Annotated in this window: 96 protein-coding genes, 2 tRNA genes, 1 other RNA gene, 2 pseudogenes and 1 riboswitch (2 of these 102 only partly in view); of the genes and pseudogenes, 29 read left to right on the forward strand and 72 right to left on the reverse strand. The window is 51.4% G+C overall.

Going from position 1 to position 115,343, the window contains the following annotated elements; translation table 11 throughout:
- The 3 genes in view from MHH78_RS01180 to MHH78_RS01190 are tightly spaced (at most 44 nt apart) and all read left to right on the forward strand, a layout consistent with a single transcriptional unit that may run on beyond the window.
- On the forward strand, window positions 1-703 hold the 3' portion of the coding sequence (locus MHH78_RS01180; RefSeq protein ID WP_341166386.1) for a glycosyltransferase family 2 protein. The gene continues 287 nt to the left of window position 1, outside the view; the window shows 703 of its 990 coding nt (coding positions 288-990); its start codon lies off the left edge, out of view; the stop codon is at window positions 701-703.
- Entirely contained in the window at window positions 700-1,806 is a 1,107-nt protein-coding gene (locus tag MHH78_RS01185) for a polysaccharide pyruvyl transferase family protein (RefSeq protein WP_341166387.1), read from the forward strand. The genes MHH78_RS01180 and MHH78_RS01185 overlap by 4 nt, the downstream gene beginning before the upstream one ends.
- A 44-nt stretch (window positions 1,807-1,850) precedes the next feature.
- Window positions 1,851-3,365 carry an oligosaccharide flippase family protein gene (locus MHH78_RS01190; protein WP_341166388.1) on the forward strand — a complete coding sequence of 505 codons (1,515 nt, stop codon included), beginning with the start codon at window positions 1,851-1,853 and terminating at the stop codon, window positions 3,363-3,365.
- Between the two features lie 128 nt (window positions 3,366-3,493).
- Here the strand turns inward: MHH78_RS01190 and MHH78_RS01195 are convergent, their stop codons facing one another.
- Window positions 3,494-4,585 (reverse strand): threonine aldolase family protein, encoded by a 1,092-nt coding sequence (locus tag MHH78_RS01195; RefSeq protein ID WP_341166389.1) that lies wholly within the window; start codon window positions 4,583-4,585, stop codon window positions 3,494-3,496.
- A 195-nt stretch (window positions 4,586-4,780) separates the two neighbouring features.
- Here MHH78_RS01195 and udk point away from each other — a divergent pair, with 195 nt between their 5' ends.
- Window positions 4,781-5,410, forward strand: a complete 630-nt coding sequence (udk, locus tag MHH78_RS01200; RefSeq protein WP_036726376.1) for a uridine kinase — start codon at window positions 4,781-4,783, stop codon at window positions 5,408-5,410.
- Window positions 5,411-5,473: 63 nt separating this feature from the next.
- Here udk and MHH78_RS01205 read toward each other — a convergent pair whose 3' ends face one another.
- Window positions 5,474-5,794 (reverse strand): hypothetical protein, encoded by a 321-nt coding sequence (locus MHH78_RS01205; RefSeq protein ID WP_341166390.1) that lies wholly within the window; start codon window positions 5,792-5,794, stop codon window positions 5,474-5,476.
- 372 nt (window positions 5,795-6,166) lie between these two features.
- Between MHH78_RS01205 and MHH78_RS01210 the strand changes: the two genes are divergently transcribed.
- The 6 genes from MHH78_RS01210 to MHH78_RS01235 all read left to right on the forward strand — a co-directional run bounded on the left by MHH78_RS01210 (window position 6,167) and on the right by MHH78_RS01235 (window position 12,812).
- A complete protein-coding gene (locus MHH78_RS01210; protein WP_341166391.1) occupies window positions 6,167-7,066 on the forward strand; it encodes a carbohydrate ABC transporter permease in 900 nt (299 codons plus the stop codon).
- Entirely contained in the window at window positions 7,063-7,941 is an 879-nt protein-coding gene (locus MHH78_RS01215; protein ID WP_036726374.1) for a carbohydrate ABC transporter permease, read from the forward strand. The genes MHH78_RS01210 and MHH78_RS01215 overlap by 4 nt, the downstream gene beginning before the upstream one ends.
- Window positions 7,942-7,996: 55 nt before the next feature.
- Window positions 7,997-9,385, forward strand: a complete 1,389-nt coding sequence (locus MHH78_RS01220) for an extracellular solute-binding protein (RefSeq protein WP_083684719.1) — start codon at window positions 7,997-7,999, stop codon at window positions 9,383-9,385.
- 100 nt (window positions 9,386-9,485) lie between these two features.
- Complete coding sequence (locus MHH78_RS01225; RefSeq protein WP_076077246.1) at window positions 9,486-10,478, forward strand: LacI family DNA-binding transcriptional regulator; 993 nt, start codon at window positions 9,486-9,488, stop codon at window positions 10,476-10,478.
- Between the two features lie 12 nt (window positions 10,479-10,490).
- Window positions 10,491-11,492 (forward strand): N-acetylglucosamine kinase, encoded by a 1,002-nt coding sequence (locus MHH78_RS01230; protein ID WP_341166392.1) that lies wholly within the window; start codon window positions 10,491-10,493, stop codon window positions 11,490-11,492.
- A gap of 6 nt (window positions 11,493-11,498) precedes the next feature.
- Window positions 11,499-12,812: a 6-phospho-beta-glucosidase gene (locus MHH78_RS01235; protein WP_341166393.1), complete on the forward strand. Its 1,314-nt coding sequence runs from the start codon at window positions 11,499-11,501 to the stop codon at window positions 12,810-12,812.
- Between the two features lie 64 nt (window positions 12,813-12,876).
- Here MHH78_RS01235 and MHH78_RS01240 read toward each other — a convergent pair whose 3' ends face one another.
- Window positions 12,877-13,599, reverse strand: a complete 723-nt coding sequence (locus MHH78_RS01240) for a bZIP transcription factor (RefSeq protein ID WP_340827742.1) — start codon at window positions 13,597-13,599, stop codon at window positions 12,877-12,879.
- 133 nt (window positions 13,600-13,732) lie between these two features.
- On the reverse strand, window positions 13,733-14,548 hold the full coding sequence (locus MHH78_RS01245) for an AraC family transcriptional regulator (protein ID WP_341166394.1): 816 nt from the start codon (window positions 14,546-14,548) through the stop codon (window positions 13,733-13,735).
- Window positions 14,549-14,675: 127 nt separating this feature from the next.
- Between MHH78_RS01245 and MHH78_RS01250 the strand changes: the two genes are divergently transcribed.
- Entirely contained in the window at window positions 14,676-15,962 is a 1,287-nt protein-coding gene (locus MHH78_RS01250) for a Gfo/Idh/MocA family protein (protein WP_076077235.1), read from the forward strand.
- Window positions 15,963-16,248: 286 nt separating this feature from the next.
- On the opposite strand, the gene MHH78_RS01255 is transcribed toward MHH78_RS01250, so the two are convergent.
- A tRNA-Leu gene (locus tag MHH78_RS01255) sits at window positions 16,249-16,332 on the reverse strand.
- A gap of 253 nt (window positions 16,333-16,585) precedes the next feature.
- On the opposite strand from MHH78_RS01255, the gene MHH78_RS01260 reads away from it, so the two are divergent.
- Entirely contained in the window at window positions 16,586-18,379 is a 1,794-nt protein-coding gene (locus MHH78_RS01260; protein ID WP_341166395.1) for a helix-turn-helix domain-containing protein, read from the forward strand.
- A 79-nt stretch (window positions 18,380-18,458) separates the two neighbouring features.
- Here the strand turns inward: MHH78_RS01260 and MHH78_RS01265 are convergent, their stop codons facing one another.
- Entirely contained in the window at window positions 18,459-19,364 is a 906-nt protein-coding gene (locus tag MHH78_RS01265) for an AraC family transcriptional regulator (RefSeq protein WP_341166396.1), read from the reverse strand.
- Between the two features lie 135 nt (window positions 19,365-19,499).
- On the reverse strand, window positions 19,500-22,547 hold the full coding sequence (locus MHH78_RS01270; RefSeq protein ID WP_341166397.1) for an S-layer homology domain-containing protein: 3,048 nt from the start codon (window positions 22,545-22,547) through the stop codon (window positions 19,500-19,502).
- 290 nt (window positions 22,548-22,837) lie between these two features.
- On the opposite strand from MHH78_RS01270, the gene MHH78_RS01275 reads away from it, so the two are divergent.
- Window positions 22,838-23,230 carry a hypothetical protein gene (locus MHH78_RS01275; protein ID WP_341166398.1) on the forward strand — a complete coding sequence of 131 codons (393 nt, stop codon included), beginning with the start codon at window positions 22,838-22,840 and terminating at the stop codon, window positions 23,228-23,230.
- Window positions 23,231-23,330: 100 nt separating this feature from the next.
- Here the strand turns inward: MHH78_RS01275 and MHH78_RS01280 are convergent, their stop codons facing one another.
- The 3 genes from MHH78_RS01280 to MHH78_RS01290 all read right to left on the reverse strand — a co-directional run bounded on the left by MHH78_RS01280 (window position 23,331) and on the right by MHH78_RS01290 (window position 28,082).
- Entirely contained in the window at window positions 23,331-24,617 is a 1,287-nt protein-coding gene (locus MHH78_RS01280; protein WP_341166399.1) for a glycoside hydrolase family 18 protein, read from the reverse strand.
- A 176-nt stretch (window positions 24,618-24,793) separates the two neighbouring features.
- Window positions 24,794-27,580, reverse strand: coding sequence for a glycoside hydrolase family 3 C-terminal domain-containing protein (locus MHH78_RS01285; protein WP_341166400.1), 2,787 nt, complete (start codon window positions 27,578-27,580; stop codon window positions 24,794-24,796).
- 310 nt (window positions 27,581-27,890) lie between these two features.
- Complete coding sequence (locus MHH78_RS01290; RefSeq protein WP_036691301.1) at window positions 27,891-28,082, reverse strand: hypothetical protein; 192 nt, start codon at window positions 28,080-28,082, stop codon at window positions 27,891-27,893.
- A gap of 193 nt (window positions 28,083-28,275) precedes the next feature.
- On the opposite strand from MHH78_RS01290, the gene MHH78_RS01295 reads away from it, so the two are divergent.
- Both MHH78_RS01295 and MHH78_RS01300 read left to right on the forward strand, forming a co-directional pair.
- Window positions 28,276-29,586 (forward strand): putative DNA modification/repair radical SAM protein, encoded by a 1,311-nt coding sequence (locus MHH78_RS01295; RefSeq protein ID WP_341170260.1) that lies wholly within the window; start codon window positions 28,276-28,278, stop codon window positions 29,584-29,586.
- Window positions 29,586-30,476 carry a TIGR03915 family putative DNA repair protein gene (locus MHH78_RS01300; protein ID WP_341166401.1) on the forward strand — a complete coding sequence of 297 codons (891 nt, stop codon included), beginning with the start codon at window positions 29,586-29,588 and terminating at the stop codon, window positions 30,474-30,476. The genes MHH78_RS01295 and MHH78_RS01300 overlap by 1 nt, the downstream gene beginning before the upstream one ends.
- Window positions 30,477-30,518: 42 nt before the next feature.
- On the opposite strand, the gene MHH78_RS01305 is transcribed toward MHH78_RS01300, so the two are convergent.
- The 5 genes from MHH78_RS01305 to MHH78_RS01325 all read right to left on the reverse strand — a co-directional run bounded on the left by MHH78_RS01305 (window position 30,519) and on the right by MHH78_RS01325 (window position 41,083).
- Window positions 30,519-32,903 carry a phosphoketolase family protein gene (locus MHH78_RS01305; protein ID WP_341166402.1) on the reverse strand — a complete coding sequence of 795 codons (2,385 nt, stop codon included), beginning with the start codon at window positions 32,901-32,903 and terminating at the stop codon, window positions 30,519-30,521.
- 275 nt (window positions 32,904-33,178) lie between these two features.
- Window positions 33,179-33,901 (reverse strand): GntR family transcriptional regulator, encoded by a 723-nt coding sequence (locus tag MHH78_RS01310; protein WP_036726328.1) that lies wholly within the window; start codon window positions 33,899-33,901, stop codon window positions 33,179-33,181.
- 92 nt (window positions 33,902-33,993) lie between these two features.
- A complete protein-coding gene (locus MHH78_RS01315) occupies window positions 33,994-35,136 on the reverse strand; it encodes a response regulator (protein WP_341166403.1) in 1,143 nt (380 codons plus the stop codon).
- Between the two features lie 110 nt (window positions 35,137-35,246).
- Complete coding sequence (locus MHH78_RS01320; protein ID WP_341166404.1) at window positions 35,247-39,812, reverse strand: S-layer homology domain-containing protein; 4,566 nt, start codon at window positions 39,810-39,812, stop codon at window positions 35,247-35,249.
- 338 nt (window positions 39,813-40,150) lie between these two features.
- Complete coding sequence (locus MHH78_RS01325; protein WP_341166405.1) at window positions 40,151-41,083, reverse strand: GNAT family N-acetyltransferase; 933 nt, start codon at window positions 41,081-41,083, stop codon at window positions 40,151-40,153.
- A gap of 253 nt (window positions 41,084-41,336) precedes the next feature.
- Between MHH78_RS01325 and MHH78_RS01330 the strand changes: the two genes are divergently transcribed.
- On the forward strand, window positions 41,337-43,718 hold the full coding sequence (locus tag MHH78_RS01330) for a GH36-type glycosyl hydrolase domain-containing protein (protein ID WP_341166406.1): 2,382 nt from the start codon (window positions 41,337-41,339) through the stop codon (window positions 43,716-43,718).
- Between the two features lie 93 nt (window positions 43,719-43,811).
- On the opposite strand, the gene MHH78_RS01335 is transcribed toward MHH78_RS01330, so the two are convergent.
- From MHH78_RS01335 to MHH78_RS01355, 5 genes are all read right to left on the reverse strand, one after another.
- Window positions 43,812-44,222 (reverse strand): hypothetical protein, encoded by a 411-nt coding sequence (locus MHH78_RS01335; protein WP_341166407.1) that lies wholly within the window; start codon window positions 44,220-44,222, stop codon window positions 43,812-43,814.
- Complete coding sequence (locus MHH78_RS01340) at window positions 44,215-44,664, reverse strand: LytTR family DNA-binding domain-containing protein (protein ID WP_076077197.1); 450 nt, start codon at window positions 44,662-44,664, stop codon at window positions 44,215-44,217. Before MHH78_RS01340 ends, MHH78_RS01335 begins: the two co-directional genes overlap by 8 nt.
- Window positions 44,665-44,835: 171 nt before the next feature.
- On the reverse strand, window positions 44,836-47,445 hold the full coding sequence (locus tag MHH78_RS01345) for a metallophosphoesterase (RefSeq protein WP_341166408.1): 2,610 nt from the start codon (window positions 47,443-47,445) through the stop codon (window positions 44,836-44,838).
- A 3-nt stretch (window positions 47,446-47,448) separates the two neighbouring features.
- On the reverse strand, window positions 47,449-48,714 hold the full coding sequence (locus MHH78_RS01350) for a class I SAM-dependent methyltransferase (protein WP_341166409.1): 1,266 nt from the start codon (window positions 48,712-48,714) through the stop codon (window positions 47,449-47,451).
- A 203-nt stretch (window positions 48,715-48,917) separates the two neighbouring features.
- Window positions 48,918-49,721, reverse strand: coding sequence for a nucleotidyltransferase domain-containing protein (locus MHH78_RS01355; RefSeq protein ID WP_341166410.1), 804 nt, complete (start codon window positions 49,719-49,721; stop codon window positions 48,918-48,920).
- Between the two features lie 176 nt (window positions 49,722-49,897).
- Between MHH78_RS01355 and MHH78_RS01360 the strand changes: the two genes are divergently transcribed.
- Both MHH78_RS01360 and MHH78_RS01365 read left to right on the forward strand, forming a co-directional pair.
- Entirely contained in the window at window positions 49,898-51,211 is a 1,314-nt protein-coding gene (locus MHH78_RS01360; protein WP_341166411.1) for a helix-turn-helix transcriptional regulator, read from the forward strand.
- Window positions 51,198-52,004, forward strand: coding sequence for a WYL domain-containing protein (locus MHH78_RS01365; RefSeq protein ID WP_341166412.1), 807 nt, complete (start codon window positions 51,198-51,200; stop codon window positions 52,002-52,004). Before MHH78_RS01360 ends, MHH78_RS01365 begins: the two co-directional genes overlap by 14 nt.
- Before the next feature lie 24 nt (window positions 52,005-52,028).
- On the opposite strand, the gene MHH78_RS01370 is transcribed toward MHH78_RS01365, so the two are convergent.
- Entirely contained in the window at window positions 52,029-52,307 is a 279-nt protein-coding gene (locus MHH78_RS01370) for a DUF6809 family protein (protein WP_341166413.1), read from the reverse strand.
- A 140-nt stretch (window positions 52,308-52,447) separates the two neighbouring features.
- Between MHH78_RS01370 and MHH78_RS01375 the strand changes: the two genes are divergently transcribed.
- The 3 genes from MHH78_RS01375 to MHH78_RS01385 all read left to right on the forward strand — a co-directional run bounded on the left by MHH78_RS01375 (window position 52,448) and on the right by MHH78_RS01385 (window position 54,301).
- Complete coding sequence (locus MHH78_RS01375) at window positions 52,448-52,675, forward strand: helix-turn-helix domain-containing protein (protein ID WP_036726310.1); 228 nt, start codon at window positions 52,448-52,450, stop codon at window positions 52,673-52,675.
- Window positions 52,676-52,796: 121 nt separating this feature from the next.
- The gene (locus MHH78_RS01380) at window positions 52,797-53,117 is read left to right on the forward strand and encodes an ArsR/SmtB family transcription factor (RefSeq protein WP_340945537.1); all 321 of its coding nucleotides are present in this window, start codon (window positions 52,797-52,799) and stop codon (window positions 53,115-53,117) included.
- A 98-nt stretch (window positions 53,118-53,215) separates the two neighbouring features.
- A complete protein-coding gene (locus MHH78_RS01385; RefSeq protein WP_341166414.1) occupies window positions 53,216-54,301 on the forward strand; it encodes a saccharopine dehydrogenase in 1,086 nt (361 codons plus the stop codon).
- On the opposite strand, the pseudogene MHH78_RS01390 reads toward MHH78_RS01385, so the two are convergent.
- From MHH78_RS01390 to MHH78_RS01405, 4 genes and pseudogenes are all read right to left on the reverse strand, one after another.
- Window positions 54,292-54,426, reverse strand: a pseudogene (locus MHH78_RS01390) (M48 metallopeptidase family protein); the annotation flags it as partial. The gene MHH78_RS01385 and the pseudogene MHH78_RS01390 sit on opposite strands and share 10 nt — an antisense overlap.
- A gap of 15 nt (window positions 54,427-54,441) precedes the next feature.
- Entirely contained in the window at window positions 54,442-56,535 is a 2,094-nt protein-coding gene (locus MHH78_RS01395) for a pectate lyase family protein (RefSeq protein ID WP_341166415.1), read from the reverse strand.
- 312 nt (window positions 56,536-56,847) lie between these two features.
- The gene (locus MHH78_RS01400; protein WP_340995317.1) at window positions 56,848-57,237 is read right to left on the reverse strand and encodes a DUF948 domain-containing protein; all 390 of its coding nucleotides are present in this window, start codon (window positions 57,235-57,237) and stop codon (window positions 56,848-56,850) included.
- A gap of 64 nt (window positions 57,238-57,301) precedes the next feature.
- A complete protein-coding gene (locus tag MHH78_RS01405) occupies window positions 57,302-58,006 on the reverse strand; it encodes a TVP38/TMEM64 family protein (protein ID WP_341166416.1) in 705 nt (234 codons plus the stop codon).
- A gap of 173 nt (window positions 58,007-58,179) precedes the next feature.
- Between MHH78_RS01405 and MHH78_RS01410 the strand changes: the two genes are divergently transcribed.
- The 3 genes and pseudogenes from MHH78_RS01410 (at window position 58,180) to MHH78_RS01420 (ending at window position 60,764) form a co-directional block, all read left to right on the forward strand.
- Window positions 58,180-58,884: a response regulator transcription factor gene (locus tag MHH78_RS01410; protein WP_341166417.1), complete on the forward strand. Its 705-nt coding sequence runs from the start codon at window positions 58,180-58,182 to the stop codon at window positions 58,882-58,884.
- Between the two features lie 409 nt (window positions 58,885-59,293).
- Window positions 59,294-60,175, forward strand: a pseudogene (locus MHH78_RS01415) (HAMP domain-containing sensor histidine kinase); the annotation flags it as partial.
- A gap of 46 nt (window positions 60,176-60,221) precedes the next feature.
- On the forward strand, window positions 60,222-60,764 hold the full coding sequence (locus MHH78_RS01420) for a GNAT family N-acetyltransferase (protein WP_341166418.1): 543 nt from the start codon (window positions 60,222-60,224) through the stop codon (window positions 60,762-60,764).
- Window positions 60,765-60,835: 71 nt separating this feature from the next.
- Here MHH78_RS01420 and MHH78_RS01425 read toward each other — a convergent pair whose 3' ends face one another.
- The 15 genes from MHH78_RS01425 to MHH78_RS01495 all read right to left on the reverse strand — a co-directional run bounded on the left by MHH78_RS01425 (window position 60,836) and on the right by MHH78_RS01495 (window position 76,775).
- A complete protein-coding gene (locus MHH78_RS01425; RefSeq protein ID WP_340995312.1) occupies window positions 60,836-61,780 on the reverse strand; it encodes a DUF3800 domain-containing protein in 945 nt (314 codons plus the stop codon).
- A 249-nt stretch (window positions 61,781-62,029) separates the two neighbouring features.
- A complete protein-coding gene (locus MHH78_RS01430) occupies window positions 62,030-62,383 on the reverse strand; it encodes a nitrous oxide-stimulated promoter family protein (RefSeq protein WP_341166419.1) in 354 nt (117 codons plus the stop codon).
- A 29-nt stretch (window positions 62,384-62,412) separates the two neighbouring features.
- A complete protein-coding gene (locus MHH78_RS01435) occupies window positions 62,413-62,670 on the reverse strand; it encodes a hypothetical protein (protein ID WP_341166420.1) in 258 nt (85 codons plus the stop codon).
- Window positions 62,671-62,685: 15 nt separating this feature from the next.
- Window positions 62,686-63,078, reverse strand: coding sequence for a type II toxin-antitoxin system death-on-curing family toxin (locus MHH78_RS01440; RefSeq protein ID WP_076077147.1), 393 nt, complete (start codon window positions 63,076-63,078; stop codon window positions 62,686-62,688).
- A 1-nt stretch (window position 63,079) separates the two neighbouring features.
- On the reverse strand, window positions 63,080-63,373 hold the full coding sequence (locus MHH78_RS01445; protein WP_076077144.1) for an AbrB/MazE/SpoVT family DNA-binding domain-containing protein: 294 nt from the start codon (window positions 63,371-63,373) through the stop codon (window positions 63,080-63,082).
- 215 nt (window positions 63,374-63,588) lie between these two features.
- Window positions 63,589-63,993, reverse strand: a complete 405-nt coding sequence (locus tag MHH78_RS01450) for a hypothetical protein (RefSeq protein WP_341166421.1) — start codon at window positions 63,991-63,993, stop codon at window positions 63,589-63,591.
- Complete coding sequence (locus tag MHH78_RS01455; protein ID WP_076077139.1) at window positions 63,986-64,183, reverse strand: hypothetical protein; 198 nt, start codon at window positions 64,181-64,183, stop codon at window positions 63,986-63,988. The genes MHH78_RS01450 and MHH78_RS01455 overlap by 8 nt, the downstream gene beginning before the upstream one ends.
- A 71-nt stretch (window positions 64,184-64,254) precedes the next feature.
- The gene (locus tag MHH78_RS01460) at window positions 64,255-64,521 is read right to left on the reverse strand and encodes an AraC family transcriptional regulator (RefSeq protein WP_341166422.1); all 267 of its coding nucleotides are present in this window, start codon (window positions 64,519-64,521) and stop codon (window positions 64,255-64,257) included.
- Between the two features lie 59 nt (window positions 64,522-64,580).
- Window positions 64,581-65,897: a BaiN/RdsA family NAD(P)/FAD-dependent oxidoreductase gene (locus MHH78_RS01465; RefSeq protein WP_341166423.1), complete on the reverse strand. Its 1,317-nt coding sequence runs from the start codon at window positions 65,895-65,897 to the stop codon at window positions 64,581-64,583.
- Window positions 65,898-65,928: 31 nt separating this feature from the next.
- Window positions 65,929-67,236 carry an aminoacetone oxidase family FAD-binding enzyme gene (locus tag MHH78_RS01470; protein ID WP_341166424.1) on the reverse strand — a complete coding sequence of 436 codons (1,308 nt, stop codon included), beginning with the start codon at window positions 67,234-67,236 and terminating at the stop codon, window positions 65,929-65,931.
- Between the two features lie 204 nt (window positions 67,237-67,440).
- Entirely contained in the window at window positions 67,441-71,979 is a 4,539-nt protein-coding gene (locus tag MHH78_RS01475) for a polysaccharide lyase family 8 super-sandwich domain-containing protein (protein WP_341166425.1), read from the reverse strand.
- Window positions 71,980-72,282: 303 nt separating this feature from the next.
- Entirely contained in the window at window positions 72,283-73,329 is a 1,047-nt protein-coding gene (locus tag MHH78_RS01480; protein ID WP_341166426.1) for a glycoside hydrolase family 130 protein, read from the reverse strand.
- A gap of 32 nt (window positions 73,330-73,361) precedes the next feature.
- The gene (locus MHH78_RS01485; RefSeq protein ID WP_341166427.1) at window positions 73,362-74,903 is read right to left on the reverse strand and encodes a DUF3502 domain-containing protein; all 1,542 of its coding nucleotides are present in this window, start codon (window positions 74,901-74,903) and stop codon (window positions 73,362-73,364) included.
- A gap of 38 nt (window positions 74,904-74,941) precedes the next feature.
- On the reverse strand, window positions 74,942-75,826 hold the full coding sequence (locus MHH78_RS01490; protein ID WP_341166428.1) for a carbohydrate ABC transporter permease: 885 nt from the start codon (window positions 75,824-75,826) through the stop codon (window positions 74,942-74,944).
- A 10-nt stretch (window positions 75,827-75,836) separates the two neighbouring features.
- Window positions 75,837-76,775, reverse strand: a complete 939-nt coding sequence (locus MHH78_RS01495; RefSeq protein WP_076077121.1) for an ABC transporter permease — start codon at window positions 76,773-76,775, stop codon at window positions 75,837-75,839.
- Between the two features lie 255 nt (window positions 76,776-77,030).
- Between MHH78_RS01495 and MHH78_RS01500 the strand changes: the two genes are divergently transcribed.
- Complete coding sequence (locus tag MHH78_RS01500) at window positions 77,031-79,361, forward strand: helix-turn-helix domain-containing protein (protein WP_341166429.1); 2,331 nt, start codon at window positions 77,031-77,033, stop codon at window positions 79,359-79,361.
- Window positions 79,362-79,458: 97 nt separating this feature from the next.
- On the opposite strand, the gene MHH78_RS01505 is transcribed toward MHH78_RS01500, so the two are convergent.
- The 6 genes from MHH78_RS01505 to MHH78_RS01530 all read right to left on the reverse strand — a co-directional run bounded on the left by MHH78_RS01505 (window position 79,459) and on the right by MHH78_RS01530 (window position 84,157).
- On the reverse strand, window positions 79,459-80,376 hold the full coding sequence (locus MHH78_RS01505; RefSeq protein ID WP_341166430.1) for a VOC family protein: 918 nt from the start codon (window positions 80,374-80,376) through the stop codon (window positions 79,459-79,461).
- A gap of 136 nt (window positions 80,377-80,512) precedes the next feature.
- The gene (locus MHH78_RS01510) at window positions 80,513-81,055 is read right to left on the reverse strand and encodes a DUF6155 family protein (protein WP_341166431.1); all 543 of its coding nucleotides are present in this window, start codon (window positions 81,053-81,055) and stop codon (window positions 80,513-80,515) included.
- A 33-nt stretch (window positions 81,056-81,088) separates the two neighbouring features.
- The gene (locus tag MHH78_RS01515) at window positions 81,089-81,349 is read right to left on the reverse strand and encodes a hypothetical protein (protein WP_341166432.1); all 261 of its coding nucleotides are present in this window, start codon (window positions 81,347-81,349) and stop codon (window positions 81,089-81,091) included.
- Between the two features lie 68 nt (window positions 81,350-81,417).
- Complete coding sequence (locus MHH78_RS01520; protein WP_341166433.1) at window positions 81,418-81,927, reverse strand: hypothetical protein; 510 nt, start codon at window positions 81,925-81,927, stop codon at window positions 81,418-81,420.
- On the reverse strand, window positions 81,914-82,675 hold the full coding sequence (locus MHH78_RS01525) for a hypothetical protein (protein ID WP_076077106.1): 762 nt from the start codon (window positions 82,673-82,675) through the stop codon (window positions 81,914-81,916). Before MHH78_RS01525 ends, MHH78_RS01520 begins: the two co-directional genes overlap by 14 nt.
- Before the next feature lie 228 nt (window positions 82,676-82,903).
- A complete protein-coding gene (locus tag MHH78_RS01530; RefSeq protein WP_341166434.1) occupies window positions 82,904-84,157 on the reverse strand; it encodes a mechanosensitive ion channel family protein in 1,254 nt (417 codons plus the stop codon).
- A gap of 129 nt (window positions 84,158-84,286) precedes the next feature.
- Here MHH78_RS01530 and MHH78_RS01535 point away from each other — a divergent pair, with 129 nt between their 5' ends.
- Both MHH78_RS01535 and MHH78_RS01540 read left to right on the forward strand, forming a co-directional pair.
- Window positions 84,287-84,853 carry a TetR/AcrR family transcriptional regulator gene (locus MHH78_RS01535; RefSeq protein WP_341166435.1) on the forward strand — a complete coding sequence of 189 codons (567 nt, stop codon included), beginning with the start codon at window positions 84,287-84,289 and terminating at the stop codon, window positions 84,851-84,853.
- A gap of 59 nt (window positions 84,854-84,912) precedes the next feature.
- Window positions 84,913-86,754, forward strand: coding sequence for an alpha/beta fold hydrolase (locus MHH78_RS01540; protein WP_341166436.1), 1,842 nt, complete (start codon window positions 84,913-84,915; stop codon window positions 86,752-86,754).
- A gap of 68 nt (window positions 86,755-86,822) precedes the next feature.
- Here MHH78_RS01540 and MHH78_RS01545 read toward each other — a convergent pair whose 3' ends face one another.
- From MHH78_RS01545 to MHH78_RS01600, 12 genes are all read right to left on the reverse strand, one after another.
- Complete coding sequence (locus MHH78_RS01545) at window positions 86,823-87,608, reverse strand: nucleotidyltransferase domain-containing protein (RefSeq protein WP_209878648.1); 786 nt, start codon at window positions 87,606-87,608, stop codon at window positions 86,823-86,825.
- 188 nt (window positions 87,609-87,796) lie between these two features.
- On the reverse strand, window positions 87,797-88,612 hold the full coding sequence (locus MHH78_RS01550; RefSeq protein ID WP_341166437.1) for an Rpn family recombination-promoting nuclease/putative transposase: 816 nt from the start codon (window positions 88,610-88,612) through the stop codon (window positions 87,797-87,799).
- A 117-nt stretch (window positions 88,613-88,729) separates the two neighbouring features.
- Window positions 88,730-89,094: a transfer-messenger RNA gene (ssrA, locus tag MHH78_RS01555) on the reverse strand.
- Window positions 89,095-89,296: 202 nt separating this feature from the next.
- Complete coding sequence (gene smpB, locus MHH78_RS01560; RefSeq protein ID WP_036690100.1) at window positions 89,297-89,776, reverse strand: SsrA-binding protein SmpB; 480 nt, start codon at window positions 89,774-89,776, stop codon at window positions 89,297-89,299.
- Window positions 89,777-89,955: 179 nt separating this feature from the next.
- Window positions 89,956-92,925 carry a ribonuclease R gene (rnr, locus tag MHH78_RS01565; RefSeq protein ID WP_341166438.1) on the reverse strand — a complete coding sequence of 990 codons (2,970 nt, stop codon included), beginning with the start codon at window positions 92,923-92,925 and terminating at the stop codon, window positions 89,956-89,958.
- 240 nt (window positions 92,926-93,165) lie between these two features.
- The gene (gene secG, locus MHH78_RS01570) at window positions 93,166-93,399 is read right to left on the reverse strand and encodes a preprotein translocase subunit SecG (protein ID WP_036690096.1); all 234 of its coding nucleotides are present in this window, start codon (window positions 93,397-93,399) and stop codon (window positions 93,166-93,168) included.
- Window positions 93,400-93,630: 231 nt separating this feature from the next.
- Window positions 93,631-94,917: a phosphopyruvate hydratase gene (gene eno, locus MHH78_RS01575; protein WP_036726271.1), complete on the reverse strand. Its 1,287-nt coding sequence runs from the start codon at window positions 94,915-94,917 to the stop codon at window positions 93,631-93,633.
- 58 nt (window positions 94,918-94,975) lie between these two features.
- Window positions 94,976-96,520: a 2,3-bisphosphoglycerate-independent phosphoglycerate mutase gene (gene gpmI / locus MHH78_RS01580; RefSeq protein WP_341166439.1), complete on the reverse strand. Its 1,545-nt coding sequence runs from the start codon at window positions 96,518-96,520 to the stop codon at window positions 94,976-94,978.
- 2 nt (window positions 96,521-96,522) lie between these two features.
- Complete coding sequence (gene tpiA / locus MHH78_RS01585) at window positions 96,523-97,278, reverse strand: triose-phosphate isomerase (protein WP_036726267.1); 756 nt, start codon at window positions 97,276-97,278, stop codon at window positions 96,523-96,525.
- Between the two features lie 27 nt (window positions 97,279-97,305).
- Window positions 97,306-98,487 carry a phosphoglycerate kinase gene (locus tag MHH78_RS01590; protein WP_341015303.1) on the reverse strand — a complete coding sequence of 394 codons (1,182 nt, stop codon included), beginning with the start codon at window positions 98,485-98,487 and terminating at the stop codon, window positions 97,306-97,308.
- Window positions 98,488-98,619: 132 nt separating this feature from the next.
- Complete coding sequence (gene gap / locus MHH78_RS01595; RefSeq protein WP_036690087.1) at window positions 98,620-99,630, reverse strand: type I glyceraldehyde-3-phosphate dehydrogenase; 1,011 nt, start codon at window positions 99,628-99,630, stop codon at window positions 98,620-98,622.
- Window positions 99,631-99,746: 116 nt separating this feature from the next.
- A complete protein-coding gene (locus tag MHH78_RS01600) occupies window positions 99,747-100,799 on the reverse strand; it encodes a sugar-binding transcriptional regulator (RefSeq protein ID WP_036726264.1) in 1,053 nt (350 codons plus the stop codon).
- 292 nt (window positions 100,800-101,091) lie between these two features.
- Between MHH78_RS01600 and MHH78_RS01605 the strand changes: the two genes are divergently transcribed.
- Both MHH78_RS01605 and clpP read left to right on the forward strand, forming a co-directional pair.
- A tRNA-Arg gene (locus MHH78_RS01605) sits at window positions 101,092-101,166 on the forward strand.
- 193 nt (window positions 101,167-101,359) lie between these two features.
- Window positions 101,360-101,956, forward strand: coding sequence for an ATP-dependent Clp endopeptidase proteolytic subunit ClpP (clpP, locus tag MHH78_RS01610; protein ID WP_036690083.1), 597 nt, complete (start codon window positions 101,360-101,362; stop codon window positions 101,954-101,956).
- An 87-nt stretch (window positions 101,957-102,043) separates the two neighbouring features.
- On the opposite strand, the gene MHH78_RS01615 is transcribed toward clpP, so the two are convergent.
- From MHH78_RS01615 to MHH78_RS01680, 14 genes are all read right to left on the reverse strand, one after another.
- Window positions 102,044-102,682, reverse strand: coding sequence for a GDSL-type esterase/lipase family protein (locus tag MHH78_RS01615; protein ID WP_036726263.1), 639 nt, complete (start codon window positions 102,680-102,682; stop codon window positions 102,044-102,046).
- Between the two features lie 167 nt (window positions 102,683-102,849).
- On the reverse strand, window positions 102,850-103,947 hold the full coding sequence (locus tag MHH78_RS01620) for a PdaC/SigV domain-containing protein (RefSeq protein ID WP_341166440.1): 1,098 nt from the start codon (window positions 103,945-103,947) through the stop codon (window positions 102,850-102,852).
- Window positions 103,948-104,220: 273 nt separating this feature from the next.
- Window positions 104,221-104,976, reverse strand: coding sequence for an SIMPL domain-containing protein (locus MHH78_RS01625; protein WP_341166441.1), 756 nt, complete (start codon window positions 104,974-104,976; stop codon window positions 104,221-104,223).
- Window positions 104,977-105,070: 94 nt separating this feature from the next.
- Window positions 105,071-105,613: a GNAT family N-acetyltransferase gene (locus MHH78_RS01630; protein WP_341166442.1), complete on the reverse strand. Its 543-nt coding sequence runs from the start codon at window positions 105,611-105,613 to the stop codon at window positions 105,071-105,073.
- A gap of 76 nt (window positions 105,614-105,689) precedes the next feature.
- Window positions 105,690-105,959 (reverse strand): HPr family phosphocarrier protein, encoded by a 270-nt coding sequence (locus MHH78_RS01635; RefSeq protein WP_036690075.1) that lies wholly within the window; start codon window positions 105,957-105,959, stop codon window positions 105,690-105,692.
- Between the two features lie 97 nt (window positions 105,960-106,056).
- On the reverse strand, window positions 106,057-106,986 hold the full coding sequence (whiA, locus tag MHH78_RS01640; protein ID WP_036726258.1) for a DNA-binding protein WhiA: 930 nt from the start codon (window positions 106,984-106,986) through the stop codon (window positions 106,057-106,059).
- Window positions 106,987-107,004: 18 nt separating this feature from the next.
- Complete coding sequence (locus MHH78_RS01645; protein ID WP_200869550.1) at window positions 107,005-107,946, reverse strand: gluconeogenesis factor YvcK family protein; 942 nt, start codon at window positions 107,944-107,946, stop codon at window positions 107,005-107,007.
- A 57-nt stretch (window positions 107,947-108,003) separates the two neighbouring features.
- Window positions 108,004-108,903 (reverse strand): RNase adapter RapZ, encoded by a 900-nt coding sequence (gene rapZ, locus MHH78_RS01650; RefSeq protein ID WP_036690069.1) that lies wholly within the window; start codon window positions 108,901-108,903, stop codon window positions 108,004-108,006.
- Window positions 108,904-108,948: 45 nt separating this feature from the next.
- On the reverse strand, window positions 108,949-109,899 hold the full coding sequence (locus MHH78_RS01655; protein ID WP_036690067.1) for an ROK family glucokinase: 951 nt from the start codon (window positions 109,897-109,899) through the stop codon (window positions 108,949-108,951).
- A gap of 201 nt (window positions 109,900-110,100) precedes the next feature.
- Window positions 110,101-111,363 carry a DUF438 domain-containing protein gene (locus MHH78_RS01660; protein ID WP_076077061.1) on the reverse strand — a complete coding sequence of 421 codons (1,263 nt, stop codon included), beginning with the start codon at window positions 111,361-111,363 and terminating at the stop codon, window positions 110,101-110,103.
- A 14-nt stretch (window positions 111,364-111,377) separates the two neighbouring features.
- Window positions 111,378-111,605 carry a DUF1858 domain-containing protein gene (locus MHH78_RS01665; protein ID WP_341166443.1) on the reverse strand — a complete coding sequence of 76 codons (228 nt, stop codon included), beginning with the start codon at window positions 111,603-111,605 and terminating at the stop codon, window positions 111,378-111,380.
- Between the two features lie 214 nt (window positions 111,606-111,819).
- Window positions 111,820-113,514 (reverse strand): phosphomethylpyrimidine synthase ThiC, encoded by a 1,695-nt coding sequence (gene thiC / locus MHH78_RS01670; RefSeq protein ID WP_341166444.1) that lies wholly within the window; start codon window positions 113,512-113,514, stop codon window positions 111,820-111,822.
- Between the two features lie 151 nt (window positions 113,515-113,665).
- A riboswitch (TPP riboswitch) is annotated at window positions 113,666-113,772 on the reverse strand.
- Between the two features lie 49 nt (window positions 113,773-113,821).
- Window positions 113,822-114,775 (reverse strand): thioredoxin-disulfide reductase, encoded by a 954-nt coding sequence (gene trxB, locus MHH78_RS01675; protein ID WP_076077056.1) that lies wholly within the window; start codon window positions 114,773-114,775, stop codon window positions 113,822-113,824.
- Between the two features lie 46 nt (window positions 114,776-114,821).
- On the reverse strand, window positions 114,822-115,343 hold the 3' end of the coding sequence (locus MHH78_RS01680; RefSeq protein ID WP_340827736.1) for a tetratricopeptide repeat protein. Its footprint extends 927 nt past the window's final position; the window shows 522 of its 1,449 coding nt (coding positions 928-1,449); the start codon falls outside the window, past its right edge; its stop codon occupies window positions 114,822-114,824.

The raw sequence follows: 115,343 nt of genomic DNA on the forward strand, positions 1-115,343 counted from the left end.
ACCGGACATGTATGAAGCCCTGCACGGACTCATCACCGCCCATAATGCAGATATCGCTGTATGCGGTCATTGCGAGGTACAGGATGATGTCAAGCTGGAAAAGTCCTTCACGCACCAGGTGCGTGTATACGATAATGCGCATGCCTTTGACAAGCTGCTGGAGGATACCGAGATCCAGAACCTTGCCTGGGATAAGCTGTATAAGGCCGAGCTGTTCAGCCAGGTGAGATATCCGGTCGGCCGATATTTCGAGGACATTTTTACCACCTATAAATTATTCCTCCAGGCGAACAAGACCGTCTCGCTGGACTCCCCCAAATACCTGTATCTGAAGCGAAGCGACAGCATCACCGGAGCGATGAACAACCGGAAATATTACGACCGCTATTGCGCGGCGCTGGAGATCTACGAGACGATTCAGGATAAAAACTATCCGATCGCCAAAGAAATCTCGTTATCCCGGACGGTAACGGAAGGCATTGAGCTGTGCAACTTCCAGCTGATTACCGGCGAGACTGCAGTTAACAAGGAATATCTGGCCGAGCTGGGCGGGTTCCTGAGCAAGCATACCTCCGCGATCCTGCGCAACCGAATTATCCGCCGAGAGATGAAGACCGCTGCCCTGCTGATTATGACCAGCTCCACGGTATACAAAATGCTGTATTATTCCAAACTCCGTTTGAAGGGAAGTAATATGATATGAGCCAAGCCCTTGAGAAAATTCTGCCGCTGTCTTTCCGCAATTATGTAAGCAATATTCCCGTCTATCAATATTATAAGGGCTATCTGAGCTACCGGAATGCATATAAAGACAAGACGAAAGCCATTTACGTCGTCGGCTCCCCCGAGCATGACAATCTGGGCGATCACGCCATCACTTATGCGCAGATGAATTTTTTGCGAAAAGCTTTTCCCGACTATACCCTGATTGAGATTGTCGCCAACCGGCTGATGCATAACATGAAGTGCCTGGAGGAGTTCTGTTCGCCGGAGGATATCTTCGTGCTTCAGGGCGGGGGCAACTTCGGAATCGAGTATTTCCGCGAAGAAGAGGTACGCCGCAAGATTATCTCCGAATTCCCAAATAACAAAATCATCGTCTTCCCGCAGACCATCTACTTCGGTGATACCGAGCTGGGCCGCGCGGAGTTCAAGAAAACACAGGACCTCTACGGTTCCCATAAGGACCTCACTCTGGTCGCCAGAGAGAAAACGTCGTACGAAATTATGAAAGCAGGTTTCAGAAACAACGCAGTGCTGTTAACGCCGGACATTGTCATGTCCCTGGATATCACTGATCCTCCCAAGGAGCGCCACGGTGCCCTTCTGTGCATTAGAGCCGATAAGGAGAGTATTTTCAGCGAGCAGGATAAAAAGGTCATCCAGGAGTACACCTCCAAGCACTACAGCACCACCACCTTCACGGATACCTGCATTCTCCGCCCTGTCTCCCTGGAAGACCGGGATCACGAGCTGAACACCTTATGGAATCAGTTCAAGGAGGCCGAGGTTGTGATTACGGACCGGCTGCACGGGATGATTTTTGCGGCGATTACGTCCACACCTTGTATTGCGCTGGGGAATTACAATTATAAGGTCGTAGGCAGCTACGAATGGATCAAGCATCTGGGCTATGTGAAATTCACGAATGATGTGAAGCAAATCCCGGCATTGCTGGAAGAACTGAAGACGATCCAGAGTCCCCGTTACAATAATGAATTCTCGGTCCAGCATTACAACCAAATTATTGAAGCCATGTCGAATAGCAGCGCTGAAGAACCTGCTTCGTCTATCGTTACCGCTTAAGATAAGCACAAGACACTCTCTGTAGCGAGGAAGCGATCCCACCCTTGAAAACAAATATAAAACTTGCTGCAATCATAACCTATGCTTCGGTATTCCTAGGCGTTATTATCTCCCTGGGCTCGACGCCGTTCATTGTGTCGACCCTGGGGAAATCCGAATATGGATTATTCGCGCTGGTGAACTCCATCATCGCCTATATCGTCCTGCTGGATCTGGGCTTCGGCAGCGCGGTCATCCGCTTCAATGCGAAATACATCTCTGAGAATGACTCCGCAGGCCAGCGCAATATCAACGGAATGTTCCTGCTGCTGTTCTCAGCCATCGGACTCCTCTCCTTACTTGCCAGTGTGATTCTGGTGTTTAATTTCGATGCGATCTTCAGCAGCCTCGATGCAGCTGAGCTGGCCATTCTGAAGACGATATTTATCATTGCCGCCATCAATGTGGCTGTCTCGTTCCCGCTGAATATCTTCAGTTCGATCATTACGGCCTATGAACGGTTCGTCTATCTCAAAATCATCAATCTGATCCGCGTGGTCCTGTCTCCGGCCATGATGGTGCTGGTCCTGCTGTTCGACTTCAGATCGACAGGAATGGTCACCGTTGCGCTTGTACTGAACCTGGCAATCGGCGTGATCAACGTGGTCTTTTGCCGCACCAAGCTGAATCTGAGGGTCCGGTTCCACGGCTTCGACACCAAGCTGTTCAAGGAAATCTTCAGCTATTCGTCGTATATCTTATTATCCTCGATTGCCTTCCAGATCTATACGAATGCTGATCCGCTGATCATCGGGATGTTCCTCGGGGCTACGCCCATCGCTATTTTCGCCATCGCCGCCCAACTCAACACGTATATTCTCAACTTCTCCAATGTGCTGGCCAGCTTCTATCTGCCGAAGCTCACCAAGATGATCGTCAAGGGGGCAGATCAGGCGGCCCTAATGCTGGAGCTGGTCAAAATAGGCAGAATCCAGGCGCTGATCGTAGGCTACATCGTCTCGGGCTTCGTGCTATTCGGACAGAGCTTCATTCTGATCTGGCTCGGCCAGGATTACAAATATGCGTACACGGTTGCGCTGATCATCATCATTCCCCAGATCACGTCGATTGTGCAATCGCTGTTCGCCACCATGCTGGAAGCGATGAATATGCACAGGGTGAAGGCCTTTATCTACTTCTCAGTTGCAATTCTGAAGGTGGCCTTAACCTTCTGGTTCATCCGGATCTGGGGGATTACAGGCTGCGCCATTGCTACGGCCATCGGGATGATCATCAATGTATGCCTGAATAATGTGTACTACAAATATAAATTGAAGTTTGATATTCTTCACTTCTGGCTGCAGATCATCCGCGTCTTCATTCCGGTGGTGCTGCTGTCCGGTGTGTGCGGGTTCCTGCTTAGCTTCGTGAGCATCACTTCTTACGTGTATCTGGGCATGTATGTCATCCTGTACTCCCTCATCTATGTGCTTACCATGTGGCTGTTCGGACTGAACGGGGCTGAGAAGCAGATGGTGGCCGGACCGGTTAGAAAAATAGCTCTGCGGAGTCAGGCCTAGGACTCTACGTGAGGCGGGGCTGACTGGCATACCGCGCTTAGGCGCTGCTCCATGCTGTGCCTAAGAGAAGAAGCCTTTGCGGACAAGATCCGCAGAGGCTTCTTTGCTTAACTTGGCAAGCTTGCTGATCAGAGCTGCTTCAGCTGCTCATCCAGCAGCCGGAACATGCTACTAAGGGCCGTCTGGTCCGCTTCGCCATAATGATCGCCGATATTGATCTCATAATAGCAGGAAGCCTCGCCGGTTGGCTTGAGCCGTGGTGTCAGGCCAATGCCGGTCTCGTTATAGATCCCAATCAATACAGGGGCAAGCTGCTCCAGAGGCAGCGCGAAATGAATGTGGAACATATTCGAGACCGGAACCTCCGGCAGCGTGGATACCTTATGGCAGCTGTTGAATAAGGCTGCCAGCTCCTTGGCCTGCTCATAGTATTCTGACATCCTGCCGATTCTCTGCCGGTAATAATACCGGGCCGGGACAATATAGGGATAGAGACTGATCAGGTCGCCCCCGTGACGGCGCTTCCAGATCTTCGAGGTCTCCGTGAACTCCCGGCTCCCGGCTAAGATCGCTCCGGCAATCCCGCCGATGCCCTTGTACAGGGAGACATACACGCTATCGAACAGCGCGCTGACTTCCGCTGCGGTCTTCCCATAGTAAGGCAGCACTTCGAACAGCCTTGCCCCGTCCAGATGGAGCCTGATTCCCTGCTCCCGGCAATAGGCCGAGATCGCTTCCAGCTCGGCATACTCCGGCAGCTGTCCGCCGATCTCCCGCTGCGGCAGCTCCAGCAGCAGACAGGCGATCCCCGGTCCCATTCTCTTCACATCCTCCAGGGTAATCAGGCGGTCGGCACTGCCCAGCAGCAGCGGCTCCAGATGATGCAGCTCCTTCAGGCCGTCCTGCTCATGAATCTCCAGGTGGCATAGCGGATGATAAGCGACCTTTGGGCTGCCCTCCCGGTCACTCCAGATACGCAGGGCAATCTGCTGGGCCATCGTGCCGCTGGGGAAGAACACGCTGCATTCTTTGCCCAGCGTCTCCGCCATCTCTGCCTGGAACTCCTCAATCACCGTCCCTGTTCCGTACATGTCCGCAGCGAGGCCGTCCTCTACACTGGCCAGCGCCTTCTTGAGTACAGCTGCGTCCCGTCCGCCATGGCCAGCAAGCTGCACATGCGTCCTGCCGAACGCCTCCATTAAAGCATTCTCCTCGTTCATTTTATTATCCTAGCCCCCTTCTTCGTAGCACCCGATCTGTATGAATCCTTGAAATTATATCATTCCTCTACAAAATAACCGAATTATTAGAATGTTCACATGATATTCCTCTCCAGCAAGGTGAAATAAGTTGACCGCTGTGCTACAATATTGGAATTGCAAAGGCAATTGCTTAGGGAGGTTTATAAATTCACCATGCTTATTATTGGTATCGCCGGCGGGACCGGCTCCGGCAAGACAACGGTAGCGCGCTCCGTGATTGACCGTCTTGGCTCTGACAAAGTAACATTCATATCCCAGGATAACTACTATAAAGACCATTCTTACCTCAGCATGGCTGAACGCGGTGCAATTAACTATGACCACCCGCTGGCCTTTGACACGGAACTGCTGATCGAGCATCTGGATTGTCTCAAAGCGGGACAAGCCGCCTTCGCTCCCGTGTATGACTTCACGGTTCATGCCCGTTCAACCGAGAAGACTGTGGAGCTTGCCCCGAATAATATCGTCATTCTGGAAGGACTGCATGTGCTGTCCGATGAGAAGCTGCGCGAGCAGCTCAACATCAAGGTGTTCGTGGACACCGATCCCGATGTGCGTATCCTGCGCCGGGTGCTGCGGGATATCGAGGAACGCGGGCGGACCATCCGTTCGATCCATACGCAATACCTGACCACGGTGAAGCCGATGCACGAGGCCTTCATCGAGCCCTCCAAGAAATACGCGGACCTGATCATCCCGGAAGGCGGACAGAATCAAGTCGGAATCGAACTGCTGTCGGTACTGACCGAGAAGTATCTGTCCGGCGATCACCAGTGGAACTGAATTAAGCCGCACCGGCTGATAGGGTGCAAGGGCCGTCCGGCAATGCCGGGCGGTTGTTTGCTGCTACGGAAAGTATAATGTAGGCGGAAAACCGATTACATCAGGCGGCGCGAGGGCTACCGGGCTGATTGTAATCGGAAAACCGATTACATTGGGCGGCGTGCGGGCTACCGGGCTGATTGTAATCGGAAAACCGATTATATTGGGCGGCGTGCGGGCTACCAGGCTGATTGTAATCGGAAAACCGATTATATTGGGCGGCGTGCGGGCTGCCAGGCTGATTTTAATCGGAAAACCGATTACATCGGGCAGCGCGAGGGCTACCGGGACGATTGTAATCGGAAAACCGATTACATCGGGCAGCTCGAGGGCTGCCGGGCCCATTGTATGCTTGGGCTAGCACGTTGACTGACAGACACTTTGTGTATGCAAATCTGTCGCCCGCAGGTGAGCTGCTTCAGAAATCGCGCTCATAAGTCACATAACATGACACAAAATTCTTGTTCACACTAGAATTTTCATCATTTTCAGCAAACTAATTCATTCATTTGTTATATTTTCTGACTGATAGCGCTTTATCCCCTAAATAAAGGGTTGATTATTTCCGTTTCATCCACTATGATTAGGGAAACAGATAGCATTAAAGTTAAAGCGGTTTAACTTATGATTTTGTTTTACCTACTTATTATGGCATATTTCGATTTTTATTTACCGCTAAAGTTAAAGCGCTTAAACTTTAAAAGGAGAAAGGCTGGTGTGTCCGTGATTAAGAGTGAGAGCCGGCGGCAGACGTTCTACATGTATCTGTTCATTTCCCCGTGGCTGGTCGGCTTCCTGATCTTCGCCCTGTACCCGATCCTGTCATCGCTGTATTACAGCTTCACCGACTATGACATCATTCATCCGCCCAGATTCATCGGCCTCGCCAACTACACGGAGATGTTCCACAATGAACTGTTCTGGCGCTCCGTGAAGGTCACCCTAAGATATACCTTCATCAGCGTGCCGGTACAATTGCTGCTGGGCCTGGGGTTCGCCCTGCTGCTGCATCAGACCATCCCCTGGCGAGGCTTCTTCCGCACAGCGATGTATTTCCCGAGTATGGTCTCCGGTGTGGCCATGTCGCTCCTCTGGTACTGGATCTTCAATCCGCAGATCGGCCTCTTCAATTATATGCTCTCCTGGTTCGGCATTCACGGCCCGGCCTGGCTGATGAATCCCGATACAGCGCTGTATGCCCTAATTATCATGTCCCTTTGGACAGCGGGCTCTGGCATGATCCTCTTCCTCGCTGGTCTGCAAGGAGTCCCAGCCAGCCTGATCGAAGCTGCCAATCTGGATGGGGCAGGGCGCTTCCGCATTTTCCTGAATATTACGCTGCCGATGATCTCGCCTGTCCTGCTGTTCCAACTGATTATGGGGCTGATCGACTCCTTCCAGGTGTTCACGCAAGCCTTCGTCATGACGCAGGGCGGACCCAATTACTCTACCTGGTTCTACGTCTACAATCTGTATACCAGTGCCTTCAAGGAATACCGCGCCGGATACTCCTCCGCGCTTGCTTGGGTCCTGCTGATTGTCGTCATGCTGTTCACGGCGGTCATTATGAGGCTGTCTCGCCGTTATGTCCATTATGAAGGAGGCAGCAGCCGATGAGCACTGTTAAGGCCACCCGCCCGCTTGACCCGTCCCCCCGGCTCCGCCGGAGAATCAAGCCCGTTAAGATTGCCAGCTTCACCGCGCTCCTAGTCACAACGTTTCTCATGCTGCTGCCGCTGTTCTTCATGGTCTCCACCTCGCTGAAGTCGAAACGGGAGATGCTGAAGTTCCCGCCGACGTTTCTGCCGGAGAGCTGGGCCTTACGCAATTATGTCGATATTTTTGAGACTCTCCAGTTCGGCACATTGTACAAGAACAGCCTGATTATCGCCGGCTTCTCCGTATTCGGCACCCTGCTCTCTTCGGCGCTGGTTGCTTACGGGTTCGCCAGGTACCGGGGGCGCGGCAACAACTTCTGGTTCATCCTGCTGCTGAGCACGATGATGCTGCCTTATCCGGCCATTATGATTCCGCAGTTCGTATTGTTCTCCAAAATGCAGTGGATCGACACCTTCCTCCCGCTGATTGTGCCTGCCTTCTTCGGCTCGGCGTATAACATCTTCCTGCTGCGGCAATTCTTCTCCACGCTGCCTGAGGAATTGTTCGATGCCGGACGCATTGACGGCTGCGGCGAGCTGAGGATGTGGCGGACCATCGCGCTGCCGCTGTCTGCGCCGGCGCTGGCGACGGTTGCGATCTTTGCTTTTATCTACAGCTGGAATGATCTCTTGACCCCTGTGCTCTATCTCAGCTCGTCGGACAAATTCACGCTTCCCGTGGGGATGGCCTCCCTCACCTCATCGCGCTTCCGCATTCCGCCGTGGCATCTGCTGATGGTCGCCTCCGTCCTGGCTATGGTTCCAATCGTCACCCTGTTTGCCATCGCCCAGAAGCAGTTCGTCGAAGGCATCGTACTGACGGGCATCAAGTAAGGCAGCAAAGATATCCCGGGTTACAACACATGGAAAATTCAGGAGGGATTGGACAATGAAACGTAACATGAAGAGTAAGAGGTATGCGTTGCTGCTGGCAACAGCCCTGACAGGGGCGGCAGTCCTGGCGGGCTGCGGCGGCGGCAAATCGGCAGGCAATGTGGCGGCTGGAGACAGCGGAGCCGGGAATACCGGCGGTTCGGGGGAGCAAGTGACGATATCCCACTATACCATTGATTCCGAGGACCGGACTTTTATCGAGAAGCTGATCCCGGAATTCGAGAAGGAGCATCCGAACATCAAGGTCAAGGTGGAGAAGGCCCCCTATGAGCAGTTCGACAGCAAGCTGCAGACACTGATTGCCGGCGGCAATTCCCCGGATGTGACGAGCCATTACGGATATGGCGGGTTTGCCGAGTATTATAACAAAGACATGCTGCTTGATCTGACGGACCTTATTCAGGAAGACGGATTCAAAGCCGAGGATTATCATATCCCAGAGAATCTGATGAAAATCTATACCGTAAACGGTCATACCTACGGCATACCGGTCAATATGTACGTCACCCTGATGCTCTACAACAAGGATATGTTCAATGCTGCGGGCGTCTCCTACCCGCCAAGTGATTATGAAGATAAGAGCTGGACGTTTGACCGCATGGTGGAGGATGCCAAGAAGATGACACTTGTCTCGGACGATATCGCCAAAACACAGTACGGTGTAGACTTCACCTGGGCGGAGCGGGATATGCGGCCGCTGTACTTCGGAGCAGAGCCTTACTCTGAAGATACCTGGACCAACGGCGGTGTTCCTTCCGAGACGCATTTCGATTCACCCGAGGTCATTGCCGCTTACCAGAAGCTGTTCGACCTTGTGTTTAAGGAGAAGGTGTCCCCGACTTCCGAGTGGAGTAAAAGCGTAGCCGGACAGAACGGCGACCCGTTCGTCGCAGGCAAGATTGGCATGTCGATCGGCGGCTCCTGGAACCTCGCCGGGGCTAACGACTTCCCGTTCAAAATTGGCGTAGCTGCTGTGCCATGGGGAGGCAACGACAAGGTGCGCAGCACGCTGTTCGTTGATCCGCTGCTGATTCTGAAGGACTCGAAGCATCCGAAGGAGGCTTTTGAATGGATCAAATACCTGATGACCACTGAAATCCAGGAGAAGTCCATCGAGCTGAGCGGCGGCAATCCGCCAGTCAATACGGAAGCGGCTGAGGTGTATTACAAGCATTTTGACGGCATTGATCCGGAGGATGTGAAGAAGGTCTACGAAGGCGCAGTCAAATACGGTTATGAATCCTACAACCATCTGATCACTAACTACTCGCAGATCAACGACATGTTCATCAATGAGCTGCAGCCGGTCGAGACGGGTCACAAGACCCTGGAAGAGGTGATGCCGGTGATTCAGAAGAAGGTTACGGAGATCATCAAGAGGTAGCGGCCCGGCGATGGTTATATGTTTAGCGAAACCCCGGTGCGGCCTGTATACTGAAGATAGAATAAAAGCACCGGACAATCTGCCGCAAGGAGCGCTTGAGATGAAAGTAAGTATTTTTGATGTAGCCAAAAAATCAGGGCTGTCCGTGGTCACCGTATCGCGGGTATTAAACGGAGCAACGTCTGTACGGGAGAACAACCGCCAGAAGGTGCTCGACGCGATCAAGGAGCTGGATTACCGCCCGAATGCAGCAGCCCGCAGTCTGGCCAGCGGCAAGACCGGCATCATCGGCCTGATCGTAACGACCCTGCAGGATTCCTTCTTCGATGCTGTGGTCAAGGAGCTGAATGAGACGCTGGCCCTGCACGGATATTATCTGGCGATCTCCGTATATGATGGCATTGGCTCTGGCGAGAGCCACTACCTGATCCAGGAAGACCGGGTGGACGGACTTATCCTGCTCTCCCCGATCAAAGAGGACAATTATATTGTCGAGCTGAAGCGGCGGGGCATTCCCTATGTGCTGATCGACAACCAGCTGCCGGAGAATGACAGCTACTCGATCACCATCGACAACTTCAAAGGCGGGTATGCCGCAGCCAGCCACCTGCTGGAGCTGGGGTATACCTCCATCGCCCATCTCTGCGGGCAGGAGATGTTCCGCAGTACGCGGGAGCGGCGCGCGGGCTTCCTGCAAGCGCTGCAGGAGCAGGGCCTCGCCCCGTTCGAGATCGTACACGGTGAATTTGAGATCACCATGGGCTACGACACGGCGCAGCGCTGGCTCGCAGAGGGTAAGCTGCCGGGGGCGGTATTCGCCGGAGATGACAATATCGCCCTCGGGGTGATCAATGCCCTGATGGAGGCAGGCGTAAAGGTGCCGGAGGAGGTTGCTGTAGTCGGCTACGACGACCACTATATCGCCTCCCGGCTCCACCCGCATCTGACCACTGTACGCCAGCCGGCGGATAAGATTGGCGTCGCCGCCGCCGACATGCTGCTGCGCCGGATCAGCGGGGAGATGAAGCGCGGCTCCGCTATCCGGATCGATCCGGAGCTGATCGTGCGGGAATCGACGAAGATTACACTTTAGGAGGTACAAACATTGGCTTACTACTTGGGGATCGATGGGGGAGGCAGCAAAACCTACGCCCTCATATGCGATGAACAAGGCCGCATCCTCGGCAAAGGCCGGAGCGGCAACGGCAATCACCAGACCAGCGTGACGCAGGCGGAGAATAACATCCGCGAAGCGGCTTCCATGGCGCTGGCCGAAGCCGGGCTCCGGCTGGATCAGCTTCGGCAAGCCTATCTGGGGCTTGCCGGTGCTGACCGCCAGACGGACTATAATATTCTTCATCCGATGATCCGCCGCATCGGATTCACACAGTACACGATCAGCGGCGATACGATGATCGGCCTGCGGGCGGGGACGGACCGCCCCTACGGGGTGGCCCTGATCTGCGGCACCGGCACCAATGCGGCGGGCCGTAATCCGCAGGGCCGCCACTTCCAGTGCGGCGGGTTCGATTATATGTACGGCGATTTCGGCGGCGGCGGTGCGCTGAATATCGAGGTGTTCCGCACAGTCATCCGGGCCTGGGACGGTCGCGAAGCGCCCACGCTGCTGACGGTGCCGCTCCTGAAGCTGCTCGGCTATGAGCGGGTGGAAGACATGTACGATGACTTCCTGGATCACGGGAAGCAGGTGCCGCTGGATGCGGCCCGCCTGCTTTTCCCGGCTGCGGCTGAGGGCGATGCTGCCGCTCTGGCGATCCTAAACCGCCAAGGCGTGGAACTGGGCAAGGCTGCGGCGGCCGTCATTCATCGGCTCGGTATGGAGAACGATGAATTTGATGTGGTCCTGGCCGGGAGCGTGCTGACCCGAGGCGACCGGGGCTGGATTCGCGGGCCGATTGAGCAGGCTGTGCATGAAGCGGCACCAGGCGGGGGCGGGGCAGTGGTCACCCTCTCCACCGAGCCTGTGGTCGGCGCTCTCTGGTCGGCGCTGGAGAGTGACGGAATCACCGTCAGCCAGGGTATGTATGAGACGATGCGTGCTTACAGGGAGTTCGAGCTTATTCCCACTACCACCAGACAGGAGTGATTTATTGTGACAGCGAACCAAGGTCTTAAGATTGCCGTCATCGGCGGAGGGTCTTCCTATACCCCCGAACTGGTAGAAGGCTTCATCCTGCATCATAAGGAGCTTCCGGTCCGGGAGCTGTGGCTCGTAGATATTGAGGCTGGCCTGCACAAGCTGAACATCGTGGACGCTCTGGCGAAGCGTATGGTGGAGAAGTCCGGCCTGCCGATCGAGGTCCATCTCACCACCGACCGCCGCGAGGCCATTGCCGGTGCGGACTTCGTCAGCACGCAGATCCGTGTCGGTATGCTGGATGCCCGTGCCCGTGACGAGGCGATCCCGCTGAAATACGGCGTGATCGGCCAAGAGACGACCGGTCCCGGCGGCATGCTGAAGGCGCTGCGCACCATCCCGGTCATTCTCGGCATCTGCCGGGATATCGAGGAGCTGGCACCGGACGCCTGGCTGCTCAACTTCACCAATCCCGCAGGTATGGTCACCGAGGCGGTCCTGCGGTACTCCAAGGTGAAGAGCATCGGTCTCTGTAATGCCCCGATCGGCCTGATCAAGCAGGTATCGGCCAAATACGACGCTGCCCCGGACCGGATCTATGCCGAGTTCGTCGGCCTGAACCACCTGCACTGGATTACCCGGATTGATGTGGAGGGTGAAGATAAGCTGCAGGAGATGCTTGAGGATACCGCGGGTTACAGTGCAAAGAATGTTCCGGCCCGCGAATGGAACCCCGAGTTCCTGCAATCGCTGCATGCCTTGCCTTCGTATTATCTCAAGTACTTCTACATGACCGATGCGATGCTCGCAGAGCAGCAGGAAGCCGCAGCGCAAGGCGGAAACCGCGCCGAAGTCGTCAAGCGTGTGGAGGAGGAGCTGTTCGCCATCTATAGCGACCTTGCGCTGGATGAGAAGCCGAAGCAGCTGGAGCAACGCGGCGGAGCCTTTTATTCGGAAGCAGCCGTGAACCTGATGCGTTCTCTCTACAACGGCACCAACGATATTCAGACGCTGAATGTGGCGAACCGGGGCATTCTGGACTTCCTGCCGGACGATGCCAGCATCGAGGTGAACTGTGTCGTTACGAAGACCGGCCCCCTCCCGCTGCCGCTGACGAAGATTCCGCCGATGGCCAAGGGACTGATTCATGCCGTGAAGACCTATGAGCAGCTCGCCATCGATGCTGCCGTGACCGGCGACCGCAGCCTGGCGATCCAGGCGCTGGCCCATCACCCGCTCGTCCCTTCCGTGGAAGTAGCGATCGTCATGCTGGATGAGATGCTGGAAGCGAACAGGGAGTATCTGCCGGCCTTTTTCGCTCAGGACTAATCCCTTAACATCAATAAAGAGCCTGCTAACCACAGTTCACACTGCGGCCGTACAGGCTCTTCTCTTATTTCTTTATGGTATAACGGTAGGTTTCGCCCTCAATCTCGAAATCCGCATATAGCGTCTTGCCACTCGACTTCACTTCATCAGGAACCTCGGCCATGAACACCAGAGTTCCATACTTCAGCGGTCCAATCGTCGAGATATTGGTATAGGTGAAATCTTCACCGCCGTTCTTCTCCATCGTCGCGAAGGTACTATATTCATATTTGTTATCGTATGTAACCTCCACCTCCGCTACTCCACCCGCATTGATGGCTTGACCTGCGAGATTTTTCACCTTCAAAGTGATCGCCAGATAGGTTGTGCCCGGTTCCTTGGCTTCATAGTAGGTGTAATATGACCCCGGATTCGATGGATTAACCTTCTTTCCAAATGAGGTCTTGGTAATGGTATACTCACCCGTTCCATCGATCGTGAGCGGCGTGCCTTTTACGATCCGCTTGTGTTCATCGCCGGAATCAGCGGCTGCCGGGCTGTCCCCGGTACTTAGAAGTTCGGCCGTACCGCCTTCCTCTTTCGCTGTCACAGGCCTCACAACAAGGTCCCTCTTCAGCGCTTCATTCTCTTCCTTTAAAAACTTGTTCTCCTTCTTCAGCTCACTAATCTCTGCCTTCAGCTTCTCCGTGCGATCTCTGCCAGCGCCTGCACTGCCCGAAGAACAGCCGGTTACGGTTACCGCTAGCATAGCAGCAACGAGCCAGAGACCGCCTGACTTCATTGTCATAGGACACCCCAATATTTGTATTTCAACCTTCATTATTATAAGACAGACTCTGTGTCAAAAGATAGAAAGATATGTAACATCCCAACAGCTATTGTCGAATGAAATAGCGGATGGCCGATGCGAGCCGTAATCGTCACCCCCGGTGCTGCTTGCGGTACTGCAAGGGTGAACGTCCTGTAATTGCCTTGAACACCCTTCCGAAATGCGCAATGCTCTCAAATCCCGTCTCCGCCGCCACCCGGGTGACCGGCCACTTCGTCTGCGTGAGCAGTACCTTCGCCTCACGGATGCGGACATAGTTCAGGTACTCAGTGATGGTGAAGCCTGTCGTCTGCTTGAAAATCCGGCACAGATACGTAGCGCTGATGAAGAACCGCTCGGCAATCCCCCCAAGGCTCAGCCGCTCGCTGTAATGGTTGTCCAGGTATTCGATGATGCTGTATACCCGGCGTTGCCCCTCGCTCTGCTCCGGTGAGACCAGGGCGGGCTTCGCCCTCCTTATCCGCTCCAGCGTAATCAGCAGTTGCAGCAGCAGCATCCTTGTATATTCAGTGCTCCAGCGCAGCCCCTCCTTCTGTTCCTCCTGCATCGCCTGGAGCAGGTCTGTGATGAGTCCCTGTTCATGCGCCGTAGGCCGCAGCAGGAAGCTCTCCCCTTCGAACACATTCATCCAGTCTGCCCCGGGTGCCACGGGCTCCAGATAGGCATCGTCAAAGCTGATCAGCACCCGCTCATGCGGAAGATGACTTCCGCCGGTTGTGCGGTGCAGGTGATTTTTGTTAATAAACACAAGGTCTCCGGCTTCCAGCGCATACCTTCCGTTACGGATATAATAGTGCCGCTCCCCGGATAGCAGATAATATATTTCGTAGAAATCATGGAAATGGTCGGTGTCCATATTAAAATGCCCGATGCGCCTCAGCTGCTCAATCTGAAAAATAGGTTCCACCCTGCACCAAGCCCCCTGAAAGGATAAGATAAGCACACTTTTGAGCAAAAATGACTAAATACCGTTTACTTTCTGCATTTTCTATACTATAAAATAGAATCAAATCCAAGTAAATGGAGTGATCCCCTTGTCCAAAAAGAAATATGCACTTGTCGGCACAGGCGGCCGGGCTGAATTTTTCTATGGCGCTCTTGTTACCGCTTACAACGAAACCTCCGAGCTGGTGGCCTTCTGCGATGTCAATCAGACGCGGATGAATTTCGCCAATCATATGCTTACAGGCAAATACGATTATCATGAAGTTCCTACGTACAAGGCTGAAGACTTCGACCGGATGATCACCGAGACCCGGCCCGACTTCGTGCTGGTGACTACGATTGACCGGACGCATCACAAGTATATCATCCGCGCGATGGAGCTGGGGTGTGATGTCATTTCCGAGAAGCCGATGACGATTGACGAGGAGAAATGCCGGGAGATCTTCGATGCGATTGAGCGCACCGGCAAGAATCTGCGGGTCACCTTCAACTACCGCTATGCGCCGCATAACACGAAGATTCGTGAGGTCATTATGGACGGCGTGCTGGGCGAAATTCTGTCCGTGAACTTCGAATGGCTGCTCAATACCCAGCATGGAGCGGACTATTTCCGCAGATGGCACCGCGACAAGCGGAACAGCGGCGGCCTGCTGGTGCATAAATCGACGCATCACTTCGACCTGATGAACTTCTGGCTGGGGTCGCAGCCGGACACGGTTTTCGCCATGGGCGATCTGCGCTTCTACGGGAGAGAGAATGCCGAGAAACGGGGCATCACCGAGTTCTATCAGCGTGCCTACGGCAGCAAGGCTGCCGAGAACGACCCGTTCGCGCTTCACCTGGACCGTAACGAACACCTGAAGAGCATGTACCTGGACGCCGAACACGAGGACGGGTACCAGCGCGACCAGAGTGTATTCGGGGACAATATAAGCATTGAGGACACCATGAATGTCATGGTCAAGTACAAGAACAAGACCGTCATGAACTATTCGCTTAACGCATATATGCCGTGGGAGGGCTTCATCATCGTGTTCAACGGGACACAGGGCCGGATGGAGGTGCGGATTACCGAGCAGTCTTACGTCAATTCCGGCGGCAAAAAAGAAAACGAAGGCGCGCTGGAAGGCGTCAGCATCATGATCTATCCGCACTTTAAGGAGCCTTACCGCGTGGAGTTCGAGAGCAGCAGCGGTGGACATGGCGGCGGCGATCCGGTGCTGCTGAGCGATATTTTTGATAAAAAGCAGGAGGACCGCTTCAACCGCGCAGCTTCGCACAAGGATGGCGCGATGTCGATTATGACCGGCATTGCCGCCAACCGCTCCATGAAGACCGGCCAGCCGGTGCGGATTGCTGACATCTGGCAGGGGTAGTCTAGCGCGTGGCCTCACAGCAGCGATGAATCCTGTACGATCATGCAAAAGCCCCCCTTTGATCACGGGTACGTGGTGAAAGGGGGGCTGTATTCGGTTTTTCCGCACTCATCCGACCCGCTCGCTTTGGCGAGAGCATATTGTGTTCGGTTTTCCGAATACATCTGGCCCGTTCACCTCAGCACGTGCGCATTGTATTCGGTTTTTAGCATATATTCTATTTGCAGCAAAAAAAAGACCCTTCATTTAAGAAGGGCCTTCGCTTGCATCACGGTTAAAACCATTATGCGGTCAAGAGGACTCGAACCTCCACGATATTGCTACCACTGGCACCTGAAGCCAGCGCGTCTGCCAATTCCGCCATGACCGCAAAGAAAACATTCAATGCAACGCAAGAAGTAATATATCATGAATTCTTCAAAAGAACAAGTCTTTTTTATTAATCATGGTTAAAGAGGGACACAGCCACATTGAGAGGGGGTTAGCTGGTGCGTCACAGCTTGCCTCAACTTACGGTTGATTTTGTTATACCGCGTGCCCTACTCCAGTATATGGGTTATTTCGAGAACGGAGATTATAATAGACTTACGACGTCGGAATCCATTATAGGAGTTGTACTGAGTATGATCGTAAGCGACAAAGTTGGCAAACGGATTGCTACCCTCCGCAAAATAAAAGGCTTGTCCCAGGAACAATTAGCGGAACTGCTCCATGTCAGTGCACAGGCGGTATCCAAATGGGAGACTGGCAAGTCTCTGCCGGAGACAGCCACCCTTCCCCTGCTATCCGCCGCATTGAACCACTCGATTGACAGCATCCTGCTGCCCCAGGAGCTTGTGGTGCTCTCTGCAATCTATACAGATGGACAGCAGGAGCTGGATGTAACCCAGCTTGTGAACCAGTTCGTAGCTTCAGACCGCTTAAGCCTAATCCCCGGGGAGCACCTCTTTCCCCACTCATGGAATGACGGCCGCCTGAAGCTGTTGCTTGTTACCTATGAGACCCCTGACGGCATATATTCGACCTTTGTGCTGAAGGACCAGCTGCTTACGATAGATATCCACTCGAACGGGCATGTCTCCAGCAGTAATGAGCTGCAGATTATGGCTGCGCATTATGGGAATGAACAGGCACACCGCAGCGTCGCGGCCAAAATGAAGCATTACGAGCATTTCCGCTGGACTCAGTTCACCGCCACACATGAGCTGTTTCCCAGTCTGATCGACTGTGGGGGTCAGGACTACCTGCTGCTGGTCTACCTGAATACAGAAGGCATTCATGCGGTAAGCTGCGCGGAAGGCGAACAGATTCATTACAGCCGGGACCGCAGCCATCTCTATCAGACCCGCTCCTCCCGGGATCAGTGCATTATGGAAGAAATTCCGCGGCTGGGCTTCGGACGGGGTCAGGATTGCTCCTGGGCAGGAGCCATGGCCCTCTCTCTTTCAGCCAGAGGCATAGAGACCACCTATGAGCAGGTGATGGGCTATTCGGGAGCCTGCTGGAGAGTGGCTTTTGAACCGGTATGGGACTACAGCGCTGCGGATGCCCTTGTCGTCTATGACTACTCCATCCCCGCCTGCAAGGCTTATGGACTTAGTGCCCACCGGGCCAACCGGTTAGAGCCGCAGCAGCGCACAGCCGAGAAGCTGGCGATTCTGGAGGATATCCGCCAAGGCAGACTGCCCCTTGCCATTAACCTCAGAGTAGCGCCGGAGTGGGGAGTCATTACAGGATATCTGGCGGAGGGTGATGTGCTGCTGTGCCGCAGTTACTTTGACGATGAGACCTTCAGTGAGCTTGAAGCTGATCCTGAGTTCCAGGCTCATATGAGGGTAAGCCAAGGGTATCTCCATGTGGATCAATGGCCTTACCGGTTGATTCGTCTTGGCGATCAGGCGGAGGCTCCGTCTGCGCTGGAGAATCTGTATGCGTCGCTCCGCGTTAAGCTGGAATCTATGCAGGCTGAGACCCTGTCCAACAGCAGCTCTTATGCATCAGGCTTCAAGGCGCTGGAGCTATGGAGAGAGGGACTACTGGACCACCCTTGGTACGACGCAGCGGATGAAGTAGCCTTCAGCCGCAGGTTATCGGTCAATCACTTCTGCATAATGGCTCTGGCAGATGCCCGCCGCTGCGCCGCCTCCTACTTACGCGACTCTCTGCCGCTGGTGCATGACCCGCAACAACAAGCTGCCTTGGCCGCGATGACGGAAATCTATGGGGAAATGGCTGCCCTGCTGGATAAATACTATAAGGAGATGTCTGACCCGGCCATACTTCGAACAGCCGGCGCTGCCCCCAGAGCCAGTTGGACGGGCCGGCAGCGTGAGCAGCAGGCAGAGCTGCTGGCGAAGGTTGCTTCGCTGGAGCATCAGGGAGATACTCTTGCACAAACGGTGCTGAGCCTCGCCTAAGGGAGCGTTGTTGTATAACATGCAGCAGCTTAAGCAGAAGCGCCGAACGCTTTTGCTTAAGCCAGCCTGCTGTCTGAAGTTAGTCTAATTTACGGACCGGCCGCAGCACCGCATAGCCGTAACCCTCCGGGAAATGCCGCTGATAATCCTGCTTCTCCTCTTCATCCCACACATAGCCCATAACCGCAGGATCATAATTCCAAGCCACTTCCTCAACGATACGCATCACCTGCCCATTATCCTGCAAGTAATCAAAGGGCGGATGAAAAAAGACCAGGTACTCCGATTCCGGGATATCCCGGCATTCCATGCCCTCCGGAACCGCCCCGTCGTAATCAGCGGCGACAAGGATACCATACAGATAGCCTTTGCGCCCCTCCTGATAGAACCAGCCTGCCGTCTGGCCCAGTTGGCCGGAGAGCGTATGATGCGACATGCTCTCAAGGGTTCCGGAGACCTCATCACAGTCATGCCCATTCTCCCAGAACCCGCCGTAATTACTGGAATCGATGTCACGGATGCCGATAAACTTATGCGCCGGTATGAACTCAAGCCTAATCTCTGCTTCCTGCAAATGCACCTGTCTCATTCTATCCCGCTCCCTGATCAGATAATGATAAGGAGAGAACACCTCGGCACGAATAGCCAGCGGAATCGGCTTTGGATCCTGGCGGTAGGCATGTGGAGTGAGCTTGAAGGCTCTGATAAAAGCCCGCGTGAACGCCTCCTGGGAGGAAAAGCCGAACTTCACGGCGATATCCAGAATGCGCGCATCCGTGTCCCTAAGCTCCAGTGCCGCCCGGCCAATTCGGCGCTGCCAGACATAATCCCGCAGCGTCATCCCGGTCAGCGCATGAAATTGCCTGGTGCAGTAATACGGAGAATACCCTAAATGTCTCGACATCTCCAAGAGCGTAGGCGAAACTGCAAGATCCTCCTCCACCCAGTCAATCATGCGCTGTACCATCTCATTCCATTCGTACATTGCTGTTCTCCTCCTTTCATTACTGATCTTAGCAGAGGCCTAGAGTGTAGATATGACTTGAGTTGCACTGTATTAAACGTCTATCAAAAAGGACACCCGCAGGTGTCCTTTTGACTTTTTACGATAATTGCTTCATTATTCGGTCTCTTTGGTCCGGTCTATCACTGTGAAGATGAAAGGTTCGCTCTCCTTCATTAGTGGACCGACTGCTGTTATTTGATATTGTGTGTTAGGAGTAAGTTTAATATACCAGAAATATCCTCTCCCACCGAACGTATAAACTTCTCCAATTACAGAGCCATTTTTATCTTTCAGATAGAACTGTGCATTCGATAGAAAAGGAACCGAAACTTCTATCATCGTATCATCACTATAAACCACACCAACCACTGTAGGGGTAGGTGTAACTGGTCTACTGGCTACTACAACCGCGACAGGCTCGCTAATAAGTTTCTCATAGCCTTTGGCAGTTACATAAATAATATCCCCTACAGCAGGGCGCGGATCTATTGAGACTGCATATTTCCCGCTGTGTTCCTGCCCGAAGGTCTTTCCCTCTCCAAGGATGGTTCCGTCCGCACGCTTAACAACAATAGTGGATTCTCCTTCAGCCGTGCCATAAACGACCCAATCATTCTCGTAGACTATTTGAGTTACAACCGGTGTTGCCGTTACAGCAGTAGGTGCTTTAACAGTAATGGAGGAAGGCTCACTCTTTCTTTTGCCTTGCGCCTGAGCATAGACCTTCAGCTTCTCACCCGCAGGTAAGGGTGCGGTATTCCACAAGAAGATGTCAAAAATATTGCCATAGCTGCTAGATTTCCCAACAATCGTTCCATCTTCACGGGTTATTGTAATCTCAGCAGATGGATCTTCTATAGTACCTTTAATCCTATTGGTATCCTCGTACACCACGCTGGTCACTACAGGCGCCTTAGTCTGCGGACGTTCGACTACTTTCACCTCAAATCGCTGGCTAGTCCAGCCATGATCGGCGTATAAAGTCACAAATAATTTATCATTAGCCTTCAGTTGCAAGTCTGGATTAGAGTCATACAGATTAATGCTAAAGAACATATAGTATTTACCAGGCAGGGTGTTCAACCTCTCCCCATTCTCAAGCTCAACCTTAACACTGAAATTATCATGCAAATTCATAATACTTCCGCTAATATAAGGAATATCTGTATAAGTAATTTGTTCAACCTTAGCTTCGGGCATTTTCTCTATAACCATGAGATCCGGCAGAACCAAATCTTTGCCTGCTTCTACTGAAAATTCTTGCGTATAATACCTTTCGCCCGAGAAAGGTATTATTATAATGTAATTACCCGGCAACACATTCTCAAAAGAAAATTCTCCGTCCTTCGCAACAATAGCTGTATAAGTCCCCTTAGCTCCCGATAAGAAAAGAGGCAAATTGTAGGCGGGAACTAGCTTATTCTCCGTATAAGGCTGAATAAACAAACGCCCACTCACAGTCACATTAGCCTTAGGCACAGTAATCGCTCCAGATAATACAGGGCTTCCACCCTTATAAGACACGGAGTATACCGCCAGCTGCTCAGCCTCACTATTCGCTATCGAAGGAATTGTAAGCTGAACTGTTGCTTTATTGTCAAGCAGCGTAACCAAAGTTACATCAACCTTATGAAACTCGCCATGATTAACCTGTTCGAGAATGGCGAAATCAGCAGCATCCGGTATGCTGTCCAGGTTCCGGTTGAATTGGACTTCTACCATACCGTTTGCTGCGGTAATTCCGGTTACAGCCAGCGCCGGTACAGGATTAGACCCGTTCCCCCCGCCTGTACCTGGATCAGGAGATCCACCGCCGCTGCCGCCGCCCGCTCCAGGGTCAGAGGACCCGCCGCCACCGCCAGTTGCAGGTGCAGCAGGTGTTTGTTCTTTTGGCAGCTTAGGGTCCGGTACGCCTTCCGACAATACAATGCCTTTGACTTGGCCCTCGCCGGAGATTGTCAGCTTACTCTTCATTTCCAGCTTTTCGACAACAACATTCTTGCTGAAATTCAGAGTAGGAATCAATAGATTCTCTTGGATGAGCAAATTAGCTACGCTGCCTGAGCGAACATTGAACTCTTTGAGGCTGCCGCCTACAGAAACCTTCTTAAAGTCTCCGGCAAGCACCACTGTGCGCTCTGATGAAGATGTCTGGGCCTCAGGAAGCACGGTTACATTCACAAAACCATCGCCGGTAAGATCCTTCTCTTCAATAACCGCGCTGGATAGAATCTGTACGTCCTGCACAACGCTTGTACCCTCGGCTACAACTCTCACCGCATGATTCAGCCTATTCACAGATACCGTGTTTAGTTTGCTGTTCCGGATATGAATACTGTTGCTGCCTCCACCTTCAATACGTGTTACACCGTCTACTTGAACTTGTTCAAGGTTGGCGTCCCCATCTGCCACCTCTTTAGCAATGACGAGGTCACCACGGATATGCATATTGCGGAGCGTGACATTGGAAGCTGTAATTCTCACATTATGCTGTACTGTGCTTACTGCAGAATCTCCAAACGTACCTGCCTGATCATAGACCACTGTACTCAGAGCCAGCGCCTTCTTGATGACCACTACGGTCTCGGCACGGGTCATATTGCGCTGCGGTTGGAAGGTTCCATCCGCATTCTTGCTCATGATCCCCTGATCCAATAGATACCCTATGGCAGGTTTGCTCCAGGCAGAGATAAGATTCGCGTCCTGTGCAGAGACTGCAGCCGTTCCCCCTTTACTGTCAAAGCCTAGTATTCTAGAGATGATAACAGCAGTTTCCTGTCTTGTGATTGACTTATCAGGACGGAAAGTATTGTCGCTGAATCCGCTAATATATCCTTGAGCGGTAGCTTTCTGCACTTCTATGTACGCAAAATTCGCCGGCTTCAGATCCTTGAAGCTGATAGCCTTCGTATCCGAATACTTAAACGCTCTGTTCACTAGCGCTACGAACTCACCTCTCGATACTTCAGCCCCCGGCCGGAAAGTATGATCGGGATAGCCGGTAATGAGTCCCTGATCCAGCCACTGCTGAATATCGGATTCCGCCCAGTGTCCTTTGATGTCTGCCATTTGTCCAGCATCGGCGTAACTCTGTGTAAATGGTAGAAGAATAAATAATAAGACGATGAAGCAAGTATTTCTGAATGAACGATGGATAGCCAAGAGATTAGGTCACTCCCCAATAGAATTAGAACCGGGACTAAAGTCATGATTTTTCACGCCAAACCCAGTACTTCAGGGTAATTCTACATGTATATCCGTTTCCCTTTTTTTCACTGTAAAATATTTCACTACAATTAACCTGAATTCACAATTTGTATATTTTTAGAACATCCGCCCCCAAAGACAGCCCCGGGTTGTTCAAAAATAATCCCTAGAACTCCATACCCGCACAAGCCGCCCCCCAGGTTCTGAGTAAAATAGAGTATATAGAACAGTGAGGTGAATGACGAATGGCAAATTCAACAAAGCTCCGCAAGCGGGCACAGCAGCTGAAGGGCCAGCCGGTCTGCATCACTTTGCATAATGGGCGTTCCTATGTAGGGTGGATTACAGACCTGAACCAGGAGGCAGTGATTCTGTCCAGACCCAGCACGCGTAAGGGGCCACCCTCGAAACGGAAATCCTCTTCAGCTGCGCGCAGAGCAGAGGTGTCCGGCTTCATGCCTCTACTCGGCTCGCTGATGGGCGGGGGAGGCGGGGCGGCCGGTATCGGCGGGGGTCTCGGACGGTTCATGGGCATGTTCGGAATGGTGCAGAAGGCCATGCCGGTGATGAAGATGGGCTACAATATGATCAAGTCAATCCGGCCTTTTCTGGGCGGGCTCAAGGGCTTAATGGGCTAACACTTATATTTTCAAAAAAACGGATGTGCCGCTATTTCGCATGGGCACATCCGTTTTGGTGTAGAGCTTCTTACTCGCCGCTGGCAGCAGGGTCTCCGGTCTATTTTTTTACCACCTTGAAGTTATCCGTAAGCAGCAGCCAATTCTGCGGAAAAGGCAGGCCCAGCTTCCAGTAGCTAATGCCCCGCAGCCTGAGCTCCTTGATCAAATCGAACTTGGCCTGAATCGAGCGGGCATCCTCAAACCATACCTTATGCTGCCGCCCCTCGTCATCGGTGTAATTGAAATGCGGCGCCTGGGCTCTATAGTCATATTGAATGGCTGCATTCCGGTTCCTTGCCAGATCAATGGCCGCCTGCGGACTGAGCGCTTTCGCATATTGCCCCCCTGCTACAAAAGGCAGCGTCCAATCATAACCGTACAGATTCTGGCCCATCATGATTTTACCGGCGGGCATCTCGCTTGCTGCATAGGTCAGCACCTGACGGACAGGCCCGATTGGCGAGACAGGCATCGCCGGCCCCCCGCTATAGCCCCATTCATACGTCATAATAATGACGAAGTCAGCCACCTCGCCGTGGACCTTATAGTCATGCGCCGTATACCAGGCCCCAACCTGTGACGCGCTGGTCTTGGGGGCAAGGGCGGTGGACAGCAGGAAGCCCTCCTTATGAACGACCTCTGCCGCTTTCCGCAGAAAAGAATTGTACGCTTCACGGTCCTCCGGCCGGAGAAACTCCAGATCAAAGTGGATATCCCGGAAGTTCAGCCGCTTCGCTTCCGCGATGATGTTCTCAAGCAGCCGGTCCTGAACCTCCTGATCATTAAGAATAATGCGCCCGAGCTCCGAGCTGAACTGGGCATCCTCCAGATTCGTCACGACCATCATCAGCGTCACCTGATGCTCTGCAGCAATGGAGGCAAGGCCATCCAGAGGCGGCGGGACCAGTGTTCCGTCCCGCTTGATCCGGAAGCTGAACGGTGCGAGATACGTCAGCTCAGGAGCAGCCTCACGCGCAGCATTCTGCAGCGGCTGGGAGACACTCTCCCCTCGGGGCTCCACATACGCGTTCACTTCCGCCTGCCGCCTCGGTCCAGGTGGAAGGTACAGACGGAGTCCGACCTGTAACGGCTGATTCAGCGTCAGCCCGTTCACCTCCGCCAGCTCGCTTGCCTTCAGGCCGAACCGCTTGGCGATGCTGTAGAAGCTGTCGCCCGGCTGCACCCAATAATACTGCCCGGCAATCGGGATTACCAGCGCCTGCCCTGCCACCAGGCTTCCCGGCGCAGAGAGCTGATTCGCCTCAGTTATCGTATCAGTGCTTACTCCGTAGGCCTGCGCAATGCCATACAGCGTCTGGCCCGGCTGCACTACATGTATTTGCATACGTTCCTGCCATCCCTTCATAGTAGCCGTTTTATCTCTATTTTATTCGGCGGCCCTGCGGGTATGCGGAATCAGGCGGATATCAGGACAACCCCTTAGCATGTAAATTCTTGTATTTGCAAAAAAAAGACACCCCGGAGGGTGCCTTGCTGCTCATGCTATCAATGATCCTGATGTTATACCCGCTTGAATTCAATCCATTCAATCTGCAGGCCGGGCTTGACGAAGTCCAGCTTCAGCTCATACCGTCCGGCTTCCAGTTCAACCTTGACCAGCTTCTGTCTGATCCACCGGCCCTCCGTTCCGTTCGTCTGAATGGTGGTTACCGCTTGTCCGTTCAGGGTCAGGTTGCAGGCGCTCTGCGCAAGCTCAGGCTCAGGAGACATGATGCTGACAATAATGCGGTACTGCCCCGCCTCGTCAGCCTGAATGTAAGTCGGCCCGGACACAGCAGGCGTTACCTGTGCGTTCTCGCTCAGCACCTGCGCCTGCTCAGCCCCGATAGCCGGATCAGCCTTGAACGTATCGACCGCTTCAATAATCTCGTGCTTTCTGGAGAAAACCGGCGCCTTCATGATGAACTCACAGATGTTGATCGCTGAGCGCTGAAGCTCCCCGCGGGTAAGCGTACCATTCTCCAGAGATGCGATCGTATTGTCATCGTAAGCGTTAACCTCTGCCCCATAGTTACTAACGACCATGTACAGATCGTTCTGGGCGCGGACCATCCAGTTCGTATTCTTACGGTCTGCCGGTCCTCCGTTCGCCACATCGTTCATGATCGCCCACCAGTCGGTCATGACGATCCCCTGGAAGCCCCATTCGCCGCGAAGCAGCGTGGTGTTGAGGTCATAATTCGAAGCCGCCCAATGCCCGTTCACCGGATTGTAGGAGGTCATGATCGAATTGGCTCCGCCCTGCTTGACTGCGATTTCGAAGCCCTTCAGGTAGATCTCACGAAGCGCGCGTTCCGATACGACAGCATCGACCTTACTGCGGTGCTTCTCCTGGTTGTTGCAGGCAAAATGCTTCAGCGTCGCATTAGAGCCGCCCTTCATAATTCCGCGTGTGCATGCGGCAGCGAAGATCCCCGAGATCAGCGGATCTTCGGAGAAATATTCGAAGTTACGCCCGTTGAGTGGGCTGCGACGGATATTCAGCCCCGGTCCCAGCAGCGCATCCACCTGGTTGCGCAATAATTCCTGGCCTTCCATAACATACAGTTCTTCCACCAGCTCCGCATTCCATGTAGCGGCCAGCAGGGTTCCAATCGATACCTGTGTTGCCTTAGCCCCACTGTCCATACGGATGCCGGAAGGGCCGTCCGCTGTAGCTGCAACCGGAATGCCATAGCTGAACAGACTGTCGCTCACGCCCCCGAACGCCGATGCCGTACCCGGAGTGACCAGCGGGCTGCTCATGCCTTCGCCCCGGACAATCGCCGCCAGATCCTGGTCGCTTAGCTGGGCAATGAAGGTGCTCATGCTAACTTTTCCGTCATGGACATCTCTCAGGGTATATCCCTGATTGCCAGTCTGCGGAAGCTGCTGCGGCAGATTACGTTCAATCCGCTCCGCCAGATCCACCTTACGCGTCGGCACCTCGGAGGAGACCAGCTCATACGAACCGTCTGCCTTGCGGGCACCCGGCTTCATCCGCATGAAGCTCTCGGTAGGCGCCATAGCCTCTTGCAGCTGTTCCACGACCTTAAGCTCATCCAGCACATAGCCTTCTTGTCCATCCAGAAGCACTGCTGATACCGCTTTGACGCTGGTTCCTGCATAGAAGCGGTAGGTTCCGGCTTCCAGCACATAAGCGGAAGCGTGCCCGGTCACTCCGGCGTCATCATAGGAAGCCATGGAATGGAGCGGGAAGCTTACAGTAAGGCGCTGAGACTCACCAGGCTCCAGCAGCTTAGTCTTAGCGAAGGCTGCCAGCGCTTTGGCCGGTTGACCCAGCAGTCCTTGCGGCGCTTCAACATACACCTGCACTACTTCTTTACCGGCATATACGGCTCCCGTATTCGTTACGGTGACGCCGATTTCAATCTGCGGCTCGCCCGCCTGGTTCACCAGCTTCGCTTCCTCCGGCTCCAGCTTGAAGGTCGTGTAAGAGATCCCGTAGCCGAATTCATACTGAACCTTATCGGGACAGAAGGTCTCGAAATAACGGTAGCCCACATAGATATCTTCCTCGTACAGATTCTTGAACTCATTGCCGTAGTTCTTGGTGGACGGGTAGTCTTCAATAGAGTAGGCGATCGTATCCGTCAGCTTGCCGCTTGGCGTAACCTCTCCGGCCAGAACATCGGCGATCGCGTGGCCGCCCTCCATGCCGCCATGCCAGGAATAGATCACTGCAGAGATAGGGTTCACATAAGCGGCGTCATTTACCCAGCTCATATCCATAATGTTGGATACGTTCAGCACCACAATCGTCTGTTCAAAATGAGCCGTAACCGAGACAAGCATCGCCTTCTCATCTTCCGTCAGCCGGTAGCTGCCTGCAGTATCGGCATTATCCTGATCCTCGCCCGCCGTACGTCCAATGACCACAACCGCTTTGGCTGACTGGCTTCTTGCCTGTTTCACCAGCTCGTCCGTAAGTGGCATTTCCTTCTGGTTCCACGGCTCCGCAGCCCATACCTTGCCGCCGTCATCGAACGGGTTAAGCCCGATCCAGGCCTCGTAGGCAGCAGCCAGCTCTTCATTCACGCTAATGTTCTTCTTGCTGCGCAGTCCATCCAGCAGATTCGTCGTATATGCAACGTGAACGCTACCGCCCGATCCTGTACCGCTGCGGTAATAATTCACCTGTATTCTGCCAAAAACAGCGACGCTCTCACTGTCACCCAGCGGAAGCACCTGTCCCTCATTCTTAAGCAGTACCGCACCCTCTGCGGCTACCGTCCGGCTAAATTCTGCAAAACCCTCTAACGGCACTCCAATGTTCTGTGTACTCAATTGGTTTCCTCCTGTATGTTCATTTCCCATGCTGTGGGTTGATTCTATAGATAACGCCCTCCCTGCAGGGAATATACGTTACCTTGAATCTCTATGGTCCTTCATATAGCATATCCTTCTAAGAATATAAGCTCCAGCCAGATTATTCAAGCACCGCTTGCCGGATCGCCGGGATGCGCACCTGTCTGCATAAATTTTTTTAGTAAAAAGACAGTTCTAAAATAAAAAGACACCTGTGCGGGCGTCTTTCAAGCCTGTTCCTATGCAATCCGCTCCGCCTGAAGAGATACGGCCGGATCTTCTGTTTATTTTATCTGCGGCGGCGGCCCTTCATCATGCGGTTGTACATAATAAGAGCAGCAACGATCATGCCCAGCATGGCTACACTGCCTGCCGATTCCTGCGACATGCCGAACATCAGGCACACACTTGTCACTAACTGTCTTGTCAGCAGCGCAACCGCAATCAGCATGATGGGCCGCCATATGTTATATCCTCTCACTTCAGCAACACTCCTAACCCGAATTTCAATAACCGTATGATTCCTCATTCCATGAACCATCAGTTTCTATTATAGCACAAGAAGGAATGCGCATACATTTTACAGTCGGCCAAGAAGGGGGAGATACTTTTGACAAGAACATACGTTCGGTATATAATGCTCACATATGAGGGGGATTGAGACCGTGGATGTAATGGAGAAACTAGAGATTCTGACCGCTTCCGCCAAATATGATGTGGCGTGCACTTCAAGCGGTTCCGACCGCAAGGGCCAGGCCGGGGCGCTCGGCAACACCTCTCCGATGGGCATCTGTCACAGCTTCGCGGCGGACGGGCGCTGTATCTCGCTGCTGAAGGTGCTTATGACCAACGGTTGTGTATATGATTGTGCCTATTGCATCAACCGCAAATCTAACCCCATTCGCCGGGCGGCCTTCACCCCCGAAGAGATCGCAGATATCACCATGCAATTCTACCGCCGTAATTATATAGAAGGACTATTTCTTAGCTCAGGCATTATGCGCAATCCGGACTACACTACAGAGCAGTTAATTGCTGCACTTGAGCTGCTGCGCAATGTCTATCATTTCAACGGTTATATTCATGTAAAAGCCATCCCCGGAGCAGACGAAGCCCTCCTGTCCAGACTTGGTCTGCTTGCCGACCGCATGAGCGTCAACATCGAGCTGCCCTCGCAGGAGAGCCTCGGACGGCTCGCACCTGATAAAAGCAAGGTATCCATCCTGAAGCCGATGGGGCTGATTACCAGCCGGATCAAGGAGAACCGCTCCGATATCGTCAAGTATAACCATGCTCCCCGCTTCGCTCCGGCTGGACAGAGTACCCAGATGATTGTGGGGGCAACGCCTGATACGGATTACCAAATCCTTAATCTGACGGAAGGCCTATACCGTAAATACTCGCTCAAGCGCGTCTTCTTCTCCGCCTACACCCCGGTGGTGGAGGATTCCCTCCTGCCCGCACTAGACACCAAACCGCCGCTGCTGCGGGAACACCGGCTCTATCAAGCCGATTGGCTCCTGCGCTTCTACGGCTTCAAGGCGAATGAATTATTGGATGAGGCCGTGCCGAACTTCAACCCGCTGCTGGACCCCAAATGCAGCTGGGCCGTTAACCACCGGGAGCAGTTCCCCGTTGAGATCAACCGCGCCCCTTACGAAATGCTGCTGCGTGTACCCGGCATCGGCGTAAGAAGTGCACAGCGGATCGTGAAGGCCAGACGGGCCGGATCGCTCGATTTCCATGCGCTGAAGAAGCTGGGAGTAGTCCTCAAGCGTGCCCAGTTCTTCATCACCTGCAAGGACAAACCGCTGGAAGGGCTGAAGGTCAGCGAGCATACCCTGCTTCGCTCGCTCATGTCCGGGGAGCAGCTCGCTCTCCAGCAGCCGCAGGTGGAGCAGCTCACGCTGTTCGACGACTTTAACCTGTCGGCCCTTCCGGCAGCAGATGGTTGGGACCTGCTCAAGAAAGGAGCGAAGGCCTGATGTTCAAGCCGTCCGCACTGGCGTACACCTATGACGGAAGCTTCGAGGGTCTGCTGTGCTGTGTATTTGAGAGCTATGCCTGGAAGGAGAAACCGCTGGCGATTCATGCTGAAGGCGGGGAAATAGGCCTGCTGCTGGAAGCGAAATGGATTGAGACCGACAAAGACAAGGCCGCACGAGTACTGAAGTCCCTGCCGCTTCGGATCAGCCGCGAAGCCGAGGAGCTGGTGCGTCTGGGCTTCTGGAGCTGCGCCCCCGATAAGGAGATGCTGCTGCTGAACTTCCTGTATCTCGGCTTCCAGCATGGCCGCAAGGTGATGAATATGCTGGCGGATGACACCGTTAACACGCTGATGAAGGCTGTCCAGCAGCTGCGGCATGAAGCGCATCTGTATACGGGCTTCGTTCGCTTCTCCGTATACGGCCCGGTCATGGCCGCAGTGATTGAGCCTCAGGGTTATGTGCTGCCTGTGATCCGGGAGCATTTCTGCGACCGGTTCCAGGAGGAGAGCTTCATGATCTACGACCAGACCCATGGGGCTGCGCTGATTCATGAGCCCGGGCGTGTGGCCATCGTGCCTCTAAACGGTTGGACCCCGCCCGAACCCGATGAGACGGAGGAAGCGTACCGCCGCTTATGGACTGGCTTCTATCATGCCATCGGCATCAAGGAGCGCCGCAATGACCGGCTGCGTTCCTCGAAGATGCCGAAGCACTACTGGAAGCACATGTTGGAGATGAATGGGAGTAATGGTGCCCCTGTACGCACCGCGGCGCAGCGGAAGAAGGTATTGCAGCCGGAGGTCCCGGAGACCATAATCCAGCTCCAATCATTGGACAAAAAGCGCTCCGCAGCCATCAACATGACTACCGGAGCGCTCCTTAATTGAAGCCTACTATATTATTAATGAAATAACACGATCATCTAGAGCTTAGTTCAAAGCCTTCCATACCCAGCTCTCAACCTCTGGAAGGTCGATGCCTTCTTCACGGATGTACGCGTGATGCTTCTGCACCATGGCGTCCATCTCGTCAGCGATGGCCTGGTATTTGCTTGCTTCCGGCAGGCTCAGCACAGCTTCCTTCGTAAGATCGAAGCGGTCCATCTGGTTGAGGACACGCATATCGAACGGTGTAGTGATATCGCCATTCTCACGGTAGCCGTGCACATGCAGATTATGGTTGTGGCGGTCGAAGAACAGGTCTTTGATCAGGCCTTCATAGCCGTGGAAGGCGAAGATGACCGGTTTATCTTTTGTGAAAAATTGATCAAACTCATCGTCAGACAAGCCGCGCGGATCAAGCTTCTGACTTCTGAGCTTCAGCAGGTCGACCACGTTGATGTAGCGGATCTTCAGCTCAGGCAGCTTCTCATGCAGGATCGAGATGGCAGCCAAGGCTTCCATAGTTGGTTCGGTACCCGAAGAAGCGATAACGAGATCCGGCTCTCCGCCTTTGTCGGTGCTGGCCCAGTCAATGATCTTAAGGCCTTTGTCCACCAGCTCCTGAGCTTCGTCAGCCGAGAACCATTGCGGACGCGGATGCTTGGAGGATACGATCAGGTTGATCTTCTGGCGGTCATTCAGGATCTTGTCGAACACAGCCAGCAAGCTGTTCGCATCGGACGGCAGATACTCACGGATGAATTCAGGCTTCTTGTCAGCCAGATGGCCGAGCAGACCCGGATCCTGGTGGGTATAACCGTTATGGTCCTGCTGGAACACTGTCGATGTGGCGATCACGTTCAGGGAAGGAATGTCTTCTCTCCAGGTCTGATCTGTAGCCTTGCGCAGCCACTTGAAGTGCTGGGTGATCATCGAATCGACCACGCGCAGGAACGCTTCATAGCTGGCGAAGAATCCGTGGCGGCCGGTCAGTACATAACCTTCCAGAATTCCTTCTGCCTGATGCTCCGACAGCTGGGAGTCAATGACACGGCCGTATGGAGCGAGGAATTCATCCTGCGGTTCCTGAATGGCATCCATCCATTGACGCTTGGTCACTTCGAATACCGGTCCCAAACGGTTAGACATGGTCTCATCCGGTCCGAAGATTCTGAAGTTGCGGTTCTCTTCGTTGAGCGTAACAACCTCTTTCAGGTATTTGCCCAGCACCGCCATATCCTGTGCAATCACTTGGCCTGGAGCGGAATTATCGAGAGTATAGTTGCGGAAATTCGGCTTGTGCAGGTCTTTGATCAGTTTGCCGGCATTGGTTACCGGGTTCATGCCCATACGTCTGTCGCCGGTTGGCAGAATTTCAGCCAGATCTGCGTTCAAACGGCCATTCTCATCGAACAGTTCCTCAGGTCTGTAGCTGTTCAGCCATTCAAGCAATGCCGGAGCATGCTTCATGTTCTTCTGATCGACCGGAATCGGCACCTGGTGGGCACGGAAGGAGCCTTCGTTCGGCACGCCATCCCACGATTTCGGACCAGTCCAGCCTTTAGGGGAGCGGAAGACCAGCATCGGCCATACCGGACGGGCAGTATCGTTATTTTCACGGGCATTCTTCTGAATGGCGGCAATTCTCTCTACGATTGTATCCAGCACCTTCGCCATTTCCGGGTGCATCAGATCCGGGTTCTCGCCTTCTACGAAGAAGGCTTCCCAGCCGTTGCCGGCAAAATAGGCGGTCAATTCTTCTCTGCTCATCCGTGACAGAATCGTCGGGTTGCTGATCTTGAAGCCGTTCAAATGCAGAATCGGTAATACAGCACCGTCTGTAATCGGGTTGATGAACCGGTTGGACAGCCAGGAAGCGGCCAGAGGACCGGTCTCTGCTTCGCCGTCACCTACAACGACTGCTGAGATCAGGTCAGGGTTATCCAGAATCGAACCCACGCTGTGCGATAGGGAGTAACCCAGCTCGCCGCCTTCATGAATCGATCCGGGTGTTTCAGGAGCTGCATGGGAGGCAACACCGCCAGGGAAGGAGAACTGCTTGAACAGCTTTTTCAGACCAGAGATGTCCTGAGTGATCTGCGGGTAGATTTCGGTGTAGGTTCCGTCAAGATAAGAGTTCGATACCATCACCTGACCGCCATGGCCCGGGCCTTCAATATAGAACATGTTGAGATCATATTTAGTGATAACGCGGTTCAGATGCGCATAGATAAAGTTCTGCCCAGGGATCGTGCCCCAGTGTCCGATCGGCTTCACTTTGACGTCTGCATCCTTCAGCGGTTCTCTTAACAACGGATTATCCTTCAAATAAAGCTGGCCTACGGAGATGTAGTTCGTTGCACGCCAGTAAGCGTCAAGCTTTGCCAGATACGTTTTCGAGGAATAATCCACCTGTTCGATTGTTAATCCCATGTCTTCCACTCCCTAAATTTTTCTTTGTAAATTGAATGTATCACTTCTACATTTACATCATACATCGGCATTTCAGAAATTCAATCTTTTTAGAAATTAATACGGTCCAATATTGTGAAATTTTGAACATAGTATGAATTCCTCTGCAAATCACGCACAAAAAGATGTTTATTTTTATAATTATGGATTAATTTGTTATACTAAAAAACGCTAAAAAGACCGGGATTCCTCCCGGCCTGCTATACCTCAGTTATGCTATTTACACCGTCCATCCGTTAATGCACAGATACAAACGTGTTAAACTTCAGATACTCATAATGGAAGCGCATATGCGAGAACTCAAACGGCGTGCCGTTATCCAGGAAGAAGATCCCCTCCATAATCCCTACGGGTTCATTCTCCTTAAGATGGAGCAGCTCCTGATCATTCAGCAGTGAAGGCCCGGCAAAAATAGACAAAAAGGATTTGGTCACCGCCAGATTGCGCGATTCCTCCAGATAATGAAAAATCGATCCCTCGATAATCGTCTGGTCGAGATTTTGCACAATTTTAATCGGAATATATCCCGTCTCAATCATGAACGGCGCACCTTCAAACAGGCGCAGACGCACGATCTTATACACGAAATCATGGGGCATCAGGAACAAATCCCGCTGAATCTCCTCCGTGGGCCGGATGACCTCGAAGCTTAGCACCTTGATCTCCGGCTTCTTGCCGTGCATCTGGAAGTTATCCGACACCCCCAGATTAGAGCCTTCGTAATTGAAGATCGAATCGTTCTTTATGTATAACGGATTGATGAAGGTGCCGGAGCCGCGTTTCTTGAAAATAATGCCCGAGCTCTCCATCTTCATCAGCGCACGCTTAATGGTACTGCGGCTAACCTGATACGCCTCGCTGAGACTGCGCTCATCCGGCAGCTTCATATCGGCGTACTGCCCGGCAAAGATCTTTGTTTTGAGGTCAGCAATAATCTGCTTGTAGACAAATTGGGTCATGGGGTTCTCCTTCGCCGGAACTTTGCAGAACGAAATATTCAAGATTAAATATATCATAATTTAGATAGGGCAAAAAGGATGAATCCACGGATTCACCCTTTCTGACGCTTGTTGTCCCAATCCCTATACCATTTGACAATCTCCCGGCTCGGTTTCTCCGCAACCTCTGCTTCCATGACCGTTTCCAGCAATACATACTGTCTTTGCACCAGAAAATGAAAGCCCATTCTATCCGATATTTGCATGTACAATAATTGCGCTTGCTCCTCTAACGGATAGCGGGTGCAGACCTGTTCAATATGCTTGAAGGCCTGTTCATATTCTGCATTCCCCATATACCAGCGGACCAGATTCAGCTTCAGCCGAATCCACTGCAGCTGGAATCTCTGCCGTTCAAGCTCCGCCCACACATAATCGTACCCCTCCAGATATTCGCTCTTGAACAGCTTCAGGATTCGTTCGTATTCGGGCAGGGTGTCATTCGAGAGCTCTAACCCCGCTTGGATAAAGCGGTCAAACTCATCAACGTCCAGGCAGATGCCATTCAGCTTGAGCAGATAGCCGTCCGCCGTATTTTGCAGGAGAATCCGTTCTCTGCTGAAGGGCTCCAGCATCTTGCGGATATGATACACAGCCGTATATAACTGCGGATAGGCCCTGTTCGGATCAAAATCAGCCCACAGCAATTCAATCAGGGTAGCTTTACTGACCACTTTGCCGCGATGATGCAGTAGGTAAAAGAAGATTTCCTGCGCCTTCGCCGTTCTCCATTGCAGTGACGGAAGCTCCTGACTCCCTTCGTAGATCCGGAAGGCATCGAGCATCAGCATTCTCCAGCTTGTCTGCGCTGACGCTGCCCGGGCTGCCAGGCCAGGCTTCTGCTGAGCGTTCAATCTCCGAACTGTAAGCTTCAGACGGTCCGTATGAATCGGCTTAAGCAAATAATCCAGAGCATTCAGCTCAAAAGCCTTGATCGCATACTTATCATATGCCGTTACGAATACAACCTGCAGATCGGGTCTCCGTTCCAGCAGCCTTTCCGCCAGCTCAATCCCGCTCAGCTCCGGTAAATGAATATCGAGAAACACAATATCGGTCTCGGTCTCCTCTACCTTTTGCTGCCCTTGCAGCGGATCGGTATATTTGCCGATAATCTCAAAACACCCAAGCGCATGCAATTGGCGTTCCAAAGCCTTTAGTGCCAATTCTTCATCGTCAATCAGGATTGCTCTCATTCGGATCTCCTTCGCAACTGGAAATCGGTACGGTTTTATAACCATTATACTTTAAATTTAATGATTTAGGGGCTGGAGGAGAAATGATCTCTCCTCCAACCCCTATCCATTTATTCTGTAACCCGTTGTTCCTTCTGTTCACTGTCGATCCGGTACTGATGGTCGATGACAGCCTCCTGGATGTCCAGGTAGGCCCAATGATTCTTGGAGACATCCGGGAATTTCACCGCATCTGCTCCATGGAGCGGGCCGCGGTCAAACATCTGATTAACAATGACTACTGCTTCCGCACGGGTCAGATAAGCATTCGGCTTGAAGCTGCCGTCCGGATAGCCCTTAAGCAGGCCTGCCGACACGTTGGCTTCAATTACCGCCTGAGCCCAATGTCCAGTGGTATCGCTGAAGCCCGATTTTCCGTCAGCCGGTACGGCAAGCTTCAGGTAGTTGGCAGCAGCAGCGGCCATCTCTGCTCTCGTAATCGGTGCATTGCCCCGGAATTTCCCGGCCGGATCCCCCTTCATCACGCCCTGTGCATTCACAAAGGCAATGGCTGCTGCCGCATAATGGCGGACAGCCACATCCGGGAAGGGAGAAGTACCTACAGCCGCACTAGCATCATAGCCCAGATTCCGGGCAATCATGAGCGCCATCTGCGAGCGCGTTACCCGTTCGTCCGGCTTGAATTGACCATCCGGGAAGCCAACGATATAGGATACATGTGTAGCAGGCGACTGATTATTGAAGTTAATAATCGTAAAGGTACTGAATTTGTTTACCGAGAATTCCAGTCCAAGCAGTCCCTCTTTATAGGTAACCGCTTTGCCTTTGACAACCTCTTTCGTGCCGTCGGTATGTTCAATGAAAATACCGAGCTGTGCGAGGAATGCATTACGTGCCGCTTCATTCGCAGGCAGCTTCACATCTCTTAGCGGCAGGATCAGGGTTACCGCCCTGCTGGACAGGTTCGTCTCAATGGTCATCGGTCTGGCGACCACTTCGATTTTGTTGTCCTTGGCCACTTCGCGGACCACAGCTTCAAGCGTGGCTCTCTTCTCGATTTCACTCCGCTCTGTTGCACTTCTCACCGGCACCAGCCGGAAATAGAAGTCTTGTCCGATGCCTTCCAGCGATTCATTCGGAACACGCACAATTGCGTTCTCCGTATAGATTTCCAGTACAATGCCGTTCTCTTTCAGCAATTTGGCGGTTTCCGCCGGAATCTGGACATTCACTTCGCTGACATTGTCCGCCGCATCCGGGATGACTACACGGGCAATACTTTGTCCCGTCTCTTTCGCCATCTTCACCGCTTCTTCAGCCTTATCCTTGGTGAAGCGGACCAGATCAGTGATCATGCCATTGCTTTGAGTGGTACGCTGTACCGGCACTTTCGTGATGCCAGCCGCATTGGCTCCGCCGATGGCCACATCCACCTGAATCACTTCGGTCTTGGATGTTTCAGGAGCTGCTGGAGCCGGAGCGGAACCTCCGCCTCCGCCTGAAGATACAGGCTCTTGTCTGGTAACGATTATCGTATAAGTGTTCGTTTTTCCAGCAGAATCCTTGACGGTAACCAGAACTTCATTCTTGCCTACTTTTAGAGGGAGCGCTTTGCTCCATTGACCGTTCGTAATCTCTACCGGAGCTTCACCGGCAATGCTGAGTGTTACCACCGCACCCGGATCAAGTGTAACCGGCTTGAATGACATTTCATATACACTGTTCGCTACGGATACATCATAGCTTGCAGTTTCAGGCTTGAACTCAGGCTGCAGTGTGCCGCTCGAAGGATCAAGCGATACGAGCTTCCCGCTTGCGCGGATAACCTGAATCTGGTATTGCCCCAGCTTAACGCCCGGACGCTTCGCATCCACAATATCTACCTGGATGATGTTCAGCCCTTCCTGAAGCGGCAGCTTGCTCCAGTCTCCGTCAGGAACCTCTACACCGTTCAAGCTAACCTTGCGCAGCGTATCGTTGTCTCCTGCCGGAGCAAGATTCAGCGCAATAGAACCCGTCTCATTAGGCACGGTCGCCTGATAGCCGCTTGGTACATCCGGCTGGAAGGCTGGACTCAGCGATACCGGCTTATCCCCTGCCGTTAATCCCAGACCGTTCTCCGGCAGCTTGCCGCCGTCTGCGATATATTTGCTATCCCCGCCTAGGTCAATGCCCGGCTGCAATCCTGTAAGCGGGTTATTCTTGTTGCCGTTCTCCGTTACATTGCCAAGCTCCGGATCGTAGCTGAGCATGCCGCCGTTATGATCTGCGGGAATTGAAACGATAAGTTCATTGCCGTTAATCTCAAAAGGTGCCTGAAGCGGCACGCCGCCGTAAGTGAATCCGGCCAGATCGGTCAGATCGTTGATCGGCTTATTAAACACCAGCTTGAGCTGCCCCGCTTCGGGATAAGCAGCAACGAGCTGAAGCGGAATCACATTGTTATTCTTCGTGATGCCTGACTGCTCCCCGGCCTGGATCGGCTTCAATTCGTTTAGAACGTTGCCTTCAGCCGTAACATTACCGGCAGCGGGATCGTACCCTACGATCAGCGCATCATCTGGACCGAGCGCTTCCTCCAGAACGACTTCTACTTTATCGCCCTGTACGGACTTCACAGCAATCACTTTCCGTCCATCGACGGTAAGCCCGGTGAAGTCAGCATCGGTCAACGCAGAACCAACAGGTTGGTTGAAAGTCAGTACCGCGTGATCCGGCTGGCCTTCGTTTACCGCCACATGGGTCAATTCCAGCTGCGGTACCGTGAACGGCACCAGCTTCGTTTCTGTTCTTACTTCATCGCCGAATGTCTTAGTCGAAGTCACCGCCACATGGTAGGAGCCTGGTGCCAGCGGACCCGGCAGCTTGGTATCCCATTTGTAGACATTATCGGTGACAGTAATTCCCACCTCAAGGTCAAACAGATAGGCATCGGGATGGGCGTCTACATTATAGACAGCAGCCGTAACTACCGAGTCCAGCGCAGCTTGTCCGCTTACCGGGAGTGGGAAGTCTGCTCCATATACCTCGGTTCCATTTGCAGGTTCTTGGATCTGCAAAGAGTCACCGAATGGACCATTCGCGATCAGGGTAAAGTCTGAAACGGGCTCTTTCCCCGGTGTCTGAGCCTCGATTGCCGATTGTGCGTCATCGTATTCGATTCTAACCACAGGGTCATTAACCAGCGGGCTGGCCAGAGTCAGAATAATGACACTAGGATCTTCGGACGATACTACAGCATTCGTAACATCAACCAGTTTTCCGTCCAATGTCACTCTGAAGTCGTCTGTAGGGTCCGCATCGTTTCCATTGAATTTGACCGGTTTGTCAAACTTTATGGATACCTGATCGTTTCTTCCGGCTGTATAGCTCGCACTGTCAGCCACAGGCGGCTGCTTCACCAGTCCCTCAACCGCATCCGCCACGCTCTTGCGGGCAGCCTCAACCTCTTCAGGAGAAGCATGTTCATCTTCAAGAACAGCGTTGGCATCATCTACTGCCTTTTTAAGAACGGCCAGAGACTGCTTCGTATAGACCTGCGGAGCGAGGTCGAGAATTCCCTGCGCTTCACCGGCATCCGTTTTCAGCGGTGTTTTATCCACCAGTGTTATGGTTGTGTTAATGCTGGTGTTGGAATCGCCTGGCATGCCGCCGTATTCAACAAGGTAGGCTTTTACCACCTGACCGCTAGTTGGATAATCATTCCATTTACCGTTTGCAAAGATATGCACTACATGTTCGAACGTGGCGTCATTTGGCTCCCCAGCATCCCAGTTATTGTGCATGATATGGTTACTGCCAAGACCATATGTGTCATCCGTCACCTTGGCGGAATCATTCAAGCCGCCTTGAGCGGCATAACCTTTATAGAAGGGAAGGCCCGATTTGCCTTCGTACTCCAACTTTCCTTCCGGTCCGGTCACCCAGCGCCAATCGCCGTAGCCGTTATATTTGTTGCTTTGCAAGGTGAAGACCCGCGTGTTGGCTCTACCGTTCGCATCTTCCGTCCGGGCTATGTCTTTCCCGCCAATCCAGCCAATCCCCTGCGCCTTTTCAGCAATAAAAGCGTTCTCATCCGGGTCGGTAATCGTCACAAGATACCCTTGGCGACCATAATAACTCTTCTTCTCGGCATCTGCCTTGGCTTTCGGCCACGTGATACTGTTTTCTTCTCCCACATACTCATAGAAATGGCCATTTTTATTAAAGGCCGGGACAGGACCAAGACCGAAAGTCAGACTGCGCTCTCCTGGCGATGTCATTGTAAATTCGGCGTTCTCCAGTACATTCTGATAAACTTCGGTCGAAGCCTCACCTTTTAATATATATACCCCGTTGTTCCCGCCGGAGGTAGCTGTAATTCCTGTACCGGCCGTTACGAATGTAATCTTGTCACCTGACTTATATCCGTTAATGACAACCGTAGCCCCTGACATCATTTCACCCGCTTCTGCGGTGATAGAGAGCTCAGGGAATGTTAATTTTACTGCGCCGGAATCCTTGGTGAAACTCCGGTACTTCTCTGAAGTAAAAATTTGTTCCGAACCATCATTCTCCGCTACAGCCGCATGAGCCACGGGTCCGGCCAGCGCAAAGTTGGCAGCAACCAGCGCAATCGACAACGAGGCTGCCAGAGCACGGGAACCTCTTTTATTCCATTTCTTCGATGTTGTCATCTTTTTTTTGTTCTCCTCATCTAAAGGGACTTTTATGGGATCAGCCGACACTTCCTATTGTTCATAGACCGCTTGCCTATTACCTGTAAAATCCTCCCTTCCTTTGCAGGCGTTCACCAAATCGTGCGATACGGATACCGACAGGTTGTGTATAATAATCTCTTAGTTTCTAATACTATCCGACAGTCCTCTACATTAACTCTACAAATCCCCTTTTTTGTGACAAAGATCATTGCGTAATTACGAATTTCCTCCCAACCTTGTGTTGCGGTTCATTTGAAAAGTAAAAAAGACACCCCTAAGGGTGCCTTCGCTGATCTTGCGGATCGCTTATTTCGTTAATTCACCGGGATAACCATCTTCTGAACCTCCTGCACCCCGGGCTTAAACCCAAGATTATAGTACACAGATTCCGCATCATTTCCCTCCATTACATACAATCTCAGCAGCGGATAAGTCCCCTTCAGAGTGGTAAGGGCTCTTTGCAGCATACGTGTAGCCAGTCTTCTCCCACGATAGGCCGGATTAACGCCAATGCTATAGACTGCGGCCACATCATCCTGGAGACACAGCCGGCAATTGGCAATGAGCTGTCCCGTCGCCTTATCGAATACCAGCGTGGAGGCCTGTGTTAATTTTTCATTAGAGTAACTAGGATCAGTAGGCAGGAAATCTTTCATAACCGTTTGCTTCCGCCGGGTTGCATCCAAGCCCTCTCTAAAGCTCTCGAAGTCACAACGGGCAATCTCTTCTGTGAGAATAAACCGCTTGTCCCCGGCCTCATTCTCCTCTACTTCGGGACTTTCAATCCGCAGATCATCCTCCCAGTCCACTTGGAATAGTTCTGTAGGCCGCTGCATCCAGCGGCATCTGAATTCATCCGGCCAGAAGCCTGCCCGCGCGTATAGGTGAACCTGATCCGGCAGAACCTCATAGGTCCGTATCGGTTCCTTCCGGTCAGACCACTGAATCAACAACTTTTTAAGCTGCTTCAATATTCCGAATGAATCGTTAAACGGAGGGATTACAAAGAGATGGTAGATCACATTCGGTGACATCCGAACTCCGCCGATTCTACTCTCCCCCTTGTATATCCAAAAGGCATTCCTGCGCGGATTCGCATAGCTTTCCTCTCTAAAAAAACCGTTATACTCCATGTTATAATAGACGGAGCAATATACTCCCCACTCCTCGGGCTCTGCTCTCCGGATAGTCCATTCACCATTTAAATCGTAGGATATCGTATCTTCAGACCATTGCTTTACACTCATCGTGCACTCCTCCTTATACCTCCAGCCATCCGGCTGCACTCACATAGACCTTCCTTTTGATCTTAACAAGGCCACGTGCCCATTCAAATATAGGAAACTGCTATAAAAAGACTCTACTGTTTGTTGTTTTCTCAAATATAGGCTATATTGTCAGACCACAACTGTCTTATAATGGAATTGGGCGGGATTCTTCGGTCATTTATGAACGCGCGTTCACAGACCTGCCTGCCATCTATCATGAGGAGGAATGGTTATGCAATACGGTCATTTTGACGACAAGAACAAAGAGTACCTGATTACGAAGCCGAATACGCCTGCTCCTTGGGCCAACTATCTCGGTTCGCCGGAATACGGTGCGATTATCTCTGGTAACGCCGGGGGCTACAGCTTCGTGAAATCCGGGGCCAACGGACGGCATATCCGCTATCACTTCAACTCCAAGGACGAACCTGGGCGCTACATTTATGTCAAAGACCTGGAGAACGGGGATTATTGGTCCGGCTCCTGGCAGCCGGTAGGAAAGGATCTGGAGCAATACAAGTCCGTCTGCCATCATGGAACCGGTTACACGAACATCGTCTCAGATTATGACAACATTCATACCGAGTCCTTATACTACGTACCGCTGAACAAGACCTATGAAGTATGGCGCATGAAGATCCGCAATGACGGCACTGCGGCTCGCAAGCTGGCCCTCTTCGGCTTCGCCGAATTCACCAATGACAACAACTATGAGCAAGATACCGTGAACCTGCAATACACGTTGTTTATTTCCCGGACCTACTACAAGCATGATAAAATTCTTCAAGTCATCAATGAAAACATCGCGGGAGAGCAAACCTGGAGATTCTTCGGCGCGGCCGGAGCAGAGGTGGCCGGTTATGACGGGGACCGCGATACGTTCCTTGGAGATTACCGCAGCTACGGGAATCCGCTCTCCGTGGAGAACGGTCAATGCTCAAACTCGCTGAACTATAATGCCAATGCCTGCGGTGCCCTGCAGCTCAATGTGGAGCTGCAGCCGGGGGAAGAGAAGGAAGTCGCCTTCCTGCTGGGACAATATGATGAAGAGGGAGCCTCCGGCATTCTTAGCCACTACCAGGATTTGTCCGTGGTAGACCGGGAGCTTGAAGAGCTGAAGACCTTCTGGCACAGCAAGCTTAACCGCTTCCAGGTGCAGACCCCAAGCAGCAATCTGAACCATATGATCAACACGTGGAATGCTTACCAGTGCTTCATTACCTTCATCTGGTCGCGGGCTGCCTCCTTCCAGTACTCCGGATTGCGCAACGGGCTCGGCTACCGGGATACGGTGCAGGACATCCAGGGCATTATCCATCTGGACCATGAGATGGCTCTTGAACGCCTGCGGCTGATGATCTCTGCCCAGGTGTCCAATGGCGGGGGGCTGCCGTTGGTGAAATTCGACCATAATCCGGGTCATGAAGGAACACCGGACGACCCTGAATATGTGCGGGAGACGGGACATCCCCACTACCGGGCCGACGATGCCCTGTGGCTGTTCCCGACGGTTATCAAGTACCTGAATGAGAGCGGGAACTGGGACTTCACGGATGAGGTCATTCCTTATTCAGATCAAGGCGAAGCAACGGTGTATGAGCATCTGCGGCAGGCGCTTCAATTCAGTCTCGACCGGATGGGTGCCCACGGCATGCCGGTTGGACTTCATGCGGACTGGAACGATTGCCTGCGGCTTGGCGCCAAGGGTGAATCACTGTTCGTGGCCTTCCAGCTGTACATGGGCTTCAAGGTTTTCATGGGCATCGCGGAGAACAAGAACAAGCCGGAGGATGCCGCATGGGCGCAAGGTCTGCTGGAGGAGCTGGACGGTAATATCCAGAAGTATGCCTGGGAGAACGACCAGTTCGTCCGCGGCTTCACCGAGGACAACTATACCATCGGCTCGTGGGAGAACGATGAGGGCCGGATCTGGCTCAATCCGCAGAGCTGGTCGGTGCTCAGCGGCGCGGCCCGCCCGGAACAGGCCAAACTCGCCATGGACAAGGTCTATGACAATCTGCGGACCGACTACGGCACGATGCTGTTCTACCCGCCGTTCCGCAAATATGGCTTGCCGGTAGCACTGATGGCGCTGTTCAATGCCTCAACAAAGGAGAACGGCGGCATCTTCAGTCAACCGCAGGGCTGGCTCATTCTGGCAGAGACGATGATTGGTAACGGTGAACGCGCGTTCGAGTATTTCCTGAACTGCAGCCCTGCTACCATGAACGACCATGCGGAGGTCCGCAAGCTGGAGCCGTACGTCCATGGCCAGTTTGTAGAGTCCAAAGACAGCCCGTACCAGGGCCGGGCCCATGTCCACTGGTTGACCGGCACGGCCTCCACCGTCATGGTCTCACTGGCAGAGGGCATTATGGGCGTTCAGCCGCAGAAGGACGGCCTCCGTCTGGATCCGTGTGTCCCTTCGGATTGGACCGACTTCTCCATGGTGCGCGAGTTCCGCGGGAAGAAGCTGAACATCCAGGTGGAGAACAAGCACGGCGTCCAGAAGGGCGTCTCCCGCATCGTGATCAATGGCGAAGAAATCCAGGGCAACCTGATTCCTGTGTCCCGGATGGCGGCAGAGAACGATGTGCTGGTTGTGATGGGCTAGCTTCAAGCCGGTCCAAGGAACGGCATAGTGTATATACGAAGAAGGAGAGCAGCCCTGGCGGGCGCTCTCCTTCTTTTGGCATCACGCATCATGCTACTTCAAAATCTTATTCAGCTCTTCTGCCGACTTCTTGCTGTTCGCTCTGGCATAGAAGTAGAACGCAACCGTATGCAGGATCACGGATAACAGCAGCATTCCAGGCCACCAGGCACTGATGGAATCGAACATCTCGACAGAGAACAACCACACCATGCCCATTCCGCCTGCAATACTGAGAATCGATCCAATAAGAATATTCCACAGCGGCTTCAGAGTGAAGTGATTCCACAGCACATTGTACATGACGCCGAATAGCACAGCAGCGATGGCGGCGATGCCCGCCAGACGCCACAGATACAGCATCTCCACTGGCTGATCCCTGAAGAACACCGTTAACAGCAGCGTGACCCAGAGTGAAGTAAGGGTAAATACCTGAAAGAATGCTTGCTTGAGCTGATTAGCCATGATAACTCCTCCTGAAATGATTGATATAGTAGCGGCTGACCGTATAAGAACTATCATTCGTCAGCAGGACTTCCACCCGCGCATTAGCGGTTGCCGAGAATTCTTTGATATAGCGGGTATTGATGATGGTCTGGTTGTTGATCTTGATGAACCCGGGCGCATCCAGCGCATCCAGCGCAAACTTCAGCCTCGTGTTCAGCAGGTACATCTCTCCGGTAATGAGCCGCACACTGCACATCCGGCCCTCCGCCTCTATGACTGCAACCTTGCCCGCTTCCAGAGTGACCTGGCGGTTATTGCGGGCATTGATGACGGTGATCCGCTTCTCTGCCGCCTGAAGGGCAGCCTCAAGGCGTTTCCATTGTTCCTGTTCTGCCGGATGCGTAACGACCTTGGCCAATCCCCGGTCCATCCCGCTGTCTGCTTCAAATCTAATCTCCAACTGGCACTGCCTCCTCTCAACACCCATATTATTATCCTAAAAGCGTCTTGACCATCAATCTGCGTTTTCTTGCAGGAATCTGGCGTTTTGTTTCATCAGAGCGCTGCCGACAGCCAGCCGGACGCACGAACAAGACTGCCGGAAGCTTCCCGGCAGTCTACCTGAATTCTTTTATAACCTCGGATCGATCTCCTTCTCCTTCGTCACCTCGAACAACAGGTTCGCGGCAATCTGCTTGTAAGTGCTGTTGTCAGCCGAAATCTCCTCCAGCTTAATCTCTAGCAGCTGCTTACCCAATCGGTACTCGGCAAGAGACATCCGCAGCTTGGGCACGATGTTCTTCTGCTTCATCAGCTTGGCATATTTGTGCGGGAACCGGTAATCATAGCCGTAGATAATGGACAGGTACCCTGGATTACGGACCTTCAGGTAAGGGACCACTCCCGGCTGCTCGCGCTCCGGCTTGATGACGATGCCCTCCATCTTCCGCTCAACTGTAATAGAGGCGAAATACTCCTCGGCCTGGCTGTAAGCCTCCGGTTCCTGCAGATCCAGCACCAGGATCTCATCGTCATTCAGGAAGCGGTACTGCTCCGAGGTTACTCCCTCAGGCAGCCGTTCCTCCCCGCTCTCCAGCACTTCCTTCAGGATGGCAAACGGCTTATACGCAAGCTCCGCATCCCCAGCATACAGCTCCAGCTGCTGCTTATACACCCGGTACGCCTCGTCCCGCTGGTCAAGCCCCACATAGGCATCCCGGATGCCTCGGACATGCTTATACGTCTGGTATACGTGAGCGCCGTAGCTGGTGTTCAGCGCTTCTTTGGTCAGATGATGCTGGTCCTGCTCGAACCCGCTGGCTTCATACGCCTGGATCAGCTCACCGAGCGATTCCTCGAACCCGTGCTGCCTCAGGAACGCAAGCTCGTTCTCCAGCGCCCGCCCAATGGGCTGGAACTGGCGTTCAATCAGCCCTTCCCCTAGCGCCTTCCAGGGCAGCAGCTCCCCGTCCAGCAGCAGCACACGGATGCCCTGCTCCGCCATATACGTTCCGAACCGGTCCAGCAGCCCTTCATAGACCGGCGTTAGATCGACAGCCTTGACCTTATAACCGTTGCGGCTAACCGCGTAGCAATGCTCTACGTCCCGGTACAGATACACCGTGCAGCGCGATCCCATATATTTAGGCTGAAGGACCACCTCAGACACCCCGCGTCCGGCAAAATAATCCAGACCCTTGCGCAGTGACTCCAGCTCGCCTGCTACTTCATCCTTATCCGCTGGCGACATCGTCCCGGAGATGAAGTTAACCTTATTCTGCGAGGAATAGTGCAGTCTGCGCATGGATTCCGCATTCAGCTCCTCCATAGAGACCGTGCTCACTTCGCGGAAGAGAACCGGCAATTCTTCCGGCAATAGCTGCTGCCGGGATCTATGGCTTTTGTAGAACGGCTTGAAGGTTATATGGACAGAAGTTAGCCCGTTCCCATGCACGGCTCCTGTGTCGAGATGAAGCTTGTTCTTGATGCGGAACGTCTGCTTGGCGGCAATATGTCCGAATAGATGGAACGGATGGTTCCCCTCCGCCTCCTCCTTCAGGAAGTCGAGCTGCTGCTCGTACGCAGACTCACGGTCCAGCCGGAAGTTGCGCTGATGGCGCTGCGAATACGCATCCAGCTTCCCGATGTATTTGTTGCGGCAAGGAGCGTGGGTCACATAGAAGGATGGCCCCCGCATCCCTATATAACGGTAAAAAGGCTTCGCACTCTCCACCAGCACGGAGAATTGACGGAACAGCTCCTCATCTTCCTGTAATACCTGATTGGAATCGAAATAGGTTCTCAGCAGCTCCGGCTCAGTCCCCTTGATCTCCCCCCGCAGGTACTTGTAGATGAAATTCTCATGGTTACCTATTACGAACAAGAAATGCTCCCGATTGCTATACAAGAACTCGATGATCTCCCGGGTCTGCTTGCCCTTATCGATCCAGTCGCCCGCCAGGATGATCCGTGTATTCTTCAGCTTATCCGTAGCGCTTAGCTTCCCTTCTTCAATCCGGTAGCCGTAGCTGCGCAGCAGCCCTTGCAGCTCTTGAACACACTCGTGTACGTCCCCGACCACAATGTATTCCTGCTCCTGCGGAAGCACCGCAGCGGCATACGCCTCCCAGTCCTGAATGTGCACCCGGTAATCCGGGTTCGGCCGCTTTTCCCCCGAATCATCAGTACCTTCCAGACCTTCCAGCAGAAAATCCTTCGCCCGCACCTTATGAATACTGTGGTAGCCCTCACGGGACAGCACTGGCAGCACTTCGCGGCGCAGCCGGTTCAGGTGGCCCGAGATCAGCTTCTTCGAGCGCTCCGAGGCATAATAATCCTCCCGCTTACGGTAATCGAACAGAATGACCTCCAGATTATACTGGTTCTCCTGGGCAATCGCCCGCACCTTGCTGCGGTAATCCTCGGCGAGACCTATCGTATCCATAATGACAAACTCCGCATTAATCGGCCAGGAGGTGACCCGCTTCAGCCGCTCAAACAACAGCGCGAACGTATGCGAGCTGGCCTCCAGCATGACCTGGTCGTATTTATCGTAATCGTAGCCCAAGAGCTCCTGACGGATCAGGTCTGAGGAGAGGTACTGCACATTCGTACGCAGACCTGTAGCGCTGTCCGCAAGCCTGAGCTGGGGGATCAGCACTTCTTTGGCAAAAGTAGACTTCCCGCACTCCGTCGCTCCCACCAGCATGAATATCGTGTGTACCTTCGTCTGAATGTCCATGGTCTAACCCTCCTGTCTGCGCACAATCGCGCTCTGCGAAGTACGAATGTCGCCTACCCGGTCACCCACGAGCGAGAACTCGGCTTCTACGCCCAGCCCTTGAAGTGTGGCAGTCAGCCACTCTTCGAACGCCGCCTGACCCTTTTCCCACTTGTGATCCTCATGCCGGAAGCCCTCCAGCTCATAGTAAGGATTGAAATCGGCATTCGGCGTAGTCACAATCAGCTGCCCGAAATCAATATGGCGGATGATCTGCCGGATTAGCGCTGCCGCTTCCGTCTCACTCATATGCTCCACAACCTCAGTCAGAATGACATCCACCTGCTCTCCGTTGTACAGCTCCAGGAAATGCTCCAGCGAGCGGAAGGTTACGATGTTATCGAGCTCCTTGGCCTTTGCCTTCCGGTTCACGACCTCCAGCAGCTCCTCGTTGATGTCCACCGCATAATAAGCGCCCTCGATCTTCCCGGCATACGGAATGGCGTAGAAGCCTTCCCCGCAGCCGATATCCAGAATGGGCTTATCAAACGGAAGCACACCTGAGATGAACGTTCGCCGCTGCATCGCTGTGCTGCCATACTCCAGACCGATCGGATACAGCTCCGTTTGCTCAACCGCCACCTTGTACCGCTTGAACTGCTCCCGGGTCTTCAGGAGATTCCGGGCGAACAGGCTGCGGATATAGAAGGGGACGTCCATCACGTTCAGACTGCGGATATATTTGTCCAGAATCCGGTCCGAAATATCGATATACTCATCCCCGAAGATCGATAAGAATAAGGACAGCACACTGACCACATGCAGGAGGTGGTATATGCTTTTGTGCGTAGTAATGGTCAGGGAATAGCTCTTATGTGCCTGATGCTCCAGGTTGAACGTGTAATCCTTCAGATGCTGCTCGAAGAACCGGATGTAGTGCAGCCGCTCCACATGAATCATCTGGATGGTAAAAGAGTGCTCATACCCCTCCGCATCCCGCTCATCCCGCGCCTTGAACGGGGTAGAGAAGAACTCATTCACCGCATTCAGCGGGAATAACGGGGTGTTATAGCGGGAGACATTGAGGTACTCGAAGCTCTCGCCTTCGTTCTTTTTATAGGAGACCTCATTGTCAGCATCCTTGAAATACACATTATAAGTAGCCTCATCCGAATACCAGCCGTAAGCGATACCCTGGCGGACCGGGCGAAGCTGCATGCCGCTCTGCGGATTCTTGCGGATGATGAAGCTCAGCTGCGGGTTCGTTGATCTCAGTTGTACAATAGCCATGATTGTCTTCCTCCTGTCGGTCGTTCATTATCAGCAAAACCTAACTTAAAGCTTAGTCGTCACTTCGGTGAAGTTTTGGACTTCCGGCCGCTGTTATGGTTGGATTTCCTGATTTAGACCGCCAATGGCGGTAGAAATCCAACCATAAAGGCGGTCGCTATCGCTCCTACAGTTCCAAAATTCCCCTTCGATCCTTTTCACTTTTAGTTTAAATTTAAATTCAACCCCCACACTTCCTGCAAGGCCTCCCGGAACAAGGCATCAAGCTGCCCGTCCCTATTGTCCGTCTTAGCACTCAGGTATGCCGTCGCTGTCTTCTCCAGCTCTTGCAGCTGCTCCTCCAGATACTCGTTAATCGCACTCAGCCGCGGCTCCAGGTCCAGCTCCTCTCCCGACTTCTTCCGGGCCAGCAATTGCTGCACAGCCTGCCACAACTCCCCGTCCCTTGGAATCAGCCGGTCTACCAGCACTTCGAATGCCATCGGCGGCATCTCCCCGTACCGGTGAATCCACTCACAGGCCAGCACCGGTCGCAGCACGTAGAAATACTTTTTGCTCTTGACCTGCGCCCCTTGAAGGTAATCCCGGTAGTTGCCCTTGGCCATGTTCAAGTAATGGTACATACAGGATTTCGGCGAAAAGGTATACGGTGAGATCCCCCTAAGCTGCTCCGCTACACTGAATTTCTCAGCATACTGTATTGGAGATTGCAGCCACTCCAGCAGCGGCGGGTTGGATTTACGGAACAGCTTCAGCGCTTTGCGCAGATCCCAGCCGCTAATATCCAGCATATTGTTAATGGGACGCTCTATGACATCCCGCTGGTCAAAGATCGATAAATACCACTCCGGCTTATGCAGATAAATGAACCGCACATCATAATCGCTGTCCTGTGAGGGGAATCCCCACGCACGGCTGCCGGACTCACAGGCATAGAGGATCGTCACTTGCTCCTCTTGTTCAATCTGCTTCAATTGCTCATGAATGAGTGTATTGATAGGGTTCATGCCATCCCTCCGTTCCAAGTCGGCTTCGCTGGCCTTATCTTCCCTCATTTTGCCAAGGAGGAACAGGGTGAAAGTATGGCGGCAGACAAAAATCTTCCATTTCATGCAACTCTGGTGCTTAATAGAGGTATTAACTATTACAACTCATGAATGCGCTACAGGCTGGAGGTATACATATGGCCAAGGAAAGCTTCGATAAAGAAATCCAGTTTCTCCGTATGCTGTCACTAGCCGGGGGAGCTTACAGCAGGCAGCAATTCGCCGAGCGGCTCGGCATTTCCGTACATACCTATGACAAAACGCTGCGCAATCTCAAGGAGATGGTGACCGTCCTGCAGCAGGATCTGACTACAGAACAGGGCACCGAGCTATCTGAATGGCTCCGCTACAATTACTATGAATCGGCCGATCCGCTGCTCCTGTTCCTGTTCCGGGCGAAATCGCTGAAGGAGACGGAGAGCATCCGGCTGACGCTGCTGTTAACCGCACTTCAGAGCGAAGAACTGACGGCCAAGGAACTGCATGACGGCTGTTGTGACCAGATGCCCGCCGATTCACCGCTGCCGGACGAGAAGACCATCCGGGGAGACCTGAAATACCTGGAGGAGGTCGGCGTGATTGTAAGGGTGAATGAGAAGCGTCCCTACCGGTACAAGGCAGCCAACGAACTGCTGGACCAGCTTACGGATGACGAGCTGCTCGACCTGTTCGATTATGTAGATGTCATTGCCAATACGCAGATTCCTTCTGTCCAGGGTTACCTCCTGCGTGACACCTTGAAGAAGGCACTGCGGATAAGGGACATTCTCCCCGAAGCCACGGAGACCCACCGGTACAAATATCATTACCATTCACGGATTCTGGATGAGGCTCATCTCTATACGATCCACGGGGCGATCCAGCAGCGGCGGAGAATCAAATTCCTCTATCTGTCGCCCAAAAAAGGCATGAACTACACCTCCCAGAACACCAATCCCCTCTTCGAGCGGGAATCGGCAGGGATTACGGACAGTCTGCTTCCGCTGCGTGTCGTCTACGATCATCAGTATGGGCGCTGGTATCTGATCGGCTATCACAGCCGGACCGGGATTAAGAAATTACGGATGGACGGCCTGACCCAGGTTGAAGAGGGCGAGCCTGTAGAAGAAGAGGAGTTTGCGCAGAGACTTCAGCAATTAGAGGCTCAGTTGGAGTATAGCTGGGTAACAGATACCAACCGTGCGGTGAAGGTCGCCGTCCGATTCTATAACCCCAGCCGGTCCGGCGCCAACTTCATCCGGGAGCGGGTCGAGGCGCAGGGGCAGTGGGGAACCATTACGGAGGAGTCCGATACGACCTTCCTGTACGAGATTACGGTGAATGAGATCTTTGAGATCAAGCCGTGGCTGCGGAGCTTCGGCTCCAGCTGCGAGATTCTGGAGCCCCGCTGGCTGCGCAAGCAGTTCATGGAGGAATGGAAGGAGATTAAGAGCTACTATGAATCCCTTTGAGAAAATATTCAACTTCCAGATCATCTCCCGCCTGGAAGAGACCGGCTCCCTGGCGTTAACCTCACAGGAGCGCTCCTGGCTGAAGACGATGCTGGGGCATCCGGCGGCGGCTGAAGCTTTTTCAACCGAAACCTTACGTAAAATGAATTCCCTGCTGGAAGCCGAAGCTTCTATTGAAGTAGGAGAGATTATCATCGAGAAGGCCCGCAGCAAGGAGCGTCAGGTCTATCATCCGCTGCTCCGCCCCCTGCGCCGCATCATCATGCAGAATCAGGGAATTCAGCTCACGTATGCGATCAAGCATGGCGGGGAACGAACCGACCCATCCGGCTTCCCCCACAAGCTGGAGTACAATATGTATAAGCGGGAGTGGTACTTACAGTGGTACAGCACCCGGCAGCGCTCACTCATGTCCACGAAGCTGCGGAACATTGTGTCTGCCGATTCCTCTCCCATCCCCGCCCACCGGATAGATGGCCTCAAGGCACGTATCGCCCGACTCCTAGACGGTCTGAGGGAATCCGCCTGCATTCAGGTCATTCCCGTCTACAATGCCGAGCTGTCGCGGATCTTGTCCACCTTCTCCTGCTTCGATAAGTCAGTGGCCTTCGATGAAGCTACGGGGATCTACCACATCACCGTCCACTACATGAGGGACGACAGCGAGTTCCTGCTCTCCCGCATCCGCTTCCTGGGTCTGCGCGTGAAGATCACCCAGGGCGAGCAGCTGAAGCAGCGTATGCTGAAGTCTGCGGAGATGGCGGTGGGAAGGTATGGGGAGATGGAAGAGTGAGGTCTTTCGATAGGTCGTTATCATTTAAACATGGTGCTCATCGGCCAGCACTTCAATCATCATCATCGTTCCGGCCTTGAACCCGGACACAAATGCAGCCGTCATATCCATTCCCTGCACTTTGGAATACAGTTCCAATAAAGACTCCAGTTCCTCGAACTCGCCCGAGGACAGTTTCTGTCTCCAAGCCTCAAGAGATTCAGTAATCTGCTTGTTAAGCGGGCGGTAATGAGGGTCTTTGGAGATCATATCTTCACCGGGGAATAAACTGCCATGATATAGCGATTCAAGAATATTCGGCATTGGGGCCTCCTTTCTAATATACAAAAAAAATTCGAACTGAAAATGCTCATTTTACGCATAAGCGTACCGAATACAAGGCAATTATACGATACGCTTATACGTAAAGTCAATAAAATATTCAGGATGAGTGAGGGATTACTATGGGAAAAAGAATAGTGGTAAACATAGCTGATTTAGCTAAAAAGCATAAGATTTCGATGCGGGAGTTGTCTAGACTATCGCATGTCCGCCATGCTGCATTAAGCGAACTGGCCAATGGAAAACGAGAAAGTATTAATTTTAGCCATATCATTAGAATTGCAGAGGCTTTAAATATTCAGGATATACGGGAGATTATTGATTTGGTTGATAGTAAAGAGAACGATTGATATGAAGATTATTGTACAAGCGGAACAGCTATTTTCATATGGCATGAATATTAAATTTGATTTAGGTGGCATGTAAGGCTATAATACGTTTAAACAATTAAACATTATAACGGAGTGAGCCATGAGCGAGCCGATAGGTAATCAACAAGTCATTGATATTTTCGAGAATCTAAGCCCTTATCTTCAAGGTCTGGGAGATCCCGTTCGCCAGCGAATCATATCGCTGCTCATTGACCGAGACAGCATGAACGTATCACAGATTGCAGAGCATGTTCCCATGTCACGCCCTACAGTCTCTCATCACCTGAAAATATTGCGCCAATCCGGGCTGCTGTCGGTTCAGAAAAAAGGGACTGAGATGTATTACAAACTGGAGTTCAACGATGCTATTGAATTGCTCAAACAGCTCGTTCATCTCGTAGAAGTGGAATGTCAGAGCTAGCGCACGCCGCGCTGGTGAACCGCATTCCTTTTCTTCACACTATTATGTTCAATAGTTTAAACATATAAGTACATAAACCTATAAACGGAGGTTAACAAATGAATAGAAAAAAGGTTCTCATCGCTGGAGGCTATGGTGCTGTAGGGGTACAGATTGCCCGCATTTTGCATGACAGGCACCCTGATCTGGAGTTAGTGCTTGGCGGTCGTTCTGCTGGCAAAGCAGCTCCTTTCCCATCGGACCGGGTGCACACGGTTGTTGTTGATACCCAGGCAGTCGATCCGCTGATTCACGCAGGAGAAAATATAACTTTAATCATTAATGCGGTGAACGATCTGGAAGACCGACTACTGGTAGCAGCAGTACGAAGAAAAATTCCACTCATTGATGTCACACGCTGGACAGAAGTTTTTCAGCAAGCGATCCGCACAATAGATCAGGAAGAGCTTCATGCCCCCGTGATTCTCTCTTCCGGATGGATGGCGGGAACGGCCTCCCTGTTTGCAATGATGCTCTCGAAATCGCTTCAGAACGTTGAAGTTAACATCCATGCCTTATACTCCCTGCGGGATAAGGCCGGCCCGGATTCAGCAGCCTTCATGGACCGGATGAGCATTCCTTTTCATATCACTCAATCCAATACGAGCCGGCTTGTCTATCCCATGACTGACCCGGTTAAAATACAGTTTCCAAATGGATACGCGACGCACTGTTACAGACTGGATACTCCTGATCATGTCACCTTGCCTCGTACCCATTATATCGATTCTGCCAGCTTTCGCATCTCCTTCGATCATAAGGTTTCCACTTATGCACTCGCAGGACTGGTCAAAACCGGAATATGGAAGATGATTAGTGGGGATCGATTCAAGCCTTTCAGACGGAAATTATTGTACAATCCGGGAACCGGGAGCGCTCATCACCTGGTGATTCTATTGAAAGGCATGGATGCGAAGCGTAACGTAGTGGAACGCAGGATGACTGTCTCCGATCCACTCGGTCAGACCCATATGACTGCGCTTGGCGCTGCGGTGCAGGCCGAAAATTTACTGCTGATGATGTCTACGGATGAGCCGATGGCTCCAGGCATTTATTATCCTGAGCACTTGTTCGATCACCGCATGGACATGGATGCAGTCACTCACTTTTTCACACAATACGGTGTTCAAGTATCTTATTCCTGATCCAGCACTATACTACCAATACGCCGCCAGAAAGAACGGTCATGATTCATGCGGTGAATATGGTACAGTTCATGAATCATGACACAATCCATCACTTCCAGTGACGCCATGACCAAGCGATAATGGAGTTAGGAGTTATATTATTCCACCACCAAATAATACAAATTAGCAGTACTATCCTTCGTAATCGTATGCGCGCCCGCCGCAAGGGAGATAGTGGCCACGCCGTTCGTTATGGGATAGCTTGTCCCATCCACCTTAATCTTGGTCCCCTCAGAGTTGAAGACCAGTGTTAGCGTCGAGGCTTGGGCTGCGTTGAACTGTATACTGGTGGCGCTCTCGATCTTCAGGCATTGCGTTAAGGTCAGTCCGTTATAGGTGACCGTTCCCTTGCTGGTGGAGAGATTGCCTTGAATGGTGAAGAAGCTGCTCGACGTACCAGATACGGTGAAATTGTGCACCGCCGCTCCCGGGGCAGGCGTCGCTGTTGGCACTGGAGTCACTGTCGGCACTGGCGTCGCCGATGGAGCCGGGGTCGGTCCTACGGGGCCGGAATTGCCTCCCACAGATACCAGCCCCGAGGTATAGCTGCGGATGGCAGACATTAACGGCGCATTGAGGGCATAGGATGCGTCGTCCACGGAGTTGTTGAACGTCCAACTGAAATCGCCGCCCCCTTGGCGTCCGGCTCCCGCTGTAACTTTCTGTTGTACTACGCTTACGTTATCGACAGCTGCTACGCTGACACCTGTATCGACCAGCGTATCGAAGTTGTTGTATGCTGTTCCGCCGACAAGTGCTTTGTACGAGCCGGGAACGGCTTCGCTTCTCGATGAGGCCAGGTAAGCATCGTGTGAAGCTGCGTTTGCCGGAGCTGTTCCGGTATTCGAGTTCGCATAGATCAGACTTGCCGCACCCGTGATACTGTTATTGAAGGCTTTGATCATCCCGCCGTTCTCCCCGGAGAACGTGCCTTCGCCCAGAGCATCTGTGCCTTGCAGGGAGCTTAGCATCGGGTTCTTGGTATTCCTGAACACATTTCCTTCCACGAAGGCCGAAGCGCCGGTAGTTACGCCGACACCGTATTTTGAGACGCCATCATAGAAGTTATTATACACATGCACCGAAGCCACTCTGATCCGCGGGTGACGGGAGTCGGAGTGGTCGAACCAGTTATGATGGAAGGTCACGAAGAATTCTGCAGACTCGCTAAGTCCGACCAGAGCTGCTTTGCCGGAATCGAAGTAATGGTTGTACGAAATGGTGATATAGGTGGAGCCCTTCTTGAGGTCGGTGGAACCGTCGCCCTTGGCCTGGTCCGCATCACTCCCCGCTGATCCATAGAAAATATCGTTATTATGCACCCACACATTCGCGTTGCCTGTATCCATGGAAATGCCGTCATCCGGGAATAACATCACGCCCAGGTTCCTTACCTCTACATTTCCGGTATACCTGAGCAGCATTCCCCAGCCGTAGGCAGTCGCATCTTTCCCTATTCCTTCGAGGGTAATGTTCATTTCCGTATAATTGGTTTTGCCTTTGAGCTCAAGATACCCGCTGCTGTTCAACTGTCCGCTCAGATCAGCAGCCTTCACTTGTCCGATGAACCGGATGGCAAGCGGGGTGGTATCATAGCCTTTTTGCCGAAGAGTAAGAATGCCGCCAAGACCTACCCCCGTCTGCACCGTACCCGAGCTGCTGACCACTACGGGAAGCGTTACAGTCTGTGCATTCTGAGAGGTGACATACAGCACCTGCGCCCCGCTCTTCAGCGTTCCATTGTCAGTATAAGCGCCGGAGCCTGTACCATATGGAGATTGGGCTGAAAAAGCAAACCCGGACCGGTCATACGGCGCGGCGGCCAGCGTACCCGTCACTGCACTTGCCGTTCCCCCGCCTGACAGCACGGCTTCCACCTTCATAACATAGCTTCCGGCCGCAAGGCCTACGGCATCTGCTCTCCAATAAGAGGCATATTTGCGGATCAGTTCATTATGAAGCTGCTGATACTGGGAATCTGCGGCGCTTGCCGCTTTGATGAATACCTTATATCCCGATGCATTACTGACAGGTGACCACTCCACGTAGGCAGCTTCATTTCCGCCTCCACTGCCTGTTACCGTAAGCCCCGCAGCATGTACTACTGCAGTCCCCCACCCGCTGAATAACAGAGTGAGTCCAAGAGAAAACAACAATCCTATACTGGTTACCTTCGCAACGATTCTATTCATTGATTTGCCTCCCGATTTAAATTTGTTGCAGAATACAGTTGTAACCGCTTGCAATAACCTGTGGAATTTCGGTGTCTGCCCTCCTCTTGTACCGGGTGATCCGAACCCTTGAAGTAGACGGAAATAAACCTGTCGGATACCCCGAGCATAGCAGAAGCCGAATTAGTGCTGAAACAATCATTTGCTCATATCACCTCCGATTATGCGCTATTATGAGAAAATGATTATTTTGCAGCGAAATGATACCTGCATACAAAAAGACACCCGTCCGGGGTGCCTTGAACTGACGCTTCTTCATCAATAATGGAAAGCTCACTGAAACTTCGTATTGACGCGGATCTGGCCGCTTTTACTTTTGACCGCAGCCTTCTCCGGCTCTGGGTTCAAGCTCTGGCCGATGTCGGTAGCGTTCTTCTTGAAGGTCTCGGTCACCGTCTGAATAACTTCCCCTACATTGTGTGCCGATTCAAAGATCGGATCGATGGTCTTGATCTTCCCCTTCACATCCCGGGTGACCTGATTCGCCGTGTGAATGAGCTGAGTCGCCTCTCCCGTTAATCCATGAATCGCATTCCTCACCTCGCCCAGCGTCCTGTTAGTCTCGCCGAGTGTGGTCATTCCCTTGCGCAGCGTAAGGATGACAAATGCAACCAGACAGACAAAAGCAACCGCAGCCAAAGCAACACTAAGCTGAATTAACATATGCAACGCCTCCTGTAGTACCACTCTATGTCCAACTTACAGACATCATTCCTGCATGTTGCGGCTACAGCCCGCTTTTGCCACCTTTGAAGGATGATAATTTGTCAATTAGCTTGTCCTTATAGATTAATCCGAAGATAAAGGCCAGGACGGAGATAGCGGAGATGACGATGGTGGGTCCATAATTCTTGTGGTAGATATTAGCCCCAATGCTTACGGAGGCCAGCAGCCACGGAAATCTGGCGATGAGCAGGATCATAAAGAATCTTAGGGGCTTCATCGTCGTCAAACCCGCTGCATAGATGAACATATCCTTGGGAAGTCCGGGAATGATAAAGATAATGAACAGGAAAACCGAGAATTTGTTATTATCCATCATTCCTCTCATCCACTTGAACTTCTCCCTCTGCAGCAAGCTATCAATGAAAGACCCGCCCAGGAATCTGGTGAAGTAAAAGGCGATCATCGCCCCCAGCAGCATTCCCCCGGTCACGAAGACCGCCCCTAACGTGGTGCCATAGATGTATCCCCCGGCAATTTGAACGACCTCCCCCGGTATCGGGGCGATTACCGTCTGGAGAATCTGGAAGAGCACCAGCATAACCGGCCCTAACTTCCCCGTAGAGAGGATATAATCGCGGAAGCCGTCCAGCGACATCGTCAGGCGCAGGAGCTCCGGCAGGTATCTGATGAATACTATAATTGTCACAAGGCCCGCAGAGGCGATGAGAACCTTGCTGACCCGATTTTTTTGTAATAACCAATCCATTTACGAATCCCCCTCTTCACTGGCTTATGATAGTACCAGCTTAGGTGAATATTCTTAAGATCCGGGCATGAACTTCCTTAAGAATTCTTAAGTCGCCTGGCCGCCTGTGGTTTAAGAGCTACCTACAATCTATAATGGAAGCACAGTGAGCGCTCAGGAAGGGAGGGGGATGAATGATGAATGCTGCCAAGACCATACTTATAGCCGACGACAACCACGAGATCCGGGAGATTGTCCGGGTGCTGCTGGAGAGCGAGCACTATCATGTTATAGAGGCTGTTGACGGTGAAGACGCTGTGCTTAAAGTAGACGATACCATCGACCTGATTATCCTGGATATCATGATGCCCCGGAAGTCGGGAATTAAGGCCTGCGTGGAGATTCGTGAGCTGACCAGCGCGCCTATCTTATTTTTGACGGCTAAGACCCAGGATTCTGACAAAACCTTGGCCTTCTCGGCCGGAAGTGACGACTACCTGTCCAAGCCCTTCTCCTACACCGAACTGGTGTCGCGGGTGAAAGCCTTACTTAGGCGGTATTATGTCTACAAAGGCAAGGAGGATACCTCCGCCCCCTCAGATGTGATTACCTTCAACGGGCTAAGCATTAATCCTGCTGTCAACGAGGTAATGATGAACGGGAAGGAGCTGACCCTAACCGAAATTGAGTACAAGCTGCTGGCGCTGATGTCCATTAACCGCAATAAAATTTTCTCGGCACAGAATCTGTATGAGAGTGTGTGGGGCGAGCCTTACTTCTACAGTTGCAACAATACGGTAATGGTTCATATCCGCAACCTGCGGATGAAGCTGGAGAAGGACCCGCAGAATCCCAAGTTCATCAAAACCGTCTGGGGAAAGGGGTACCGGATTGAATAACAAGCTGCGGTGGAGCAGGCTGAAACTGAAATTAATCCTGTGCCTGATCGGTTCTTTCATAGCCTCTGCCATGCTGTTCCTGCTGCTGCAGTCCACAGGCGAAGATCTGCTGGAGCATTACCGGACCAGAAGCTCGTTCATCAACAAGCAAGAAGAGCAAGCCCTTCCGGCACTCCAGGAATATATCTCTGGGCAGCATCTTGCGCTTAAGGATGACGCAAAAATAGCTGAATGGGTCAGGAAAACCAAGTACGTAAATCTCTATCTCTATAAGGACAACCAATTTCTCTACTCTACAGACGGGTACACCATCAAGACCGAGAATACAAGGTTTCTACCGGACCCTAGCATTTTCAGCAAATCCCAATATTCTACGGTTACCTTTGCGGATACGACTGCGAAGGTCTATATGGAGTATTTTTTTGAATACAAGTACTACAACCTCATTACGATTCTGGGTGTGATTCTGTCGTTCTTATTCTTCATCGTCCTGGTCCTGTTCTTCATCAACAAGAAGACCTCTTACATTGGCGTGCTGGAGAAGGAAATTAAAATTCTGGAGGGCGGGAATCTGGATTATCCGATTACACTGAAGGGGAAGGATGAGCTATCGTCTCTGGCCCAGAGCATTAATGAGATGAGAAAATCGTTCATCGAGCGCCTGGAGAGCGAGGAGCAGGCCAGATTGGCCAACAGCGAGCTGGTCACCGCCATGTCCCACGATCTGCGGACACCGCTCACCGCATTGGTCGGCTACCTGGACATCATCGAATACAAGAAATATCAGGATCAGGAAGCGTTAGCGAAATACATTCATAACAGCAGGGAAAAAGCCTATCAGATCAAGCATCTGTCCGACAAACTATTCGAATATTTCACCGTGTACAACACAGAGGAGAATGACTTGGAGTTCGAGTCCTACGATGGGATTCAGCTCATGGATCAGTTAATCGATGAGCAGTCGATGTTGCTGGAGAATCACGGCTTCCAGGTAGCCTGGGAGCCGTCCCCTGTCCCTTTCCGCGTGGATCTTCACCTAATCTCCTTCAGGCGGGTATTTGACAACCTTTTCTCCAACATTACGAAGTATGCCGATACGTCTGCTCCCGTCACGATTGCGTATAGGATTGAAGACCGCTGGCTGTTGATAGATATCACGAATGTTATACAAACGGAGGCCCATGAGGTCCATAGCACCGGGATCGGCCTCAAGACCTGCCACAAAATCATCAGCCAGCATAAGGGCGAAATCACATTCACAAGCAATGGGGACACGTATTCCGTCCACATCCGTTTGCCGGTAAATAACACGCTCACTTCATTTAGGGAGGATCATCATGCAAAAATTCACTACCGACCGATTAATCATCAGAAACTTCCGGGAGACGGATGCACCGGGGATGCTGGAGTACTTAACGAATCCGCGGGTGAACTGCTTCCTGAGCGAACGCCTCTCCACGTTAGAAGAAGCCATCGCCACCGCAATTGAACGAAGTCAGGACGACTCCCATCTGGCCGTCACTCTGAAGGAGACCGGGGCGATTATTGGCGATTTGTTCTGCATGAAAGAGGAGCCCGATACCTATAGCGTAGGCTGGCACTTCAACCCGGCCTACGAGGGCGTCGGCTATGCCAGCGAAAGCGCCCGCGCGCTGCTGCGCTACCTTTTCCTGGAGCAGGAAGCCAGACGCATCTACGCCTACGTCGAGGACGACAACTTCAGATCGCAGAAGCTCTGCGAGAAGCTGGGCATGCGCCGGGAGGGCTGCTTCATGGAATTCATCTCCTTCACCACGAACGAAGACGGAACGCCGAAGTACGAGAATACCCAGCAGTTTGCGATTTTGAAGCGGGAGTGGTTGGGGCAGGGGAAGGTTTAATCCGTGTAGCCAATGAAGAGCCAGGGAGCAGGACATACCTTCATACCTGTTCCTTGGCATGCTCAACGCTGCTATTTTAATGAGTAATTCCTTCCCCTACCCTCAACTTCATCCTTATACCCCAACAACATACGTGCTAACGTGTTAGGATACTCCATTAGCTTACGATATTCCATTGCAGATAGATTAGGGTTCCTTAACATAACCGCCTGAAGCTTGGCTATTTCTGAAACATCATAACGAGTTTTGTGTACCATAAATTGAGATACGTAATTACCTACAGACAATTCAGACAAGTTCTCATTGCCGTTCCATGAATAGAGCTTAATCTGCTTTATAAATCGCTCGATATTATCACCTTCTGATAAAAAACGATACACTAAATCACTCTTTATCAGAGTTGTGTTTGAATCTGCCATGTAGCTTTTTTCCATCAAAAACACTACAATTCCCATGAATGTATCAATGATTTGCAGGGGAATGGACTCATGGGACTCTTCTGACTTAACCGATGAAATTTTGTACTTTTTGCTCCGATAAACTGAATGAGCGTTCATTTGTTCTTTAATTTTTGTAGGAAGTCCAAGAGCGTCGTATTCATCGTTGCGATCAATTTTTATGTTAACATCCACCTGACCCTGCAAGTGCCGCGTTACCCCGTAGAACAGCCTCTCGGGAATTTTGATATAAAAAAGGTTCCGTAGCTCCTTCATTGTCAGGTTTAGTTGTCTAGCTATACTATGCGCTTCTGTGTTGCTAACAATCAGAATATTAATATTAACATCCTGATTGATAATATAATGAAGAGCCTTAAAATATTTCTTTAAATACTGATCATGATTGTATTCCCTGAAATGGAGCTCGCTCTTAGTTCCAAGCTCATCATATATACGTTGTACCGAATGTCCTATTTCAGACATGGTCTGCTCACTACCACCATACGCACCGTAATATGAATTTGCTTTTCCCGGCTGGTCAATTTTATTTGCTTCATCGAAATAGATATTATAGATCATTGTACACATCCTAAATAACCAAAATGATAACGTATAACTTGACTTTCGCACACATACATAATATCATGAATACACAGAAATAATACGGATGGATACAGTCTTCTCCGCTTCTTTAGTGGAGCTGACTATATCCTGAAAAGACCCTTCTCCGCTTCGTTAGCAGAGTTGGGTTTTTTATTTTCCTGGACCACAAACTACAGGAGATGATGTAGCGCCATTCGCCCGGCAACCGTGGGAGGTGGCTGCCGACTATCGGGACAGCGGTCTTTTTAAATTCTCCGGTATGGGGATATGCTTTATGGACTCTAACGGATGATACAACAACATCCAGGGTCCCGAGAAACGCATAACTCCCTTGATTTTCTGGCGGTAGACGGGTGTATAACAATGAATCGGACACTTCGCACAAGCGGTTTTCTCTTCACCGAATTTGCAGCGGGAGAGTCTTTTCATGACATACTCATTTAAATTCCGGCATTCCTCACAGAGCTCCTTCTTATGATGTTTTTTCTTGCAATAGATACGGATCATTTTTGAAGCAATAACCTTTTCTTTGCGGATTATAGGGCCATCGTTCAATGGCTGTTCAGCTTCTCTGCTCATCTAAAGAGGCCTCCTTGGCTTAGTCGAACTTATTCATTTAAATCTTTGAAATGAAAATGCTCATGATGGATCACATCCATTCCAACCAGCTCTCCGCTCTTCTTATGGTAATACGGAAACATCCGGTTAATCGGCAGCCTTAGAAGCTGATAGTTCTTATCCTTAGGCAGCTTGTCTATTTCTTCGACAGCCCTGTCGTGTACTGTAAATGTTCCAATTGGATAAAAGTCAGGAAATCCGCTAGTCTGCTCAGCAACAAAAATAACCCAGATATATTCATCAGCCATTGGGACACCTTACCTCTATTGTTCCTCAGAATATTTTGTCAAAATATTAGAGATCATTTCTAATGAATGTACGCCTTTGGCAATGTCTACAACAAATTCTACTGCAAACCCCCGCTGCATTCTTAGATGGTACCCGTTCAGAATCAAAAATGATTTCGTGACCAGATAGGCTGTACGTTTATTGCCATTATGAAAGCAATGGTTTTTGACCAGCGATTCCAGCAATGCGGCTGCCTTATCAAATATAGAGGGATAAGCATCCTCGCCAAAAATACTTTGTTGCGGTCTATGTACCGCAGATTCCAGCAGGCCGTGATCCTTCACTCCTGCCTGATCTGCGTCATTCATTCTTTTCATCATGAAGTGGTGTGCGGTAATAACCTCTTCCTTGGTAAGAAAGGTATCCATATCAACGATCCCTTAGATCTTCAAGAATGCCCTGATCCTCTTCAAACACATCGAAGAACGCCTCCAGCACCTCAGGCCGGATCTGTTCATTCAACAGAGCCGCGCGGCTTTTCCTGAACACCACTTCTCCACGTTCATTTTCAATAAACTCGATTTCATCTCCCTGCGAGATATTCAATTTATCCGCCAGAGCTTTTGGCAAGCTCACGCCCAAGCTATTCCCCATTCGCCCAATCTTTCGGGAATAACGGGTCACCTTCGATTGCTCCTTCGTCACTTTGATCACACCATTCATTTTATTCTTTCCTCCTATAGTATGATCTCTCTACATTAAGTTATAACTTGTAATAGTAATAAAAGTTATAACATATGTACATTTTAGCAGAATGATATGGAAAAGAACATATTCCCAGATGGTCTTTCTGATTGCACGAGATGTAACAGCTAGTGGAATACTTTTTTCAGATAAAACATCTGCCAAAATAAAAAGACCACCCTAAGAAGGCGATCTCAATGAGTGTATGATTCTAAAGCTCCCTTAGCCCACACAGGAATCTCATCTCGGCAAAAGCTAATCTGTGAGCGTTTAATTTCCGCCACAACTTCAGGTTCACCGGTGTTATCGATTATGGTGACTTCATCAGAAATCTCCAAAGCAGGCTTAAGATTACTCAAAGATTGGCCATATCTGTAGCGGATATCTTCTTCAGCAATCCAGTGTCCTCCCTGTTCCACTCTTGAAGCTACCCGGTCAATATGCTCTGCACTTCTGGGATCTTCCGGGTTAATTCTTTTGGCAATCTGGTCAGGATCAATAATGGTTCCAACATAATCCTTCATCTGAAAACTGATTGTGCTTTTCCCGGCTCCATTAGTGCCAGCAAAAACTGTCATTACAGATTCCGTCTCAATCATGACTAACAAGCTCAGTCCGATTTCCAGCTACATCGTAAGTAATCTCAAATTTTTGCCCAGTGGCATCTTCACGTATCCTTTTACCGTCTTTTATATAATAGATGGAGGCTCCAGCCTTTTTGGCCTCTGCGACCGCATGCCGATTAGCCTTTTTTAATAACCGTTTCAATTCTTCTCTTTGGGGCAGCATCAGGACAGCACCTCGCTCGGATTTTGAATTCATTTTATAATATTATAGCACAATCCTTATGGTTAAATAATTCACTTGACTACAGATAGAATTTTACCAGACTTACTGTGCCGGAGCCTAGATTTACCCTCGCTTGAAGACCCGTAACTGCCCAGTGTAATTCCGAACTGCTTCATAAAAGCACGACTGTAGGTTTCTTGTGATTCAAAGCCATACTCCATGGCAATCTCAATGATTTGCATGGACATATGAAGAATTAGGGAGCCATTAATTTTAAATTCTGGTTTGCTTTCTATTCTCACCTTTACCATGCGATCTTTTGGAGTCTGAAAATCCAAAAAAAGACACCCCTAAAGATGTCTTCATTAGTACTGTATTGTCAGCGCCCCTCTAACCCTTACATGGTGTGGGCACGCCGGTCCGCAAGCGCCATCGCGGCGACATATCCGGAGCTCCAGGCCCATTGCAGGTTATAGCCGCCGCAATCGCCGTCCACATCCATCACCTCACCGGCCAAATAGAGCCCCGGCACCAGCTTAGATTCGAGCGTTCCTTCGACTAGCTCCGTCGTATCGATGCCACCGGCTGTGGTCTGTGCGTTCGTGAAGCTGTTGGTATCGGTGATTTTAAATTCCCAACGCTTCAATAGTTTATAGAATATTTTCTTGGTTTTCCAGGATAGATCCTGACACAGCAGATGCAGCTGTTGATCAATTCCAGCCTCCTTCAGCAGCACGGGAATCAGCTTCTTGCTGACGATGCCCACGAAGGAATCGGCAACGGTCCGGTGTCCGAAGATCCCCCAGTGGATCTCCAGAAAATCAATTAACTCTTCCTCCGTGCGCTCCGGCATCAAATCAACCGACAGGGTCACGGATTCTCCTATACCGAGATTATACGCAGCCTTTCTGCTTAACTGAAGGATGGGCGGGCCCGAGATCCCATAGTCTGTAAAAAGAATCTCCCCGGACTCCGTGCGGATAACCTCATTGTTCACGATCACATGGGCCTCTCCCTCAAATTTGATGCCCGACAGTTCCTTTAAATACGGATAATCCAGCTTCAATTGCACAATGCCTGGCACCGGGTGGATCATGGTGTGTCCCAGACGCTGGACAAGTGTATAACCGGAACCGTCTGTTCCTGTTTTGGGAGCGGTAAGGCCGCCGGTACATAGAAAAAGGTAGTCGCTGGTATACACAACCTGTTCCTCTGTCTCGGTCTGGCAGGTTATCGCGAACCGCGGATGTCCCGCCGAAGCGGTCACATCCAATACTTTATGTTTATAATATACGGGGACATTCCGGTCCTCCAGGGCCAGCTTAAACACCCCCGGCACCGAAGCCGCCTGCAGCGACATCGGATACATCCGGCCATTCTCCAAGCTCATAAAAGGAAGCCCGAGCGAGGAGAAAAATTCGATCGTCTGGCGGACACCGAATTGCCGCAGTACATGTATTGGGAATCCTGCCTGATTGCTATGATACTTCACTGATAAAGCAGCTGCTTCATCTGTACCAGTGGCGGTGGATTGGTTCGTAATGTTGCAACGCCCGTTACCTGTCGTTATTATTTTCTTCCCGAGCCGGTCATTGCTTTCAATAATGGCTGTATCAATACCTTGATCCCTCGCTGTAACTGCAGCCATTAGACCTGCAGCACCCCCACCGATAATGAACAGCTCGTGGTGCCTAGAAGTCTGATCCTTATACATGTTAATTGATGCATCCCTTTTCCTAATAAATTTATTGAATGGACTTAGCTATCGCCATGGCGGCCACATATCCGGAACTCCAGGCCCATTGCAGGTTATAGCCGCCGAAATCTCCGTCCACATCCATTACCTCGCCCGCCAGATACAGCCCGGGCACCAGCTTGGATTCCAGCGTTCCCCGGGTGAGCTCCGACGTATCAATGCCGCCGGCTGTCACCTGCGCATTCGTAAAGCCATTGGTATCCGTCACTTTAAATTCCCAACGCTTCAAGAGCCTATAAAAGTTCTCTTTAGTTTTCTGCGGCAGATTCTGGCAAAGAAGCTGTGGCTGTTGATCTAAGCCCGTCTCCTTAAGCAGGACCGTAACAAGCTTCTTGTTGAAGATACCCACGAGGGAATCCGCCACGGTCCGGTGCCCAAAGGTCTCCCAGAGCTTTTCTAAAAAATCAACTAACTCTTCCTCTGTGCGGCCCGGCGTCAGATCCACCGACAATTTCACCTGTTCTCCTCTTGCCAAATGATACGCAGCCTTCCTGCTTAGCTGGAGGATGGGCGGACCGGTAATCCCATAGTCTGTGAAGGCCATCTCACCCTGTTCACTGCCGATGACTTTACCCTTTACAATGATATGAGCTTGTCCCTGAGATTTGATACTGGACAGTGCCCTCATATTCGGATATTGCAGCTTCAATTGCACAATGGCCGGAAAAGGCTCAATCAGGGTGTGCCCCAGACGTTCGGCAAGGGTATAACCCGGAGGTTCTTTGCCTGCATTTGGACCGGTGTTGCCACCCGTAGACAGAAGCAGATAGTCGCTAGTATACACAACCTCTTCCTCTGTCTCGGTTAGGCATTTTATCGTAAAGCGAGGATGATCTGCCGAAGCAGTAACATCCACCACTTTATTCTTAAGGTATACGGGAACATTCCGATCCTCTAGCGCCAGCTGGAAAATATCAAGTACCGCCGCTGCCTGCAGCGACATCGGATACATCAAGCCCCCCTTGAGTCTTGTCAGCGGAAGCCCAAGAAAGGAGAAAAAATCAATCGTCTGGCCGACGCCATATTGCTGCACTACCGCAAGCGGAAATTCGGGTTGATTACTGTGATACTTGCGCGATAATGCGGCTGCTTCATCCGTATCTGTCACAGTGGATTCATTCGTAATGTTGCAGCGGCCATCGCCGGTCATTAAGATCTTCTTGCCAATCCGGTCGTTACTCTCCAGAATGGCAGTATCGATCCCCATATCACTCGCAGTAACAGCGGCCATTAGTCCGGCAGCACCTGCGCCGATAATAAAGAGCTTGTGGTGCATAGAAGTCTGATTCTCATACATGGTTGGTCAATGCATCCTTTATCCAATTTTCTCTAAGCACAAAAACACTTTATTAAATTATAGCATAAGTGTACTGGTTGTCATTGATCTCCTTATGATCATAGCCGTTTACATGCCCAAAAATACAAAACAGCGATTCCCTATTAACAGGAGAATCGCTGCTTTGCTGTGTTCTAACGTATAACGATGAAAGGTTGGCTATACTTACTTAGCTTCCAGCATCCGCAACAGAACCGTAACGGTCTCTGCCCGCGTTGCGGCAGCTTTCGGGAAGAAGCTGTTGTTGCCTTTGCCTTGCATCAGTCCTGACTTCTTCATCTCGGCCGCCGCTCCAACCGCCCAGGCGGGGATGTCGCGGTCATCCGTGAATCCTGCGGAGCGGGCAACAGGAGCGAGATGCAACGCTCTAGCCAGCATAACGGCCATTTCCGCTCTGGTCATAGGCGCATCCGGGCGGAAGTTGCTGTTGTTATCGCCCTGAATGATTCCCAGGGCTACTGCCTGAGCAACGGCTGTCTTGGCCCACGAACCGATTCGGTCACTGTCCTTGAAGGACAACGCTGCTTCTGTGTTCTGAAGCTTCAGCGCCTTCGCCAGCATCACCGTGAATTCGGCACGGGTCACGTTACGGTTAGGCTGGAACGAGCTGTTCGGATAACCTGTAATGATGCCTTGCTTAACAGCTTCAAGGATACTGGCTTCGGCCCAATGGCCCGCAATATCGGTGAGGGATGGACCAGCCACCGGAGGAGTAGCCGGGGTTTGCGGACTCTCGTCCGGCTTACTAGGCGTTCCAACAATAACTGGCGGGACTGGTACTGACGGAGTCACTGGCGCTTCGCCTCCTGGATCACCGCCATTTCCGCCGCTCGAACGCTCGTTTACCGAAACATTAATTCTGCCCGTAATGGACGGATACGCGCTGAGCACCGCCGTAATCGTCACTTCTCCAGGTGTGGACGGTGCTGTAAGGACCGTGCTGAACCGGCCATTGGCGTCCGTTACAGCATGAGCCGGCTCAAGGCTGCCCGAGGAAGCCGCGAGTGCAACCTCTACGCCGGAGACCGGAAGATTGTCACTACCCGAGACGATTCCTGTGATGGATACTTCATCTCCGGTCTTCACAGCAGACGGTGCTGCCTGTAGTTCAATAAGAGCAGGTACCGGTATCGCCTTACTAACCGAAACGGCAACCGTATTCGTCACGGAAGGATTGCCGGTCAGTACAGCCGTAATTGCGATATCCCCGGCTGCGGATGGTGCCGTAAACACCGTACTGAACCTTCCGTTCTCATCCGTTACGGCAAGTGCAGGCTCGAAACTACCCGAGGCTGCCATGAGACTAACCGCAGCACCGGCTAACGGAAGATCTTCACCGTCATAGACGGTTCCCGTAACGGACACTTTGCCTCCAGCGGATACGGAGGACGGTGTGGCCTGCAGTTCAATCCGGGCGGATACAGGCACAGCCTCTTCTTCAACGGATACGGTAACCGCCCCTGTCACGGATGGACTTGCCGGCAGTACGGCTGAGATGGATACCTTACCGGGAACCGATGCTGCAGTATAGATCGTACTGAACTTGCCGTACACATCTGTAGTTACTTTAGCAGGTTCAAGGCTGCCATCGGCTGCTATGAGTTCAACGTCTACACCGGACAACGGAAGATCACCGTCAGCGTAGACGGCCCCCGTAACGGATACTTTGCCTCCAGGCACCACCGAAGATGGCGCTGCCGCAAGCTCAACCCGGGCGGGGACGCGGGCTTCAGTCTCTGGTCCGAACACTTTGAATTCCCAGAGCGAGTATCCGTATTTGCTTGCTCTCTGAGTTCCGTACATCCGGACATATCTGGCATTCACTTGACCTACGGAGATCTCATCGATATCCCCGTCTCCACTGGACGTACTATATACTGTCTTCCAGTCCTCCATTGTATCGGAGACTTCAATCCGGTATTCCTTCCCATACGAGCTTTCCCAGTGCAGCATGACCTTAGCAATCGGCTGAATGGAGCCAAGATCGACATAAATCCACTGCGGATCGGCATAGTTGGACCCCCAGCGGGTCGTCAATGAGCCGTCTACCGCATTCCCCACTGATACATCGGCGGCTTTGGACGAGCTTGCAATCGCAGTCTGGCCTTCCGCAAGGTTGGGGACAACCGCTTCATACACGTTAAATTCAGCAAGCGAGTAGCCCTCTCCGGTTCCCTGCTGAACGCCCTGCATGCGGACGAATCTGGCACTGGTTTTACCGAACGAAATGTCATCGATTCCCCCATCTCCCATCGAGGTCGCATAAACGTCCTTCCAGGTGGCCGCATCATCGGATACTTGAATTTTATAGCCTTTGCCGTATGCCTGCTCCCAATGCAGTCTAACCTTATTAATCATATATTGATCCTGCAGATCAACGTAAATCCATTCATCGTCCGAAGCGTTAGAACTCCAGCTGGAGGTTCTGTAGAGATCGTTAGCATTGGAAGCAAATTGCTTGCCTACGCTGGAGGAAGCAGCCGCTCCTTTACTGTAAGCGAGATCATACCCTCTATCGTCGATAGAAGCTCCCTCGCTTAGCGTCTCACTCCGGCCGGTAAACGTATCTTTACCGAGTCTGTACGTGGTTGTAGTCTGGTCCCCGTTCCGGTTCAGCGTTACATTAACGGTAATCCCCGGCGTTTCGGGATTCGCTACCGAGATGCGGACAGGGTCCGCGGATTCATCAACGATCACCATCGACGGTTTATCTACGGTGACAGTCAGTCCTTCTCTTAGCGTCACCGTACCCGGCTGATAGAACAGCAACTCCGCAATGCCAAGCGAACGGTGCCGGACCGCTTGCACGGACGGGGTATTCGCGAGAATACTAATCGGGCTTGCTTCCGCGTAGCTGCCAACCTCTTCAGGGCTTTTACCTGGCAATACGATGTATTGATAGGAGGCATTGACCGGCTTCACGCCATGATCCAGCCACATCGAGAACACCGGCTTCGTGATCGGCTCCGTGGAGCTGCCGGTAACCACATCGGCCCATTTCCCGGTCTTTGTCTCCTTCTTGACTTGGAAATCCGTATTATCCGGGAAAACATACCCGGTCTGATCGTTATACGCCCAGCGTCCGTTCACCTGTGACGTTCCGTCTGCAACGGCTTTGCCGTCTACCAGCACATCACCGACAGCCAGACTCTGATTCAGCGTGGTATGGACTGGAGCAGCATTCGTTGAAGTGATGCCTGCGCCCAGCGCTACCATCTCATCATCGAAGAAAAAGTAGCCCTTTTTCCCGCTGGTACTCAGCTTGTTGAAATCAAACGCCGTGGCTCCGTAGCGCTCATTGGTTACGCCGCCTACAAAGGTCTTTGGGTTGTTGAAGTTATTCTCCTTCGTGAAAACGTAGGGAGCTGTTGTTCCCGGAACATGATTCCAGTCCATCAGCGGGTACACGGTTCTGTACTCATCCCCGGTTCTCTGGATAGCCGTGGCGCCTTGCGGGGTCCAGTAGAGCAGGTTGTATCCGCTTGGGTTAATGGTTCTCATTTCGCCGCCCTTGACCGTACTGGACGACATCTTGACCGTGATTCCATAATCCTTGCGCATATGAGAGGAGACCAGGGTCTGCCATTGCGTCATATTGTTCGCATCCAGTCCATTGCCCGAGACCGTGCCAATACCCCGGATGTTATTCAGGAAAACAGCGAACTCATCCGCCCGCTTCGGGTTAGCCGCCTGCATCCACTCCAGCGGATCTTCATAGAAGGTCAGCGCGGAGCTCTCATAATCCGGCCACTCCGGTCCGTTCATTCCCATGCCGAGATCGGCAACATCGCCTCTGACCAGATACCTGGTTCCATCCAGCACATAAGAGGACAACGAGTCAATCGCCGCCTGGCTGTAAGCGAAGCTTGTGCCCGAGACGACATAAGCCCAGAAGGACATATCTCTCGCGAAGCTTCTTCCGTAGCCCGTGGTATAATTCGTCTTCCCATGCATGAAAAAGGACATGTCAGACTGGATTCCCGTTAGCGTCACCGTCACTGCCGAGAGCACGTTAAACGCCTCTACAGCGCTACGGACATTCTGGGCATCCTCCAGCAATAAGCCGCGGATCATATAATTCTGGTTATACCAGGACGAGTTGGCTCCATCGATAGTGTTGGGCTCTTTGTCTAACGTATCGATAATACTCGCAGCCTGCTCCGCAGTCAGATAGCCTTCACACAGCAGCGCGATTTTGCTAAGCCGCAGTTGCTTGCCGATGCCGGTCTCCCACCAATTGGTGGAGGTCGGCTTGACCGTGAACCAGTGATCCAGCGCTTTCTGAATCCCGGCTAACATAGCTTCATTGTGATAGTAAGGCCCCTTCGGGTCTGCAAAAGCCTGAGCCATCGATTGCATCCGGTCCAGCGCAAGGTAAGGCGACCACGCACGCCCGTTGGCACTGGAAGCCGTACTGGTATAATCTACATCGCCCCAGCTTCCATTCGCCTTTTGACTAGATAAGTAGGTCCCGGCCTGTGATTTGAAGGTCCATTCGACCCGGCCGTTCGTTCCGTCATTGATGATGTCTTTGGAGATATAGAAATCCACCGCCCGCTGCTTCATCAACTTCATTTCAGCCAGCTCCTGCGACGAGCTATCCGCCGCCGATACAGGATATTGGAACCCGAGGGTCGAGATCATCAAACCAACCATAACGAGACAGATCCATCTCTTGATCCTGCTTTGCATGTTGCCAGTCATGTACACTCTCCTTTGCTTATCCAGCAGATGTTTGTTAGCGCTTTCTAAACTATATAGAATGTACTTGTAATTTTTTGCTATGGGATAGCCGTGGCTCCAGAGAATGTTTGGTCCTCCGGCCGCTGTTGTCCCCAGATTTCTTGATTTTGAACCGCTTCTAGCGGTAGAAATCCGGAGACAAAGGCGGACGCTTTCGCTCCTACAGTTCCAAAATTCCCCTCCGCCACTTTTCCCTTTCTGTATGTTTTCAAGTTCAATCTATATAGGAATTAGAGAAGGCAGCTTCGCACTGCCTTCTTCCTCTTACACAAGAGTATCTAATATATCCTGGAGCGGGATGTCCGCCACAGCCATCACTTCGTCCGCCGCGCCGTAATACATGCGGACTGTCTGGTCCAGCAGCAGTGCGCCGCAGGAGAACACGACCTTGCCGAAGAATCCGTTCACCTCATAGGGAGCTTCCGGCTCCAATACGGGGACACGCGATCTTGCAATGACCCGGGACGGGTCCTCCAGATCAAGGAGTACCGCCCCCATACAATAGCGGTGGCTGCTGTCCGCGCCATGGTACAGCGCCAGCCAGCCCTGCGGGGTACGGATCGGAACTGCCCCGCCGCCCATGCGGGCCGAGTCCCAGCCCTGTTCACCGAGTCCCATCAGGAAGCGGTGGTTCCCCCAGTGGTCGAGATCGGGCGATTCCGCGATCCACATCTCGGGCGCGCCGAAGGACTTCGGTACCGGACGATGCAGAGCGTAGTACTTGCCGCCAATTTTCTCAGGGAAAATCATAACATCCTTATTCTCGGGAGGCAGCATCATCCCGCGCCGCTTGAAGATCCGGAAGTCGCTGGTCTCCGCCAGCCCGACACCGACACCGCGCGCGGAGGCTGCGCTGTAAGTGATGTAATAGGTGTCCCCAATCTGGGTCACACGCGGGTCTTCGATCCCCCATGCTTCCAAGGGATGCTCCGGGAACAGGGCCGGCTGCGGCTCAACCTCGAAATGAACGCCATCTTGGCTTCGCGCTACCCGGAGATGGGATAACGAGGTGAGCATCACCGTCTGCCCGTCCTTGGCGACGAAGCGCGAGTCGGAGAAATCATAAGCCGGATCGTTCTTGTCGTATCGTTCTACCTGCACCTCCGTCCCTGCTTCATTCAGCCGGGGAACGAGCACCTCGTCCGCCCGGTCCGATATTGGCGCTTCGGCCACGCGCAGTAAGAGGATCGTCTCATCCTGTAGCTGCGCAACGCCTGCATTGAACGCACCCAGCACCTGGAAATCGGGACGGGAGGGGACAACATCCACGGCTTCAATCAGCGGATTATGCGCGCTGCGTGTTATTTTCATTGGAGTGACCTCTTTCTGTGTGTGAAGTACGGTTATTTCCCTGCGGTGACGGCGTCAATCTGTGCCTGAATTTCATCGATCACTTTTTGCCCGCCGAGACTGGCCATTTTATCCTCCATCGTTTTCTTTCCTTCTGCCGCAGGGATCAGGCCTTGGCTTAGCGGCAGGAAGATCGAATCGTGCAGCGGCGTGATTTTGGCATATTCTGTCTTTACCTTCTCAGCGTTGAAGTTGAAGCCTGCGATTGGACTCAGCGTGAAATTGGATGTCTTGGTCGAGAAGTCGAACCACTTCTTGTCATCTTGCATCATGGTGTCAGGTGTACGATTCAGCGTCGGCCGCCAGGTCAGCACATAACCAGGGAAGGTATAGCCGGACAGCGCCTTATAGCTTGAATCGCCGACAGGCTCCCAATCCTTCCCTTGAATGCCGTATTCCATCAGATCATGGTTCTCCTTAATCGACAGCCAGTTCACTACATCCATAGTGACATCGGAATGCTTGGAGGTCGTCGGGATACAGAGGAAGTTCCATTGCTGATAAGCCGTATAAGGCTTAGCCTGCTCCCCGTTCGGTATGAAAATCTCCAGCTTGTCGCTGCCGTCCTTCAGCATTTCCGAATATTTCAGCCCTTCGACCCCATCGGCTGCATAGTAGGTCGCCGCATATTTACCTTGCTTGAACAGCGTCTCGGCATTTTGCTCCTGGGCAATATTTTTGGAGATAATTCCATCCTTATAATATTTGGTGACACGTTCATAGGCATCCGCAATCGTCGGGCTGGCCCACTGGCCAATAACCTTCTTATCCTTGATCGAATACGAGAACATGTTGACCCCAATCTCCAGCACTTCATCCTGCGCCAGATTCGCAGAGTTGCTCAGGATGAATGGCAGCTTATCCGCCTTAATTCCATTAATGACAAAAGGCTTGATGTCTTTCTCATTTTCCTTGACTGCATACAGGAATTTCTCCAGATCATCGAGGGTCTTCAGCTCAGGAAGCCCGTATTTCTCGCGTAAATCCTTACGGATCAGTACGCCATACAGCTGGCCTTGGGTGGTGCCGAGCGGAATCCCCATAATTTTGCCGCCGAATTTGTTATACTCCCACATTTCCTCCGGAATGGACGCCTTCAGCTCAGGCCGTGCAGCCACTGCCGCATCCAGCTCCGTCAACGATTTACTCTCGATCATCTGGTTCATGGATAACCAAGGGGCATCCAGATACATATCGAACTCCTCCCCGGCAGACATCTTCACGGATACCGCATTCCCGTAATCGGTCCAAGGCATGAAGTTGATATTCAGCGCTGCTCCGATATTATCCTTTTTCAGCTTGTCGTTGACTGCCTGCAGCACAGTATCGAACCCCGCAGGTTTATCTCCCGGGAAATAAGCCTTCAGCGTAACTACTTCTTTGGCAGCAGGCGCTGCCCCCTCTGAACTGGACGGGGAATTCGCAGAATTCGCCGTATTGCCTTCATTCTTCGCATTTCCCCCGCAGCCTGCCAGCACCAGTGATGATACCAATACCGCTGTTGTTGCCGTGCCAAACCATTTTTTCAACCTCATCTCGTTACCCTCCTGTATCTATGGACAATCTGAATAGCTTACCCTTTGACAGCACCAACCGTTAGACCTTTGACAAAATATTTCTGAAGCATCGGATACAGCAGCACAATCGGGCCGATGGTCAGTACCGTCGTCGCCATCCGCACCCCGTACGTCGGTGGAGTGACCGAAATCGCAGCACCGGAAGGGATCAGATTCCTGGCCGCTTCCATATTGGAGACCATCCGGCGCAGGATTAATTGCAGCGGGAATAACTTCTCATTATCGATGAACATCAGTCCCATGAACCAGTCATTCCAGAAGCTCAGCGCATAGAAGAGGCCGACAGAAGCCAGAATTGGCTTCGAGATCGGAATCATAATCTGGAAGAACACTCTCATCTCATTCGCTCCGTCGATCCTGGCGGCTTCCTCCAGCTCCTCAGGTATGGTGCGGAAGAAGCTGACGAGCAGGAAGACGAGGAATGGCTGGCATAACATCGTCAGGATGAGCACCCAGATCGTATTCTGCAAATGCAGCCACTGGCTGACTACAATATAGAACGGAATGATCCCTCCCGAGAAGAGCATAGGCAAGTAGCAAAAAAACAGAAAGGGCGTTTGCAGAACATTCCGTTTATTCGCCAGTGAATAGCCGAGCATGGCGGAAATGCACAGGGCGCTTAAGGCCCCGACAACCGTGATGAATATGGTGACTCCATAGCCGTTAAAAAGTACATCGGATTGCAAAACCGCCTTATATGCGGCCAGCGATAATTTAGACGGAAATAAGGTATAGCCGTGTGCGATCAGCTCTTCCTCATCCGTAAACGAGCCGGCAATCATCAGCAGAAAAGGAAACAGACAAAATAGAGTGAACAGCAAAATGAACGTATGGGCGAATCCCGTAAAGGTACGGTCCGCAGCGCTTTGTTTCTGTATCATAGTACCTCTCCTAGAATAAAGCAGATTCTTTGGATACCCTGCGGGTTACCCAGTTGGCGGCAATGACGAAGATCAGACCCATAATGGACTGGAACAGGCCTACGGCCGAAGACATGCCGAAATCATGCAGCTGCCGCATCGAGCGGAAGACAAAGGTGTCAATGACGTCGGTCGTCGGATACAGCATGGAGTTGTCGCCAATGATGGCATAGATCATTGCAAAGTCCCCGTTGAAAATTTTGCCCACGGCCAGCAGCGTCATGATCATAATCGTCGGAACCAGCAGCGGCAGCGTAATGCGCGTCACAATCTGCAGTTTAGAAGCTCCGTCGATCCGGGCCGCCTCATACAGATCCTCCGATATGCCCGTAATGGCGGCCAGGAAAATAATCGAGAGATAACCGGCACCCTGCCACACGCGAATCACGGTCAGAATAGCTGGCCAAAGACTGGACTCAAACATCCAATTGACCGGCTCCATCCCGAGATTCATCAGCCAGGTATTAATCATTGGTTCTTCCCCGCCGAACAAGGACTGCACAATCATCCCGATTACAATCCAGGACATGAAGTATGGAAGGAAAATAAGCGACTGCGAGATTCGTTTGAAATACTTATTGCGGATCTCATTGAACATGAGCGCAATCAGGACGGCCGCCACTGTCGTGAACACAATAAACAGCACGTTGAGCAGCAGTGTGTTCCGCAGAATCGTCCAGAAGTCATCTGATGTAAAAAAGTAATCGAAATTTCTAAACCCTACCCAGTCACTCCCCGTGATCCCCTTGGCAAAATCATAATCTTTGAAGGCAATCATAATCCCGTATATAGGAAAATAGCTGAACACGAGAAAAAACAACAGCCCCGGTACAGCCATCACATACAGAAAAGGATTCTGCGTGATATGCCTCCATTTTGAACGTTTACCTGCATTAAGCTGGTAGTTCATTTGTACATCCCCCCTTCCTCAAGACCGGTAATCGCTTAAGGAGCGTCCCGTTATCTATGCCGTCACCTTATCAAGCCCTTGCGCCCTGAGCAATTCCGAGAAACACCAATTCTTCCCGCAAGTGCAGATTTACCGCCTTCCCAAAAACAACACTCTTCCGAAAACAAACGATTCGGCAGACGAAAATACCCGGTGTGCTATAATAAATCTACTTATAATGAGCCGGACAGTTATGATTACGGAGGTTCCAGAGCCATGAAATTCAGACAACCGTTCTTCGCCTCGCTGAAGCGGCACCCTACCTACATGAAGCTTATTTTTTATTTTGTCAGTGCGAACGTTCTGGTATTAGGGGTATCCTTCGTCCTGCTCTATGGGCAATCTTCCAAGACACTGCTGGAGGAAATCGGCGATCATTCAGAGTCCCTCCTCGTGAACGGGGCCCGGAATACATCAAGGCTGATGGAATGGGCGCTTGATTTCAGCTTCTCCTCCAGTAATGACAGCGCGCTTAAGGTGTATGCCCTTTCGGACCATTACAGCGATTTCGAGACCTATGAGGTATGGAGCCAATTGACGGACATTAAGAACGCCAACCCCTCCATTGATTCGGTCTACCTCATTAACGATTATACGAATACGGTCATTGACTCCAGACTTGGGTTAAATGATACCGCCGCTTTTTACGATCAGGATATTATTAAGCGCTTACGCGACCCGGCAACAGCGAACCACAGCGTGCTCATTCCGCGAACCTTGTCTCTCCCTCTTACCGGGAACACCCCCAAAGAAGTGATGACTATTGTCAGATTTTATGAAAAAGGCAGCTCCATCTCCGCATTCGTCATGAATGTAGATACGGATAATCTCATGACCCTGCTGCAGAATAATTCAAACTTCGCCAGCCGGTCGATCACCGTGCTGAATGACCGGGACGAGACGATTTTTAGCAGCACGCCCATGAATCCGCAGCAGATTGCCGAGCTCAGAAGCCACGGAATGAAGGGAGCCAGCGGCTGGAAGCTATTTCAGCCACAGGATCAGGGGGAGAAGCTAGTGGTCTATGCCGACTCCTCCGTTAAGGGTATCCAGGATTGGACCTTCATTGAGATGATCCCGAAGTCCGCCATTCTGAATAAAATCACGGTCCTGCGCGACACCAGTCTGATCCTGTTCCTTGTCTTGTTCGCGGCCTCCCTGGCGGTGATCATTCTAATCTCCAAACGGGTGTACTCACCCATTCAGGAGCTGATCAGCCGGGTCATGCGGCAGCATCAGGCGGAGAAGCCCGGCCTTGAGGCGAACGCCAATGAACTCGAATACTTATCGAGCGTTTTTACCTCGCAGCATAATCAGATTCACGAGCTTACCGAGCAATGGCGGCATAATAAATTTCTGGGCAGAGAGCGGTTCTTAAGGGATTTCCTCGGGGAGACGTACCATTCGGCAACGGAGATCCGCGCTCAATTCTTAGAATGGGGGATTGATCTGCCAAGCGATGAGTTGTCCGTAGCCATCTTCCGGATCGACCACTTCGCGGAATTCTCGGGAGTGTACCCGGAGAAGGACCGGCGCCTGCTCCGGTTCGCGATGTCCAATATCATTCAGGAGTCGCTGCAATCGTCCAGGCACAAGCTGCAGACGGTAGATATGGGGGACGACCACGTGGCTGTAGTCTTATCGGCTCCCTTGTCAGAGGAATTCGCGAAGGAGCTGCAAGTGGCAGGGCAGTTAATCCAGCAGTATTTGTCCGTAGGAGCTACCATTGCCTGGGGCCGGACGTTGCCTGGCTTAACCGACATGCATGAGGTGTATCTGGAGACGTATGATCTGACGCAGGAGCGGTTCCGGTTCGGACACCGGTCGCTCATTGTGAAGGAATGGCTGCCCGCTGCACCCGGGGAATTATATCATTTGCCTGTGAGTCAGGAGCGGCAGATCGCCCAGGCCATACTCAAGGGGGACGCCGCCGTCATTCTGGAGGTCTTACGCTCAGCGGTTGTGAAGCTGCGGGAACTTCCTTATTTTGAATGTAAAATGTCTCTGATTACCTTGTTCATGGACATCCGCCGGCTCATCCAGGAGCATTCCTCCCAGCCGCTGCCCAGCTCGTGGGGACTAACGTCCATCGAGAAACAGATCATTCGGCAGGAAACAATGGATAACGTCATGCCGTGGATGGAGGCCTTGATTACCCGAACACTCGAAGACATTGCGGCCGCCCGCAGCCAATCCAAGAATATCGCCCTGATCGGACAGGTGGACCAGTTCATCGAGAGTCATCTCACCGACCCGAATCTGTCTGCCACCATGCTGGCCGATCACCTGGGCTTGTCCGTCAATTATTTCCGCAGTCTGTACAAAGCAGAGACCACCCAGTCCATCACCGACAAAATATCCGAGAAGCGGCTGACGTTCATCTGCCAGGAGCTCATTGCCTCCGACTCGCCGATCGAGCCCATCGTGCAGCATTTCGGCTTCTCGTCCCTGAACACCTTCTATTCCAGCTTCAAAAAGGTGTACGGCATGACCCCGGCCCAGTACCGCAAGAAGTACCGGGCGGGGGATGGCGGGGGGAAGGTGTGAGGCAAGTGAAACCTATACATTCTTATATTTGCGCGCAAAGAAGCGATAAGGATTAGGTCCTTATCGCTTGTGTTGGTATTCCAGCAAGTTGCCGCTTTTATTCTCCCTTATAGGCCTTACGCAGCTCCGCAAGCTCGAACTTCTTCATCTGCAGAAAAGCCTTCGTCACACGCGCCAGCTGCTCCGGTGTGCCCTTCTTCATCATCTCATTCATCTCCGCAGGAATAATCTGCCAGGAAATGCCGAAGGCATCCTTCAGCCAGCCGCATTGCTCGGCTTCAGGAACTGCGGACAGCTTGTCCCAGTAGTAGTCAATCTCTTCCTGAGAATCGCAGGACACCATGAAGGAGACGGCTTCATTGAAGCTGAACTGATGATTATGCGCACTGTCCATGACCGTGAACCACAGATTCTCCAGCATGAAGTCTGCGAACATAATCGTTCCTTCCTGATCCGGCGCAGAGCCTGCCGGGTAGCGGGTAAGAAGACCTTGCCGCGAATCCTTGAATACGGATAAGTAGAAGGACATCGCCTCCTCCGCCTTCCCGCACTGATCCCCTACGAACAACAAGGAAGGAATAATTGCAGGCCGCTCCTCCCCTGCCGGATTCGTTAGAATCAGCTGCCAGGACACCCCATACTTGTCCTGAATCCAGCCGTACCGCTCACTGAACGGATACTTGCCAAGCGGCATCAAGGCGGTGCCGCCTTCCGCTAACTTATCCCACACCTCATCTAATCTCTCTGCTGCATCCTTTTCCCGTGAGGGATCAAAATTTACAAAGAAAGACACCGACGGATTCAGCTTGAAATAAGGACCTCCGCTGATCGCCATGAACGGCTGCCCCCAGACCTCAAAAGAGACCTGATCCGCATCGCCGGACGGCGTATCCTGAATGGTGGTCACACTCGTTACCTTGGATTCCGGGAACACAGTAGCGTAAAAGCGGGCGGCTTCTGCCGCCTCCTTGTCATACCATAGATGCGGGACAATTCTCTGTCTGATACTGGCCACAACGATTCCTCCTCAGCTTCCTGTCCATTCCGATCCAGGGATAGGGGCTTTAATTTGCTTTATTATACACTACAGGGAGGCTCCTTTATTCTTTATTCGGACAAGGTTGCCCAGCCTCCGGCCTCGCACGTATAGGCTAATTCTCTTCCTCTTCTTCCTCCATGTGCCCTAAATAGTCATAATAGAATTCGACCATGGCATCTCCAAAGCCCCAGCCAATATCATGACTACGTTCCATCAACCTTCTGCAACGGTCTACAAATTTTTCCTCCAAATCATTCTTCATAATGTATTCCAACGCTTGTCTATAAATACTGGACACCGTCAGATAGAACCGCTCATCGATGTCTCCGTAAGCCCGGGTGAAGTCCACCCCGCACTCCACCGTGAACACCATAATTTCAGCAATCTGCTCCTTGTTGGCGGATACCTTACTGAAGTCCTTAATCGCCTTCTTAATAACGGGGTAGCGCAGAACCTCTCCTCTGTCGCCAAATTGCTTCTCAATGATTTTCTTGTATTTATTCAGAATCTCTTTCTCATTTGGAGTTAACAATGATATGTAATATTCCTCAAGCATCGGTTGCTGCTTCACCAGATTCATCATTTCTTCAACAAGCTCTTCCTTCGTAAATTGGTTCAGATGCTTTTTGAGTGTTGTTTTTCTTAGCTTCGGCACTGGAGCACTCCTCTCTAGGGCTTTCAAGGTATACTATAACAACTTTATAGTACGGATTTCATCCTCACTTAGAGCAGTTAGTTTAGCGACAGACGCATGATCCATCGCCATAGCTAACAAATTTCGTGCAACTTCTATTTTCCCTTTTTTTACACCTGCCATTTTCGCACTACTCAGCATGGACGCCTCATCATGCAGATACCTCTGTCTGGCTTCATACAACCGTTTTGCCTCAGAATCATGACTCAAATACTGCAAAGTACTCATCACCTTTACTAATCCCGGTTCATTCATCTTCAGCACCTCCCAGTGTGATGTATCGGCAACCTTTAAGACAAAAAGACCGCTAAAGCACGGTCTCGCTAATTATCGCCTTTATATTCGATACCATTAACTATATAAGGCTCTACAAAATTAAACGCTTCTTCCAGAGTATGCACATCCCAATTCTCTTTTCTGTGCCTTCGATTACCAGGAATGTGATGATGGTGATGAGGTTCGGTTATCACCTTGAACTCTTCAGGCGTATCTGGTGAATCATGAGGATCATTCCCCCAAGCTGATATATGATGCAGACTGACGCCCATCTTAGGAATGATAATTTTCCAGCTATAAGTGTATCTTCGGACATAACCAGCATCGTCGTATGATTCTAGCGCATGTAAACCAGTAATGCCGTGTACAGGATGTTCTTTTAAAGGAAAAAGCACATCTAACTTATTTGTATTTCTCGTGTAATTACCATAGATACCTGAATTCCCTGGAACATTAGGATAAGTCTCAAGCAAATGACCGAATTGAGCTGTAATACTAAAAAGATTCGCGGGTAAGAGTTTTTTGAGAGCTAATTGCTCAATCTTACTTTGCGTCATTTGCACCTCCGCTGAGCTTCATAATTTCAGCTAATTCCTCTTCGAGGTCTAACCACCGATGGTAATCCGTTGGATCATCCATTTCATCACCATTGTAGTCTGCAAATGCTTCCTTAAACGTTTTACCTTTAAATTTTAGTTGAAGATCCATCAGTTCTAGAGCAATTTCCTTAGCTCGCTCCTCTTTTGACTGCTTACCCTTTTTCTTTTCCTGCGCTAGGATCTGCATACGTATACCATATATGGGATCTTTAAGAAGCTCTATGGCATACTTTGGGATTTTACGATGCTTTTCCGTATCAACACAGTCTAGTCCTTGTTTAATATATTTTTGCAAAGTGACCGTAGAAATATTTAAAGCAGCAGCTGCTTCAGATGGTGTCATAAGATAGTGTTCCACAAAAACAAATTCAATCTTTTCTCCGCCTAGCTGCATATACCAATGTTCAAAATCTATTTTGAGTTTCCCAAAATTCAAATCAGATGAGGGTAATTCCATTTTCGAAAAGCGACTAAGCCATTTAATTAAATTGCCTTTATGTTCTTCAGAAAAGAGATAGCTGGGCGTTAGACTCAAAGTCTGCATATCCATTTTAATCGCAGCAACCTTATCTGAAAAAGCAACCAAGAACGTTTTATAAATCATATTGAAGAGAAATTCAGTCTCCTTTTCAAGAATCCCTTCATTCTGTTCTTTATAGCCTATATTGATTTGTTGCTGGGTAAGATCGAAAAGAGCTTTACTCATAAGATTCATCCTCCTTTATTCCCCCATTCTAACGCTAACTTTGTGATTTATCAATATCACTAATTATTAATTTATGATTATCGCTAACTATTTATGATAAGTTCATCCAAGACTATGCCATTATTAATATTATGAGTATAGGTAACACCATATAAACAACTGCAATCAATATAATTTCACATAAAAAAAGACCCCAAAGGGCCTTTTTTGATTCCATCTAATCACACCTCAATATCCCGCCGAATACTCCCTACTTTCTTTTAAATTAACAATATCCTGGCCCGTCGGGTTCTGGAAAACGCGAAGTCCAAACAGAGGGATAATCGCAAAAATGTGATCAAAGATATCCGACTGGACGGACTCATACACACCCCAGGTAGTCTCATTGCTGAACGCATAAATTTCTAAAGGCAGTCCGCTGTCTCCTGGTGCTAACTGCCTGACAATGAGCGTCATATCCTTATGAATTTTGGGATGATTGCGCAGATATTCTTGTACATATTCCCGAAATACACCGATATTCGTTAGCTGTCTTCCATTCACTTTGCTCTCCATATTGATATGATGTTCCATATTATAGGCGTTAATTTCATCTAATCTGGTCAGGACATAATCGCTAAGATAGTGAACCTTTTGGAACTCCTCAATCATTTCTTTGGTACAGAAACATATGCTGCTTGTATCAATACAGACACTTCGTTTAATCCTTCTGCCCCCGGAGGCTTCCATCCCCCGCCAATTTTTAAAAGAGTCTGAGATCAGGGCATAGCTCGGAATCATGGTAATGGTTTTATCGAAATTCATCACCTTTACCGTATTCAGCGTAATATCAATTACATTGCCGTCGGCATTATATTTAGGCATTTCAATCCAGTCGCCTACACGAACCATATCGTTAGAAGATAATTGAATACCTGCCACGAGGCCCAATATCGAATCTTTGAACACTAGCATCAGAACAGCGGATAACGCGCCCAGTCCACTAAGCAGAATCAGCGGATTCTGACCCATGAGGTTAGAAATCACCACAATCGCACCAATAATATACAGTATAATCTTCGCAACCTGAATGTAGCCTCTGATCGGCCTCATCTTGGACACTTCATACGTACGATAAATAGCATCGATGGCATCAAGCAGGGCATTAAACACCGTGATCGTTACAATAATCATATAAGCTAAGGCGAACTTTACAATGAAAGACTGATACAGCGGAAAAATAGGCGCGGCGTAATAAATGATAAAGGCCGGAGCGAGATGCGACAGCTTGTGAAATACTTTTTTCTCCAAAAAGATATTATCCCACGTATACCGGTTGTTATGAATGATATAGATGATGATCTTCAGTACGATTTTTTTGGCAACAAGATTAGCCACTATAGAGAGTAAAGCAATACATAAAACCATAATGATGTTCGAGAGATACACAACCATCTGCTCGCTCATTCCATATCCTGCTAGGTGCTCTTGTATAAAATTCATCATTTCCTCCTGACTGGGTGCATAGTAGCCTACAATTATAGAGGATTGTTAGGTGTTATGCAAAAATAAAAATACTTGCAACGCTCAGTTTAGTACTGTATAGTTCTACTCATGACAAAGGCAAAAATAATGAACCAAAAACGTGTGCTTGAAGTCGCGGCAGCCTTATTTTTAGAAAAGGGATTTGCTTATACCAGCATGGATGAATTAGTACGTGTAAGCAAAGTGTCCAAATCTAATGTGTATTATCACTTCGCGGATAAGGAAGAATTGTTAGCAGGGGTCGTTGATTATTGGATTGAAACGTATGAGCGGGCAATAGATCAAATCCTTTCTCAAAACCAGTTATCCGTTGAAGATCGTGTCCAGATGTTTTTAAAGCATTTAACGGAGGGAGTTCAGTCAAGAGACTATAAGGGGAGCTGTCCGTTTATTACCCTTTATATTCAAACTCCGGCACAAGCTACGCACATCAAAGAAAAAATAGGTCTCTTTTTTACAGGATTACAAATGAAAATCTCTCTATTACTTAAGCAAGGAGCAGAAAAAGGCGAGTTTAGAGATACGATTCATATTGACGAGGTAGCGGCACTTTTTATAACGAATCTGGAAGGAGCGCTGTTTCTTGCAGAGACATTGAAGGATGCAACGGTGATCACGAGAACAGCCAGCCACTTTTTCAACTTGCTTCGATAAGAAGCATTTTTTTTACACAAAATTAGTACCATTCAGTACTAAAAAGGAGCGCGGATGATATGAGAACCATATTTTTAACAGGTGGAACAGGTTTTATCGGGAGGCAACTTGTGGAGGAGCTTCTTAAAGAGGAGGTTATGATTTTTCTACTAGTGAGGTCGAAAAGTAAAGCAACACGTGTCTTTCAGGAAAAAGGTATTTTAAACGGGGCAGCCCTGTACTTTATTGAAGGTGATTTGACGAAACCGGATTTAGGTCTAAGTGATGAAGATAAAGAGAGGGTTCTACGCACGGATGTTATTATTCACGCAGGCGGACAAATGGATATTCAAGCGACAACGCAGGAAGCAACCTCTGTATTTTTAAACGGCGCTAAGCATATCAATGAATTCGCTAAATGTATCCACCAATTGAAGGGGTTGCAGCAATTTATTCATATCGTTGGATATATGACCCCTTTTGATGATCATAACAGCAAGGTTGCGATTGATGTGTTTCAAGAAGGGCACAACTATTTGAAAATAAAAAACCCTTATGAAAGAACAAAGTTTTTAGCAGATCTGTATATTCGCCAGCAGGCATCCGCAGTAGGCTATCCGCTCTCTGTGATTAATCCGCCAACCGTAGTCGGCAGCAGCACAACAGGGAGTACGGAGCAGGTAGCCGGCTTAGGCTTGCTTGTGGAGAGTATGCGCAGAGGGCTGATGCCAGTTATTCCTGGAGGCAAGGGGTATAAATTACCGCTTATTTCAAACGATGCGCTGGCCAAGTTTATTGTTCAGGTTGTTAAGCTGGAGACATCGTCAATTCAAACCTATACCCTTGTTCCAGACCAACCGCTGGACCCGGATATATCTGAATTATTAGGCGTGATGTCAGAAAGTATGAATATGGCCGCACCTACAATCTCTGTGCCCCTTCGCTTCATGAAAGCACTTATGAACAGCGGGCTCAGTAAAATCACACAAATTCCATCGGATGGACTGAACTTTATTACAAATCGAAAGTTTTCAAATGATTTACCGAAAAAAGTCATGGGAGCAGATTGGTTTACTAAGACGAGTGTTATGAATTTTTTCCCGGCCGTAGTCGCAGATTTGGATTATCGCCTGATGTACCCAAATGACCAGCATCATCATTCATTTGAACGAACCTTAACCGGAAATACTGTGATTTATCAAATACCAGGCGAGGGCAGGCCATTTATTTTATTCCATGGTTTGTTGAGTGATGGAGCCGATTTATTTCCTTTAGGACTAGAGCTTCATGAACAAACGGGTCAACCCGTATGGATTCCGGATCTTCCAGGTTTAGGACGTTCCCCTTTTAAGCGGGAAAAGAATCTTCTGGATCTCTATTTGAATGTAGTGAAGGAGTTATCAGGAAAAGCTGCTCATGGCGCACATTGGATTGGCCATTCCTTCGGAGCGGTTATTCTGCTGGAAGCGTTAGCGCGAGAGTACCTGGATACGAAGAATACGATTACTTTACTTCAGCCACCTGTTGAGAGAAAAAATCCTAAGTCGTTTCATGCTCCTCAAATTATGAACAAGTGGGCATTGAAATTAGCAACGGCTAATTCATTAGAACGTTATTTAATAGGTCATGGTCTGTTTGAAACCACAGAGAGCATTCCGAAACATTATATTGCCAAAGTACGCAGCAGCTTTACTTCGCCTAGAATTTTAAATACCACTCTTCTGCTCAACCGTTTCCTATCGAAAAACTATCAGGGGGATTTCACCAAAGTACCGGGGTCTAATCTTCATATTATTTGGGGAGATCAAGATCGGCGCTATTCTGCTCCAGTACAGCTTGGTAAGATTGATGTTGTTCCCTATGGTCATCATTTTCCTATTAGCCATCCAGGGGAGACGGCTTCTTATGTACTAGGAAATTAATACATCCACAGTAATGAAAAAAGACACCTGACGAGGTGTCTTCTGCTTTACTCCGTTAGCGGAACAGTTTATAAATCGAGAACCGGAACCGGTCCGTCCATCCAGTTCAGCTGGCTATCCATCATGAACTGAACCGTCCAATGATGCTCTGCCTGATACCAGTTATTAAATTCCACAATACTCTCGTACAGATTCTCAACGGCTTCCGGCGTTCGTTCTTCCAGTACCCGATGGATGTCCGCCAACAAATTCTCCGGCTTCTTTTCTACCCCTTCCAGAACCTTTAAGAACCACTTATAAGAAGGGAACAGCGTTTCGTTGTGTACCAAAATCAGCCTACCTGCGAAAAAGGCATAGTGGGTCAAACAGTAGTCGATTAATAAACGATTGTTGCGTTTCAGTCCTTCGTAATAATACCATTTCCAGGTTTCGAATTGTGCATAGAACTTCTGCATGTTCTCTGCCTTTTTCTCCACCGGATATCGGGGAGCGTCTTGGACCAACTGTTCCAACCCCTCAATATTGGAATACGTGACGAACGCATCCTGGAATGCGAACTTAGCAGGATCGCTGCCGGATTCGGCCACTTGCTTGATGTAGGAAGCGGATACAACCTTCCCGTCCACGTAACCGCCTTCATAAGAACAGGATTCCGTTTCAAAATACCCAAGATTATGGATGGAACAAGCTTTCTGGTAATCCTCTTCAGAAAGAACGATCATAATGTCGATATCAGAGGTTTCGCCCGCAAAGCCATGCGCCACGGAACCTCCGATGATGATCCCTTGTACGTCGGGTCTGGCTTTAAGCTTGTTGGTGATGGCATCAATGGCAGCTTGATGATGGGGATACATAATACATCCACTCCAATTAAATTAATATAAACATTAATTAGTAAGCCAATACATTAATCATAAGTAAATAATATTCCACTTTTGAAATTCCCGCAATCCCCCGAATGAATTAATCGTCACCCCTAATAAAGGAAGGCATCATTAGTAACAAAAAAAGAGCACCCTCACATTGGATGCTCCCACATTTTTTACTTTCTCAAAGCATTGATCTCTTGCTCTGATAATCCAGTAGCTTTTACAATCGTCTTTATGTCCAGATTCATGGCAAGCATATTTTTAGCCACTTTCTTTATACCTGCTAGTTCTGCACTTCCCAGCATAGAAGCTTCATCATGTAAATACTTCTGTCTGGCCTCATACAACCGTCTGGCCTCTGAATCCTGACTCAAATATTGCAGAGTATCCATTGCCTTTTCCAAACCCGGCTCATTCATCTTCAGCACCTCCCATTGTGATATATCGGCACCTTTCAGGAACAACAGCCAATTAATTAGTCCGCCTTCAGAAGGAACATTATGATCATCCAGCTTCGGCAGCTCCAGGAAATGAACTTCAATATCTTCGATTAAGGATATCCCTGTCCGGTCTTCCCGCAGATGAAATATGTTATGGTACTGGTCATTCTTCAAGAACGAATAATTCAAAATGTTGATCGTCACGCATTTTTTCAACTCTAGATACTTCTCACCTTCACTGAGTTGGCTGGCATATCGTTTACTCCAGTAAAAGAGTGTTCTTTTCTCTATGTCGTATTTATTAAATAACTGCATCTCTATATCAATTAGTTTACCTTCAGAAGTCTTGGCATAAACATCAAAGATGGATTGTTTGTCGAGTGGATCGTCTTTGTCCGTATAGGGATTCATTAGAATGATCTCGGTCAGCGGCGGCTCGCCAGCCTCTGTAAAAATGCGGTTAAGAAACGCCAGCAGCACATCCTTATTATTCTCGCTGCCAAATATCCGTTTGAACACAAAATCCACACGCGGGTCGAGTAATTCCATCGGCATCAGCTCCATTCTTTAATATTTATTATAACATTTTTCATTTGAAATGGGCTTAGAAGGAAAATACCTATAACGAAAAAAGACACCTATTAAGGTGTCTTTCACTGATACTCCATATGGAGCCGAGGGGAGTCGAACCCCTGTCCGAAGATAACGGCACATAAGCTTCTACGAGTGTAGTTACAGTTTTGATGTCACCCTAGAAGCCCCCCGTAACCGGGTCCCCTTCGGGTCAGCCTGATTATCTTCTTCAGCTCACCCCAGGCGGAGATGAGACAGCGTATTCCACTATTTGTTAGCCCCTAGCCCTGTCACATGGACGATGCAGAGTAGAAGCACGCACACAGTTTCTTAGGCTGCGAAAGCGTAGTTGTTTTGTTGTTTGCCGTTTAATAGGCTTTAGCGTTGATGAAGCGGACGCGTCCCCACTACTCGCTACTCATGCTCGAACTATCCCCGTCGAATCCAAGAACGGCCCCTCATTAGAAAGGGCGCTTCGGATGAACGGATCAGTCACAAGCACAAATGCTGATCCGGTACACAGCGATCTGACTTAAGATGGCTGTTCAGAAGCAAAAAATCTACTTACCCAGTATAGCACATTTATCAACACTTTAACACGTGGGTTAAAGGAATTGAAGGTTGAATCTGGAACCACTTCGCGCAGGTGCAGTAGTCCGTCTATCTGGCGACCTTCTGCTTGTCACGCAGCACACGCTGGATATCACGCTGTGCGTCCCGCTTCGCGGCGGAATCCCGTTTGTCGTATTCCTTCTTCCCTTTACCCAGACCTATCAGCAGCTTGGCGTAGCCATTACGCACATAAATCTTAAGCGGCACAATGGTGAAGCCATCCCGTTTGGACGAGCCCAGCAGCTTGTGTATCTGCTCCTTATGCATAAGCAGCTTACGTGTGCGCGTAGGGTCGGTAGGATTGGCGCGGTTTCCCTGTTCAAAAGGACTGATATGCATGTTGTGGATATGAATCTCGCCATTGCGGATCGTAGCGAACGCATCCCCTATGTTAGCGCGGCCATTACGCAGCGATTTGATCTCTGTTCCTGTAAGAACCAAACCCGCTTCGTAGGTGTCCTCAATAAAATAGTCATGGGAAGCTTTTTTGTTCTGGGCGAGCACTTTCCCGTCTGCTTTTTTACCCATGAGCGTCACTCCTTGAATCGAATTCCCGGCAATTCCTTCACGGACACCAGGTCTATATTGTATCAAAAGCGAAGCTTCCAGCGCAAGGAAGGATCGCCCTATTCTCCGGTCTTATGATGCCAATTCCTTATTAAAAGGGCACTGTCCCCCTAAAGGAACAGTGCCTCATATCATTCAGCCTACGCCTTAGGTTTCTTCTTACGCTTACGGCGCCCGCTCTTCTCGCCAGTGTCAGCACCGGCCTGGCCTGCGGATTCCCCGCTGCCTGGCGTCACGGAGGGGCTAATGAACACGCCGCCCTTCTTCTTGCGGCGGCCCTTGCCCTCCGGCGCTGCGCCGCGCCCTTCGGCCCCCAGGTCCTCGCGGCGGCTGAACCGTGTGCTCGCGTCTACGCCGCGCAGCTCACCGCCCGCCTGCTCAGACCCGCCACCGCCCGGCGCGCCGTAGCCGCCCTTGCCCGAGCCGAAGCCGAAAGCGATGCCGCGTCCCCCGGCACCGCCACCGGCCTCCGCGCCGCGGCCTCTGCCGCCCTCGCGCGGAGCGCCAGCCCCGCCGGCTTCGCCCCGGCGGTCCGCCTTGCCGCCGCCCGCTGCGCCTGCGGCGGCAAGCCCGCGCCGCGCTGCCGCTTCCGGCCCGCGGCCGCGCTTGCGGCCGCTGCCTGCTGCGCCGGCGATGTCCCACGCCGCCGCTCCGCCCTCGCGAGGCCCGTTCCCGGCGCCTGCCGCAGCGGCGCCGAAGCCACCAGCCGCTTCACCGCCGCCAGCGGGAGAAGCGTTCTTGCTCTTACCAGCGGCACCTGCGCCGCCGCTCTTCCCCTTACCGCCAGCACCGAAGATCGCGCCGTTCTTGCCCTTGGCAACACCACTCTTGCCTCCGGCAGCAGCGCTGCCGGGCTTTCCTTTACCGCCACGGCCCTTGCCGCCTCCAGCCTTACCGGCGGGCTTGCTGAAGCCACCTGCGCCCGGACGGCCGCCTTTGCCGCCATAGCTCCGGTGGTCTCCGGCCGCCCGCGGCTTCATATCAACCAGCTCGAAGTCGATGGTGTGGTCATCCATGTTAACCTTGGCAACCCGGATTTTCACTTCATCGCCGATGCGGAAGACCTTGGAGGTACGCTCGCCGATCAGCGCCATATGAGCTTCATCGAAGTGGTAGTAGTCGTCTGTCAGCGCACTGAGGCGAATGAGACCTTCGACCGTATTGTCCAGCTCAATGAACATCCCGAAGCTGGTCACGCTGCTGATCATGGCGTCGAATTCCTCGCCAACCTTGTCCTGCATGAACTCTGCTTTCTTCAGTTGCTCGGTATCGCGCTCGGCTTCAACAGCCACTCGCTCACGTTCCGAGGACTGCTGGGCAATATCCGGCATCCGGGAGGCCAGATATTCGTGGCGCTTCTCGCTCAGCGCTCCGCCATTCTCAAGCACCTCACGCATCACACGGTGGATGACCAGATCGGGATAACGGCGGATCGGTGAGGTGAAGTGGGAATAGAACTCCGCTGCCAGCCCGAAGTGCCCGGTGCTCTCGGCATCATACTTCGCCTGCTTCATGGAGCGCAGCATCATCGTGCTGATTACCGTCTGCTCCTTCGTTCCCTGAATCTGCTCCAGCAGATCCTGCAGGGCACGCGGGTGAACCGAATTCCCCCGGCCCTTCACGTGGTAGCCGAAGTTAGCCGCAAAAGCCATGAAGTTCTGCAGCTTCTCCGGGTCCGGGTCCTCATGAATCCGGTACAGGAACGGAACCTTCAGCCAGTGGAAGTGCTCCGCCACCGTCTCATTAGCAACCAGCATGAATTCTTCAATAATCTGCTCCGCCACAGAGCGTTCACGTTTTACAATATCGATAGCCTTACCGGCCTCATCTACAATAATCTTGCTCTCCTCAAAATCGAAATCCACCGCCCCGCGCCGCATCCGGGCACCCCGCAGCTTCATCGCCAGCTCCTTCATCAGGCGGAAATCCCCGATCAGCGGAGCATAACGCTCCAGCAGCTCAGGATCTTCATCCTCGACAATCTTCCGCACATCAGAGTAGGTCATTCTCTCCTTCGTACGGATGACACTGGTGAAGACATCGTGGTTCACGACCTTCATCTGCTCGTCGAATTCCATTTCACAGGACATCGTCAGACGGTCAACCTGCGGATTCAAGCTGCAGATACCGTTCGACAGCCGGTGCGGAAGCATCGGAATGACACGGTCCACCAGGTACACACTGCATCCGCGGTCATAGGCTTCCTTGTCCAGCTCAGAGCCTTCACGCACATAATAGCCTACATCAGCAATATGAACGCCCAGCTTATAATGGCCATTCTCCAGACGCTCAACGTTGACCGCATCATCCAGATCCTTGGCATCTGCGCCGTCAATCGTTACGATATTGAGCCCGCGCAGATCACGCCGCCCCTGCTCGATAATCTCTTCATCAGTGATCGAATCCGGAGCCTGCTCCGCTTCCGTCATCACCTCAGCCGGAAAAGCCTCCGGAAGCTGATGCTTACGGATTACCGACAGAATATCCACGCCCGGATCATCCTTATGGCCAAGGATCTCAATGATCTCACCCTCAGCCGCAGCACGGCCCTCCGGATAGCTCACAATGCGGACAACCACCTTTTCCCCGTCAACCGCACCCTTGAAAGACTCCCTTGGGATGAAAATATCCCGGTTAATCCGCTTATCATCAGGCAGCACGAAGCCGTAGGTCTCCAGGCTCTGGAAGACACCCACCGTCTGCGACACACCTCTGATCAGAATCCGTTCCACTTCGCCTTCCATTCGCCCGCCGGACGGGCTCTTAGAGGTAATACGGATCAAGACGATATCGCCGTTCATAGCACCCTTCAGATCGTTCGCGTGGATATACACATCCGGGTGCTCCCGGTTATCGGGAATCAGAAAAGCAAAGCCCTTGGCATGAACCTGCAGCCGTCCGCGCAGCAAATCCATCCGCTCAGGCACACCATAACGGCTACCCCGGGTTAATATGATCCGGCCGTCCTTTTCCAGGTCAATCAGTAAGGCCTCAAAGGCCTTGAATTCAGCACTATCCTCAGTGGAGAAATGGCTCACCAGTTCTTCATAAGTTAGTGGTTTATAAGCGGTCTCCCGCATGAAATCAAGTAAAATTTCCTGTGTTATCATGTTCGTCACCTTCTCTTCTCCGCTCCGCAGCATTCCTATGCCGCTGGCATATATGTATGCCTTGTCCTATTGCACACCTAATCATTTCAAGTAAAATTTACCTCTCTATACTTCATACCCTAGTATACACGAATTTAATCCCGGGCATCCCTGTTATGATGTTCACAATATTAAATCTGCATACAAAAAAACCTCCGCCTATTCCATTTCAGAACAGAGCGAAGGTTTACTTTAGGCATACTATTCAACAACAATGGCAACAACAATTGACATGATGAAGAATCCGGCCGCCAGGCCAACTGTTACACGCTGCAGCACAAGCTCCATACCGCGCGCCTTTGTTTTACCGAAGAGATGCTCAGCACCGCCGGAGATGGCACCGGAAAGACCTGCACTTTTCCCTTTTTGCAGAAGAACGACCGCAATCAGACCTACGGCAAAAATCAGAAGCACCACTTTCAAAAAGATATCCATTCACTTCCACCTCCTACGTCCAAGCATCACTATCTATGCTAAATTAGAATTTCCGTTTCATAAACAGCATTTTTATTTTATCATAGCCACAGAATGAATACAACCTTCCAGACGGCATTCCCGCCCTATCACACTATGAAAATCTCATGTTGTCCCTCTATCGCGGATATCAACATCAAAAAAGCCTGCCGGAAACCGGCAGGCTCATTGTATCTATAGATTCAAAAGAAATTATCTTTTGAGGTTGTAGAAGGATTTCAGGCCGTTGTATTGAGCCAATTCGCCCAGCTCATCTTCGATGCGAAGGAGTTGGTTGTATTTAGCCACACGGTCTGTACGGGAAGGAGCACCCGTCTTGATCTGGCCTGCGTTGGTAGCTACAGCGATGTCAGCGATAGTGCTGTCTTCGGACTCACCGGAACGGTGGGAGATTACAGCTGTGTAACCAGCGCGTTTAGCCATTTCGATCGCATCGAAGGTTTCAGTCAGTGTACCAATCTGGTTAACCTTAACCAGGATGGAGTTACCGATACCCTTTTCGATACCTGTTGCCAGACGCTCAGTGTTCGTAACGAACAAGTCGTCACCAACCAATTGGACTTTATCGCCCAATTTTTCAGTCAGCAATTTCCAGCCATCCCAGTCATCTTCGGACATACCATCTTCGATAGTGATGATTGGGTACTTCTCAACCCATGAAGCCAGCAGGTCAACATACTCAGCGGAAGTGTAAGATTTACCTTCGCCTGCAAGTGTGTATTTACCGTCTTTGTAGAACTCAGTGGAAGCAACGTCCATACCAAGGAATACGTCAACGCCTGGTTTGTAACCGGCTTTTTCGATCGCTTCGATGATTGTAGTGATCGCTTCTTCATTGGAACCCAGGTTCGGTGCGAAGCCGCCTTCGTCGCCAACTGCTGTGTTCAGGCCTTTGGATTGCAGTACGGATTTCAGGTTGTGGAAGATTTCTGCACCAGTACGAAGTGCTTCCTTGAAGCTTGGAGCGCCTACTGGAAGAACCATGAACTCTTGAACGTCGATGTTGTTATCGGCATGCTCACCACCGTTGATGATGTTCATCATTGGCACTGGAAGAGTCTTGGCGTTGAATCCGCCCAGGTATACATACAAAGGAATGTCCAGAGCAGTTGCAGCAGCGCGAGCTACAGCCATGGATACAGCCAGGATTGCGTTAGCGCCCAGCTTGCCTTTGTTCGGAGTTCCGTCCAGAGTGATCATCAGCTTGTCGATGCCCACTTGGTCAAGAGCGTCCATACCGATTACTTCTGGAGCGATAATTTCATTTACGTTCTCAACAGCTTTCAGAACGCCTTTACCCATGTAACGGGATTTGTCGCCGTCACGAAGCTCTACAGCTTCATGAGCGCCAGTGGAAGCGCCGGAAGGAACGATAGCGCGGCCTTTTGCGCCGGACTCCAGATATACGTCAACCTCTACAGTAGGGTTACCACGGGAGTCAAGGACTTCGCGTGCATACACATCAGAAATAATAGTCATGTAAGTTTAATCTCCTTTTATACAATGTTTTTGGGTTTACACAAACAGGGTGTCTTGCTTATTTACGGCTGGCAATCATGGATTGTCCGGTCATTTCCGCAGGCTGCGGAAGTCCCATCAGATCTAAGATTGTCGGTGCCACATCTGCGAGAATACCAGCTTCGCGCAGAACTACATCTTCAGTGGTAACGATGAACGGTACCGGGTTGGTGGTATGGGCTGTGAACGGACGTCCGTTCTCATCGAATACCATATCAGCATTTCCGTGGTCGGCAATGATAATAGCAACGCCGCCCTTAGCAACTACAGCATCCACAACCTTGCCTACGCATTCGTCCGTTACTTCGACTGCCTTGATTGTAGGCTCCAGCATGCCGGAGTGTCCTACCATATCAGGGTTAGCAAAGTTCAGGATAATGGCATCCTGTCTGTCCGCCTCGATCTCCGCTACGCAGGCCGCCGCCACTTCGTAAGCGCTCATCTCTGGCTTCATATCATAGGTTGCCACCTTCGGCGAGTTGATCAGGATACGGGTCTCGCCCGGAAGCTCCTCATCGCGTCCGCCGCTGAAGAAGAAGGTCACATGCGGATACTTCTCGGTCTCTGCAATACGCAGCTGCTTCTTGTTCTGCTGAACCAGCACTTCACCGAGCGTGTTGTCCAGATTCTTCGGGGAGTAAGCCACGAAGCCTTGAACTGTCTCACTGAAGGTAGTCAGACATACGAAATGCAGGTTCTCCGGGAACTTCGGACCACGGTCGAAGCCGCGGAAATCGGAATTGGTGAATACTTGCGACAGCTGGATGGCACGGTCAGGACGGAAATTAAGGAAAATGACGGAATCGCCGCTCTCCACGGTCGCAACCGGGTTGTTCTGGCTGTCTACAATTACACTTGGCTCCACGAATTCATCGAACACAGAATTCTGGTAGGATGCAGTGATGGCCTGAAGGGCATCGGTATATTTAGGGCCTTCCCCATATACCATTGCACGGTAAGCCTTCTCTACACGTTCCCAGCGCTTGTCACGGTCCATCGCGAAGTAGCGTCCGGATACCGTAGCAATCGTACCTACGCCAACCTCTTCAATCTTGGCGACCAGATCCTGAATGAACTTCTGTCCACTGTCGGGTGGTACGTCACGGCCATCCATGAAGGCATGAATATAGACTTCATGCAGATCTTCTTTTTTGGCCAGATCGAGCATGGCGAACAGGTGATTGATGTGGCTGTGTACGCCGCCATCGGATACCAGTGCATAGAGGTGAAGCTTTTTGCCGGTTGACTTAGCGCTTCTTACGGCAGCCACCAGCGTTTCGTTATCGAAAAATTCTCCATCACGGATCGACTTGTCGATACGGGTCAGGTCTTGATATACAATCCGGCCGGCACCAATGTTAAGGTGCCCTACTTCAGAGTTACCCATTTGGCCTTCCGGCAGACCTACAGCTTCACCGCAAGCGGTAAGCGTAGTATTCGGATATTGCTTCAGGTAACGGTCGTAGTTCGGCTTGTTGGCTTGGGCAACAGCGTTGCCTTCATCCGTGTTCCGCAGTCCGAAGCCGTCCATGATAATCAGTGCTACAGGTCTTGGAGCTGACATTCTTACTTCGCCCCCTCAACGAGTGAAACGAAGGAAGCAGGCTGCAGGCTGGCACCGCCGACGAGAGCGCCGTCGATGTCGCTTTGACTCATGTACTCCGTTACATTCTCAGGCTTCACACTGCCGCCGTATTGGATACGGACTGCATTAGCCGTTGCTTCATCGTACAGGCCTTTAACAAGGGTACGGATATAAGCAATAACTTCGTTAGCATCCTGGGAAGTGGAGGATTTACCTGTACCAATCGCCCAGATCGGCTCATAAGCGATAACTACGCTTGCTGCCTGCTCTGCGCTAAGACCGGCAAATGCCGCTTCAGTCTGCACCTTGCATACGTCCTTAGTCTGATCAGCTTCGCGCTCTTCCAGCTTTTCGCCTACGCAGACAATTGGAGTAATGCCGTGACGGAAGGCCGCATGCATCTTCTTGTTGACGATTTCGTCCGTTTCACCGAAATAAGCACGGCGTTCGGAGTGGCCGATAATAACGTACTCTACACCAAGATCCTTCAGCATTACGCCGCTGATCTCACCTGTATAAGCGCCGTTATCTTCGAAGTGCAGGTTCTGTGCACCAATTTTGATGGTAGTGCCTTGTACCGCTGCAACCAGTGCAGGCAGGTTCGTGAATGGCGCGCAGATTACAGTCTCTACGCCTGCCACTTCCGCCTGGCCTTTGATTTCAGCGATGAAGCCTTCGGCTTCCGGAACGGTTTTGAACATTTTCCAGTTGCCTGCAATAATAGGTGTTCTACTCATAGTGATGTATTGCCTCCCTCTTCGGTATTACTTGTCGTTCAGTGCTTCTACACCTGGAAGAGCCTTACCTTCCATGAACTCGAGCGATGCGCCGCCGCCAGTGGAGATGTGATCCATCTGGTCTGCGAGGTGGAATTTCTCAGCAGCCGCAGCGGAATCGCCGCCGCCAATAACAGTGTAGCCTTCGGTAGTAGCACAAGCTTGAGCCACAGCCTTGGTACCTTCAGCGAAGATGTCGATTTCAAATACGCCCATCGGTCCATTCCATACAACCAGCTTGGAGTTTTTGATAATATCGGCATAGATTTCACGGGTCTTAGGACCGATGTCCAGACCTTCCCAATCTGCAGGGATCTCGGTTGCATCTACAATCTTGGTGTTGGCATCTGCACCGAACTTGTCAGCGACTACAACGTCAACCGGAAGCACGAAGTTCTTGCCCAGCTTCTTGGCCTTCTCGATGAATCCAAGCGCTGCATCAATCTTGTCGTTGTCTACCAGGGATTTACCGATTTCGAAGCCTTGAGCCTTGGTGAACGTGTAAGAGAGGCCGCCGCCAATCAGTACATTGTCAGCCAGATTCAGCAGGTTGTCGATAACGTCAATCTTGTCTTTCACCTTGGAACCGCCGATGATGGCAGTGAAAGGACGTTCCGGGTTAGAAAGCGCCTTGCCGAGAACGGACAATTCCTTCTCCATCAGAAGACCGGATACTGCCGGCAGGAAGTGAGCGATTCCTTCTGTCGAAGCATGGGCACGGTGAGCTGCGCCGAATGCGTCATTAACGAACAGGTCAGCCAGTTCAGCGAACTGCTTAGCCAGTTCAGGATCATTCTTCTCTTCGCCTTTGTAGAAACGGACATTCTCAAGCACAAGCACATCGCCATCGTTCAGTTCAGCGATTTTCGCTTTTACAGCTTCGCCAATGGCCTCATCAGCCTTGGCTACCGGTTTGCCGAGCAATTCAGACAAACGGACTGCAGCGGAAGTCAACCGCATGGAATCGACGAATTCGCCTTTAGGACGGCCCATATGGCTGGCCAGAATGACCTTTGCACCGTTCTCAATCAGGTATTTAATTGTTGGAAGGGTTTCGCGGATACGGGTATCATCAGTGATCTTGCCGTCTTCCACTGGCACATTGAAATCTACACGCACGAATACGCGTTTGCCTTTTACTTCTACATCACGGACACTTTTTTTGTTCATGATTAACATTTCCTCCACACCCAAAATTGGTTCCTTCACAAAGCCATTTCACGCGAATCCAGTTCATTTAGAAAGAGCGGAAACAGACTTTCCTTGTTTCCGCTCTATTGTACTTCTTATATGAAATCGGTCTTATTTAGCAAGCTTAGCGAATTTCTCCAAAGTACGAACCAGCTGTGCAGTGTAGGACATTTCATTGTCATACCAAGCAACAGTTTTAACCAGCTGTTTGTCGCCAACAGTCAGTACTTTAGTCTGAGTTGCATCGAACAGGGAACCGAAAGTCATACCCTTGATGTCGGAAGATACGATTTCGTCTTCAGTGTAGCCGTAAGTTTCTGGGTCAGAAGCTTCCTTCATGGCTGCATTGATTTCTTCAACAGTTACGCTCTTATCCAGAACAGTAACCAGCTCAGTCAGGGAACCTGTAGCTACAGGCACACGTTGTGCTGCACCGTCAAGCTTGCCCTTCAGTTCTGGAATAACCAGGCCGATGGCTTTAGCAGCACCGGTAGTGTTAGGGATGATGTTCTCAGCAGCAGCGCGGGCGCGTCTGAAGTCGCCTTTTGCGTGTGGAGCATCAAGAGTGTTCTGGTCACCTGTGTAAGCGTGGATCGTTGTCATCAGGCCTTCGATGATACCGAACTTGTCGTTCAGGACTTTGGCCATTGGAGCCAGGCAGTTCGTTGTGCAAGATGCGCCGGAGATTACTGTTTCGGAACCGTCAAGGATGTCATCGTTAACGTTGTACACAACAGTTTTCATATCGCCTGTAGCTGGAGCGGAAATAACTACTTTCTTAGCTCCGCCTTTAAGGTGCTTCTCAGCGGCTTCTTTAGTTGTGAAGAAACCAGTACATTCCAGAACGATATCAACGCCAAGCTCTCCCCAAGGAAGCTCTTCAGGGTTACGGTTCGCCAGAACCTTAACATCTTTACCGTTTACTTTGAAGAATCCGTCATGAACTTCAACGTCTCCCTGGAATTTACCTTGAGTTGTATCATATTTAAGCAAATGAGCAAGCATCTTAGCGTCAGTCAAGTCATTGATTGCTACCACTTCGATACCTTCTACATTTTGAATACGGCGGAATGCAAGGCGTCCAATACGTCCAAAACCGTTAATACCAACTTTTACACTCATTGAATAGTTCCTCCTAGAGTTCGTTTTATTTATTCAAGACAGGCCGTGAGGCTCGTCAAGACAACAATGTTAAGTATAATGCATAAACCCTTTGCGCGCGCCCCATTTAATGGAATCTATAGGGCCTTTTGTAGCTGTGTGTCGATTTCCTTGCCGATTTCAACAGCCGCCGCCTCGTCGATCACGAGAATATCCTCTTGACCAAACCGCAGCATCGCATGAATGGCCTTCGCCTTGCGTTTGCCACCGGCAATACCGATAACGACTTCCGTACGGATAATGTCTTCCAGGCGCAGCCCCATGGTCCGCATCGTATGAACCACTTCGCCATTCTCATTGAAATAGTATCCGAAGGACTCGGCTACGGCTCCCTCGCTCTGAATCTCTGAGATCGTCCCGGAGTCCAGCTTGCGGCGGTGGGTCATTTCAATGGCGTCGCCTATTCCATGTACAATAATACGCGATCTGCGGATAATTTGTACAATCTCTCCAATATTGGAGTCCTGCGCAAGCGACTCATATGCGTCTCCGCTAAGCAGATCGGGCACATGCAGCAGACGGTAATTGGCGCCAATCCGTTTGGCCATGGTTGAAGCAATGGTGTTGGCCTGTATCTCCATGCTCTCTCCCAGTCCTCCACGCGCCGGAACAACCCAGGCGTTCTTATAGGAAAGGGATAGCGGCGGGGTCAACTGATCGGCCATCTCGGCTAGCGTTGATCCGCCTGTGACGGCAATCGTATCGTCACTCCGCAGTACGCTGAGCAGTGCCTTGGAGCCTGCGCGCCCCAGCTCACGCTTGGTGAACGGCGATGTCTCACAATCGCCAGGTACCACAATTACTTTGGTGAGACCGTACGTTGTACGAATTTTCTCTTCCAGATCATCCAGGCCGAATAGGCTCTTGGCGACCGGCTCCAGCAGGTCAAGCAGTCTGCGACCGGCATCGCTAATGCGCATACCGACGCTCTCGATCTCAATGAGCCCCTGCGATTTCAGAAGATCCGTCTCGGCGCGCAGCACCCGCTCGGTCATATCAAGCGATGCGGCTAACGTCCTGCGCCCAATAATATCGGACAGCATGATCTGATGTAGAATCGTATACCGTCTCTTAAGGGTTTCCATGAGATCAGGCAGAAGCTGCTTTTGGATTTCCAATAGATTACGCATGCTTTCACTCCTGCAACTTCGTCTTTCTCTTATCCCTTGTTCGTGGTCTCAAAATGTCCCGGGTTAACTTTTTAAGTCCCACCCATATTCTACCCAAAACTGACGCCAAGTGCAAGTGTTCCGAGACTATAATTCTCAGCCCGCTTTCATCTTATACATGGGCTTGTCCGGAAGGCCGCTGGCAGGAGGTGCATCTCCGGCTCTATTAATGGAGGCAGAGAAAACTATTTTTGCGCAGGATGCCTAATACGCATTGCTTTTATCCGAGAAGTATATTATAATAATTTCTGTTGCGCCCGTGGTCCAATGGATATGACGTAGGCCTCCGAAGCCTGAGATCCAAGTTCGATTCTTGGCGGGCGCGCCATTTTTTTCAAGCTTGTACATAATTTAGTTCCGATTATATTATATTTAACCAATGAGCCGCTTGAGGGCTCTTTTTTTTGAAAGTAAGTTTGACTTTCTTTGACTTTTTGTTTGAATTTGTTTATCATGTGGTTAATACGGTAACAGTAAAAAATGAACCCATTCGAAGCACCAATTTCAAGGAGGTTTTCCACGTGAGTTATATTCCTATGGTAGTAGAACAGAGCAACCGCGGTGAGCGCGCTTATGACATCTATTCCCGCCTGCTGAAGGACCGCATCATTTTCCTTGGAACGGAGGTTAATGACGTGGTTGCCAATTCCATCATCGCACAAATGCTCTTCCTGGCTGCCGAGGACCCGGATAAGGATATTCACCTGTATGTGAACAGCCCAGGCGGTTCCATCACAGCGGGTATGGCCATCTTCGATACAATGCAATACATTAAGCCGGATGTATCCACTATCTGTGTAGGTATGGCCGCTTCCATGGGAGCGTTCCTGCTGAATGCCGGCGCCAAGGGCAAGCGCTTCGCCCTGCCGAACAGCGAAATCATGATTCACCAGCCGCTAGGCGGTGCTCAGGGGCAGGCTTCGGATATCGAGATCCGCGCCCGCCGCATCATCAAGCTGCGTGAGAAGCTGAACCGCATCTTGTCCGAGCGTACAGGCCAGCCGCTGGAGAAGATCGAGAAGGATACTGACCGCGACTACTTCATGAGCGCTGCAGACGCTGCTGAATACGGTATCGTGGACAAGGTAATTGAGAAGACTCTGCCAACAGGCGTATAAGTACCTGCTCCAATGAATACACAAAGAGGCTGTAACAGACCGGTCCGGTCCCGTTACAGCCTCTTTCTTATGCCCAGCCATTGCTGCCTACCTTAAGCTCCCGTACCCAAGGGCATCCAGCTTGCCTGCAATTACGCGGTAGCCTCTGCCGTTCGGGTGAATATGGTCCAGGAACAGCAGCCCCCGCTCATTACCGGCAAATTCATGGTATACCGAAGCAAACCCTACGTTATTGCTGCTGTAGCCTGCTGCATAGCGGTTGAACTCGCGCACCCACTCTGTTGCTTCATTCACCTGAGGGTAGGGATTATACAGGCCTACCATCCGGATGATGTAGGGGCTGCGGGAACCTGCTTTGAGCTGTGTCAGGCTGCCCATGATGTCGCTGTAGTTACGCTTGCAGTCCCTAAGCGCCTGCTGCAGTAAGCCCTGGAATTCACCGGGCCGGGGCCCGGCTGCCCGGGCTGCCTTAATCAAGTCGTTGCCGCCAATGGACAGCGTAATGATCTGCGCATCCTTCACCGCCGCCCGGTAGACATTCGAGCTCCTCAGCCGTTGCTTCAGCCCCCCGGTGGTCAGACCGTTGACGCCAAGATTCGCCGGCACCACTGGTGTACCCAGCCTCCCTTCCGCCATCCGGCGGTAGACGGGGACGAAGCCGTTCCCGGGCAGCGCCCCGAAGCCGGTTGTAAGTGAATCCCCGATCGCTGTATAAGCATAGACCATAACCTTCCCCTCCCCGTTATAAGCTGCTTGCCTTCTATAGCTTATGACTATCCGGGTGAAGTGGTAACGGCAGGGCAGGCTGATTAGGCCGTGGATGAAGGGTTGTGCATGAAGAATGCCCCTGCGTCTCCCGGAGGAGATGCAAGGGCATCTGGATAATTATTTTATTATTTCAGCGCCGCGAACGGACTGCTTCCATCCGGCAGGAGTTCCTTGAAGCTGAAGGTGAATTCCGGGAAGCCCTCGGCATATGCCGTGTATTCGTATAACTGGAAGAAGAGCACCGCTTTGCCATCTTTCAGATAGAAGTACTTCTCGGTATTCAGTCCATTGAACCCGCCCAGATATCCTCCGTTAGCTTTGATCTCGGTGGCCAGCTTGGCATTGAGCTGTTTCTTGTAATTAGGGTTGGCACCGAACAGATCGCCCAGCAACAGACGTTTCCCGTCTTTGAGCGAGAAGGTGAACGCATTGCGGTAAGTCATCCCATGGGCACCGCCGGTATACCCGTATTGATTGGTGATTAGGCTGAGCACGCCATCCTGGTTATACGTGACCACATAACCGCCTTCGAATTCATAGGGCCGGTCATCCTTCGACCGCTTGGAGATTTGATCTTCAGCATCCTTCGCATAGTTCAGAACGGTCTGCTTAATCGTATCATTGATTGCCTTCTCTGCTTCTGCACTTGCCAGGCCGCTGACCTGCGGATAATCCAGCCGGATAGGCGCATCCTTATGATCCTTCACATAGCTCACTGTTTTGATGGTTACCGCATTCTGCACTTTCTTCATAACATTCAGCCGTCCTGCTGCTGCGCTCCCGTCTACTTTGTAGCCCAAGTAATCGCTAAGCAGCTCAGACGAAACATACAGCCGGTTATTCAGTTGCTTGCCTTCACCGACATAATAATTGTTCACCATAACAGAAATGCCATAATCATTGATCGTCAGCCTTGTCTGAGCAGTTCCTGTCCCGATGGTGTACGTCTTCCCCGCTTTATCATAAGAGAGCGGCATCCCCAGCGCATCGCGCAGGAAGGTTACCGGCACCCATACCTTTCCTTCCTGAAGCAGGCCCGTCTGGGCTGTACTTTTCCCGTTAACCTTCAGCACTACAGATGAGGATTTGGCTTTGACCTGAGCGGCTGCCGGAGCGGCCTCAGTGATGCCTGCATGAATTATTCCTGTTCCTCCCAGCAGGATTCCTGCGGCGAGCATTCCTGCACCCCATTTGCTGATGTATTTCTTAGAGTTCGAATTCATTGTTATTTCCCCTTCCACCTGGTGGTATGATTAGTCATGATGTGTGTTCTTCCGTATCACTGTTCCTATTATAGTAAAAGAACTAGCGGGGGATGTTACAATCCGCTTTACAGTTTCTTAAGGTTTGCCGTGATTATCTAAAGATCCTGTCACCTCAATTTAAACAAATTGAGAGCTTTAGATAGCGGCTGTGTGCATATATATACATTTATATGATTATAAAAAGCGCCTGCCCCGCTATAACAGCAGAGCAAGCGCCTCTTACGAAACGTTTTATTTCAATTCATACGTTACACTCAATTGGGTAGTGACCTTAACCTGCCCGGGCTCAACGGAGCTGCCGGCATTGTTATCCATGGACATCTTTTGTAAAGAGGCTGCTTCAGCATAGACCACCGGATGATTCCCGTCATCGCTCTGAATGACAGTGACTACCTGACCCAGTCCGCGTTTGGCTGCTTTGGCGATGGCCGCAGCTTTGACATCTGCATTCTGCATAGCCTTCTCAATAGCCTGTGCTTCAAAGGCGGACGGATCTTCGATCGCAAACCGCACATTGCCGATGTTGTTCGCTCCAGCCGCAGAGGCAGCGTCCAGCAATTGTCCAACCTTGGTCAGATCCCGGTAAGAGACCTCTAGCGTGTGCTGGGCGTTATAGCCTTTTACCTTCTGGCCGTCCTTCTCGCTGTAAGTGTAGTTAGGCTGTACGTTGAACTGGGTGCTCTGAATGTCTTTGTCTGCAATGCCCCAAGTGGTCTTGAACAAAGCGGTCAGCTTGGAGACCTTCGCGGCTGTGCCCTTCTGTGCTTCCTGCGCGGTTTCGGCAGTTGTCGTTACGCCGATGGAGAGATACGCAATATCCGGTTTGATCGACAGCTCGCCTTTGCCTACCACGTTCACCACATTCTTCTGTACTTCGTCGGCGTAAGCCTTTTCAGGACCCTTTAGCACTCCGCTCAACCCCATTCCTCCAATCATCAAGCTAGCTGCCAGCAGAACTGATCCAATCGATTTACCCCATTTTCTCATGCTTGCCATCCCCTTTCGATTCGTTTAAGTGTTATTACCCTCTAGACGGGACAGCATGGTAAAAGTTGCATGAGCGATGTACGATATTTATTTTTTATTTGTTCCCCGTCCCGATCCAGAACCGGCGGATGACATTTCCGTCCTCCTCTATATATTCGCTATCCTCGATACCGCCATTCCTGCGGATTGTCCGTTCCGATGCGGTGTTGACGGAGTCACAGACTACGAGTGCCTGCTCGATACCCAGTTCACCGGCCTTCAGGAGCGCCTGCTTCAGAAGCTCACTGGCATAGCCTTGTCTGCGTGCAGAAGGGACGATGCCATAACCGATATGCCCGCCAGAATGGAGCAACCTTTCGGTCAGCCGGTGCCTGATGTTCACAGCCCCCACTACCCGTTTGTCCGTGGTCACCAGCCAGAAGGTTGAGCTGCTCACCCAGCCGTCCGGTATATCTGTACCACGGGCATACCCGTGAAGAGCCTGAATCATACCGTCAAAGTCAGCGGGGTCCATCTCTGTTACCCAGGGTACAAACGGCTCCCCGCTGGCCTTCCACTCCTCATAAAAGGCTAAATACGGCTCTCTGAGCGCCTCAGCAGGCTCAACTAATGATACTTCACCGTCTTGAATCTGCATCCGCATACCTCTCCTTATCCTCTAAAGCTGATATGAAAAAAAGCCCCTAAGGGCTTTTGGTTAGACCATGTAGCATTTATTGATTCTCGAGCTCTTCCTTGCTTACCAGACTGGTCAAAGCGGTTACAGCCTGTTCCGCGTCTGCACCGTCTGCGCTGATATGAATCTCCGTACCGGAACTGATCGCAAGGCTCATAATGCCCATGATACTCTTGGCGTTCACTTTTTTATCGTCTTTTTCCACGAAAATCTCCGACGAAAACTTATTAGCTTCTTGCACAAACAATGCTGCCGGCCGAGCATGGAGCCCCGTCTTCAACCGAACAACTACCGGGTGCTTTGTCATGAAACGCTTACCCCCTATTTGAGATCTGCCCAAAAATTTCACATTAATTTTATAATATTATATCATTATAACGCATACCGCACTAGAAAAAAAATAATCAGCCGCCGCGGACCTTGTCCGCCAGCTCATCAATTTTGCGCAAACGGTGGTTCACACCCGATTTACTGACCGTCCCGCCCAGCATATCCCCGACTTCCTTGAGGTTAATATCCGGGTGCGCCAGTCTGATCTCGGCAACCTCCCGCAGCTTATCCGGCAGACTTTCCAGACCCACCTCGCGCTGCAGCAGCTTGATGTTCTCAATCTGGCGTACCGCCGCACTGATCGTCTTGTTCAGATTGGCCGTTTCGCAGTTCACAATCCGGTTGACCGAGTTGCGCATATCGCGCATGATCCGCACATCCTCGAATTTGAACAGCGCCTGATGAGCGCCGATCAGACTGAGGAACTCGATGATCTTCTCGCCTTCCTTGATGTATAGGATGAAGCCTTTTTTGCGTTCTATACAGCGGGCATTCAGGTGAAATTCACCAGCTAGCTCAACGAGCGCCTTGCAGTGCTCCTCATACATGGAAGCGATTTCCAAGTGGTACGAAGAGCCCTCCGGGTTATTGACCGAACCGCCGGCCATGAAGGCCCCGCGCAGATAGGCACGCTTGCAGCAGTTCTTGCCGACAATCTCCTCATCAATCCCGTCTGTGAAAATAAAACCCTCAGAGACAATCCGCAGATCCTTCAGGATCTCCTGGACCTGGTTCGGGATTCTTACAATATAGACGTTATTCTTCTTCAAACGCATTTTTTTACGCACGAGCAGCTCGATATGGACCTGGTAATATTTCTTAAGCAAAGAATATACCCGCCTTGCAATCGCGGCGTTCTCCGTCGAAATGTCGAGAACCACCTTTTTGCTCGAAAGCTGCACCGAACCATTCATTCGGATCAGCGCTGACATTTCCGCTTTCTCGCAGCAGGGCTGGCTCTCGACCATCGTCAGCTCTTTTTTGGTAAGGGCCGCAAAAGACAAGGGGCTCACCTCTTTCATTTAACTCTTTCTGTCAATCCAATCCTTCACCAGCTGGAAAATATGGTGACTGAGCTTATCTGTATCATGCCGCAAATAGGTTTTAAATAATACCAGCTTGTCAGCAATCACCTTATACCCGTTGCCGTCCACGGCCTCACGGTCAAGCTGTACCGGACGGGCACCCTTCTCGGCGTATTTGATCTGCACCTGCTCCGGGATCTCCCCGTCATTGACGATCACATAATCGAACAGATGCAGCCCGATATGGTCATATACGGCCTGTAGATGGTCATTAACCGTGTAATTATCCGTCTCACCCGGCTGGGTCATTACATTGCATACAAAAATCTTAATGGCCTCGGAAGCTACCACGGCTTCTGCCAGCTTCGGCACCAGCAGATTCGGCAGAATGCTGGTATACAGACTGCCCGGACCGAGCAGAATAGCATCTGCGTTGCGGATAGCCTCCAGCGCCTCCGGCAGCGGCTCAACATCCACCGGCTCCAGAAATACGCGCTTGATGACGCCTCCCGCCTCCGGGATTTTGGATTCACCGGTAATCAGCGTTCCATCCGCCATCTCGGCGTGCAGGATTACCGCCTCTCCGGCCGCAGGCAGCACACGGCCGCGAACGGCGAACAGCCGGCTAAGCTCCCGGACTGCTGTAACGAAGTCCCCCGAGATGTCAGTCAGTGCAGCCAGAATCAGATTGCCCAGGCTATGCCCGGCTAAGCCTTCTCCGCTGCTGAAGCGGTACTTCATAATCTGTGCCATCAGAGGCTCAACGTCAGCCATAGCCGTAAGTACGTTGCGGATATCCCCGGGCGGCGGCATCTGCAGCTCACTGCGCAGAATCCCGGAGCTTCCCCCGTCATCTGCGACAGTTACGATCGCCGTGATATCCAGCGGCTTCTCCTTCAGCCCCCGGAGCATCACCGAGAGTCCGGTCCCGCCACCCATCACGACGATCTTTGGACGCTGTCCTTGTTCTTCAGCCACTATTCATCCCTTCTCTCATCAATGCCGGTCGCGTTCGGAGTCCCGATGGCTGACTGCCACCGCTTCCGTCTCGCTAACCCCCAGCATTTTGCCCAGGTATTCGGCGATGGCTACCGAACGGTGTTTGCCGCCCGTACAGCCGATGCCGATAATAATCTGGGATTTACCTTCCTTGCGGTATTGCGGAATAAGGAATTGAAGCATATCTAGCAGCTTGGTCAGGAATTCTTGCGTTTCAGGCCATTTCATTACGTAGTCGTACACCTCGTTGTCTTGGCCTGTCTTGGGCCGCAGCTGATCCACATAATGCGGATTAGGCAGGAAGCGGACGTCGAATACCAGGTCAGCATCAATCGGAATCCCATACTTGAATCCAAACGAAGTAATGTTAACCGAGAGGGTGCTTTTCCCGAGGTGGGAGAAGCGTGACACTATTTTTTCTTTGAGCTGAACCGGCTTCATGCTGCTGGTATCCAGACACAGGGTAGCTGAATTCTTCAGCTCCTCCAGCATCTGGCGCTCCATGCGGATGCCGTCCAGCGGCATGCCCTTCGGAGCAAGCGGATGATGCCTCCGGCTCTCCTTGTAACGCTGTACAAGCACTGAATCTGTGGCGTCCAGGAAAAGGATCTCACACCCGATCGTTGACTCGTCCTTGATGTAGGCCAGAGACTCCGACAGGGCGGTGAAGAATTCCCGCCCCCGAAGGTCGATGACCAGCGCCACCTTGGCGATTTTACCCTTGGACTGCTCAATCAGCTCAGCGAATTTCGGGATTAGCACAGGCGGAAGATTATCCACGCAGAAGAACCCCAGATCCTCCAGGCTCTGCACGGCAATCGTCTTGCCCGCACCCGACATGCCTGTAATGATAATCAGGGTGGCATGGGCGGGCAGGGTTTGCTCGAGGTCGGTCATTACAGCATCCCTCCCTATGATTAGTATATGAATAATTCCGGTCTTTTAAGAACGCAGCAGCAGGCCTGCCGCACCAATAATACCGGCGTCATTGCCAAGCGCTGCAGGTACAATCGTAACACCGGTCTGCAGAGGGGCAGGCGCCAGCTTGGCGAATACCCGACGGACTTCATCGAACAGAATATCGCCTGCCTTGGAGACTCCGCCGCCGACGATGAATACTTCAGGGTTCAGAACCGCTGCAACGGAAGCCATTGATTTGCCCAGGTAGAAGGCCGCCCGGTTCACAATCCGCAGCGCAGCTTCATCGCCTGCCTTGGCGGCATCGAATACTTCCTTCGCAGCGATTTTTTCAACGGTGGACAAGGAGGTCCGGTCCCCGCGTGCTACAGCATCGTTCGCCATACGGATAATGCCTGTCGCTGAGGAAACGGTTTCCAAACAGCCCATGTTCCCGCAGCCGCACTGGATCGCTTCCAGATCGGGCACCACGGAGATATGTCCAAGCTCACCGGCCAGACCGGCAAATCCCTGATACACCTTACCATTAATGATAATACCGCCGCCGACACCCGTACCGAGCGTATAGCAGACACAATTCTCTATGCCGCGCCCTGCACCGCTCCAGGCTTCGCCCAGTGCAGCCACGTTGGCATCATTGTCTATTTTGACTGGCTTGTTCAGGCGACCCTCCAGAATGGAGCGGATCGGCACATCTCTAAATCCTATGTTGGGCGCAAGGATGATGATACCTTCACGAATATTCGTAAATCCGGCCAGTCCCGCACCGACACCAGCCAGCTGGTCCCAGGAGTACGGAGAGTCCTCCACAATCTGGCGTACATACTTCTCGATATTATCGATGACAGCATCGACGCCATCCGCAGTCCCTGTCGGACCTTCGTAAGTGTGCAGCAGGCTTCCCTCGGCATTACAGATTCCAACCTTAATCGTGGTACCACCTAAATCCACGCCAACGTAGATATGTTCAGACATGTTACAAGCCACCTTTTTCTATGCTAAAATAGTTAATCCTACGTACCCACTATAATAGAACCCTCCCCTGCGGTCAAGGAAAGGCGATACACCCGGGGCAATGGACTTCAGTTCTTATTTGTTAACAAAAAGACTTTCTCACCAGGCAGGCAAGAAAGTCCGTTCATTCTCTTCTATTGTAGGGTGCCAGATACCTTAATGCTATTCGGACAAAATCCGCTTCTGGCCCTCAAGGGCACGGATCGGTGCGATATTCTGGGTGAATTCCAGCGTCCCCATATAACGGCCTTCTGCATCCCGCACGGCGAAATAACGGATATAGATGAATTTATCCTTGATGTTAATCCAGAAATCCTCGGCATCCTTCACTCCGGCTTTGAAATCAGCCAGCAGCTTCTCAACAACATGCACACTTTGCGGCGGATGGCAGTTCTGTACGGTGCGGCCGATAACGGCCTTCGTCCGGGCGAAGATCCGTTCCTTGCCATGCGAGAAGTAGCGGACGACATCGTTCTCGTCGATAAAGGTCAGATCCACCGGCAGATGATTCATCAGCGTCTCGAGCTGGTGGAGCGACAGCAGTCCGGTCTCAAACCGGATGAAGCCCTGCGGGGACAGGCCTTCCCCTTCTTCCGCCGGAACATCAGCACCCTCAGGCTCCGCTGCACGCTCCGGTATCCATTCCTGATCGGGCGCAGTCAGGCAGAAGCCGATTTCATCGCTTTCGCGGGCGATCCGGACCCACTCATCCTCAGTCAGCTTATCCAGCGCCATCGGGAGCAGAATATTCTCTTCTTTGAAGATCATCTCATTGACTTCCTTAATGATCTCCTCCAGTGCGGCTGTAATCTGCCCGCTGTCCCCGTTATAGGCGCTAAGCGCCTTCTTGGCTTCCTTGATCATATTGCGGATTCCGTCATCCACTCCCCACATTACCTTCGTAGGACCGTATATGCCGTACTTCTCCAGGTAGGGGAAGAGCAGATTCTCCTTGCGGCTGTAGTGCTTGTCGAGATCCAGCAGCAGACTCAGGTCCTCCAGCAGCTTGAAAATAATCTCCTCGGTGGCGTTCTTCTTGAACTTATCTGCATGCAGCTCCAGCCGGAAGTTGACCAGACGCTCGATCTCGCGGTTCTCCAGCTTGAACGTATGCACGGGATGACCGGGCTGCTCCTCGGGCTTAGATGAACGGTGAATCTGTTCAATCGAGCCTTTGAAAATTGCCGTATGCACAGAGCAGAGGCGCTGTACTTCCTCTACCGGAATGCCTTCCTCGGTCATCAGGGAGTGCTCCATGGCGGAGATTTCCTCCACCGTAACATCGCCTACCGCCTCTTCAAATCGCGCCTTAACCTCCTCCACGCTTTTGCCCGCATGCAGCTCCTTGATGATCTCTCTCAGCATAGCCTGGCGGCGTGTCTGTTCCGGAATATCGACCTCGCGGTTATTAATCAGTTCGCTCATCGCAATCTCTCCTTCTATTCTATAATCTCGAAACCATGCTGCTGAAAGGCCAGCCGAACGGTTTCCAGCTCTATTTTCTTTAATTTCATTCCTTTGGACAGGGTCATCAATCTTCCTGCAGTCTGCAGCATTCCAGGCTTCGCAATATCACGGAATCCCAGCTCCACCATGATCTCCACCACTTCCAGGTGCCTGGTTACCAGTTCAAAGACCGATTCATCCAGCTTCAACGCTTTGCTCATCCTTTTGCACACCTCACTAATGAGAATTCTTCTCAACACCAGCTTAGCATAGGGTACAGGGGTGAATTGTGATTGTAATCACTAACTACAAAAAGACTATCCCCGCCAGCCATTCAGCTTGGGGGATAGCCTTAGAATAATACGTTTCCGCTGTATTCACGGCCTCTCGGCCATGAACAACGTACCTACATATAGATTAGGTCATGCAGCTAAGTTACAGTGATTGGCTCCATCTATGGGAATTCCGGATATCATGCGAAATCCGCATGCTGCAGAATTTAGGGCCGCACATCGAGCAGAAATGCGCCTGCTTTGCCCCCTCCGCAGGCAGGGTCTCATCATGATACGCCTGCGCCCTTTCCGGGTCCAGGGAGAGATGAAACTGGTCGCGCCAGCGGAACTCGAACCGCGCCTTGGACAACGCGTTGTCCCGGTCCTGCGCACCCGGATGTCCCTTGGCGAGGTCTGCGGCATGTGCAGCGATTTTGTAGGTAATGACTCCTTCGCGCACATCATTCTTGTCAGGCAGGCCTAAATGCTCCTTAGGTGTAACGTAACACAGCATTGCCGTTCCAAGCCCCCCGATTATCGCTGCCCCGATGGCCGACGTGATGTGATCATAGCCGGGTGCAATATCCGTAGTTAGCGGACCGAGGGTATAGAAAGGAGCTTCGTGGCAAATCTCAAGCTGCTTGTCCATATTCTCCTTGATCTTGTGCATTGGCACATGGCCCGGACCTTCTACCATAACCTGAACATCGTGCTTCCAGGCAAGCGCAGTCAGCTCTCCCAGCGTCTCCAGCTCGGCGAACTGAGCTTCATCATTGGCATCGGCGATAGAGCCGGGACGCAGGCCATCCCCCAGTGAGAAGGCCACATCATACGTCTTCATGATCTCACATATATCTTCGAAGTGTGTGTACAGGAAGTTCTCCTGCTGATGAGCCAGGCACCAGGCAGCCATAATCGATCCGCCCCGGGATACGATGCCGGTCATTCTCCGGGCAGTGAGCGGAATATAGCGCCGCAGCACCCCGGCATGAATGGTGAAGTAATCCACCCCCTGCTCAGCCTGCTCAATCAGCGTGTCGCGATAAAGCTCCCAGGTTAAGTCCTCGGCTATACCGTTCACCTTCTCCAGCGCCTGGTATATGGGCACTGTCCCGACCGGCACAGGAGAATTGCGGATAATCCATTCCCGGGTGGTATGGATCTTAGAGCCGGTGGAGAGATCCATGATGGTATCAGCCCCCCAGCGGGTCGCCCACCGCATCTTCTCCACCTCCTCTTCAATAGAAGAAGTGACCGCCGAATTTCCGATGTTGGCATTGATCTTCACCAGGAAGTTACGGCCGATAATCATCGGCTCACTCTCCGGGTGATTGATATTGGCCGGAATAATAGCACGGCCCGCAGCCACCTCATCCCTTACGAACTCTTTCCGGGTATTCTCTCGGATCGCAATATACTCCATTTCCGGTGTGATGATCCCTTGCCTTGCATAATGCAGCTGAGTCACATTGCCGCCTACATAGGCCCGCCGGGGATTCCTGCACAGTCCTGGATAAGCTTCTGCGGCAGCCCCTTCTCTGCGGATTCCGTTATCCTCCGGCCGGACGGCTCTTCCGGTGTACTCCTCCGAATCGCCACGCTCCGCGATCCAGCTTGAACGGTGCGGCGGCAGTCCCCTCCGAATGTCCATCTCCTCCGCGGCATCCGTGTACATACCGCTTGTGTCATAGACACACAGCGGAGCATTTTCCTCTTCCCCGGCAACGCCTTCGGTTCTGCTGAGGCTGATCTCCCGCATCGGAACCCGGATATCCGGGCGTGAGCCCTCCACATACACTTTACGGCTTGCGGGGAATCCGGAAAGATCCACCTCTTCGTTCTTCATCATTTCTGACATTCCAATCTCCTCCTCTTCACTCTGTGAGTCAATCAGATAAGATGTCACGCAGCAGACTGAGCCGAAGAATCTATAGATTCCTGCAAGTCAAAAAGCCGCTCCACCTGGAGCGGCTTTATTAAAGGAACAGTCAAATAAGACTGTATTCAAAAAAGGTCCGACTCCACTTTCCTACGCTGGTATGATCCAGATCAGGTTCAAGGGTCCGGAAATTCAATTTTCCCGTCTCAGCCTATTCAGGCTCCCCTAGTGGGTATCTTATCTAATTAAATACATTTTACCTGTATGGGTAATTCTTGTAAACCCGTTATTTATCCAGCGATTCGCTCCAGTCGTGCACCATCGTGCCTTCCAGGAACTTCTCGGCATCCATAGCGGCCATACAGCCGGTTCCCGCTGCCGATATCGCTTGACGGTAACGTGTATCCTGTACATCGCCGCAGGCGAATACACCCGGGATGTTGGTCTCGGTGGTACCCGGGTTCACCACGATATAACCGTTGGCATCGGTGTTAATCTGGCCGCCTAAGAAGGCTGTGTTCGGTGTGTGTCCAATCGCTACGAACACACCGTCTGCTTCTACCAGCTCTGTCAGACCTGTCTCATTATTAAGCACCGTAAGGCCCTTCACTCCGGTCTCTCCTACCGTTACTTCAACCGGTGTGCGGTTCAAGGCCCAGGTTACCTTGCTGTTGTCACGCGCCCGGTCCTGCATGATCTTCGAGGCCCGCAGCTCGGGACGGCGGTGAACCAGCGTTACGCTGGACGCAAAGCGGGTCAGGAAGCTGGCTTCCTCCATAGCGGAGTCTCCGCCGCCGACGACGACAATCTTTTTATTACGGAAAAAGAAGCCGTCACAGGTCGCACAGGTGCTGACCCCGCGTCCCACATTCTCCTGCTCGCCCGGAATGCCCAGATATCTTGCAGAGGCCCCGGTTGAAATAATAACCGACTCCGCTTCCAGTACACCCATTCCGTCCACTGTTACCTTGAAAGGACGCTGTGAGAAGTCCACCGACTCCACCCAGCCATTCTTGAATTCAGCGCCGAAGCGTTCCGCCTGCTTGCGCATATTGTCCATCAGGTCCGGACCCAGAATCCCTTCAGGGAAGCCTGGAAAGTTCTCCACTTCTGTCGTCGTTGTCAGTTGTCCCCCCGGCTGTAAGCCTTCAATGACCAGCGGGCTCAGGTTCGCACGCGCCAGATAAATCGCGGCAGTCAGCCCGGCCGGGCCTGTTCCGATTACAATCGTTTTGTACATTACATTGGCCTCCTTACAAGTAGGTGTTCTTACAACAGCAATTGCTTCAAATACGGGTAGTGGACGGCGATAAGCCGCCGGTTCCGGGCAGCATCCCCTTGGGTCCGGGAGCAGCCGCAGGCTCCTGCTCTTCGCCGGGCGAGCCGCCGGCTTCATTCAGGTTCTCCCCGATCAGCCGCTGAAGGCTGAACAATACCGCCTCCTGCAGGCGGTCCTCCTGCAGCGGCTCCTGCTCCAGAACTCCGCGCAGTACCTCGGACATCTCCTCGTCCTCAATCCAGCGGAGAGCCTCGGTCACCTGAAGCTTCGTAGCGGAATCGCCGTAGCGCAGCGCCCAGAAGAACGAGGCGCGCAGCAGCGGATTATTCCGCACTTCTTCAGTGAATCTGCCCGTATTGCCCTTCCACTGCTTCAGCTGCTCCTGGAAGGGCAGCTGATAGTTATAGCTGACAGCAGGCATAGGCTGTCCTTCTGCCCGGGCCTGCTGGAGCTGGGACAGGAAGAACGCCGGGACAGCGGAAGCAGGGTCCAGCTTGGCTGCCTGTCTCCAGCAGCGCAGCGCCTCATC

It is taken from the genome of Paenibacillus sp. FSL H3-0333 (assembly GCF_038002805.1).
Lineage (GTDB): Bacteria > Bacillota > Bacilli > Paenibacillales > Paenibacillaceae > Paenibacillus_AQ > Paenibacillus_AQ silagei.

What these genes read in the sequence shown, in the direction of transcription:
- tpiA (WP_036726267.1), bottom strand. Translation starts at nt 97,278, where the DNA reads ATGAGTAGAACACCTATTATTGCAGGCAACTGGAAAATGTTCAAAACC.
- smpB (WP_036690100.1), bottom strand. Translation starts at nt 89,776, where the DNA reads ATGGGTAAAAAAGCAGACGGGAAAGTGCTCGCCCAGAACAAAAAAGCT.
- MHH78_RS01455 (WP_076077139.1), bottom strand. Translation starts at nt 64,183, where the DNA reads ATGCTGCCCCAAAGAGAAGAATTGAAACGGTTATTAAAAAAGGCTAAT.
- MHH78_RS01325 (WP_341166405.1), bottom strand. Translation starts at nt 41,083, where the DNA reads ATGAGTGTAAAGCAATGGTCTGAAGATACGATATCCTACGATTTAAAT.
- MHH78_RS01410 (WP_341166417.1), top strand. Translation starts at nt 58,180, where the DNA reads ATGATGAATGCTGCCAAGACCATACTTATAGCCGACGACAACCACGAG.
- MHH78_RS01515 (WP_341166432.1), bottom strand. Translation starts at nt 81,349, where the DNA reads ATGAATGAACCGGGATTAGTAAAGGTGATGAGTACTTTGCAGTATTTG.
- MHH78_RS01400 (WP_340995317.1), bottom strand. Translation starts at nt 57,237, where the DNA reads ATGTTAATTCAGCTTAGTGTTGCTTTGGCTGCGGTTGCTTTTGTCTGT.
- MHH78_RS01365 (WP_341166412.1), top strand. Translation starts at nt 51,198, where the DNA reads ATGAATCCCTTTGAGAAAATATTCAACTTCCAGATCATCTCCCGCCTG.
- MHH78_RS01195 (WP_341166389.1), bottom strand. Translation starts at nt 4,585, where the DNA reads ATGAACGAGGAGAATGCTTTAATGGAGGCGTTCGGCAGGACGCATGTG.
- gpmI (WP_341166439.1), bottom strand. Translation starts at nt 96,520, where the DNA reads ATGTCAGCTCCAAGACCTGTAGCACTGATTATCATGGACGGCTTCGGA.
- MHH78_RS01475 (WP_341166425.1), bottom strand. Translation starts at nt 71,979, where the DNA reads ATGACTGGCAACATGCAAAGCAGGATCAAGAGATGGATCTGTCTCGTT.
- MHH78_RS01420 (WP_341166418.1), top strand. Translation starts at nt 60,222, where the DNA reads ATGCAAAAATTCACTACCGACCGATTAATCATCAGAAACTTCCGGGAG.
- MHH78_RS01520 (WP_341166433.1), bottom strand. Translation starts at nt 81,927, where the DNA reads ATGACGCAAAGTAAGATTGAGCAATTAGCTCTCAAAAAACTCTTACCC.
- MHH78_RS01630 (WP_341166442.1), bottom strand. Translation starts at nt 105,613, where the DNA reads ATGCAGATTCAAGACGGTGAAGTATCATTAGTTGAGCCTGCTGAGGCG.
- MHH78_RS01660 (WP_076077061.1), bottom strand. Translation starts at nt 111,363, where the DNA reads ATGAGCGAACTGATTAATAACCGCGAGGTCGATATTCCGGAACAGACA.
- MHH78_RS01405 (WP_341166416.1), bottom strand. Translation starts at nt 58,006, where the DNA reads ATGGATTGGTTATTACAAAAAAATCGGGTCAGCAAGGTTCTCATCGCC.
- MHH78_RS01495 (WP_076077121.1), bottom strand. Translation starts at nt 76,775, where the DNA reads ATGAACTACCAGCTTAATGCAGGTAAACGTTCAAAATGGAGGCATATC.
- MHH78_RS01360 (WP_341166411.1), top strand. Translation starts at nt 49,898, where the DNA reads ATGGCCAAGGAAAGCTTCGATAAAGAAATCCAGTTTCTCCGTATGCTG.
- MHH78_RS01385 (WP_341166414.1), top strand. Translation starts at nt 53,216, where the DNA reads ATGAATAGAAAAAAGGTTCTCATCGCTGGAGGCTATGGTGCTGTAGGG.
- MHH78_RS01240 (WP_340827742.1), bottom strand. Translation starts at nt 13,599, where the DNA reads ATGACAATGAAGTCAGGCGGTCTCTGGCTCGTTGCTGCTATGCTAGCG.
- eno (WP_036726271.1), bottom strand. Translation starts at nt 94,917, where the DNA reads ATGACTATTATTTCTGATGTGTATGCACGCGAAGTCCTTGACTCCCGT.
- MHH78_RS01425 (WP_340995312.1), bottom strand. Translation starts at nt 61,780, where the DNA reads ATGATCTATAATATCTATTTCGATGAAGCAAATAAAATTGACCAGCCG.
- trxB (WP_076077056.1), bottom strand. Translation starts at nt 114,775, where the DNA reads ATGTACAAAACGATTGTAATCGGAACAGGCCCGGCCGGGCTGACTGCC.
- gap (WP_036690087.1), bottom strand. Translation starts at nt 99,630, where the DNA reads ATGAGTGTAAAAGTTGGTATTAACGGTTTTGGACGTATTGGACGCCTT.
- MHH78_RS01375 (WP_036726310.1), top strand. Translation starts at nt 52,448, where the DNA reads ATGGGAAAAAGAATAGTGGTAAACATAGCTGATTTAGCTAAAAAGCAT.
- MHH78_RS01500 (WP_341166429.1), top strand. Translation starts at nt 77,031, where the DNA reads ATGAAATTCAGACAACCGTTCTTCGCCTCGCTGAAGCGGCACCCTACC.
- MHH78_RS01625 (WP_341166441.1), bottom strand. Translation starts at nt 104,976, where the DNA reads ATGAGAAAATGGGGTAAATCGATTGGATCAGTTCTGCTGGCAGCTAGC.
- MHH78_RS01600 (WP_036726264.1), bottom strand. Translation starts at nt 100,799, where the DNA reads ATGCGTAATCTATTGGAAATCCAAAAGCAGCTTCTGCCTGATCTCATG.
- MHH78_RS01225 (WP_076077246.1), top strand. Translation starts at nt 9,486, where the DNA reads ATGAAAGTAAGTATTTTTGATGTAGCCAAAAAATCAGGGCTGTCCGTG.
- MHH78_RS01215 (WP_036726374.1), top strand. Translation starts at nt 7,063, where the DNA reads ATGAGCACTGTTAAGGCCACCCGCCCGCTTGACCCGTCCCCCCGGCTC.
- MHH78_RS01380 (WP_340945537.1), top strand. Translation starts at nt 52,797, where the DNA reads ATGAGCGAGCCGATAGGTAATCAACAAGTCATTGATATTTTCGAGAAT.
- MHH78_RS01645 (WP_200869550.1), bottom strand. Translation starts at nt 107,946, where the DNA reads ATGGGTGGCGGGACCGGACTCTCGGTGATGCTCCGGGGGCTGAAGGAG.
- MHH78_RS01540 (WP_341166436.1), top strand. Translation starts at nt 84,913, where the DNA reads ATGAGAACCATATTTTTAACAGGTGGAACAGGTTTTATCGGGAGGCAA.
- MHH78_RS01205 (WP_341166390.1), bottom strand. Translation starts at nt 5,794, where the DNA reads ATGGGCCCGGCAGCCCTCGAGCTGCCCGATGTAATCGGTTTTCCGATT.
- MHH78_RS01490 (WP_341166428.1), bottom strand. Translation starts at nt 75,826, where the DNA reads ATGATACAGAAACAAAGCGCTGCGGACCGTACCTTTACGGGATTCGCC.
- MHH78_RS01615 (WP_036726263.1), bottom strand. Translation starts at nt 102,682, where the DNA reads ATGGTCTATGCTTATACAGCGATCGGGGATTCACTTACAACCGGCTTC.
- MHH78_RS01430 (WP_341166419.1), bottom strand. Translation starts at nt 62,383, where the DNA reads ATGAGCAGAGAAGCTGAACAGCCATTGAACGATGGCCCTATAATCCGC.
- MHH78_RS01480 (WP_341166426.1), bottom strand. Translation starts at nt 73,329, where the DNA reads ATGAAAATAACACGCAGCGCGCATAATCCGCTGATTGAAGCCGTGGAT.
- MHH78_RS01185 (WP_341166387.1), top strand. Translation starts at nt 700, where the DNA reads ATGAGCCAAGCCCTTGAGAAAATTCTGCCGCTGTCTTTCCGCAATTAT.
- MHH78_RS01635 (WP_036690075.1), bottom strand. Translation starts at nt 105,959, where the DNA reads ATGACAAAGCACCCGGTAGTTGTTCGGTTGAAGACGGGGCTCCATGCT.
- MHH78_RS01665 (WP_341166443.1), bottom strand. Translation starts at nt 111,605, where the DNA reads ATGAGCAAAGCGTTGAAGCTGGATGAATCGGTCTTTGAACTGGTAACC.
- MHH78_RS01345 (WP_341166408.1), bottom strand. Translation starts at nt 47,445, where the DNA reads ATGGACATTCAGACGAAGGTACACACGATATTCATGCTGGTGGGAGCG.
- MHH78_RS01335 (WP_341166407.1), bottom strand. Translation starts at nt 44,222, where the DNA reads ATGGCTAATCAGCTCAAGCAAGCATTCTTTCAGGTATTTACCCTTACT.
- MHH78_RS01525 (WP_076077106.1), bottom strand. Translation starts at nt 82,675, where the DNA reads ATGAGTAAAGCTCTTTTCGATCTTACCCAGCAACAAATCAATATAGGC.
- MHH78_RS01370 (WP_341166413.1), bottom strand. Translation starts at nt 52,307, where the DNA reads ATGCCGAATATTCTTGAATCGCTATATCATGGCAGTTTATTCCCCGGT.
- MHH78_RS01450 (WP_341166421.1), bottom strand. Translation starts at nt 63,993, where the DNA reads ATGATTGAGACGGAATCTGTAATGACAGTTTTTGCTGGCACTAATGGA.
- MHH78_RS01470 (WP_341166424.1), bottom strand. Translation starts at nt 67,236, where the DNA reads ATGTATGAGAATCAGACTTCTATGCACCACAAGCTCTTTATTATCGGC.
- MHH78_RS01465 (WP_341166423.1), bottom strand. Translation starts at nt 65,897, where the DNA reads ATGTATAAGGATCAGACTTCTAGGCACCACGAGCTGTTCATTATCGGT.
- secG (WP_036690096.1), bottom strand. Translation starts at nt 93,399, where the DNA reads ATGGATATCTTTTTGAAAGTGGTGCTTCTGATTTTTGCCGTAGGTCTG.
- MHH78_RS01530 (WP_341166434.1), bottom strand. Translation starts at nt 84,157, where the DNA reads ATGAATTTTATACAAGAGCACCTAGCAGGATATGGAATGAGCGAGCAG.
- MHH78_RS01310 (WP_036726328.1), bottom strand. Translation starts at nt 33,901, where the DNA reads ATGACCCAATTTGTCTACAAGCAGATTATTGCTGACCTCAAAACAAAG.
- MHH78_RS01440 (WP_076077147.1), bottom strand. Translation starts at nt 63,078, where the DNA reads ATGGATACCTTTCTTACCAAGGAAGAGGTTATTACCGCACACCACTTC.
- MHH78_RS01275 (WP_341166398.1), top strand. Translation starts at nt 22,838, where the DNA reads ATGGCAAATTCAACAAAGCTCCGCAAGCGGGCACAGCAGCTGAAGGGC.
- MHH78_RS01435 (WP_341166420.1), bottom strand. Translation starts at nt 62,670, where the DNA reads ATGGCTGATGAATATATCTGGGTTATTTTTGTTGCTGAGCAGACTAGC.
- MHH78_RS01550 (WP_341166437.1), bottom strand. Translation starts at nt 88,612, where the DNA reads ATGGAATTACTCGACCCGCGTGTGGATTTTGTGTTCAAACGGATATTT.
- MHH78_RS01655 (WP_036690067.1), bottom strand. Translation starts at nt 109,899, where the DNA reads ATGTCTGAACATATCTACGTTGGCGTGGATTTAGGTGGTACCACGATT.
- udk (WP_036726376.1), top strand. Translation starts at nt 4,781, where the DNA reads ATGCTTATTATTGGTATCGCCGGCGGGACCGGCTCCGGCAAGACAACG.
- MHH78_RS01395 (WP_341166415.1), bottom strand. Translation starts at nt 56,535, where the DNA reads ATGAATAGAATCGTTGCGAAGGTAACCAGTATAGGATTGTTGTTTTCT.
- MHH78_RS01220 (WP_083684719.1), top strand. Translation starts at nt 7,997, where the DNA reads ATGAAACGTAACATGAAGAGTAAGAGGTATGCGTTGCTGCTGGCAACA.
- MHH78_RS01330 (WP_341166406.1), top strand. Translation starts at nt 41,337, where the DNA reads ATGCAATACGGTCATTTTGACGACAAGAACAAAGAGTACCTGATTACG.
- MHH78_RS01300 (WP_341166401.1), top strand. Translation starts at nt 29,586, where the DNA reads ATGTTCAAGCCGTCCGCACTGGCGTACACCTATGACGGAAGCTTCGAG.
- MHH78_RS01545 (WP_209878648.1), bottom strand. Translation starts at nt 87,608, where the DNA reads ATGTATCCCCATCATCAAGCTGCCATTGATGCCATCACCAACAAGCTT.
- MHH78_RS01590 (WP_341015303.1), bottom strand. Translation starts at nt 98,487, where the DNA reads ATGAACAAAAAAAGTGTCCGTGATGTAGAAGTAAAAGGCAAACGCGTA.
- MHH78_RS01305 (WP_341166402.1), bottom strand. Translation starts at nt 32,903, where the DNA reads ATGGGATTAACAATCGAACAGGTGGATTATTCCTCGAAAACGTATCTG.
- thiC (WP_341166444.1), bottom strand. Translation starts at nt 113,514, where the DNA reads ATGTCAGAAATGATGAAGAACGAAGAGGTGGATCTTTCCGGATTCCCC.
- MHH78_RS01315 (WP_341166403.1), bottom strand. Translation starts at nt 35,136, where the DNA reads ATGAGAGCAATCCTGATTGACGATGAAGAATTGGCACTAAAGGCTTTG.
- MHH78_RS01485 (WP_341166427.1), bottom strand. Translation starts at nt 74,903, where the DNA reads ATGAGGTTGAAAAAATGGTTTGGCACGGCAACAACAGCGGTATTGGTA.
- MHH78_RS01265 (WP_341166396.1), bottom strand. Translation starts at nt 19,364, where the DNA reads ATGTACGAATGGAATGAGATGGTACAGCGCATGATTGACTGGGTGGAG.
- MHH78_RS01445 (WP_076077144.1), bottom strand. Translation starts at nt 63,373, where the DNA reads ATGAATGGTGTGATCAAAGTGACGAAGGAGCAATCGAAGGTGACCCGT.
- MHH78_RS01295 (WP_341170260.1), top strand. Translation starts at nt 28,276, where the DNA reads ATGGAGAAACTAGAGATTCTGACCGCTTCCGCCAAATATGATGTGGCG.
- MHH78_RS01355 (WP_341166410.1), bottom strand. Translation starts at nt 49,721, where the DNA reads ATGAACCCTATCAATACACTCATTCATGAGCAATTGAAGCAGATTGAA.
- MHH78_RS01535 (WP_341166435.1), top strand. Translation starts at nt 84,287, where the DNA reads ATGAACCAAAAACGTGTGCTTGAAGTCGCGGCAGCCTTATTTTTAGAA.
- MHH78_RS01620 (WP_341166440.1), bottom strand. Translation starts at nt 103,947, where the DNA reads ATGAATTCGAACTCTAAGAAATACATCAGCAAATGGGGTGCAGGAATG.
- rnr (WP_341166438.1), bottom strand. Translation starts at nt 92,925, where the DNA reads ATGATAACACAGGAAATTTTACTTGATTTCATGCGGGAGACCGCTTAT.
- MHH78_RS01260 (WP_341166395.1), top strand. Translation starts at nt 16,586, where the DNA reads ATGATCGTAAGCGACAAAGTTGGCAAACGGATTGCTACCCTCCGCAAA.
- MHH78_RS01280 (WP_341166399.1), bottom strand. Translation starts at nt 24,617, where the DNA reads ATGCAAATACATGTAGTGCAGCCGGGCCAGACGCTGTATGGCATTGCG.
- rapZ (WP_036690069.1), bottom strand. Translation starts at nt 108,903, where the DNA reads ATGACCGACCTCGAGCAAACCCTGCCCGCCCATGCCACCCTGATTATC.
- MHH78_RS01320 (WP_341166404.1), bottom strand. Translation starts at nt 39,812, where the DNA reads ATGACAACATCGAAGAAATGGAATAAAAGAGGTTCCCGTGCTCTGGCA.
- MHH78_RS01350 (WP_341166409.1), bottom strand. Translation starts at nt 48,714, where the DNA reads ATGGCTATTGTACAACTGAGATCAACGAACCCGCAGCTGAGCTTCATC.